Consider the following 104,241-nt stretch of genomic DNA (forward strand, 5'->3'; position numbering starts at 1 on the left):
TCGTCATATTGCTGCTGTTTTTGCCCTTTACGTGGCGGCATAAGAAAATCCCCTCCGGTCAACAGTGTTGATCTCATCATACCATGAGGTCTTTTTTCACTGTCTACCATGAGGGGATAATACCACCACCACACGCGGGGAAACAGACTCTTTTTTTCACGCCCTAAGGCAGCTCGGTCGCCTCAAAATATTCTTCCCGGTCAAAACGTCCGCGCATCCATTTGTACGTATCGTCGTAAATGGCGCGCATGACCGGGTCCTTGCTGTTCGCCGACTCGATCAGCGTCTTGGAGCCGTAGTAGTAAGCGTGGATGTTGTTTTTGTCCATCCCCAGCTTGTGGGCAGCTACGAGCTGGTTGTAGTAAGTCTGGTAGAACTTCGGATCGCGGTACATCCGCTCGTCCCCTTCGATCTCTACGCCCATCCCGTACTTGCTGACGACGTCCAGCACGCCTTCGATCCGGTCGAGCTGCACAGGCTTGTCGCTGTAGTAGTTAGGCTGCAGGAACGCGTAATCGAAGGACAACGACTTCCACTCGGCCACGCCCGGCGCCCCGTAGTAAGGAATCCAGTAAAAACGCAGCGCTTCGTTATGCACCATGCTGGCCATGTCGCGAATGAGGGTGCGCTCTTTCGGGGCGCTGTCCTCGATCAGCTCGTGGAACCAGTAGATGCCTTCCAGCTTCAGATAGGCGTACCCTTCCTTGTTCCAGCGCTTTTGCAGCTCCTGGAAGTACCATTCCAGCGCCGCCTTGCGGTTCAGGTAAGCCTGTTCCTCCCCGATTCCCGCAGGATTGAACGACAAGGACGGCTTGTTGTCCACAATCTGGCCGAAGTTGGTTTGAGCAGCGTTTGGATACGGCAAGGCCAGCACGACATTTTCCTGGGTCGGCGTCGTGTACAGCGTACCGCGCAGGCGATTGTACTCCCGCATCGCCTGGTTCAACGCATCGAGCTGCTTGCCAGTACCGAACAAGTCATTCATGTAGCCGCGCCAGCCGTCTTTGGTGACAGGCATGTTCTGGTACGGCAGGAAAAGGATCGTGTCGAACATCTGGTCGCGCATGTAGCCGTCCGCAGTGCGATAGCCGACCATCGGCAGAAAATCTTCCTTCGTCCACGTTCCGCGCTCTCCATACGCTCCCGAGTAAGCGAGCAGCATGTTTTCCACGCGGCGCGTCGCTTTTTGGTCCTGCGTCGCTTTCGCCGGGCTTGGCGGCGGCAGCAGGACAGCTCCGCCTTGCCAGTCGCTCTCGTTTTTCGCCCAGACCTCCAATTGGCGGGCAAAAGCAAACACCTTCACCGGGAACGATACCCGGACGTAACGCGTTTGTACATCAGGCAGCGTGACGGCGAGCGTGCGCACGACCACCTGATTCTCGCTAGCAGGAACGTCGTGGACAGCGCGTCCGGCGTACGACCACGCTTTACCGTCGCGGGACACTTCGACTTCCATGTATTCCGGCAGCGTGATCCCGGACGTTTTTTGCTGCTTGAACGTCAACGCGACCCGCTCCAGCGGCTTTGCTTCGTTGAGCGCAACCGTCACCTTGCGGCCGAACTGACGGTTGTACCCGGTCCATTCCTCGGAAGGCGTGACCAGTCCGCCTACAGGGCCTGGATACTGCTTTTCCACCTGCTGGAAATACGAGTCCGGCGGTCCAAAAGTAGCGACCGAGGTGAAGCTGCCAGGAGCGATGTTGACCAGCTCGTCCTGCTCGGCAGGCTCGACCGCTTCTTTCTCTTCTGCTGGTTGCTGCGCATCGTCGGCAGCCGTTGCCGGGTCAGTTTCCGTTTTCTCGCTCTCTGTCGCTGGCTTGCTCTCGCCAGCTTGCGGGCTATCGGCAGGAGCAGTGACAGTCGGGGCGGTTGTGCCAGTTGAGCCAGACTCTCCCGCCTCTGCGACAGGCGGTTTGCCAGCGTCCTTGATCTCCACCGGGACCGTCACGGTTTTATAGCCCACTGTTACGGTCAAGTTCCCTTTTCCCGGAGTCGGGCCTGCGACGAAGGTTCCGTCTGCCAACACCGTACCCAGCTCAGGGCGATCAAAGGCGAAGATCGGGGTAAAAGGCAGCTCGTCCCCTTTGGCGCTTTTTACCACCAGCCGCTCGCTCGTACCTGCAAGCACGCTCAGACGCGGCGTGTCTACCGTAAAATCCACCTGCTCCGCCTGCTGGTAGCGGGCATCGAGCACGCGCTCCGCGATGACTGCCGCCTCCGCGCGGGTCACGGTTCCGCCCGGGTTGAATTTGCCAGCCGCGCCCTGCATCCAGCGCTGGTTGGTCACTTCCTCGACCGCCGCTTTGGCGTAGTCGGCGATTTCCGCTTCGTCGCTGTAGGCGACCGTACTTTGTGCCGGCGCTTTTGTGACGCCGCTCGCCTTCATCAAGCGAGACAAGATGACGGCCAGCTCCTGCCGGGTAAGCGGATCGGAGCCGCCGAGTGTCTGATTGCCTCTGCCAGTCATCACGCCAAGGTCGGCGAGTCCGTAAACAAACGGAGCATACGGGCTTTCCTTCGGCACGTCGGCAAACACAGCCTGTTCAATCTGGCTCGGCTGCAAGCCCACTACCTTTGTCAGCAGCACCGCGATATCCTGGCGCGACATGGTGTTTTGCGGATTGAAGCGGCCATCGCCCTGACCGCTGATGAGGTGCAGCCCGGCCAGCCGATTGACGGCGTTACGTGCATAGCTGTTCCCCAAATCGGTAAATTCCACAGTCTCCTGCGCTGCTTTTCCGGTCTCTGCCTTCTGCTGTGGCTCATTTGCCGCATACGATGGCGGAGCCACCTGAACCAGCAAGGCAGACAGCGCCAGACAGGCAGTAAGCATCTTGCTCCCAAATGTTCTCTTTCTCATTGCAAACTTCTCCTCCAATATGCCCCTCTGCTGCGTTTATTCGGTCGGGGAAACCATGGGCTGACGAGGCGGCTTGGGGCCGAAAAACTGATAGTAGTCCACCTTGATGTTGCCGTTGTAGAGCTTGCGCTTCTTGCTCGCCGTCCGCCCGAAATGCTCCTCAAACTGCTCGTCCGAAGTGATGATGTAAAAAGACCACGTGTCCATGGCAGCAAACGTTTTCCCCATTTCGCCGTACAGCCTGCTGACCTGCTTCCACTCGCCCAGGCGCTCCCCGTACGGCGGATTGCAAATCAGATAGCCGTACTTGCGCTTGGTCCGCACATCGCGCACGTCCATGCGCTGGAAATGAATCAGCTCGTCCACGCCCGCTTCGGCGGCATTGCGGCGCGCGACTTTGAGGATTTCGTCATCCAGGTCAGTTCCGATAATCTCCAGCTTCTGGTCGTAGCGGGCCAAATCGTGCGTCTCGGCGCGCGCCTCTCTCCAGGCTGTCTTCGGAATGACGGGCCACGCTTCGGACACAAATTCCCGGTTCATTCCCGGTGCGATGTTTTGTCCGATCAGCGCTGCCTCAATCGGAATCGTGCCGGAGCCGCAAAACGGGTCCATGAAGACGCGATCCGGTTTCCAGCGGGACAGCAAAATCATCGCCGCCGCCATCGTTTCCTTCAATGGGGCCGTACCGATCAGCTCGCGGTAGCCGCGCTTGTGCAGCCCCGGTCCCGAAGTGTCAATCGTCAGCGTCGCCACATCCTTGAGCAGCGCTACCTCGATTTTGTACAGCGGCCCTTTTTCCTCAAACCAGTCGCGCTTGTACGTTTTTTTCAGACTCTCCACCACCGCTTTTTTCACGATGGCCTGGCAGTCCGGCACGCTGAACAAGGTGGATTTGACCGATTTTCCTTCGACCGGAAACGCGGCGTCTTCCGTAATCCAATCGGCCCAAGGCAGGGCCTTTGTCTGTTCAAACAGCTCGTCAAACGTCGTCGCTTTGAATTCCCCTATCTTTAGACGCACGCGGTCGGCCGTTCGTAACCACAAATTTGTGCGAGGAATCGCAGAAATATCGGCGGAGAACGTCACTTTGCCGTTTTCCACCTGAACCGGGCCGTAGCCGAGCGCTTTTACTTCCTCCGCCACCACCGATTCCAATCCAAAAGTCGCCGTAGCGATCAATTCTACTTTTTGCATATGTAATCTCCTGTCCGTCCAAATTGCTTCGGGGCTTACCCTTATACTATATTACCCGATTTACGAATGGGGTTGGTAATCTTGTGCAAAAACAATACCAAAAGACCCGCCACCAAAAAGAGAACGGGTCTGGCATGCTGACTGCCCATACTGGGAATCCTATGAAAATACATTCACTTCCAGGAAGGGGAGAATCGCCAATGCCGGAATTGCCAGAGATGGAAACGTATCGCGGGCTGCTTCATCAGCAAATCTGCGGCGCTGCCATTACCGCTGCCACTGTCCAGCGGGAAAAGACGATTAACGTACCCCCGGCGCAGTTTGTTCAGACTGTACAGGGCAACTGCCTGACGCTCATCGAACGGCGCGCGAAGCACCTTTTGTTTCATTTGCAGAACGGGCACGTCCTGCTGCTGCACCTCATGCTGGGCGGCTTCCTCTACTTGGGCACAGCGGAAGACAAGCTGGCGCGAACAGCCCAGGTGACGCTGTCCTTTGGCGAGCGCATCCTTTATTTTCACGGGCTGCGCCTTGGCTATTTGCACCTTTTGACCCCCGACCAGATCGACGAGAGGATGGCCTCGCTCGGCCCCGAGCCGCTGGAGCCGGGCTTTACGCTCGATCGTTTTCTTGAGCTGCTCGCAGAAAAACGCGGCGTGCTGAAAACAACCTTGGTCGACCAGCATTGGATCGCAGGCATCGGCAACTGCTACTCCGACGAAATCTGCTTTCACGCGGGAATTTTGCCGACGCGGCGCATTCCCGAGCTGACTGCCGGGGAGCGAGCGAGACTGTACCATTCCATGCAGACGGTGCTTACGGAAGCGATCCGCTTCGGCGGCTACATGGACCAGCCGCTGTATCGCGGCGACCGCTTGACGGGTGGATTCGACGAGCGCTGCCAAGTGTACGACCGGGGTGGAGAGCCTTGCCCGCGCTGCGGACAGCCGATTGAAAAAGGCGAGCTTTCGTCCCGCAAAGTATTTGCCTGCACCAACTGCCAGCATTGAAGGGGCAAATTGCCCGGTCACTGCCCGACTTGTTCTGCCGCCTTCATCTGTTTGACCATGTACACCTGCTCGGTTTCCGACGGTCCGAAGCCCGCTGCCTCAAGCGCATCGAGCAGCAGCCCTTCCGTTGCCCGCAAATTGAATGTGGCCCTGCGGCAATCCCGCTCATACGGGGCAAACACATGGGCAAGGGCGACGTTCAAAATGCCGAGGGCATCTTCATGGTCCGGCTGTGCCACGCATTGCCGCAAAACGACGGCGTTCACCTGTCCGGCTTCATTGACCATCGTTTTGTACATCGCATACCCGACTGCCTGTCCGCGACGGTCCTCCACCACCAGCGCCTGTGCGTCGCGCAAGCTCTGCCACTGGTTTTGCCAGGCCACATCCCCCGCGTAAAACGGCAGAGCCGCCACTTCCTGGGCCAGCACGCCTCTGATCCGGTAGTCAGACTGGGTCGGCGCGTGAAAAGCGTGCTCTGGCAGCGGACCGCTTCGTTGCCAGAACAAGAGGCGGTCTACCACTTCGTAGCCTTTTTGCTCGTACAAGGCAATCGCTTTGCTGTTTTGGCTCATCGCTTCCAGAGTGGCAACCTCCACGCCCGCTTCTTGGTACAGCGCAAGCGTAGCGTCAATCAATTGACGGCCCACTCCTTGCCTGCGGTATTCGGTGGCGACACCTGTCCCCCCGTTCCACGCGACTTTTTGGCCGCCAATCGTCCGCAGTCCGCTTGCGACAAGTCCAATCGGCTCGGTTCCGTCAAAAGCGACGACAGACAACGACAGTGCATAGCCCTCGCTGCCCAGGCGCTGCACCAGCATTTCCTCCGTCATGACGATCGGAATAAAATAGCCTTCAAATCCTCTGTTCCACGCTTTCGTCACTTCAGCAAACGTACAGTCACTCATCCGCTTGATGGTAATCATCCCATCACCTTCCATTCTTTTCGATAAAATTATTTTAATTGAAAAGGTCTAAAAATTCAATCTTTTCTGTTCGGCCATTTGCTTTCTTTGTCACGCCTGCTTTTCGCGTGGTAAGATAGAAAAAATCACGTACCCGGGAGGTTCCTATGCGCAAACAGCTCACCGTAGGCTCTCTTATCGCCGGACGCTCTCCCGTGCAGACGCCAGCCCCTACTCCTGTGTCCGGTAACATGCCGGAGACAACCGGGCGAGCTGGCAGCTTTTCCAGACTTCAGACCAAGCCCCAGACTACCATCAAGCGCAAACAGGTGACGGTCAAGCAGCACGACCAAACGATTTCGGTTGAACAGGCCCCCTGTCAGACGCTGCTGCAAGCCGCACTGGCACAGGGGCAGCCGCTTTCCTACAAATGCCGGCAGGGCTATTGCGGGAAGTGCCGTGTCCTGGTCGTATCAGGCACCTCTCTGCTCGATGCCCCGACCAAGCAGGAATCGGAAAAGCTGGACCAAAAGCTTGCCTCCGGCTATCGCCTCGCTTGTCAAAGCACTTTTCGCTCTACGATATTGGATTAAAAGGTGGCAGCAGCATGAAACCAACACGCATCCTACTTTTCGCAGGAGGGAAGCTGGGTGACTGGGCCATCCGCCACATTCGCGCAGACGACTGGCTCGTCGGCGTCGACCGGGGCGCAATGTTCCTCGTTCGCCACGGCTTCGCGCCACGCCTGTCGATTGGCGATTTCGACTCTGTCACAGCCGAAGAAATGGCGGAAATCGAGCGCCACAGCCTACACGTCTCTTCATGCGACCCCGTGATGAAGGATTTGACCGATACCGAAATGGCGCTCGCCTGGGCGATTCAGCAAAAGCCCGCGGAAATTGTGCTGCTCGGTGTGCTTGGCTCGCGCTTCGATCATACGCTCGCCAACGTCCAACTGCTGCACAAAGCATTGCAGGCGAAAGCTTCCTGCCGCATTGTCGATGAGCGAAATGAAATTCGCCTGGTCGACAGCCATTGCCGCATCGAGCAGGACCATTTTGCCCACGTCTCCCTGCTGCCTTTGACGGCGGAAGTCAGCGGCATTACTTTGCGCGGCTTCATGTATCCGCTGGAAAACGCCACGCTGCGCATCGGCGACACGCTCGGCATCAGCAACGTGCTCACGGAACAGACAGGAACGATTGACGTCGCTACAGGCCAACTGCTCGTCATCAAAAGCAAGGATTGAGCCGCACAGGAAAAAAAGGATCTGCGCCGTTACAACCAAACGGTGCAGATCCTTTTTTGCGACTATTCTTCTTCGACGTGCAGCGGCAGTTGCCAATCGATCTCTTCCATTCCTTGCGAGCGCAAAAACGCATTCGCTCGGGAAAACGGGCGGCTGCCGAAAAAGCCGCGATTGGCCGAGAACGGGCTTGGATGAGGCGAAGCGATGATGCAATGTCTCGTTTTATCAATAAAAGCGGCCTTCTCCTGCGCATGCCTTCCCCACAGGATGAACACAAGCGGCTTCTCGCGCTCGTTCAACAGATGGATAATCTGATCGGTAAACTGCTCCCAGCCGATGCCCTTGTGCGAATTAGGATTGCCTGCCCGCACGGTAAGCACGGCATTCAGCATCATGACGCCCTGCTTTGCCCAGTGGCTCAAGTAACCGTGCTCGGGAATGGTGCAATTCAGATCGCTTTGCAGCTCCTTGTAAATGTTGACGAGCGACGGCGGCGGCTTGATTCCCGGCCTGACGGAAAAGCTCAGACCATGTGCCTGTCCCGGACCGTGGTACGGGTCCTGTCCCAAAATGACTACTTTGGCCTGCTCGTAGCTCGTCAGGTGGAGCGCGGTAAAAATATGATACATGTCCGGGTAAATCGTTCGCGTCTGGTACTCTTCCTTCAAAATCTGGCGGAGCTTCAAATAGTACGGCTTCTCAAATTCCCCCGCCAATATCGGCGCCCAGTCGTTTTGCAATATTGCCATTTTCCTCACCTTGTCCGCTATTCTTTCTATTACCTTACCACAGACTGGCGAATCTCTGAACCATCGTTTCGTCCTGCCCCCACCCGGGACCTGGCTCTGCCAGTCCTATCTTTCCCCCCGTTCTTAGTCTATGTTTCCTATTACCCTCGTTTGATAGCTTTTCTCCCATGATCTTTGACATAATGTTTTCTGGGAAGATTTAGACAAAGGGAGAGGTTTTTCGACATGAAATGGGACTTGAAATCATTTTTTGGGGGAATTATTGTCGGTTCAGCACTCTTTTCGGGAATCGCCATTGCGGCCCCGAACTATCCGGATGTGGCAGGAGACACAAAAACGCCGTTTACCTATTACTTTGAAGGCGTGCCAAAGTCGCCAAACAGCGATGTCCAGGGCATCATGTACAAAAACTCCGTGTACGTGCCAATCCGCTTCGTAGCAGAAAACCTGAACAAGCCAGTCATTTACGATGCCAAAACCAAGTCGATTTTCATCGGCAAGCTGCCGGTTGCGAAAATGTATTCGAAAATGGAAGCAGTCGAGCTGGTCAAAAAGAAATACGCCGCCAGCCTCACTCCTACACACGTAGTCGAATATGACCACGATGACGAAAAAGGACACTACGTCATTCAGGTGTACCAAACCGTCGTGAACAACTTCCAGTCCGGAGACAGCTACACCAGCACATACGGCTGGTTCGTGGTCAACCCGAACACAGGAGAAGTGAAGTCTTTGCTGTAAGCAGCACTTATTCCTATATACCCAAGAGGACAGCGGCATTTAGGGGAGCCGCTGTCCTCTTTTACTTCCAGTAACTGGACAACTTCCGATTGACTTTGAGAATCCATCTCCCTACGATGAGAAAAGACAACATTCAATAGGGGAAGGGTGTTTTTGCTCATGATGGTCGAAATCAAGACGATCGTTGTTCAGGAAGGGTACGCCGATGCAATCGTAAAAGGCTTCGGAGAGCCAGGCGTGGTGGAAGAAGCTCCGGGCTTTGTGGATTTGAGCATTTTCGTGCAAAAGCCGCGCAAAGGCGAAGAAGAAGTGGTCGTCATGATCCGCTGGGAATCGAAAGAAGCGTGGAAGCAGTGGGAGCTGAGCGAGCCTCATCTCGAAGGCCACCGCAAAGCGCGGGAACAAAAACGGCCAGAGTACATCATCAGCTCCAAAAGCGGTCATTATGAGCTGAAAGCAAGCAAACACCCTCGCCAACCGCAAGTCTAGCTTTTGCCTGATCGCACAAAACCAGCCCTGTTTCGCGGCGCAGTTCAAGCCCGTTCGAAACAGCGGCTGGTTTTTTACAATTCAAGGCCGTACTTTTCCATTTTCCGATACAACGTAGAGAGGCTGATTTGCAGCTCGCTGGCGATTGCCGCCTTGTCCTTGCTATGCCTTTCGTCCGCCAGATGCTTTTGCAAAATGGCGCGCTCGTAATCAGCCAGCAACTGCTCCAGCCCCGCTCCCGCCTTTTCAGCGTCCACCGTCTCCTCGCCTGTGAGCAAGTACTCCGGCAACTCCGCATCGCCAATCGTCGGCCCCTCTGCCATGTTGACCATGTATTCCACGGCATTTTCCAACTGGCGGATGTTTCCCGGCCAATCGTACGCGACAAGCCGCCTGGCAAGTCCGGCGTCCAGTTCCAGCCTGCCTTTTTGCAAAATCGTTCCGTACCGATACAAAAAATGCTGCAAGTAAAGCGGGATGTCCTCGCGCCGTTCGCGCAGCGGCTTCAGGCGAAGCGGAATGACGTTCAGCCGGTAGTACAAATCTTCGCGGAACGTCCCCTCTCTGACCATGCTCTCCAAATCTTTGTGCGTAGCCGCAATGACCCGGACGTCCACCTCCAGCGTCTTGACGCCGCCGACCCGGTCGACCGTTTTTTCCTGGAGGACGCGCAGCAGCTTCGGCTGCAACGACAACGGGATATCGCCTACTTCATCGAGAAAAATCGTGCCTTTGTGCGCCAACTCGAATTTGCCCGGCTTGCCTTCGCGCCGCGAGCCTGTGAACGCCCCGCCTTCGTAGCCGAACAGCTCGCTTTCCAGCAACGTCTCGGGAATCGCCGCGCAGTTGATGGCGACAAACGGCTGTCTGGCTCGCTGGCTCTCGCTGTGGATCGCCTTTGCCAGCAACTCTTTCCCCGTTCCGCTCTCCCCTCTGAGCAACACCGTAGAGATGCTGTTTGCCACTTTTTTCGCCTTGGCGATCACATCGCGCAACCCCGTATCAGCGCCGATGAGCTGGGCGAAGTACACCGGGCTGACCGCTGCCTGGGGCATTTCCTCCTGAATGTTGCAGCCCTTTTCCCGCTCCGCGTCCAGTTCCAGCAGCTTGTGCTCGATCAGTGCGCTCGTATGCTGCAAAAAAGGCATCCATTTTTCCGAATGGTGCAGCATCTTTTCCTTTTGCTCGGGGGAAAACCCGATAATGCCGATCACGCCGACCGTCTTTTCCCGCTTGTGTACCGGAAAACCGATTGTCGCCAGCTCCCGGCATTGCGGCAAAAACTTGCAGTTCATACACTGCGAGTCGTTCTTTTTCATGTCAAAAATCATGCCCGGCTGTCCGGTCTGCAAAATCATCCGGAAAAACGATCCTTCCGGCGCAGGCAAGCCAATCAGATCCGAATAGTAGCCCGTGCCGCTCACCCGTATCCCCTGCTCGTCGAGGATCGTGACATCCAGCCCGAGCACTTTGGCGATATTGTCTGCGTATGATTGAATGAACTCCTCTATCCGGGAAAATTCGGTCATGAGCGGCCCTCCTGCCAAGTTGCGTTCCTTACCCTCTGCCCGCAGCATCCGCCGCAGGCACGCGGGAAAGCGCCTGCTTTAGATCAGCAATAATGTCGCGCGCATCCTCCAACCCGGTAGACAGGCGAATCAAACCGTCCGTGATGTTGAAGGCAAGACGGTCCGCAACGGGAACAGAAGCATGCGTCATCGAGGCGGGATGCTGGACAAGCGTTTCGGGATCTCCTAAGCTAAACGATATCATAGCCAGACGCAGCGCGTTAATGAAAGATTTGGCCGCGTCGTACCCTCCCTTGACCTCAAACGAGACGATTCCGCCCATTCCCGCCATCTGGCGTTGCGCCAGCTCGTGTTGCGGATGAGACGCAAGGCCGGGGTAGTAGACGCGGGAAATCGCCGGGTGCTGCGCCAAATATTCCGCGACAGCCTGGGCGTTGTGGCAATGCTGGCGAACGCGCAAGCCGAGCGTCTTCAAGCCGCGCAAAATCAGAAAAGCATCCCAGGCGTTCAAGTTTTGTCCCAGGTCGCCCATAATGTGTTTGCGCATGAACTGAATCTGCTCTTGTTTCCCGACGATAAACCCGGCAATGACGTCCCCGTGTCCGTTCAAATATTTGGTCGCGCTGTGCACGACGACGTCAGCGCCCAATTCCAGAGGCCGCTGAAGGTACGGGGTCATGAACGTATTGTCCACGATCACGACAATCCCCCGCGCGTGGGCCAGACGGGACAGCGCGGCGATATCCAGCACGGTCAGGCGCGGATTGGATGGCGTTTCGATGTAGAGCACGCGGGTATTCGGGCGCAGCGAACGCTCTACCGCCTGCAAATCGGTGCAATCGACGAAATCGGCGGCGATCCCGTAGCGCGGGGCCATCGTCGTCAGAAATTTGTAGCTCCCGCCGTAAACGTCCCGTGTACACACCACATGGTCGCCCTGCTGCAAAAAAGCGAGCAGCGCCCCGGAAATGGCCGCCATGCCGCTCGATACGCCCAAAGCGGCCTCGCCGTTTTCCAACGCGGCGATTTTTTGCTCCAGCGTCTCAATCGTCGGGTTGCCGTACCGACCGTAGTACGTCCCTGCCCGCTCTCCGGCCACGCAGGCAGCAGCGGAATCCGCGTCCGGAAACGCGTAGGCTACCGCAGGCACGACAGCAGCCGCGACCGCCCCAGTCTTTCGGCAAGGCTCCTGAGCAGTGTGAATAATCGCGGTGTCCAGCTTCCAGTCGTTTGTCTTCATCATCGTCTCTCCTTTTTCGCGATCCTCTCGATCATCCTTTGGCGAATGGTAGTAGCAAGGAGCGTGCCAACGAAAAAAGCGCATCAAACCGCCCTTTTCCGCTGCTCACGGCGGGGTGTTTTCGCATTTTCGCAAAAAAAGTTTGGCCTCGAACGAGAAAAAGCCGTCAGATACACTAACGGCTTTTTGCAAAGCTGACAATGAAGTTTTGCACGGGCAAAAAAACGGCTTAGACGAGGATGCCGCCGCTCTTGTGGTACTTCAAAATTCCTTCTGCAGCGCGGTACGAGAGCGCCCCCATCGTGCCTGTCGGGTTGTAGCCGCTGTTGTGCGCAAAGGCGGAAGCGCCGACGACGAACACGTTTTCCGCGTCCCACATTTGCAAGTAGTTGTTGACCGCAGAAGTTTCCGGCGATGCCCCCATGATGACCCCGCCTGTATTGTGCGTCGATTGGTACGGGGTAATATCGTAAGGCCCCAGTTTGCCGCGCACCTCCACTTTGCTGGCGCCCATTTCCCTGGCAATTTCCCCGCATTTCTCGGACAAAAAGGCGGCCAACTGCCTGTCCTGTTCCTCGAAGTCAAACGTAATCCGCATCAGCGGATCGCCAAAGGCGTCTTTGTACGTCGGGTCGAGATCGAGGAAATGATGGCGGAACGGCATGGAAGCTCCCTGCGCCCCGACGTTGACCGTGCGGTTCGCGTATTTGATTGAAGCGGCCTTGAACTCCTTGCCCCAGCTCGGCGTGCCTTCCGGAACCGTGTTGTTGGCGATCGGGCGCTGGCCGTACTGGGAGACGCTGATGTTGGCACCGTGAATGAAGTTCAGGCTGGAATGGTCAAAATTGTCGCCGTTGTAATCGTCGAGCACCATACCGAGCGAGCCGGCGCCAGCGTAGTTGTTGAACTCTTTGTCCTCGAAAAAGCCTGTCGCTCCGCCGCGCATGACCTGATAGCAGTAGTTTTTCCCGATGACGCCCTTGCCTGTATTCGGGTCGTACGGTCTGCCCAGCTTGGACATCAGCAGCAAGCGGGCATTGTTGAATACGTAGCTGGTCAGCACCACGATATCGGCTGGCTGCTCGATTTCCTCGCCCGTCGTCACATCCGTGTACAGCACGCCTGTCGCTTTGTTGCCCGTATGTAAAATGCGGCGCACGTGGGAATGCGTGCGAATTTCAAACTTCCCGGTCTTTTTCGCCACGGGAATGACCGTGACAACCGGGTCTGCCTTCGCGCCGTATTCACAACCAAACCGCTCGCAAAAGCCGCAATATTGACAGGCGGCCCGGGAAATACCGTCCGGATTGGTGTACGCTTCCGACAGGTTCGCGGACGGGAGCGGATACGGATGCAAATTCAGCTTTTTCGCCGCTTCCTCAAACAGCTTCATGCTCGGCGTCGTTTTCATCGGCGGCGTCGGGTACGGCTGGGAACGTTTGCCCCCGAGCGGATTTTCTGCTCCCGAAATGCCCGCCATTCGCTCGAATTTGTCAAAGTAAGGTTCCAGTTGATCGTACGTGATGCCCCAGTCCTGAATCGTCATGCCCTCGGGAATTTTCTTTTCGCCATAGCGTTCGACCGTCTTGCTGCGTATCTCAAAATCGTACGGCAAAAACCGGAACGTGTGGCCATTCCAGTGAACGCCCGATCCGCCCAGCCCCGTTCCCAGCAAAAAAGAGCCGTACGAGCGCATGGGGAGCGCGCGAACGTTGGTGTTGCTGCGGAAGGTGATCGTTTCCTTGGACAAGTCCTGCATCATTTCATAGCGGAGCGCGTAGCGCAGTTCGTCGTGTACCATGAAGTAATCTTCTGTTTTCCGCTCTTTGCCTCGCTCCAGTCCAACGACTGTCAGCCCCTGCCTCGTCAGCTCCGAGGCGATAATCCCTCCGCCCCAGCCTACACCCACGATAACGACATCCACTTTGGGCAATTTTTTGGCCATGTTGTTTCACCCCGTGTTGTCAGTGTTGATGATCCCGCAAACTCAAGGGCTCCATCTTCACGAATTTGTCTTGCTCGATCACCTGTGTATAGGTCATCTGATTACCTGGGTAATTTTTTAATCTCCAGCCATCCATATTTTTATTGCCGCCGTACAGCGGGTCAGCGTAGATCCCTTCGATTGTGCTGGCGCGCAGCATTTTGAAGAAAGCGCTGGCCGAGATCGTGGTCAGCTTCACCTCGTCTGTCTCAAACGCCTTCAGCACGGCGTCCTGCTGCTCAGGCGTGATCTCGTAAAAGCGTTTGCCATGTGTAGACTGGCTGTAGTTGTTCAGCTCCTGAATTCCGATGTCGAATATTTCCCGCCGCTTCAGCCTGCCCTGATAGCCCTGGGTCACTTCCCCCGGATAAAACGGACCTTGCATGTATTCGCGCGAGTTGAACCCCCAATCTCCCGCCAACTGGTGGTCGATGAAGTAAGCCGCGCCCAACGCTTTTGCCCCCGGGCCTAGCTCGTCTTCGGGGAAAATTCGCTCGCATGCGGCGTCCACTACCTTGAACTGCTCCGGACTGAAATACATCAGCGCCTGATTATAATCGGCAGCAGGAGCCGGTGTCGCTCCCGGTTGCGGTGGTGCTTCCGGCTTGCGGAGCAGGCTTCCTGCCACTCCCCCGACAACCAGACCACCGAGCACCAGACCAGTGTTTTTCAAAAAGTGCCGACGCGACACTGGCTGCTCATGCCTGTTGTTTGATTCTGCCAAATCTACCACCTCCAGTTCTCTCTTCCCTTGGTTTGCGCATTTTTTCGACAGGCTAAACGCATTTCCCGGAAATTTTCCCAACATGCTCCACACATAGTTTCCAGAGGCAAACAAAGGATATGGTTACCTATATAGCAACAGTTGGAGGGATTACGATGAAACGCTTAGGAACATGGGTGGGCAGCACCGGATTGGGCATCGCGCTTCTGCTTTCGGCCTGCAACAACCAGGCTGCGCCGCAAGAACCGGCCCGGACACATACCGTACATCCGGACAGAGCGGACGAGACGGTCATTCCCAGCGTAGACCGCGACAAAAAGCTGACAACCAACTCTCACGGCACGACTTTCAGCGGAATGGGCAACGGCGTGTACAGCTCCATCGGCAGCTCGCATCTGCACAGCGGCGGCCCCTCGACCAAGCTGGAAGCACAGCTCGGCGCAGCCGGAGTTCACGGCATCCATGCATTGATCGTCGGCGATGCTATTTTTCTTGCGCCGACGACCGCCAACCAGGCTTCGATCAATTCGATGGACCCGATGCAGTCCCACCTGCTGAGCAGCTATGCGGGCAGCAGCAGCAGAGGCAACGATACGGCGAACGGCATCGCAGGGGCGAAGGCGAGAACCAACACGACAGGCGTGCTGGGCACCAGCGATCGGAACGCTTTGTTCACGCAAGCGCGCACCGTCGTAGAGCGCCTGTACGGCACCGATGCGAAAGTCTGGACGGTCAACTCGAAAAAAGGGATCGACTCGCTGGAAAAAGTGAAAAAACATTTGCGAGACAACAACCGGGACAAAAAAATGGCGGACGAGCTGGACAGGCTCTTCCGCGAGGCGAAGCGATAGACAGACCGGCAAGCGCTGATCGGCCAGTTCATGAGAAAACATGGCTGCGTCAAGCCATTGGTCAAGACAAAAAGGGACAAGCAGCGCGCTTGTCCCCTTCCCTTTAGCTATGCAAAAATTCATCGATGGCCTTCACCGTCTCCTGTGGATGAGTCACCATCAGCAAATGAAGCGAATCCGGTATCATCCTCACTTTTGCCTGCGGTACGGCATGCTGATAACGGACAGCGGCTTCCCGGCAAAAGGTCCGCTGCGCTTCATCAGGCAGCTTCGTTTCATCGGCGAGCAGCAACAGCACAGGGGCATCCGCTCTGCCTGTTACGCTGTATTCCAGCTCCCCTCCCGCGATCGGGATGCGGCTTGTCCGCACTACACTCGCTCCGGTTCCCCTCTTCATTTTGCCCGCGCTCCTTTCATCCCCGCTTTCGTCTGTGAAGCTGCTACTCATCGAATTTCACCAGCTCCAGCCTGGCTCCCTTGATTTTGACCAAATAAAACAAATAAACAAGGCCGACAAACGTCCACAACAGTCCGAGCATCATCGACTTGATATCAAGACTGATCCATAAAAACGCGATAAAAGCGGTCCCGATCAGCGGCGCCAGCAGATAGCCCCACCAATCGGCCATGCGCCTTTCCTGCTTGAGCCTGAGATAGTAGGCGATGACACTCAGGTTGACAAAGCTGAAGGCGATCAGCGCCCCGAAGTTGATGAACGACGTCGCGGTCAACAGGTCCAGGTAGAGCGCGGACAGCATCAGCGTCCCGACCAAAAGGACGTTGAGCAAAGGCGTTTTCAGCTTCGGATGCACATAGCCAAACCATTTTCGCGGCAAATAGCCGTCCCGCCCCATCGCGTACAAAAGCCGCGTGACGCTGGTCACCGACACAAGCCCGGAGGCGAGCGTAGAAGACAGCGCTGCCGCCAAAAACAGTAGCTGAAACACGGAGCCGCCGATAAACAGCGCGATTTCCGCGGAGGCCGCTTCGGGGTCAGACAATACAGAAACATCAGGAAACAACGATTGCATAAAGTACGAAGCGGTAATGAACAGCGCTCCCCCTGCCAGCGCGACCAGCAAAATCCCCCGGGGAATCGTCTTTTTGGCCTCGACCGTTTCCTCGGTCAGCGTGGTCACGGCATCGAAGCCCAAAAAGGAAAAGCAAAGAATCGAGGCGCCCGACAGTAACGCGACTACGGACAGATCGGGCGAGAAGAACGGCTGGATGTTGAATACGTGCCCAAGCCCCTCTCCCTGAACCAGACTGCGAATGGACAACCCCGCGAACAAAATGACAAAGGCGATTTGAAACAGCACGAGAAACGAGTTGACGGAAGCCGTCACGGTGACCCGGAACACATTCAATAATGTAATCAGTGCGATAAATCCGATAATCCACCACCTGGTCGGCACCTCGGGGAAGACGGACGATAAATACACCCCTGTTAGCAGGGCGTTAATCATGGGCAAAAACAAATAATCGAGCAGCGACGCCCATCCGACCAAAAATCCCGCATACGGATGGATCGTTTGCTGCGTGTACGTGTACGCGGTCCCTGCCGACGGGAACGCGCGGACCATTTTCCCGTAGCTCGCGGCGGTAAACAGGATGGCGAGCAGCGTCACTGCGTAGGCAGCAGGAACGTGTCCACCGGTTTCCTCGGCCACAATGCCAAAAGTGTCAAAGACGGCCATCGGAGCCATGTACCCCAGGCCAATTACGACGATATGCCACAGCTTCAAGCTGCGTGTAAGCTCTGCTCCCCCATTCACTGCCTGTCCTCCTTCTCTGGTGCAACACGAATAATTATACACGCGAATGAGAAAAGTTCCACGCCTTGCCTGATGAAAAAACGCTGTTGCACACGGTTTTCCCATGCCGCAACAGCGTTTTTGTGTTTGTCACAGCCTGCGCCTGTACTACGCTTTTGGCAGTTCGAACGAGCTTTTCAGCGAAACGATCCGGTTAAAGACCAGCTTGTCCGGCGTCGTATGCTTCGGATCGACGTTGAAGTATCCGTGGCGGAAAAACTGGTATTTGTCCTGCGCCTTCGTGTCTTTCATGTTCGGCTCGACGAATCCGTTCAACACTTCCAGCGAGTTCGGGTTGATGTTGTCCAGGAAGCTTCCTTCCGTGTCCTCATCGTCGAGAATCAGCGGCTCGTACAAACGGAACTCGGCAGGTACTGCCTGGCTCGCATCTACCCAGTGGATGGTCCCTTTTACCTTGCGTCCTGTAAACCCGCTTCCGCTCTTCGTCTCCGGGTCGTAGGTGCAGTGCAGCTCGATGACATTGCCATCCGCGTCCTTCACCACGTCGTTGCATTTGATGAAGTAGGCGTGCTTGAGACGGACTTCATTTCCCGGGAACAGGCGGAAATACTTGCTTGGCGGGTTTTCCATGAAGTCGTCCTGCTCGATGTAGATTTCGCGGGAGAACGGAATTTGACGATTGCCCATCTCCGGATTTTCCGGGTTGATTTCCGCTTCGAGCATCTCGACCTGGCCTTCCGGATAGTTCGTGATGACGACTTTCAGCGGATTCAAAACAGCCATCGTGCGCGGTGCTTTCAGCTTCAAGTCCTCGCGGATGAAATGCTCCAGCATTTTCGCGTCGACTGTACTATTGCTGCGCGCTACCCCGACTTCACGGGCAAACGTGCGAATCGCTTCCGGCGTAAAGCCGCGACGGCGGAAGCCTGCAATGGTCGGCATGCGCGGATCGTCCCAGCCATCGACGACGTTTTCGTCTACGAGCTGTTTCAGCTTGCGCTTGCTCATGACCGTGTTGGTCAGGTTCAAGCGGGCAAACTCGTACTGGCGCGGAACGTGCTCCATCTCGCACTCGCTGATGACCCAGTCGTACAGCGGACGATGGTCTTCGAATTCGAGCGAGCAGAGCGAGTGGGTCACGCCTTCAATCGCATCCTCCAGCGGGTGCGCGTAGTCGTACATCGGGTAAATGCACCATTTGTCTCCCGTGTTGTGGTGGGTCGTATGGGAAATGCGGTACAAAACCGGATCGCGCATGTTGATGTTCGGGGAGGACATGTCGATTTTGGCACGCAGCACTTTTTCCCCGTCCTTGAACTCTCCGTTGCGCATGCGCTCGAACAGGTCGAGGTTTTCCTCCACAGAACGGTTGCGGTACGGACTGTCTACGCCCGGCTCCGTCAACGTTCCGCGCAGCTTGCGCATCTCTTCGGCAGACAGATCGTCCACGTAGGCTTTGCCTTTTTGAATCAACAGCACCGCACGCTTGTACATCTCTTCAAAGTAATCCGATGCAAAAAACAGCCCGTCCCATTCAAAGCCAAGCCATTTGACGTCTGTTTTGATCGCTTCCACGTACTCAGTGTCTTCTTTCACCGGATTGGTATCGTCAAAACGGAGGTGAGCCTTGCCATTAAATTCGCTTGCCAGTTCAAAATTCAGGCAGATGGCTTTTGCATGTCCAATATGAAGATACCCGTTCGGCTCCGGCGGAAAGCGGGTAATGACTTCCTTGACCTTGCCTGCTTGCAGGTCGTCAATCACGATATTGCGGATAAAATTGGATGACGCTACCTTGTTTTCCAATGAAATCAACCTTTCACTTCACCTTTACATTCCATAATACTGATTCTCTTCCCAGAGTTCAACAAAATCGGGCCGTTGTCCGGCCCGCTGCGTCTACCACTCCTGCTCTTTTGACCATCGCGATTGCGGCTGGCAGTACAGCGAAATGATCGAGTCGAGCGACCGCCGCTGTTCGGTAATGCCGCGAATGGTTTGCAAATGCTTAGGTCTTACCAGGTGGAGCAGCGGCTGTTCAACCTGATTGAACCGCTCGAAGGCGGCGGCTGCGATCTCATCCCATTGGCGATAGTAGCGCAGCAAGTCGTCAGGCATCACCCTTGAACGGCTCGTGCCCGGCTCCGGCAAGCAGTCAAACGGTTCATCCAGGTTCAGCGTTCCGTAATCATCGGTCAGTTCCTCGCCCGGCAAAATGTCCCGCGCCGCCAGTTCCAGATCGTACATCGTCGCCACACAGGTCGCATGGAAGCTGTGGTTGACAAACCGGGCCTTATCCCAGCACAAGATGTATTTGCCGAACTGATTTTTGAACGAATATTTTTGCACGTCCTGTTTTCTTAATGGATCCAGTTTTTCCACAAATGCCGGGTCTAATACCTGATCGAGATCATCCTGGACCCAGACAATCGTGCCTTTGGGAATGAGCTTTGTCGCAAACACACCGTACCCGATCTCGTCGTTGATATAGCGAAGCTCTGTATCGGGATGCATCATGGTCGTTGTTTCACTCCTTGGCAAATGTGCCTTTTTATCATCATAAGCAGTTCGGCCAACAGAGGTGTGTGAATGTCGGTGAAAAACGCGTATTTCCCTGATGCTTCCTTTTTTCTAGATAAAAAGAAATTTCCTTATTTACCCCAATCGACAAATCGTCTATATTATTGACAAACAGGTTTAGGAAATTTTACCTGCAACATTTGCATTAATTTTTCATTGATATCGAAACGGCAAACCCGGGGAAATCCGGCGACGCAAAGCTAGAGGGGCTACCTCCGCACGAGCGGGCATGCCAGCCAGCTACCGAAATATTGATGTAGGACAAGACCAATGATCCTATATCATTGGTCTTTTTTTGCGCACTCATTGTCTGTTTTTGTCCATTTTTGTAGGTATGAGGAATTTTCTGTCTGTCCCGGTCAAGGAGGTGAGGCTGCGAAAAGCTGTCGGATTGTTGAACCTTTTCACCAAAATACAAGGAGGCTTCATGAGATGTCACTTTGGAAAAAACTTTCTGCCGTCGCATTGACCGCCGCTATCGGCCTGACAACATTCGCTCCGGTCCAAGCTGCCAATCGTCCAACATCAATGTCGCCAAATGCCATGGTCACAACACCTCACTATCTGGCTACAGCCGCAGCCCTGAAAACGTTGGAAGACGGCGGAAACGCAGTAGACGCCGCGATTACCGCCGCCTCTACCCTCGCCGTCGTCTATCCGCACTACACGACCATTGGCGGGGATAACTTCTGGCTCATTTACAACGCCAAAACAAAAGAGCTGAAAGCATTGAACGGCAGCGGACGAGCTGGCGAAAAGGCAACCATCGAATACTACAAAAGCAAAGGCTACGACAAAATTCCTTCCCGCGGCTATGAGTCTGCCAACACGGTTCCCGGCGTTGTTTCCGGCTGGTGGGAAGCCTACAACTACGCGCACAAAAGCATGGGCAACAGCAAGCTGCCTTGGCACAAGCTGCTGGAGCCTGCGATCGGGTACGCCGAAAACGGCTATCCCGTCTCGCCCAACCAGGTTTACTGGACCAAGTACGCAACAGACCCGACTGACAACGAGCTGAAAAATCTCCAGCGCTTCGAGGGCTTCCGCAAAACGTTCCTGAAGCCGAACGGAGAGCCGTATGCCGCAGGCGAAATTCTCAAGCAAAAGGACCTTGCCAAAACGTTGCGAATCATTGCCCAAAAAGGCGCCGACGGATTTTACAAAGGCGTAGTCGCGCAAAAAATCGTCGCCGACCTGCAAAAAAACGGCGGGCTGCTCACGCTGAAAGACTTCGAGAAGCATACCTCCACCTGGGCGGAGCCGATTACGGTAGACTATCGCGGCTACAAGGCGTACAACGTGCCGCCCAACTCCCAGGGCATGGCCTCGCTCTCGATTTTGAACGTGCTGAACAACTTTGACCTCAAGAGCATGGGCGAAGGTACGCCGGATTACTACCACACGATCGTCGAAGCGACCAAACAAGCTTTTGCCGACCGTGACAAATGGCTGACTGACCCGGCATTCGTGGATATTCCTGTGGACGAGCTGTTGTCCAAGCAGCACGGAAAAGAACTGGCAGCGCGCATTGACATGAAGCAAGCGGCAAAAGCGGTCGAGCCGCTCGATCCAAAAGGCGATACTACGTGGTTTGGCGTCGTGGACAAGGACGGCAATGCCGTGTCGATCATCCAGAGCCACTACTTTGACTGGGGCTCCGGCATCGTCGCGAAAGACACGGGCGTCCTGTTGCAAAACCGCGGCAGCTACTTCTCTCTGGACCCGAAACACATCAATCACCTGGAACCGGGCAAACGCACCTTCCACACGATCAACCCGGCGATGCTCTTTAAAGGAGACAAGCCTTACCTGCTCTACGGAACACAAGGCGGCGAAGGCCAGCCGCAAACGCAGGCGGCGCTCGTCACGCGCATCGTCGACTTCGGCTTCAGCGTGCAGGACGCGATTGAAGCGCCAAGATGGCTGCACGGCCGCAACTGGGGCTCTGCCTCCAACAACCTGAAAGTCGAAAGCCGGATTCCGCAGGACGTTCTGGACGAGCTGGTGAAGCGCGGCCATCCGGTCGAAAAGCTGGAAGCAGCCTACACCGATGCGATGGGCCAGTCCGGCGCGATCTTGATTGATCCGCAAACGAATGTGAAGTTTGGCGGCGCTGACCCTCGCGGGGAAGGCGCGGCAATGGGATATTAATCGCTCGTCAGGCTGCTGAGTCTTCTCGGCAGTCTGACTGTGCATTTCTTTCGGGCAGGCAGCGTTCTACGCAAGACAGAAAGAAATTGCCAAGCACGAATTTAGGAGTGGAAAAGCCTATGTTTTTGTTCAAAAAGCTGAGGAACAAAATGATTCTCTGGTTTCTCACCGTTGCAGTCATTCCTCTGGCCGTCGTTTCGCTGTTTATTACGAACAGCTTTTCATCCATCCTGATCGACAAGCAAAAAGCGTCGTATGTCGACCTGACCTCCAGTACCGCGATGGCGATGGATCAATATTTGGACCGGCGCATGACCGAAATTCAGGTGTTGGCCCGCACCTCTGATATTCAATCGGCTGACGCGGCGGCGAAAAACGAGTTCATCCGCAAGTTTACCGAAGAAATGAAGCTGTACGACGGCAATACGTTTATCGGCAGCGACGGAAAAGTATCCGCCGATACGTTCCCGAAAAGCGTCGGGATCGACCTTGGCGAGCGGCAATTTTTCAAGGACGGCATGCAGGGCAAACCGAGCTACTCCGATGTCCTGGTCGCCAAAACAACGGGCAACCGTTCGATCATCGTCGCTGCTCCCGTCACCGGCAAAAACAAGGAGGCGCTCGGCGTCCTGACCGGGCTTGTCAACGTGGACGAGTTCGCCGCGACGTTTCTGGCCAATCTGAACGTCGGCAGCGACGGTTACCCGATTCTGGTGGACAACAAGCACCAGATTCAATACCACCCCAACCAGGAGCTGATCGGAAAGCCGCTTGCGGAATCGGCTCTGCCCCAGCCTTTGGTCGACATTTTGCAAGCGGACAAAGCCGAGAAAGGCTCCTACAGCTACTCCGACCAAGGCAAGGAATACGTCGTCACATACTCGCCGATTTCGAAAACGAACTTTGGCCTTTACTTGCACATTCCGGTCGAATCTATCACGGCCGCCGTTTCTTCCGTCAGCAACAACGTCATGCTGATCGTTTTTGGCGTAGTTGCTGTAGTCATCGCCATCGCGTATGCGATCTCGCGCCAGATCACCCGTCCGATTGTAGATGTGGCCTCTGTGGCGAACCGCATTTCCGAAGGCGAACTCACCGTGCAGCCTCTGCGAATCCGCTCGCAGGATGAGGTCGGACAGCTATCCCAGTCGGTAAACACAATGGTGCACAACTTGCGCACGATCATTCAACAGGTCAACGACACAGCTACCGATCTCGCCTCTTCCGCAGAAGAGCTGTCGGTGAATGCGGAACATACCAGCAAGGCGACGGAACAAATTGCGATTACGATTCAGGAAGTGGCCTACGGCGCGGAAAAACAGGTGAGGAGCGTAGAAGACAGCGTGCACGCCATGCAAGGGGTGTCACAAGGGGCGCAGCAAGTAGCGGCGAATGCCCAGTACGCGGACGAATCGGCCATGAGCGCTTCCCGGATCGCCGTGGAAGGCAACGAGGCGCTGCAGGTCGTCATCAGCCAGATGCAGTCCATTGAAAATACGGTCAGCAACATTGCGGATATCGTCAAACGGCTGGGAAACAGCTCGCAGGAAATCGGGCAAATCGTGCAGGTCATCACGGCGATCGCGGAGCAAACGAACCTGCTCGCGCTAAACGCCGCCATCGAAGCCGCCAGAGCGGGCGAGCAAGGCCGCGGTTTCGCGGTGGTGGCAGACGAAGTACGCAAATTGGCCGAGCAGTCCGCCCAATCGGCGCAGCAGATTAAAGAGCTGATTACCACCATTCAACTGGAATCCAATCAGGCTGTGCTGTCGATGGAGCAAGGCACCAAGGAAGTCGCGCTCGGCTTGACGGTCGTAAACAACGCCGGAAAATCGTTTGAGCAGATTCAGGATGCAGTCGCACAAGTAGCGAGCCAAATCCAGGAAGTGAAGCTATATTCCGAACAAATGTCTGCCGGAACCGAGAAGGTCGTCGAATTGGTCAGCGTCATTGAACAGGTCGCTGAAAGCTCGGCAGACGGAACCCAGAGCGTGTCAGCCGCCACTGAAGAACAACTGGCCGCCATGGAGGAAGTGAACTCTTCTGCTGCTTCCCTGGCGAGAATCGCAGAAGAGCTGCAATCTCATGTGAGCCGGTTCAAAATATAGCGGGAACATGCTTAAAAGCCGTCGGGACCGATTCTCCCCGACGGCTTTTTGTTCATGCTCGCTTAGCCCAGTGTCAGCATCCGGTCAGGATGGTTGGTGCAAATTTGCACCTCGGGATGCCAGGACATGACTTCCCGGATGTACGCAGGCTCATCTAGCGTCCAGGCTATGACCTTGAACCCTTTTTCAATCGCGGCGGCTGTCAGCTCCCGCGTCAGATACGGATAGCCCATGGACAAGATGCTGGCGCCTGCCGCCTCGATCTGCTCCAGCATGAGCACGGGACGGCCGTAGACGATCAGCCCCGTCTGCACCTCCTGATCGAGCGTGCGCACGTGGCGAATCAGTTTGTGGTCAAACGACGTCACATACACTTCCTGCTTCATTCCGTACTGCTCCACCAGCGCCAGCACCTTTTCCGCAATTCCCGGGTACATGTCGCTCGTCGCCTTCAGCTCGATGTTCAGCGTGCAGTGGCCCTTGATCGCAGCCAGCGCTTCCGCCAGAGTCGGAATTTTTTCGCCTGCAAACTTCTCGTCGAACCATTTGCCCGCATCGAGCTGGCGCAGTTCCTCAAGCGTGTGGTCTTTGACTAGCCCGCTTCCGTTCGTCGTGCGCTCCAGCGTAAAATCGTGAATCAGGACCGGAACACCGTCACGCGTCAACTGCACGTCAATCTCCATCGCCTGGATCGCAGGCTCGGCCAGCGCCAGTTGAATCGCAGCCATCGTATTTTCCGGTGCTTTGCCCGACCAGCCGCGATGGGCCATACATATGTTCATGTCGCGAGCTCCTCTCTGTATCGTGCCGCTCTTATTTTTTCAGCAGCTTGCTGCCTTTGTCCGTCGCATTTTGCAGTGCTTCGTCAATCGTTGCCTGTCCGAGCATGGCGCGTTGCAGTTCTTTCTGGATGACATCCTGCAGTTCTTTGTAGCCAGGGGCCATCGGACGTGGATAGCCGTATTGCAACTGATCGACCGCGACCTTGAAGTTCGGATCTTTTTCATAGAATGCCTTCATCTCCGGCGAATCTACAGCGTCAGTCGTCACAGGCATGTATCCGGAAGCGATCGACCACGGCACTGTTTGCTCGGTGTCGGTCATCCACTTCATGAACTCCCACGCCGCTTTTTTCTCGGCGTCAGACGACTTCGCCAGCATCACCAGGTTGGCGCCGCCTGTAGGCGTACCGTAGTTTTTATTCGCTGGCAGGAAAGCTGCCCCCATGTCAAATTTGGCATTTTTCTTCAACTCCGTCAAGGAGCCTGTCGTGGTGAAAATCATGCCGACCTTTTGGTTCAAAAAGTCCTGTTCCGCTACATCCCACGCGTTGTAGTTTTCGCCTGGAGGGTTTTTCATCAGCCCTTCCTTGACCATTTTGGACCACAGCTCAAGCGGTGCCTTGCCCGCCTCGTTGTTCAGCGTCAGCTCCTTGCCGTCCTCGCTCAAAATGCTGCCGCCGCCCTGGAATACAAGCGCCTCGTAGAACCAGATGTCAACAGGTGTGGAAAAGCCGTAGCGGGTAACTTTGTCGCCTTCCTTCTTGGTCAGCTTTTGCGAAAAGCTAATAAGCTCATCCCATGTTTTCGGGCCGTTCGGATCGAGCCCCGCTTCCTTGAGCATGTCGCGGTTGATGTACAGAAGCGGTGTGGAACGGTTGAAAGGCACGGCGTACAGTTTGTCTTTCCAGTAGGAGTTTTTCATCAGGCCGGGAATGTATTTTTTCTCCTCGCCTTGCGAGTACGGCGTCAAATCTTCCAGTACTTTCGCATCGGCAAAGGCGGCGATCGACGCGATCTCTACCATCGTCACATCGGGATTGTTGCCCGCCGCGACAGAGGCGAGCACCTTGGAGTGGTTCTCCTGATAAGCGCCCTGGTATGCCGCTTTTACTTTAATATCCTTATGTGTCTCGTTGAACTTTTTGACCATATCTTCAATCGTTTTCCCGCGCACGCCGCCGAGCGCATACCAGAAGTCGATCTCCACCGGGCCGTTTTCTGCCGCTGTTTCCGCTGCCGGCCGGGTAGTCGCGTTGCCCGTGCCGGCAGCCTGCTCCTTGCCAGTCGAGCCGCAGCCAGCCAGTACGCCTGACAAGCCGAGAGCAAGTGCACATAGAATCGTTCCTGTCTTTTTCATCGCCTTCATGATTTGGTTTCCTCCCACATCGTTTTCGATTATTTGGATTGGTAGACAAACGCTTTGATGATATGGCGCTGGGCCACGAAGAAAATGACGAGAATCGGCAGGATGAGGATCATGTTCCCCGCCATCATGACGTTCCACAGCGTGCCGCCGTCTGACATGTGCAGACTCGAAATCCCGATCGGCAGTGTGCGCACCTCGTCGCTGTTGGTCATAATCAGCGGCCAGAAGTAGTCGTTCCAGTGATAAATGAAGCTGAACAGCCCGAATGTGACCAGCACCGGCTTCGCCATCGGCACCATGATCGTCCACATGATTTTCCACTCCGAGGCATTGTCCAGCCGCGCCGCCTCGATCACCTCGTCCGGCACCTGCATGAACGCCTGGCGAAGCAGGAAAATTCCGAATGCGCTCGCCGCGTATGGAATAATCAGCGACCAGAGCGTATTGACCAGCCCCCAGCCGCTCAGTTGCACGTAGATCGGCAAAAAGATCACCTGTCCGGGAATCATCAGGACGATCAGCACGAGGCCAAACAACAAGTTGCGGCCGGGAAACTGATAGCGGGCAAACGCATAGGCAGCAGGAACTGCGGTCAAAAACTGCAGCACCAAAATTCCGACGGCCACCAAAATGCTGTTCACCGTGTACATGAGAAACGGCCCAGACTCCCAGGCGTGGACAAAATTGCTCCACTCCCACGATTCAGGCAGCAAGGTCGGCGGAAACTGCCTGACCTCCGGCATCGTCTTGAAGGCGGTAGAGGCCATCCATAAAAACGGAAACACAAACAACAAAGCGACAACCAAAAGCCCGACCCACTCTGCTGTTTTCAAAGAGATTGCACCCACTCGTTTCATGCTGTTCCTCCTTTCTCTCGCATGTCGTCAACGATAGTGCACACGCTTGGACATGAACACGAAGTGCAGTGCCGTTAAAATCCCTACCAGAATCAACAGGATGACGGATGCAGCCGCAGCCAGCCCGCCGTTGTAAAAATCCATCCCTTGCTCGTAAATGTAGTAGACGAGCATGTTCGTGCTGTTGATCGGCCCGCCTTGGGTCATGATCGCAATCGTATCGAATGCCTGAAACGACGAGATCGTATTGATGATGAGCAAAAAGAAGATCGTCGGTGACAGCATCGGTACCGTAATCCGCACAAGCGTCCGCCACCAAGGCGATTGATCGAGCGCGGCCGCCTCGTAAATGTCTCCCGGAATGCTTTGCAGCCCGGCAATGAAAATGAGCGTGTTGTACCCGACGCCTTTCCAGATGCTGACGATGATGAGAGACAACAACGAGCTTTTCGGATCGGTCAGCCAGGTGTATCCCGACAGCCCGACAGCTTCGAGCGCCGCGTTCAGCAGCCCGAACTGCGGGTCCATCAGCCACATCCAGAGCATAGAGACAGAAACGAGCGAGATGATGTGCGGGCTGAACACTGTTGCCTGGATGATTCCGTACACTTTTGCCTTCTTGTTCAGCCACAGCGCGAGCAAAAAGGAGAGCGTCAAGCCGATTCCCACTGTCGCGACGGTGAAGACCGCCGTATTGCCCAGCACTTGCCGAAAATCTTGGTCGCCGAGCAAATCGCGGTAGTTTTGCAGCCCGACCCAATCCATTTCTTCGAGGTTAATCAGCGACCAGTCCAAAAAGCTCAAATAGATGATCGACCCGATCGGGTAAAAAAAGAACAGCAAAAAGCAGATCATCGCAGGCGCCAGATAGAGGTACGGGCGAAGACGCGTCGCGAGCTCCAGCCATGCCGCAGGCTTCACAGCCGCTTTTGCCTGCACCTGTCCGGTACCCGGCAGCTCGTGGGCAGTTGCCGCCTTTCGCATCAGCTCCCCCCTCCTGCAAGCGTCGATACTTGCTCGCGTCCGCCCAGTCGGCCCACTCTTTTTCCGCTTGCCCGATCAAACACGTACATGTGCGGCTTTGCGACTGTGACGGTAACGGCTGTGCCAAGCTGCCCCGCTTCCTCGGTGTCGGCCTTGACGATTACCCTGCCTTTTTCCGTCTCCACATGGAACAGCGTGTCCGAGCCGAGTATTTCCCGGGAGACGACCTGGCCTTTTGCCACCCATCTGTCGTCGGCCGGAACCGGGGAGACCGATGCAGGCAAAAGCAGCGCTTTTTCCGGGCGAAATCCCCACAACTGCTCGCTTCTGCCTTCCGCCGGCACGACGTTCATCGCGGGCGAGCCGATAAACTGGGCGACAAACAAGTTTTCCGGCTCCTGGTACAAATCCATCGGGGCCGCCACCTGCATGATGTGTCCGTCGCTCATGACGACGATCTGGTCGCCCATCGTCATCGCCTCCACCTGGTCGTGCGTCACGTAGATGAAGGTGCTTCCGAGTTGTTTGTGCAGGCTGGTCAGCTCTACGCGCATCTGGTTGCGCAGCTTCGCGTCCAGGTTGGACAGCGGCTCGTCCATCAAAAATACTTTTGGCTTTTTCACCATCGCCCGGGCGAGAGCGACGCGCTGCCGCTGACCCCCGGAGAGCTGGGACGGCTTGCGCTTGAGATAGTCGGACAACCCGACGATTTCCGCGATTTCCTCTACGAGCACCTTGCATTCTTTTTTGGAAGTTCCCCGGTTTCGCAAGCCGTAGGCGATATTGTCGAACACGTTCATCGTCGGGTAGAGCGCGTAGTTTTGAAACACCATGGCGACATCGCGCTTTCCGGGCGGCAACGCGTTCACCGCCTGATCGCCAATGAGAATATCCCCGCCTGACACCGTCTCCAGACCTGCGATCATCCGCAAAGTCGTCGATTTTCCGCACCCCGATGGCCCTACCAGAACGGTAAAGGAGCCGTCCGGAATCACCAGATCCAGTCCTTTGACCACCTTTTGGTTCTGAAAGGTTTTCGTTACCCCTTGCAATACCACTCGCGCCATTTCTTCATCTCCCTCCTTGCGCCTTGGCGGCCAGCATATCAGTGACAAATGACTCAAAATCGGCATAGCGGAAATCAGGCACCGCGTAGAGCCATTCCTCTTGCCCGTACCACTCCAGCACTGCGGCCGACACCCCGCCGGCAACAGCCGCCAGCACGTCGTAGCGGCTATCTCCAATCATCATCGCCTGCTCCGGGTATCTGCCCAGACTTGCCAGCGCTTTGTGCACAGGCTCGGCAGCAGGCTTGCCTCTCGTCACATCGTCGACGGTGACGATCACGTCGAACAGCCTGTCAATCCCCGCCTGCTCCAGCCCGGCCAGCGCAAATTCCCGCTGCTTGTTGGTGACAACCGCCAGTTGGTAGCCCGCCTGCTTCAATTTTTCCAGCCCTTCTCGCACGTAAGGAAACAGGCGGACGTGCCGGGCATGGTTTTCGCGCACGTAGGCAAAGTACTTGTCCAGCACCTCGTGCTTGTCAGGCACGCCTGCTGCCGCAGCTACAGCCGCCAAAAAATCGTCAAACGACTCGCCAAAGCGCGCGAGCAGCTCTTCCCGGCTGAAGTGACCCGGCGCATACTCTTCTGCTGTATAGGCGACCGCGTCGATGACCGCATCCCGGCTGTCCAGCAGGGTGCCATCCAGATCAAACAGCAACGCTTGAATCATGCAAAAAACTCTCCTTCCACAATAGGGGGCTGCCGACTGACACCGCAGTCGCTCCATGCTGCCATACTTCCTCCATCTGTTCCCGCTTGCGGATTAATCCTCCAGCAATAATCGGAATATCAATCACCCGCTTGTACTCCGCGATGTACTCCGGCAAGAGGGCAGGCATCAGCTCGACCGCGTCAGGCTGCGTTTCCTGCAGAGACGACAGCCCGGACTTGAGCGAGTCGCTATCGACGAGAAACAGCCGCTGGATCGTCAACAAGCCTTGCTTTTTCGCCAGCTTGACCAGCGTATTGCGCGTGGTCACAATCCCGTCCGGCTTCACGTAATGCGCCAAAAAGGCGATGCCTTCCCGGTCGTAGCTGATGCCGCCGATTCTTTCTAGGTGAAGAAACACCGGGATATTCCTGCTTTTGAAAAAGTCCACGTAGCCTTTTATTACACCGATATTGCCGATCGAGAGCACCGCGGCACTCACCTGCGCCTCGGCCGCTTTTTCCAGGTACTTCGCCTCCTTCACGGAAGCGATCAGCTTGTACGCGGCCAGCCTGGCATGAAACTGCTCCTGATTCATTCGTAAGCCTCCTTTGCCCACAACAAAAAAACCCACAGCGACATGACAATTGCCAAAGAACTCTCGATGAAAGTGCTTGGAAAGGCTGTCGGGGGTTTCTCCATGGCTCCAACCGAAGGGATGTATTCACTTGTTACTTTGAATGGTAATGCACCAGCATTAAGAGAACTTGAAGCGTTTGTAAAAAAAGGGCAAAGTTCCTGTAAGGATGCGATTGACGAAAATCGCCGAGCAGGAGTATGATCCATCTATATTCAAATAATCAAATATTCGAATATACGAAAAGAAGGGTTGCTACCATGAAGTGGGCCGCTAGATTTGAGGGCTACAATACGCAAGCATTCAGAAAAGACTGCGTGTCAGGACTAATCGTAGGGATTATCGCAATTCCGCTTGGCATGGCGTTCGCGATCGCCTCAGGCGTCAAACCGGAGTACGGGATTTACACCACCATCATCGCGGGTACGCTCATCTCGCTTTTTGGCGGCTCCCGCTACCAGATCGGCGGGCCGACCGGGGCCTTTATCCCGATTTTGTTTGCCATCGTCATGCAGTACGGCTATGAGGATTTGCTGCTCGCGGGCTTCATGGCCGGGATTCTTCTCGTCCTGATGGGGCTGCTCAAGCTTGGCGGACTTATCAAATTCATCCCCCGCCCCGTCACCATCGGATTTACCGCCGGGATTGCCGTCATTATTTTTACGGGGCAGATCGCCAATTTCCTCGGTCTGTCGCAAGTGCAGCGGCACGAGGACTTTTTGTCCAACATGAAGGAAGTCGCCGTTCACCTCGATACAACCAGCTTGTACAGCGTAGCGACGGCAGTCTTGAGTCTCGCCATTATTTTAATCACGCCGCGCTTCGTGCGAAATATTCCAGGCTCGCTCGTCGGCCTGGTCATTTCCAGCGTCGTTGCCTTCCTCTTTTTCGAAGGAAAAGTCGCGACGATCGGTTCGACCTTCGGAGAGATTCCCAACGCGCTGCCCGGCTTCCATTTTCCTGAAATTACGCTGGAGCGCGTCCAAAAACTGCTGAGTCCCGCTCTAATCATTGCTATACTAGGAGCGATAGAGTCTTTGCTGTCTGCGGTAGTCGCGGATGGCATGACACGCAGTCGCCACAACAGCAACCAGGAGCTGATCGGGCAAGGCATCGCCAACATGGTGACGCCGCTTTTCGGGGGAATCCCCGCTACAGGCGCGATTGCCAGAACCGCGACGAATATCCGCAGCGGAGCCACCTCCCCTGTGTCCGGGATCGTCCACGGCATCGTCGTCCTGCTCATTCTCGTCCTGCTCGCTCCTTACGCCTCGCACATTCCTTTGGCGAGCATGGCGCCGATTCTGATGCTGGTCGCCTGGAACATGAGCGAGCGCAAGGAATTTGCGCACATCCTGAAAGCAAGGACGAGCGACTCTCTCGTGCTGCTGATTACTTTTTTGTTGACTGTCTTTACGAATCTGACTACCGCCGTCGAGGTCGGGCTGGTGCTGGCCGTGCTGCTGTTTATCAAACGAATGCGCGAAAGCCTGCGAGTAGCCAAAGTATTGCCCGACCCTTCCTTGAAGCATGAGAAGGTCACGCCTCACATGGTGACGTCCCAGCACGATTGCCCGCAAATCAGCATCTACACGATCGAGGGACCGCTCTTTTTCGGGGATGCCGATCTGTTCGAAAGCTCGCTCGCGAACACGTTGCAGCATCAGCCAAAAGTGTTGCTGCTGCGAATGGGCAAAGTACCGTTTCTGGACATGACGGGCGAAGCCAATTTGTCGCGGATCGTGAAACAATGCATGAGTCAGGGAACAACGGTACTCGTCTCCGGAATCCAAAACGCCCCGAAACAAATTTTAGAGCGCACGGGCCTTTATGCGCTCATCGGCGAAGCACACTTTTTCGCCCACACCGGAGAGGCAATCGAGTACGCCCTGCGCCGGCTGGACGTCGGCAAATGTCTGGGCTGCCAGCACTTTGCTTTCCGGGAATGCGCGAGCCTGGCTGATCCTCACTCGCAAACGGCTTGCGTGCAGCAAACATCCCAAACGTCGGTATGACGAAAAGATCGGAGGAACCTGCTATTGAATTTGGAGCTACAGCAATTTAAAGCGAATTTCTTCAAAGCACTGGGGCATCCCCTGCGGATTCGGATTCTGGAGCTCTTGGCGGAGGGAGACAAAAACGTGAACGAGCTGCAAACGCTCATCGGCAGCGAAGGCTCGGCCGTTTCCCAGCAACTCGCTATTTTGCGCAACAACAACATCGTGTACGGAACAAAGGACGGAAACAAGGTGACGTATTCCTTGCGCGACCCGATGATTATCGAGCTGCTCAGCGTTGCCCGGCAAATTTTCAACAACCACCTGATCGACACGATCTCGATGCTGGATCGCTTCAATGAAGAATAGCGGCTGTCGTATGGCAAAAGAAAAAGCCCGGGACTTCTCATCGTCCCGGGCTTGCTTCATTTTTATGCGGAAACGGACACTAGCGCATCCAGCGCAATCAGCGCCTCGGCTTCAATCGCTTTGGCCATCGTCTCTGTGTGCGGGTTGTACGAGGCAAGCAAATCGGCATCGGCGTAGCCGTCAATCGCGAGGATCGACCCGGCCTTCATGCCGCGCAGCGCGGCAATGACGAACAGCGCGGAGTTTTCCATCTCGACAGCCAACACCCCTGCTTTTTGGTACAGCTTGTGCGGAAATTCCAGGACGCCGCTGTAAAAAACATCGAGCGTCAGCGTGATGCCTTCCGCTACGTGCAGCCCGGATTCGTGCGCTTTTGCTGCTTGCACGAGCGCATCTGCCACGCGGCGATTGGCGACAGCCGGGAAACCGGGCGGAACCAACTGGCTTGTAAGCCCGTCCTGGCGCACAACAGCCGAGCTGATGACGAGGCTGCCCGGCTCGATTTCTTGTTGATACGATCCGGCCGTCCCGACGCGGATGATGACCTGTACGCCACCCTTCGCCAGTTCTTCAAAGCATACAGCCGCTCCAGGCGAACCGACGCCGTGGCTGACTACCGCTACCTCCGTGCCCCTCCAGCTTCCGGCATAGCTGTAGTACTCGCGATTTTCCCCAATTTGCCGCGTGTTTTCCAGCTTGGAGGCGATCAAGGCAGCGCGTTTCGGATCGCCGCAGACGATAGCGCGTTTTGGCAGTTGTTCCGGGTCTACTTTCAGATTGGTCAGCATCTCAATCAAACTCCTTTTTCTCCCATTCGTCTTCCGGAATCGGCAACGCCTCACCGGAAAACCGCTCTTCGCGGAACGGGTCTGCGATCAGGTGAAAGCCGTTTTGCTCCCAGAAGCCGGGCTTGTTTTCGCGCATAAACTCAATGCCGCGCAGCCACTTCACGCTTTTCCAGAAATACAGGTGCGGGACGACCAGGCGCAGCGGCCAGCCGTGCTTGTCCGTCAGCGGCTCCCCGTCAAAGGAATGGGCCAACAGCACATCGTCGCGCATCAGGTCGGCCAGCGGCACATTCGCCGTGTAATCGTGATCGCCGTGCAGCATGACGTAGGACGCGGCGGGCACGACACCGATTGCCTGCAAAAAATCGCGGAAGCGCACGCCTGTAAATGCATTGTCAAACCGCGACCAGCGCGTCACGCAGTGAATGTCGCTTTTCACCGTCACCTGCGGCAGCGCCATGAGCTGTTCGTAGTTGAGCGTGACTTCCCGGTCGACCTCGCCAAACACGCGCAGCGTCCAGTCCTTCATGTCGTAGGTGGGCACTTCGCCCTCGTGCAAAATAGGAAAGCGCTCTGTCAATACTTGCCCTGGCGGAAGCCGTTTGGCCAATGCCGGGTCGACCGCCGGCACCTTCATCCGTTTGATCCGATCTGCCTTGTTCATGTTGCGTACCCCCTTGGTCTTTGCTGACTGCGCCCTCCTTTTACCGGGTGCTCTGCTGATTATGGCTGGCGCCTTGCATCCGATCTTTCAGGAAGAACATCGCCACCACCGTGAGCAAATACGGCAGCATCGAAGTAAACTGCGTCGGAAGCGAGAAGCCTTGCAGACGAATGCTCAGCGCATCCATCAAGCCGAACAGAAAGCTCGACGCCAAAATTCCCAGCGGGTGAGACTGCCCCATCATCATCGCGACCAGGGCGATAAAGCCGCGACCCGCGGTCATCCCTTCCGAAAACATCGTCACTTGCCCCAAAGAAAGCTGCGCTCCGGCAATCCCGCACAAAGCGCCGCACATGACGATCGCGAGCACCTGCAAGCCTGCTACCTTCAACCCAAGGCTGCGGGCAGCCACCGGATTGGAACCGACGGCGAGAACCCGGAAGCCGGTAACCGTCTTGTAAAAGAACAAATAGAGCGCAATGGCGGCCACAAACGCGAGGTAGACGAGCGGCGAATGCCCCGATACGACCTCGCCCACGACCGGAATGTGCTGTAGCCCCGGAATGTCCCACTTCGGCAAGCCTGCCATGTCTTTATCGTAAAAAGCTCCCTTGACGCCAAAAATCGCCCGCAACGCAAACGTCGTCAGACCGAGCGCGAGGAAATTGATCGCCACCCCGACGACGATCTCGTTTGCTTTCAGCTTGATCGTCATATAGGCAAACAGCAGGGAAAAAAGAACGCTCGTCAGCGCCGCGATCAAGATCGCGAGGAACAGATTCCCGGTAAAGTGATTGCCGACGATGGCGGAAAAGGCGCCAACGAGCACCATGCCTTCCAGCCCTACATTAAAAATGCCAACCCGCGCGCACAGCGCTCCCCCCAATGCCGCGAGCAAAATCGGCGTCACCATCCGAATGGTAGAACTGACGAGGGACCAATCAAGCAGCTCCATGAGATTCTCCCCCTTTTGCTTTCCGCTTTTTCCACCAGTCGTAGCTGAATTTAGCCGAGATAAACAGGATCAGCACGGCTGAAATCACACTGGCCAGCTCCAACGGCACCTCTGTGTTGCGCTCCACACCCATCGCTCCCGTCTGGAATGCAGCCAGCAGAATCGAGGTAAACACGACACCCACCGGATGGGCGTTCGCCAAAAGCGTTGCCATCAGCCCTGTCCAGGCGAAGTTCGGCACCGTCAAAGCGCCGTCGACAAAACGATAGTGCGCCCCCAGCACCTCGACCGTTCCTGCCAGGCCGGCCAATCCGCCGCTCGCAAACATGCCCGTCAGCATGACGCGAATGCCGTTGATCCCCCCGTACTGGGCAAACAGCGGGTTTTGTCCGAGCATTTTCACTTCATAGCCAAACGGCGTAAAGCGAATCACCCAAAACAGGATCGCGGCACCGACGATGGCAAACAAAAAGCCCGCGTGCACGCTCATCCCCGCAAACAACTTGGGCAACCAGACGCTTTTATCGAGCATGACCGTCTGCGCCAGCGCCGCCGAACCGCTGCGGTCGCGAAACGGCTCGGTTACGAGGTAGCTTGCGAACAGAACGGCGATATAGTTGAACAGCAAGGTGGAGATGAGCAGCGGTATGCGGAATCTCGCCTCCATAAAGCCCGGCAGCAACGCCCACAAACCGCCTGTCGCCATCCCCGTGAGAATCGCCGCCACCAGCTTCACGACTCCCGGTGCGGGCAAATAGATCGCCACGAGCGTAGCGCTGATCGCCCCGAGCACCATCTGTCCTTCTGCCCCCAGGTTGAACACTCCCGCCCGAAAAGCAAGCGACAGCCCCAAGGCGATCAGCATGATCGGCGTCGCTCTCGCCAAGGTAGAGGTGAAGAAGTAGAAGCTGCCGAAGGCCCCTTTCCACATTTCCTGATACGTGCCCAGGATAGATTCCCCTACCGAAGCGATGACGAGCGCCCCGATCAACTGCCCGATGACAACCGCCAAAAGCGGCTGAACCAGTGATTTACCCAGCTCTTTGATTGCTGCCATGAACGCTTCCTCCCGCCATTAACACGCTGATTTTTTCCTCGGTTGCCTCTTTGCGCGAAAGCTCTCCGGCGATCCGCCCTTTGTACATCACCAAAATCCGGTCTGACAGCGCCAAAATTTCCGACAGCTCGGACGAGACCAGCAAAATCCCGTCGCCTGCGTTGCGCTTGTCGATCAGCGCCTGATGGATGTACTCCATCGCGCCAATATCGACACCCCGGGTCGGCTCTGCCGCGAGCAAAAACGGAGTCTCATGTCCCAGCTCGCGCGCCACGATCAGCTTTTGCAGATTTCCGCCCGACAAATTCCCGGCCAGCTCCTGAAGCTGTCTGGAGCCTGTCTTGATCGCGAACTTTTCTACCCAGCCTCTGACGACCTGGCGAAAAGCTTCCCGCCGCACGACGCCGCGCCGATTGAACGCAGGCTTTCGCTGATAGCCCATCAGCGCGTTTTCCTCGACGCTCTCCAGCTTGGCTACCCCCCACAAGTAGCGATCTTCCGGGATGTGCGCCAAGCCCGCCTCGCGAATCGTCGCGACAGTCTGGTTGGTAACGTCCTTGCCGCCCAGCCGAATCGTTCCCTCCTGTGCCGTCCGCAAGCCGCTGATCGCTTGCAGCAGTTCGGACTGGCCGTTGCCCGATACGCCCGCGATGCCGACGATTTCCCCGTGATGCACGGTAAAGCTGACCCGGTCGAGCAACGTCTGCTTTTCCCGAACCGTCAAGTTCTCCACCTGCAAAAGCGGCCCCCGCTCCAGATCGACGCGCTCGCTCAGCTCCCGCAGCTCGCGTCCGACCATCAGCCGGGCCAGATCGTCCACATTCGTCTCGTTACGCGCTACCGTGCCCGTCACCTTGCCGCCGCGCAACACCGTGATCCGATCTGCGACCTCCATCACTTCCTGCAGCTTGTGCGTAATCAAAATGACGCTCTTCCCGCTCTCCGCCAGATTGCGGATCGTCTGCAACAGCTCGCGAACTTCAAGCGGCGTCAGCACGGCAGTCGGCTCGTCCAGCACGATGATGTCCGCTCCCTGGTACAGCACCTTGAGAATTTCCACACGCTGCTGCTCGCCGATGGAGCAGTTGGACACTCTAGCCTGTGCATCTATCGGAATCCGGTACTGCTCGCTTAGTGCGCGGACCTTTTCCACGGCGTCCTTCCGGCGGAAAAATCCGGCCTGCTGCGGCTCGTAGCCGATCACGATATTTTCCGCCACGCTAAACTCGCCAAACAGCATGAAGTGCTGGTGCACCATCCCGATCCCGCTGCGAATGGCGTCCTGCGGCCCGCGAAAAGCGACAGGCTTGCCGCCTAGCACGATCTCGCCGGACGTAGGCTGCTCCATGCCGTACAGCATCCTCATCAGCGTCGTCTTGCCCGCGCCGTTTTCCCCGACGATGGCGTGGACTTCTCCCGCAGCAAGCGAAAACGAGACCTTGTCGTTTGCAATAAAATCTCCGTATTTCTTGGTCATGGCCCGCATTTCCAAACGATCGGTCATCCTTGCTCCTCCTTCTTTGCGCCTAGCCTTTCTCTTCCTTGCCTCTGCTCCTTGCCTTGCATATAAGGAAGACCGACTACACAGTTGTAGTCGGTCACAATCATGCACTGTGCGCTAGCTGTTAAAACGAGTCTGGCACTTTGCGGGTACCAGCGATAATCTCCTCGCTGATCGCTTTTACTTTGTCCACGACTTCCTGGCCAATAAAAGCGTTCAGAGGCGTCTGGCTCTCGTGCGTCACATACGTTACGCCTACGCCTTTTTCTTTCAAGCCGTAAGTGACGACGCCCGGCTTGAACGAGCCTTCTACGAACGACTTCACGGTTTCATACGCAGCGGCATCTGTCCCTTTGAGCTGGGACAACACGATGTGCTCAGGGTCGATCGTGGTGCGGTCAACGTCCTGTCCCGATGTATAGAAGCCTTTTTCCTTCGCGGCCTCGAACACGCCGAGGTCGCCTACTGCTGCCGCTCCGTTGATGAAGTCGGCGCCTTTGGATGCTTGCAGCAGCGCCAGCTCCTTCGCTTTTGCCGGGTCAGAGAAGCTTCCTACGTAGTTCACCAGGAACTCCGCGTTTGGATTGGTTGCTTTCAAGCCTTCCTGGAAGCCGCCTGTCCATTTTTTCAACAGCGGAATATCCATGGCGACAACCATGCCGACCTTGTTTGTCTTCGTGGCAAGACCTGCCGCAGCGCCCATCAGGTAAGCCGCTTCCTGCTCGCGGAAGGTAACGCTGCGCACGTTTGGCAAATCTACTACGGTATCAATAATCGCGAAGTTGCGGTCAGGATTTTCGGCTGCCACTTTTTTCAGCGCGTCTTCCGCTTCAAAAGAAGAAGTGATAATCAGATCGTAGTTTTCCGCTACCGCAACGCGCAAATTTTCTTCGATGGCGCCGTGGTCAGTAGACTCGATGCTTTTTACTTCTGCGCCAAATTCCTGTCCTGCTTTTTTCGCGCCTTCGTCCATTTGCTGGAAGAACGGGTTTACCCCGATTTTTTCCGGCAAAATCAGCGCAATGCGCTTCTTCGCCGCGCCTTCTTGCCCTGCCGCTTCTTCCTTTGGCTTGTCAGCAGGCGCATTTCCGCCAGCCGAACAGCCCGCAGCCAAAACAGCAAAAGTGGTGAATGCTAACAACAACTTCTTCATGGTGTCTTCCGCTCCCATCCGAACGTTCTACGTTTTTTCTGTATCCTACTACGTAATGTACGGCTTTTTTCCGAAAAGATCAATACTAAACACGAATATTTTGTAACAAAAATATTTTATCGTTCGTGTATTCCCCCTCCTGACAACAAAAAAACTCTTCCCGAAGGAAGAGTTTGCGTCCGAAGCCGTCCTCTTCCTCATCTGTCAAAACCCCGGTACAGGTTTTGCAGGAATTGGCACCTTTCTGTCCATGTCACGCATGTCCAGTGGTTGCCGGGCTTCATCGGGCCAGTCCCTCCGCCGCTCTCGATAAGGAGATAAAAACTATCAAGTTACAATGCATTCATTCTAGCAGAACAAACTGAAAAAGCAATTGTTTTTTCAGACTGTTCTCGCCAATTTTACACTTTGGCGCCTATTGTCTGTGAAACGTTTCCTGCAGCCGATGCGACAGATTGTTCAGTTCCCCCAGCTCTTCGGTAATTTCCCGCACCTTTTGATGCTGGTTTTCCGCTGTGGCGAAAAGCTCCTCCAGATTGGCGACCGACTGCTCGGTGACAGCGGTAATGGTCGACATTTCCATCGCCACTTCGCCCGAGCGCATTTTTACCCGGTTCATGCTGGAGCCGACCTGCTCCGCTGCCTGCAGGAAGGCCATCATGCCGGAGCGCACCGCCTCGATCGACGCCACTGTTTTCACAGCCAGCTCCTGGCCTTTTGCCACCGAAGCTTCCCCGTTGCTGATCTGCTGTACAGCGTTCTCGCTTTCCTGATGGAGCGATTTGAGAATCTCGGTAATTTCCTGTGTAGCGGTTGCGCTCTGCTCCGCCAGCTTGCGCACCTCGTCTGCCACCACGGCGAAGCCGCGGCCGTGCTCGCCTGCACGCGCCGACTCGATGGCGGCGTTGAGCGCCAGCAGGTTCGTTTGCGTCGCAATCTGGTTGATGGCTCCTACGATTTCCTCGACCCGATTGGCCTGGCGGTTGAGCTGGTGAATCGTCGACGCTGCCACGTTGACGGCAGAAACGATCTGTTCCATTTGCTGCGACAGCTCTTTCATCATGTCGACGCTTTCTTTCAGGCGGCGGTTGTTCTGGTCGGACTCGCTTTTCATCGCGTTCGTCTGCGTGGTGACCGCCACGATCTCCTGGTCGATCGACTGCACCTCTTCCTCGATCTTCACTGTCGAGTTCGCCTGCGACTCCATGCCCGTCGCCACTTCCTTGAAGGCGATCATCATTTCATCCGTATTGCGTTTCGTTCCTTCGGCATGCTCGTGTACGTGCTCTGTCGTACGGTCGATCTGCTCGGTCATCTGTTGGATATGGACGAGCATCTCTCCCAGGCGACGCTCTTTTTCTTCCGCTTCCTGGCGGGCGATGTTTGCCTTCTGCAAGGACGCTTGTCCCGCCAGACAGAGGTACGTCACCGCTCCCATCATCATCAGAATCGCCATGATGCGTAGCACCAGATTCAGCTCGGTGAAATCGCCGCTGAAAATCTCGTACGATCCTGTGTAAAATCCGACCAGCGTCACGATGATTTGCGCAATTCCGGCTGTCACTACGAGCTTCCAATCCAGGTAAGCCGCGAGAAAACCCATGACCACAAAAGCGAGAAACGTAACTTCTGGATACGTCGTGAAATGATCGAACGAAATCGCGTAAAACATAAGTCCGATCGCTACCAGATAACGAATGACATGGCTGTCTCTTTTGATGAAGTAAAAAGGCGAAACAATAAGGGTGACCAGCAATCCGAGGGACGTCACTTTCCAGAAATTAGCGTCGACTTGATAGGCAATGAGTCCCGCCATCCACAGATGGTTCCATAGGATAAAAATCATAAAGCCTTCTTTGTCCGTTAATGTGTTGCGAACCAATTGAATCATAGTTGCCCCCCTTTTCCCTGCTACTTATGTATCGGATTCTTTTTCCATTATATCGCGCTCAGATTGACTAATTTGTGAAAAAAGTGAGAACAGCCAAAACCAGTGACGAATAGGCTACTATCATACCCCTTATTTTAAGACATCTGGAAAGGAACTAAGAACCGTGGAAGAACAACGCAATCTTTTGCCAGCCACCGTGCTGACGCGGACGATCCAACGTCCGAATACCACTATTTATTACCCGCAACTGGCGGGGCTAGCCAATCAGCAAGCAGAAAAAGACATCAACCGCGCCATTTTGCAAACGGTCCAAGGATTGATTCACGAACAGCAACGGGTACAAGTACCGGGAAATACCCAAATGCAAGGAAGCTACGAAATCAAAACGAACGAGCGCGGCATTTTCAGCGTCACCATGAGCAATTACGCGTACACTCCGCAAATGGCCCACGGCATGACCTTCCTCGGGTCGGTGACGGCAAACATCCATACAGGCAAGCTCTATACGCTGCGCGAGCTGTTCAAGCCGGGCAGCGACTACGTCAACGTCCTGTCCGCGAACATCAAACGCCAGATCGAGGCGCGGCAAATCCCGACGCTGAACGGTTTTACCACGATCAAGCCCGATCAAGATTTTTACGTTGCCGACAAATCATTGGTCATTTACTTCCAACTGTACGAAATCACCCCGTACTATGTCGGCTTCCCGATGTTTCCCATCTCCATCTACGAGTTGGAGCCCATCATTGACGAAAACGGGCCGCTTGGCATTTTGGCTGCCGATTAACAGCCCTCCTTTTACCTTCTTCCCCGAGCTGATGCCCTTGAAACGGCATCGGCTTTATTTTTGTCAGAAAAACGCCTTCTTTTCCACTCGAATAAACATTTACTTATATGTCCTGAACTGCTACTATGTTATTTGTACATATTTACTTAAGCAATCAAGCGCTTCGTCTTTCGAACCAGCTTTTTCTGGAGGTCTGATATCATGCAACATTACGGTCACAAGATCGGCCAAGCTGCCAGAGTCTTCAGTAAAACATTGAATGGAATCATGTCCCCGATGGGATTATATAGCTCGCAATGGAGCATTATTCTTTGCCTGCACTACCGCAACTCTTTGACGCAGGTGCAACTGAGCAACTACCTGAATGTCGAAGCCCCGACGATTACCCGGACATTGACCCGGCTGGAAGAGATGGGCTGGATCATCCGCTCCGAAGGCGACGACAAGCGGGAACGGTACGTGTCGCTCTCGCCTGCGGCAATCGAGCGTTTTCCCCAGTGGCTGCAAGCGGCGCGCGATTTGGAAGCGGTTGCCTTGCGCGATCTGGACGAGAACGAGCTTGCCGTCTTCAACCGGGTTCTGAAAAAGATGACGGAAAATTTGAATACGCAAGCGTAGGCTTGTTTTTGATACGACGACACGACAAAAGGGCTTCTACTCCTGAGCGGCTAAGCAGCCGTGTTCAAGCAGAAGCCCTTTTCCCTGTTGCGAGTTGCTGTTTACATCATCCGTTTGACCATGCTGCGCGCCATCCAGACGCCTGCCGCACCCGCCTGCGCCAGTCCGCGCGTGATCCCTGCCCCGTCGCCCCCGCAGAACAGTCCTTTGATTTCCGTCTCAAACTCCTCTGTCAGCTTGGGACGCGCCGAGTAAAATTTCGCTTCGACGCCGTAAAACAGCGTGTGCTCCGAGGCAATTCCCGGCGTGACCTTGTCCAGCGCTTCCACCATTTCAATGAGGCTTTTCATCGTATTGTAAGGCAGCACCAGTCCGAGATCGCCCGGCACGGCTTCCTTCAAGGTCGGCTCGAGGAAGCCTTCCTTGATCCGCGCTTCCGTAGAGCGGCGCGCCCGCAAAATATCGCCGTACTTTTGCACGATCACGCCGCCGTTGGACAAATCGTTGGCGCGTTTGCATATCTCGCGCGCGTACTCGTTCGGCTTGTCAAAAGGTTCCGTGAACGTATGCGAGACGAGCAGCGCGAAGTTCGTATTGGTCGAGCCGAGCGCCGGGTCTTTGTAGGAATGCCCGTTTGCCGCCATGACCCCGCTGTGGTTTTCCACGACGACGTGCCCGGACGGATTGCTGCAAAACGTGCGGACCCGCGTGCCGACGGATGTGTTGAAAATAAACTTGCCCTCGTACAAATGCTCGTTGATTTCGCGCATGACGACATCGGACGTCTCTACGCGCACCCCGACGTCCACCTGGTTGTTGTACATTTTCAGGTGGCGCTTTTTCAGGATGTTGGTCAGCCAAGCCGAGCCGTCCCGGCCAGGTCCGATCACGACAAAGTCGCTCTCGTACTCTCCCCCGTTTTTCAGGACGACGCCTCTCACGCGATGGCCGCCGTCTTCCTTGACCGTCAAAATGTCCTCGACCTCGGTCTTGAACATCATGTCGATTCGTTCCTTCAAATATTCAAAAATCGACTGCAAAATCTCCAGGTTTTGCTCTGTGCCCAAATGGCGCACCTGTGCGCGCAGCAGCTTGAGCCCTGCCGCGTACCCGCGCTGCTCGATGCTTTTGATCGTCTCTGTCGTCGGATCGGTAATCGTGCGGGTCGCGCCGTGCTCCAGGTTGATTTCGTCGACGTATTTGATTAGACCAAGCACAGTGGAAGGACTGAGGTAATCCGTCATCCAGCCGCCGAACTCCGTCGTGATGTTGAATTTGCCGTCACTGTAGGCGCCTGCTCCACCAAAACCGCTGGTAATCGAACAGGCCGGCAGACAGCCCGCATAGTCCTTTTTCCCGGCAGGCGGCGGACAAAGCTTGATTTTTTCTTCCAGGATCGGACAGCGTCTGCTGTAAATGTCGTGCCCTTTATCAATGAGAAGCACCTTGGCATTCGGCGCTTTTCGCGTCAGCTCATAACATGTAAAAATTCCGGCTGGTCCTGCTCCTACCACAATCGCATCGTATTTCTTCACTTCCAGTTCCTCCCCGTAAGCATGTTGGAATACTAGGCTTTCACCAAGCATAGATGGCTCTTGCGCTGTCTATCCCTGCCCGCGGCAACAGACGACAACGCAAAAAATTCCCGGCCGACGAATAAGGTATGTCAAAAAACACCCTCATTCGTAGCCGGGAATTTACGGTTCCCTGTAGAGACCCTCAAACCATATCTTTGAGGATATACGAATTTGTCATGTATTCATCAAGCCAGTCTTGTAGCCAACAACAATATGTATAGTAGCGTATAAGCTGAATCAAGTCAATATTCTTCAGCCCATTTATTCGTGTTTACATTTTTTTAATATAAAAAATACGATTGAAAAACGGTTTCACAAAGCAAAATCCGAACATTACATCCGAACGTTCGTCATTTCCGGTGAGTCCCTCCGAAAAACCCGGGAGGAATCGACACAAAAAGATAGAATATATAGAATTTTAAGAAACATTTTCGTATTACTACTCTCATACAAAAAGGATGAGGCTTGCCCATGCGGGATTATCGCTATTACCAGTCTGCCTTTGCCGGTATTCCAAAGCCGTTCGCCTTCGTCGACCTGGATCTTTTGGAGCAAAATGCAGAGCAAATCGGGTTGCAAAGCAATGGAAAGCCGATTCGGATTGCCAGCAAATCCATCCGCAGCGTCGGTATTCTCAAACACCTTTTGCAACTGGACGACTGCTTTTCCGGGCTGATGTGCTTCTCCGCGCCCGAAGCGCTCCATTTGTGCGCGGCGGGCTTTGACGATTTGCTGCTGGGATATCCTGTCTGGGAAAAAAGCTGGCTGATCGCGCTTGGCGAGCAAATCCAGCAAGGGCGCTCCCTCACCCTCATGATCGACTCTGTCTCGCACGTGGAGCATCTGGAGCAAATCGCCCGCGAGCAAGGCGTCATTTTCCCCGTCTGCCTGGACATCGACATGTCGTCCGATATATTGGGCCTGCATTTCGGCGTGTGGCGCTCCCCTCTGCGCTCGCTGGAACAAGCCGTCGCGCTTGCTTCCCGCGTCGCTTCCTCCAAACACCTCAAACTGGACGGCATCATGGGCTACGAAGCGCAAATCGCAGGCGTCGGCGATCGCTACCCCCGGCAATTTTTCAAAAACAGCCTGATTCGCCTGCTGAAGCAGCAATCGGTCAAGGAGGTGGCTCATCGCAGAGCGGAGCTGGTGAAGGCGATCGGCGAGCTGGGCATTTCGCTGCGCTTCGTCAACGGCGGGGGAACGGGCAGCCTGCATCATACGGGAAGAGAGGACGCGGTTACCGAGCTGACAGCCGGCTCCGGCTTTTTTTCGCCCGGCCTGTTCGATTACTACCAGGACTTTCATTTTCAACCGGCTGCCGGATTTGCGCTGGAAATCATTCGCAAGCCTGCCGAGCATATTTACACATGCGCGGGCGGCGGCTATATCGCCTCCGGTTCCGCAGGGGCGGATCGCTTGCCTAAGCCGTATTTGCCAACGGGCGTTCGGCTTATGCCCAACGAGGGCGCCGGCGAAGTGCAGACGCCCATCCAGTATCGCGGCATGGAGACGTTGCAGTTGGGCGATCCCGTCTTTTTTCGCCACGCCAAAGCGGGAGAACTATGCGAACGCTTTTCACGGCTCTACTGTGTTTCAGGCGGAAAAGTTGTCGAGGAAATGACGACCTATCGGGGGGATGGACAATGCTTTCTATAAGCAAAAAGGCAAACCGCTTTCGCAACTGGACAGGAAATGTGCAAAGCCAGCCGCGGCAAATCGCGCTGCCGCAATCGCTGGACGAGGTCGTCTCCATCGTCCGTGCCTGCAAGGAAGCAGGTACGCGCATCCGCGTCATTGGCTCCGGGCATTCCTTTACCCGGCTGGTACAGACAGAAGAGTGCATGCTGTCCCTGGACCGCCTGCAAGGACTCGTCCGCGTCGATCCCGAGCAGCAAACCGTCGAGGTATGGGCCGGAACCAAGCTGAAAGCGCTAGGGGCGCTCCTGCATCAAGCAGGCTACTCCCAGGAAAATCTCGGCGACATCAACGCCCAGTCCATCGCCGGAGCCGTCAGCACCGGAACGCATGGTACCGGGATTCAATTCGGCAGCGTCTCGACACAGGTCGTCGGACTGACCGTCGTCACCGCCTCAGGCGAGCTGCTGGAGGTGTCGGAACAATCGCACCCGGAGCTGTTCAAGGCGATGCAAGTCTCGCTTGGCTTGCTTGGCATTATCGTCCGCGTCAAGCTCCGTGTTCTTCCCGCCTACCGTCTTCGCTACCAGAGCCTGCGCATGCCGCTGGACGAATGCTTGTCCTCCCTGGATACTTTCAAGCAATCACACCGCCATTTCGAGTTTTTCTCCTTCCCTTACTCCGACACCGTGCAAGTGAAATTCATGAACGAAACCTCGGAGCCTTCCAGCGCGAATCAGCAATGGAGCTACCTGAAAAAAATGGTCGTGGAAAACGGGCTGTTTTGGCTGCTGTCCGAAAGCTGCCGCCTGCGCCCCGCGCTCGCCCGCTCCGTGAGCAGGCTGTCCGCCCAAAGCGTGCCGGCGGTCAACGAAAGCGGCAACAGCCACGAGCTGTTCGCCACCCCGCGCCTCGTCCGCTTTTACGAGATGGAATATTGCCTGCCCGCCGAGCATATGGGCGAGGCCATCCGGGAAATGCGCCAGGCCATCGAACAGGAGCGCTTCAACGTTCACTTCCCCCTGGAATGCCGCTACGTGAAAAAAGACGACATCTGGCTCAGCCCCGCCTACGAGCGCGACAGTGCCTTTATCGCCGTGCATATGTACAAAGGAATGCCCTATGAAGCGTATTTCGCCCGCATGGAGCAAATTTTCCGGCGTTATGGCGGCCGCCCGCACTGGGGAAAAATGCACAACATGACCGCCGACGAGCTGCATCAAGTCTACCCGCGCCTGCCTGATTTCCTCGCCATCCGCTCGCGGCTCGATCCCGAAGGCATGTTCGTCAATCCGTGCTTGTCCGAGCTGTTCGGGCTTTCCTGACGCCTGGAGCCATTCGCATGTCCGAGCACGCAAAAATGCCCCTGCCATTTGCCGTGGCAGGGGCATTTTGTCTGGTCGGGCGCTTAGCCTTGAGTCGGGATGTCCGGGTTGCTTTTCTTGCCGCGGCCATAGCGCACATAATAGTAGAGATAAAACAGCGCCAGTGCGCCAAGTCCGTAGAACAGCCCCACTCGCTGCGTCGGATCGAACGCCGGGAAAATCAGGATGAACGTGCACAACGCCAGGCACAGCAGCGGCATCACCGGGTAAAACGGCGCCACGAACTGCAAATCCTCCAGCTTGCCGCCCTCCCGCAAATATGTCCGGCGGAAGTTGAATTGGGACAGGGCAATGCCCATCCAGGTGAAGGTGACCGCGATCCCGGAGACAGACATCAGCAGGACATAAACGGTATCGGCAGCAATCACGCTGGTCAGCAGCGACAAGAGCGAGAAAGCCAATGTCGCCAGCAGGCTGTTGAGCGGCACGCTTCTTTTCGTCAGCCTGCCGAATACAGGATGCGCCATGCCGCTGTGCGACAAGGCCCACAACAAGCGCGTGGCCGCGTACAGGCACGAGTTGCCGACAGACAACAGCGCCGTCAGGATGACGAAGTTCATGATATCTGCCGCAAACGGAATCCCTACAGAATCAAACACCGTCACGAACGGACTCTCCAATAGCCCCAGCTCGCTTGCCGGGAACAGAGCGGACAAGATCGTCACAGAAGCCACGTAGAACACGAGGATGCGGAAAACGACGTTGCGGATCGCTCGCGGGATGTTTTTTTGCGGGTTCTCGGCTTCACCCGCAGCAATCCCGATCAGCTCAGAGCCTTGGTAGGAAAACACGACGTTCATCATCGTGACAAAGACAATGGTAAACCCGAACGGAAACAGACCGCCCTCCGCCGAAAAGTTGGTGAAGAACGGGGCTTCCCGGCCTTCCATACTGATAATACCGAAAATAGCACCTAGCCCGACAATAATGAAGATGAGGACAGCCAGCACCTTGATCCCCGCAAACCAGTATTCGGTTTCCGCGAATCCTTTCGTTGTCAAAGCGTTGAAGGTAAACAGCAAAAGAATAAACAGGGCGCACCAAATCCAGATTGGCGTATCCGGGAACCATCTCTGCATGACCATCCCGGCGGCGGTAAACTCCACACCAGCCGTCGTCGCAGAGCCGAGCCAGTACATCCAGCCGAGCGTAAAGCCGCTGGCCGGGCCAATGTACTTCGTCGCATACGTTTGAAAAGAGCCGGTTACAGGCATTTTCACAGACAGCTCACCCAGGCAGGTCATGACCAGGTAGAGCAAAATGCCTCCGACGAGAAACGCGACGAGCGCACCGCCCGGCCCCGCCTGGTTGATCGTATAGCCTGCGTTCAGAAAAAGCCCCGTTCCGATGACCCCACCCAAAGACAGCATAAACAGGTGGCGGCTTTTCATCGAGCGCTGCAGCTCTTTGTCCTTGTGAATCCCACCGTTCATATGATCCCTCTCTTTCCCCGCTCGGGAATGGCAAAATAAGATGCCGGGAAGGAACTGCCTGCGTTAGAAGCGCAGGGACAGGCAGCTCAATCCTCCGTCTTGCTTCTGAAATTCGGACATCTCCAGCTCGATCACCTGGTAGCCAGCATCCGTAATTTGCTTTTTCGTGCTGTCGTAGCCTTTCGGAATGATGACGTAGTCGTTGATGTGGATGCAGTTCGTGGAATACTCCGCTTCTTTTTCCACGATCAGGTGCTTGTAGTCTTTGAACACGGGGGAATCAATAAATTCGCCTGCCAGTACCAAGGTGTTGTTGCCCAGGTAGGCGATTCCGGTTTTCAGATGGAAAAACTCCTTCAGCGGAACGATCGTGACTTCGTAGCCGTACTTGGAGAGAATGTCCCGGAACTGCTTCGCGCCTTCCTCGTTCGTGCGCGTGGACAGTCCCACATAAAAATGGTTTTCTACCTGCATGACGTCGCCGCCATCGAGGAAGCCGGGAGCCTGAATATATTCAATCGTGTCAAAAAAGCGTGGGAGCACTTGCTTCATGTCCTCGATCTCACCGTTGCGGCTTTCCGCGCCAGGGTTGGTGATAACCGCGCACTTTTCCGTCAGGACAGCCGTATCTTCGACGAATGTGGAGTCCGGGAAACGCTCGTCCGCTTCCAAAACGATCACTTCCAAACCGGCTTGCTTCAAAGCCTCTATGTAAGCAGCATGCTGCTTTAGCGCCAGAGCGTAGTCCGGCTTGCCGAGATCAGATGTCGTCAGGCCGTTCACATAGCTTTGCCCCGGTTTTCTTACAATCGCGCGAGAAAATCTCATGATAGTCGTTCTCCCTTCTTTTTTTGAAATCATTCTTGAGATCTGCAAATCGTTTCAGGTGCCCGCTTCCGTTCAGGCGCACCGGCTTTGCCTGGAAACGCTTCCGCATAAGCCCGCGCCCTGCTGCCCGTGCGCTGCCACTGATAGCGTCGTGCCTTTGGCGGCGGCATGCTCGGCTGCAAGCCATTCTGCCTGGATCGGCCAGTGCGTTTGCTGCCTTACGCCGCCACCTTTTATTCCGTATCGTGGAATCGCTTCTACAATACAAAATCACACCCTTAATGTAAAATAGTTTTAAATTTTTTGTCAATGAATTTTTACCTGCTCGAAATCTTGTTGATTCGCCTGAACAATTCTGATAGATTGATCTCATAAAATGCTGGCGAGACAACTGGCAAGCAGTCCTACGTCACTAGAAAGCCAGGAGGGAAACACGTTGGTACAATCGATTGACCGGGCAATGAGCATCATCTTTGTCCTGGTATCTGACGAGAGCAAAACGCTCTGGTCCATCTCGGAAATCGCTGAGAAAACGTCTCTCCCGCTCAGTACGGTACACCGTTTGATTAGCAGCCTGATGAAGTACGGCTTGATCCAGCAGGTTCCGGAAACCAAGCAATACAAGGTCGGCCTGACCTGGATGGAGATCGGGCTGCGCATTTTGGACAAAATTGATGTGCGGGCAGTCGCCAGAACCGTCATGGAGCAATTGGCGGCAGATGTGCGCGAGTCTGTCTATCTGAATATTCCGCACGGCCATGACGCCATCGTGCTCGAACGGGTGGAAAGCTCCATGACGGTGAGAAGCATCGACAATTTGGGCGAGCGCATCCCGCTGCATATCGGAGCCGCCAACAAAACGATCCTGGCCAACATGGAGCCACAGGAAGCCGAACGGATCGTCGCCGCGCTGATCCCGGAACCCGAGCGCCGCCGCGAACTGCTTCTGCTGCTGCCGCAAATCAGGCAAAATGGATACGCTGTCAGCTACGGGGAGAAAACGGAAGGTACCGCTTCCATCGCGGCTCCCATCATCGGCTACAATCAGCGGGTAGTCGGCGCATTGAGCATCGGCGTCCCCAGCTATCGCATCACCGACGAGCTTTTGTCCACCCTGATTGAGCGGGCCAGACAAAGCGCCAAGGAAATTTCCCATAAGATCGGCGCATTGCCTTAATTTTTTACCCACCAAACGGAAATGGTTTTCACTATACGGAAAACGGAGGCATTTATCATGCAAAAATGGCAGACAAAAGAACAACTCGTCGATCTCCTGTGCAACCTGGTCAACATCCCGAGCGTGACCGGATCGCCTGCCGAAAAAGACTTGCCCGGTTACGTCGTCGATCAGCTCCGCTCACTGCCTTACTACCAGGCCAATCCCGACCATGTCCGGGCCAACCCGACCGAGGATGGACGGCACTTTGTCACCGCTCTCGTCAAAAAGCCGGGCGTGCGCGACACCGTGATTTTGGTCAGCCACTTCGATGTGGTCGATGTCGAGGATTACGGCGGCTGGATGAAGCACGCCTTTGACCCGAAAACGCTCACTCCGCTCTTCCAGCAAAACCAAGCTGACATGCCTGCCGAAGTTCAGCAAGATTTGCGCACAGGCAACTGGCTGTTTGGCCGTGGGACGATGGATATGAAATGCGGGCTCGCCCTGCACATGTCGATGATCGAGCGGGCGTGCGCCGGGGAATTTGACGGCAACCTGCTCTTGCTGACCGTTCCCGACGAGGAAGTAAACTCTGTCGGCATGCGCGCGGCTGTCCCTGAGCTGTTGAAAATTGCCGCAGAATTTGATTTGCGCTACACGACTGTGCTCAATTCGGAGCCGATGTTCACCCGTTTCCCGGGCGACCAAAACAAGTATTTGTACACTGGCTCCATCGGCAAGGTGCTGCCGGGCTTTTTGTGCTACGGAAAAGAAACGCACGTGGGCGAGCCGTTTGCCGGGCTGAACGGCAACTACATGGCCTCGCAGATTACGTGCGAGTTGGAGCTGAACACTTCTTTTTGCGAAGTCGTCGAGGGGGAAGCTTCCCCGCCTCCTACCAACCTGATTCAAAAAGACTTGAAAAAAGAGTACTCGGTGCAAATTCCGCATCGCGCCGTGACGCTGTTCAACCTGTTCCTTTTGGAAAAGAAGATGGAGGAAGTCGTGGAGCCGCTCCTGGACGCAGCGCGAAATGTAGCCGAGCGCATCCGGGAAAACTACCTTCGCCATGCCAGCCAGTTCGCCAATTTTGCTCCTTTTAGCCCGCGTGACCTGTCCATCTCCGTAATGACCTACGAGGAGTTGTACACGTACGCCCTGAAAACATACGGCGAGGACAAGCTGCGCCAGCTCGAGGCAGACGTCATCGCCAACCGCCACGACAAAGACGATCGCGACACGACCATCGAGCTGGTTGATCGACTGGCGATTCTCTGCAAAGAGTTGTCTCCGATGATAATCCTGTTCTTCGCTCCGCCGTTTTACCCGGCTGTCAGCTCGCGCAATCACCCGCTGATCCAGAAAACAGTGGCCGAGATGGAGGCGTATGCGCGGGAACAGCACCAGGTCACTTTGCGCAAACAAAACTACTTCGGCGGCATCTCCGACCTGAGCTACGTCGGACTGCAATACCCGGCAGCCTCCATGCAGCCACTGGTCGCCAACATGCCGCTGTGGGACAACGGCTACTCCATCCCGCTACAGGAGCTGGAAGCTTTTGACGTGCCCGTCATGAACCTCGGCCCTGTAGGCCGCGATGCGCATCAATGGACGGAGCGGCTCGATGTGGACTACGCATTCGACACGTTAAAAGACATGCTGCCTCGCTGCATCCAGTCTCTGCTGCAAAATGGGCAGGCGGCAAAGGAATGAGATAGCTTTTTCCCCGCTTCCAAACAGAAAGGTTCTTACGTCGCCGCGGCTGGCTGCCGTCTCACGCGTAAGAGCCTTGCTGTTTTCCGGCGCTTTTTTTCTGCCTTGCCCCCCGCTTTTTCTTTATAATGAAGAAAAGTGATCGCTGAGGAGGACTCGTCATGAACTTTGAAGCAAAAGAAAAAGGATTCGTCACCCATTTATCGTACGGCGACCTGCACGTCTCCGGCGATGAAGCATACGGCTTTCGCCCGTACCAGTTGCTGGTCTCCTCGATTGCCGTTTGCAGCGGCGGCGTGCTGCGCAAAGTGTTGGACAAGATGAGAATGCCGTGCACCGATATGAAAATCACAGCCGATGTCACACGCAACGAGGCAGAGGCAAACCGCGTCGAGAAAATTCACCTGCACTTCATCATTACCGGGGAAAACTTGAAGCAGGAACGAGTGCAAAAAGCTGTAGAAGCCGCCAGCAAAAACTGCCCGATGGTCCAGTCGGTAAAAGGCAGCATCGTCGTGACCGAGTCTTTTGAGCTGGTTTCCTGATCGGCTCGGTTCCCTATGCGCCATCATTTTTGGAAAGGAGAGGTCATCATGGGCGACCAGCACGCAAAAAATCCTTCTCCTCCCTTTTTGGCTGCGGCCTTGTTCCTCCTGAAAAGCATGCAGCACGTCGTTTTGCCGCCGAGGGGGCTGTCGCTTCCGTCGCAGCCGCCAGCGGAGCATCCCTGTCTTTTTTCGCGCTCTTTTTCGATGTCCTGGAACCAGATGAAACCGCGCCCGGCAGCTACTCGCCCAGCCGCTCCTGGAAGCCGCACGAAGACAGCTATCAGCTTCACTCACTCCATCGCTGCACAGAGCTTGTCCTCGCCTTGCAGGCCGACCAGCAGAGCACAAATCCGCTGGACCTCCTGCAAAATCAGATCCGTTTTCAGCAACTGCTGCACACGATCTGGAGCGCCGCCAGCACGCAACCTTCAGTCGATTCGACAAAAGCAATCGAGCAGACGCTTTCCTACATCCATGCGAATTTTGCAGCGCCGCTCTCTTCCGGCCGATCTGGCGAACAAGGCCGGACTGACACCGCGCTACTACACCGAGGTTTTCAAAAAGAACATCGGCAAAAGCCCGATTGAATATGTGACCGGCTACCGGATGGACCAGGCGAAGAAGCTGCTGCGCGGAGCGAAAAAACCGTAGCCCTGTCCCGCTGGCGGCTGCCGCAAGCAGCAGTCCGTGCCCCTGCCTAAACCATGCACATGCAAAAGGACCCTCTGCCCCGCGAAAATCCACAAGGCCAGAGGGTCCTTATTCTGTTTATAAAATCGGAGACAACAATCGCGTCAATGATTCTTGCATACGCGTGCGAAGCGGGCGGTTGAAATACTCTTCCACCGTCATTTCCCGGCAATCGGCGAGGTCTGCCACGAACAGCTCCTCCAACTGCCGCGCCATCTGCGAATCGTACAAGAACACATTGGTTTCAAAATTGAGCTTGAAGCTGCGGATGTCGACGTTCGCCGTCCCTACCGAGGAAAGCTGGGTGTCGACCACCATCGTCTTGGCGTGCATGAAGCCTTTTTCGTACAAATAGCAGCGCACGCCGCTTTTCAACAACTCGCCCAGGTAGGAGTGCGTCGCCCAGAAAACCATCAGGTGGTCCGGCCTGCCCGGCACCATCACGCGCACGTCCACCCCGGACATCGCAGCCATTTTCAACGCGGTCAGCATGCTGTCGTCCGGTATGAAGTACGGGGTCTGCAAATAAATCTTGTGGCGCGCCTTGTAGATCATTTTCAAAAACGCGTGCTTGATCTGCTGCTTTTCCGAATTTGGCCCGCTCGACACGATCTGGCAGCCGATTGTGCCCTTTGGCTCCGGCATCTCCGGGAAGTAGTCGAACGACTCCTGCATTCTTTTCGGGGCGGACAAATTCCAATCCAGGAAAAAGCGCGCCTGCAGCATGTAAACGGCTTTCCCCTCAATTTGCAGGTGCGTATCCCGCCAGTACCCCAGCTTCTTGTCCTTGCCCAAATATTCGTCGCCGATGTTGAAGCCGCCAATATAGCCGCTTTTTCCGTCAATGATCGTCAGCTTGCGATGGTTGCGAAAATTGACCCGGAAATTGAGGAACGGAATCGACGAAGGAAAAAACGAGACGACTTCTCCGCCTGCCTCTACCAATGGCCGGAAAAACCGGGAAGAGACGCCCGCCGATCCGACCGCATCATAGAGCAGCCTGACCTCTACGCCTTCCCGCGCCTTTTTCGTCAACAGCTCCAACAGCCGCGTCCCAAGTTCATCATCATTGAAAATATAGTAGAGTAAATGAACGTGCTCCTTGGCCTCCTCAATCTGCCTGAACATGAGGTCGAACAAGCTGTGCCCTTCGGCGAACACCTGGACGGCATTGTCCTGTGTATAGTAGGCGCCGTCGCTCACCACGTTCATGAAAATCATGTCGCGATGCCGCTTCATCTCCGGATCGTTCACCTGCAGCTCGCCCTGCTCCAACAGCTTCTTCTGCTTGTCGACAGCCGCACGGAAATGGGAAAACTCTCCCTGGCGCAGCCGATACAGCTTTTTCTTGCTCAGTCTTTGCCCAAAAATCAGATAGAGGAGAAACCCGATACCCGGCAAAAACAGAAGAACCATCAGCCAGGCCCAGGTAGCCGCAATGTTGCGCCTCTCCATGAAGATGAGAACAGCGGCCAAGATCAGATTCCCTATCGTAATGACCGCCACAATTTGCTCCAGCAACAACATCACACCACATCCACCCTCACAGGATATCTCCCATTTTACACCATTTCCTCCCGGGATTCATCCTGGGCCCCGGACCGGGTCGGTTACTGCCCCAAAAGCTTCCCGTTTTTCATGATGCATGTATCGTCCAAGTAAACATCCGGCTCTTTGACCACCAGATCAATGTGCACCCCTGCCACAATCGTTCCGCCGAACGTATTGTTGCTGCCGAAGGCCACGTGAATCGTTCCGTACACCTTCTCGTCCTCCAGCACGACTCCCGTAATCCGCGCCTTGTCATTCGTCCCGATCCCAAATTCGCCGAGCATGCGTCCGTCCTGGTCGCCCAAAATTTGCAACAGCCGCTCGGCGGACGTGCCTTCGGCGTGGGTAATCCGCCCTTTTTCAATCGTCAGCAGCAGCGGCGAGTCGATTTTGCCGATCCCGGAAATCGAGCCGTCCACCACGATTTGCCCTTCTGCCGTTCCCTCCAGCGGCGCCACGTAAGCTTCCCCCGACGGCAGGTTGCCCGATTCGCCTGGATTGACGTACATGCCTGTGCTCGGCACGCCATTGCGTCCAGCGATGGAAAAAGTGAGCGACTTGCCCGCCTTTTCGATGCGAACGGTGCTGGCTGCGGTCAGCAGTTCGGTCACTTTCTCCGTCAGCACTTTTACTTGCGCGTAGTCGGCAGAGATCGCGCCCTCCAAAAACATGTCGGCCGTAATACTCGGCATGGTGGCGAGTCTTGCGCCGTTGGCCGCCGCTTCTTTTCGCGCTTTTGTATGCGTCAAGGAATGCTCGGTCACGCACACGACCACATCGGCGCTTTTCATCGCCGCAGCTACAGCCGCCGGAGGCTCCTGGCCTGATTTTTCCCGCTCTTTCATCACCATCAGCATCGCCTCTGCCCCGAGCTGCTTGCCAGCCTCGAAGAGCACTTCGCCAAGCTCTTGCTTAGGCTCGTCCGCGACCACCAAAAAAGCTTCGTTCGCCTGAAGTGCCATGCAGTTTGTCAAAATAGCCTTGCTCGTCTCTATCAGCTTCATCCGATTCATCATCCTCTGCCTCTTTCTCTCTATCATTATGTCCATCACGATCCTGCAAACCATGTTGTCTTCGCTTTCTTTTGCTGCCACTCCTGCTCGCGAAGAAACTGGCGAAATTTTCTTGATTTTTTCTTCGGATTTAGTATGATGAATGTACAAATAAAAACGCAAAAGACAACGGGGTCTTTTTCTGCGCTTGTGATAGAGCGCCGGGAAGGGCCCTGTTTTTTTGCCTGGGGCCAACTTCCCGAAAAATGAGAGCGTTTTCATTTGGGGTTCCTGACAATCTCAGAAAGAAAAGGGGATGACAACAATGTCTCACACACTGGCAAAGCGCAGCTTTTGGTCGCTGACGCTGTTGATGGCCGCTGCACTGCTCGCAGCGTCGCTGCCTGTCTTGGCGCACGCGGCAACACCAGCTCCACAAGTGTTCGACAAGGGGAAATGGGCACCTGCCACCTATCAGGCTGTCAACGCATTGATCGAGAAAAACGGCAGCAAAAATCCTGCCTACAACGCGGCCAAAAAGCCGTATGTCGTCTTTGACTGGGACAACACCAGCATCATGCACGATACGGAAGAAGCCCTCTTTGTCTACCAGATCAACCACCTCGCCTACAAGCTCACGCCGGAAGAGTTCGGCAAGGTGATTCGCACCAACGTGCCGGAAGGGCCTTTTTCCGATGCGTATAAAAACGTGGACGGCAAACCTGTCACTCTCGACGCGATCGCAAGCGACCTGGTTGCCGACTACACTTACCTGTACCAAAATTACGAAGGGCTCAAAGGCAGCAAAACGCTGGAGGAAGTGAAGGCAACAGAGCAATTCGCCGACTTCAGAGCGAAGCTGTATTTTCTCTACGAAGCGATCAACGACACACACAGCAACACCATCGGCTATCCGTGGGTGCTCTACCTGTTCACCAACATGACGATCGACGAGGTTCATCAGCTTGCCGAGGTTTCCAACGATGCGAGCCTGGGCATGGCGATTGAAAAAGTAACCTGGACGAGCCCGAAAGCTTTGGCAGGCAAAGCAGGCGTAGTAAAAGCTTCCCACACAACCGGGCTGCGCCTGACTTCGGAAGTGGCGAACCTGATGAACACGCTGCGCGCAAACGGCATTGACGTCTACGTCGTGTCCGCTTCGCTCGAGGACGTGGTGCGCGTTTTCGCCACCCTGCCGAAATACGGCTACAACCTGCCATCGGAAAACATCATCGGCATGCGGCTGAAAACGGAAAACGGGCTGATTACGAACGTGTACCAGCCAGATTACCCGATCACTGTCGGGCACGGCAAAACAGAAGTAATCGAGAGCGTGCTGGTCAAAAAATACGGCTATGGGCCGATCTTTATCGCGGGCGACAGCAACGGTGATTTTGAGATGATGACCGAGTTGGACAGCGTACAGCTCGCCCTGGTCGTCAACCGCGTCAAAGGCGGCAAAATCGGCCAGCAGGCAGCCAAAGCCGCCGAGCAGCTCGGCAAAGCCAGCCCAACGGTTGTCCTGCAAGGCCGTGACGAAAACACCGGCATGTGGATTCCGAGCGAGTCGACCATTCGGCTGGGCGAAAAAGAGCCGCAGTTGATCTCCAAATAAACGAGCTAGAAACGAGAAAAAACCGCCCGTACAAGCAGGCGTTTTTTTCTGTTCAGCCCATTTTTTTGCCTAGCCCAAGCCCATTCCACGCCCATGAGAAAAAGCCCCGCCAAGTGCAGGTGGCAGGGCTTCCCTCTATCACACGCTGTTATTGCATCGCTACTTTCAATACAGCACGAACAGAGTCAGCCGATTTGTCCAGCGCTGCCTTCTCGGAGGCAGTCAGATCCAGCTCGATGACTTTCTCGATGCCGTTGCCACCCAACAAGGTAGGCACGCCGAGGTACAGGTCGTGGTAGCCGTACTCGCCTTCGAGATAAGCGATGGACGGCAGGATGCGCTTCTTGTCTTTCAGAATCGCTTCCGCCATTTCCACCAGGGCGGCCGCAGGCGCGTAGTAGGCGGAGCCGTTGCCGAGCAGGGCCACGATCTCGCCGCCGCCTTTGCGCGTGCGCTCGACGATGGCATCGAGGCGATTTTGCGGGATCAATTTGTCGAGCGGGATGCCGCCTGCGTAGGAGTAGCGCAACAGCGGCACCATTTCGTCACCGTGTCCGCCAAGCACGAAGCCTGTCACGTCTTCCACGGAGACGTTCAGCTCCATGGCGACAAACGTGCGGAAGCGCGCCGTATCGAGCACACCGGATTGACCGATGACGCGGTGTTTCGGGAAGCCGGATGTTTTGAAGAACGTATAGGTCATCGCATCTACCGGGTTGGACAGGATGAGTACGATGGAGTTTGGCGCGTAAATTTTCACTTGCTCCGCTACCGAACGCATGATAGCCGCGTTCGTCGCCACCAGGTCGTCGCGGGACATGCCTGGCTTGCGGGCGATCCCTGCTGTAATGATGACGATATCGGAGCCTTGAATATCCTTGTAGTCGGACGTTCCGGTGATGTTGGCATCAAAGCCGAGCACCGGCGAAGACTCCATCATGTCCAGCGCTTTTCCTTTGGTCGGGTTCTCAAGCTGCGGAATATCGACCAAAACGATGTCAGCCAGTTCTTTTTGCGCCATGATGAACGCCGTTGTCGCTCCGGTAAAGCCGCTGCCGATGACGGCTACTTTTTTTCTGCGGAATGTCATGGTAGTTCCTCCTCGTCGTGTCGTTTCCCACATATGTTACAAGACCAGCTTCACACCGCTTGCTTTTTGCTCCAGCATTTTGGAGAGAATCGTACCGATGTGGGCGCCTGCCTCGATCGGCGACGTCCCTTGACGATGAATATTGGAAATTACCGTGCGCTCGGACTCTACCATTCCTTTGCGCGGACGGTAGCACATGTAGGCGCTCATGGAGTGGGCCGTAACCAGACCCGGACGCTCTCCGATCAACAGCACCAGCACTTCCGGCTCCAAAATCTCGCCGATATGGTCCATGCTCGCGACGCGTCCGCCTTTGACAAAAAACGGAGTCCCGCAACTCAGGCCGTAGCTTTTCAACGAGTCCATCAAGGAGGGAAGCACGTCTTTCAGGTTGGCGTCGACCGCGCTGGCACTCAGGCCGTCGGAGACGACGATTTGTACCTGCGGCTTCTTTTGGCAACGCTCCTGAAGCAAGCGCACGCCTTCCTCGGTGAGAACGCGTCCCATGTCCGGGCGCTTCAAATAGTTTTCGGTGTTGTCGTACTGGGTTTCTACCGTGAACAAGGAAAACTGGTCGAGCACTTCCTGGCTGACTTCCCCGTAGACGGCATCGACTGCCGCTGCGTGGTCGCGGCGGAGTTGCAGCATCGTTTTCGTCAGCGGTCTTACCCCTGTACGCCATACGCCGATCCGCGCAGGCGTGCTGGCCAACAACTCATCCAGCCCTTCCTTCCATTTCGGATTCGGGATTTGCGCTGTTCGCTCCGGCTCCGCTGGCGCGGCGTGTGTCTCCTGCGGGCGGGAAGCCATTGGTGCCGGAGCTGCTTCCTGCTGTGCCCCGGCTTTCGCGTCCGCCGCTGCTGCCGCTTTTGGCTCAGGCGCTTTTTCGCCCAGCTCGGTCAGCTTTTTTTGCAGCTCTGCCACCACTTTGTCTACCAAAAAATCCAATTGTTGTTCCATCCCTCATACACCCCCGCTTCTTACATGAAGATTGTCGGATCGCCTGCTATTGGCGTCAGCTTGCCGTTTTCCATGATCCCCATTTTTTCCAGCCACTTTTCAAAAGCAGGTGCCGGACGGAGGCCGAGAACCTCGCGGAACGCGGCAATATCGTGGAAGCTGGTCGATTGATAGTTGAGCATGACGTCGTCCGCCATCGCCACCCCGATGACAAAGTTCACCCCTGCCGCCGATAGCAAAATTCCGAGATTGTCCATATCGTTCTGGTCAACCTTCATATGGTTTGTGTAGCAGACATCGCAGCCCATCGGCAGCCCGTGCATTTTGCCCATGTAGTGGTCTTCCAGCCCGGCGCGGATCACTTGCCGGCTGTCGTACAAATATTCCGGTCCGATGAAGCCGACTACCGTATTGACGATAAACGGGTTGTACTTGCGAGCAAGACCGTAGCAGCGCGCCTCCATCGTCACCTGGTCGATGCCGAAGTGCGCCTCGGAGGACAGCTCGGAGCCTTGGCCCGTCTCAAAATACCAGAAGTTCGGCCCGTAGGAAGTGCCTTCCTTGCGCATCAGCTCGTCGGCTTCGTCCAGCAGCTTGACGTCAATCCCGAAGGCGTTGTTGCCTTTTTCGCTGCCCGCAAGACTTTGGAAAATCAGGTCGGCAGGCGCCCCCTGACGGATGGCGCGCATCTGCGTGGTCACGTGAGCGAGTACACAGTTTTGCGTCGGAATCGCCCATTTGTCCATTACCTCTTTGGTCATGTTGAGAATATCCTTGACGCTGTCCGCTGTATCAATAACCGGGTTGATTCCGATTACCGCGTCGCCGATTCCGTAGCTGAGTCCTTCGTACAGCGATGCCTTGATGCCTTGTACGCTATCGGACGGGTGATTGGGCTGAACCCGCGATGCCAGTACGCCTTGCTGACCAATCGCGGTATTGCAGTGAGTCACCACGCGAATTTTGGCCGCAGCCGTAATCAGGTCGAGGTTGCTCATCAGCTTAGCGGTAGCCGCGATCATTTCGCTGGACAAGCCGCGGCTGATGCGCTTGATCTCGTTGTCGCCCGCCTCGTGGCTCAAAATGTACTCGCGCAACTCGGCGACGCTCCAGTTTTTGATTTCGTTGTAAATTTTTTCGTTGATGCCTTCTTCAATGACGCGGGATACTTCGTCTTCCTCCGGAGGAAGCATGGGGTTGTTGCGAATGTCGGCCAACGTCAGATCAGCCAATACTTGCTTGGCAGCAACGCGTTCCCGGGAATCGGAAGCGGCGATTCCAGCCAGTTGGTCGCCGGATTTGTCTTCGTTTGCCTTCGCGAAAATTTCTTTCAAATCGCGAAATTGATAGGTCTGTCCAAGCACAGTCGTTTTCGTGTTCATTTCGTCCACCCCTTTGTACGTTACGCCTTCTCATCAAAAGCGAGGGTTTTTACCACGACCGGGATAATCGTTCCCGAAATCGGCTCACCCAGGTCGATATAATCGCCATACTCCACCCGCACCTGATCGATGCAAATAATCTCTGGCTCTCCCTTGCAGCGCAGTGCCAGTCCCTGCCCCAATGCTTTGGCCATGTCTGTCTCGCAGATGACGACCATCGTCCGGCTCTCGGCAAAATAATGCCGATATTGGTCCGACAGCTCCTGAGCGATCGTTTGCAGCAGCGCATACGAGCAATAGCCGATGCCTGAGATCGCGAGCGCGAACGGGATGCCTGTTGTTTTATCAAAAAGCCGTTCACCGAGCTGGTAGATCGCCGCTACCTCCTGATGAATCCGCGCCGGGTCCGACAGTTGTTCCTGGGTAAGCTCCAGCTTGAGAATCGGAATGTTTTTAATCGGCAAAAGCTCCGGCTTGATATGCACCGTCGAGCCGCTGATTTCCGTGCTTTGCATTCCAGCCCCGATCACGGTGGCTCGCACGGTTTGCTCCGGATCGAGCCAGCGCACCGGGTACGTTCCTTTTTCCCGCTCCTGCTGCAGCACATAGCCCAGCAGCGGACCAAAATCGCCGTAGCGGCTGACATCTGCCATGCTTTTCACGGGCGGTCCCGTCATCAACTGTCCGACCCCGCCGGAGACGGTCAGCTCTTCTACCGGAAATTCCCCGCGCAAATGCGGCCCTACGACGAGCAAGCCCGATACGTGCCGTTCTTTGCCCGTCAAATAATCCAGCATGCTGCGGGCCATCTGCTGGGCCACTTCTGTTATTTCTGGCAGTCCGACTTTTTGCCCGACCGCGATGCGCAAGCCTTTTGCCTTCAGCCATTCCTGAATGTTTGGCGACACGTAGGTGACGACGTCCTCCCGATCCAGGCGAATCAGCCTGCCGCCGACGTGGAAGGTCACTGTCGCAATCGCTCGGCCGCGCTGAAAATAAGCCGCATTGGCCGTACCGCCGCCGATATCCACGTTGACGATCGTTCCTTGCAGCGTTTGCGAGCGTTTTTCCGCACCCGCGCCTTTGCCTGCCAGCACGCCTTCGAGGTCTGCCCCCGCCGTTGCCACTACAAAATCGCCGGATCGCTCTGCCAGCAAATGCACGATGTGTTGCGCGTTTTTCTTGCTGGCCGTCTCCCCGGTGATGATGACGGCCCCCGACTTGATGGACGACAGACTGATTTGTGCTTTTTCGTACTCCGCTTGCAAAATCGCCCCGATGCCTTCCGCGTCAATCTCATCGAACCCGAGCAGCGGAGTGGAATGCACTTGACTCGCATACAGCAACTGGCGCTCCACGATCTGGTAGCGCGGCAGCGAAAAGGTGCTGGACATGCGCCCCAGGCGCAGACGACTGACGATCATTTTGGTCGTGCTCGTTCCTACATCGATGCCGACGCTTTGGATCCATTGTTCATCCATCGTGAACCTCCTTGAACCATTGGCGTGCCAGACAAGGCCGCAAAAGAAAAACGCCTGAACAGCCGAAAAAATCGCTTCCGGTCTGACTCAAGCGCCTTTGCTTTGCTTGCTATCTACTTGTTTCGTTTCCCGCATTTGTTTATCGGTCAGGAAAATCAGCCTTGGGAAAACAGCGTTTCCTCGCCGGCGAGAATTTCCTCGGCGAGCTTCACAAGCGGCATGCGCCGTTGCATGCTTACTTGCTGCATCCATTTGTAAGCGGCCTCTTCCTCCAGGGAGAGTGCGCTCATCAGTTTGCCTTTGGCCTTTTCCACGCATTTTCGATCCTCGATCTTCTGTTTCAGATCGCTAATATCTTTCTTCAACGACACGACTTTTTCCTTTTGGCTGAGCGCGATCTCCACAGCCGGAATCAGGTCATCCTCGGATACGGGCTTTACCAGATAAGCCGTCACTCCGGCTTTCCGCGCATCGATCACCAGTTCCTTCTGGCTGTACGCGGTCAAAAGAAGGATGGAGCAGTCCGAAAAGGAGCGGATAATCCCGCTTGCCTTGATGCCATTAAGGCCAGGCATTTTCACATCCATGATAATGAGGTCGGGTTTGTGACGATGAGCGAGTTCGACCGCCTCTTCCCCGTTTTTCGCCTCGGCCACAACCTGATAGCCTTCGTTTTCCAGCATCTCGCGCAAATCCATGCGAATGATCGGCTCGTCGTCAACCACCATAATCTTCGGCTGTGTCATCTTCATCCTCCTTCTGGATCGGATAGAGAATGGTAACTTCCGTTCCGTTGCCTGTGTTACGGAAATGCATCGTTCCCTCCAGGTCTTCCTTGACGAGCGTGTCGACGATTTTCAAGCCAAGGTGACCTTTTTTGAGAATATGCTCCATGTCCTCAATGCCCACCCCGTCATCCGTGACAGACAGGCTGACGAAATCCTCCTTCGAGACGAGCGCAATGGAGATTCGCCCTTCATGAAGCTCGCGAAATCCGTGGATCATGCAGTTTTGAATCAGCTCCGTGACGATTAGGGCAAAGGATGTCGCCTTGTTGGACGGCAGGTACACGGATTCTCCCGTCACGACGACGTGTATAGCTTGCTCTGAACGTCTCATGGAAGAGACGATTATTTTCGATATTTTGGTTAAAATCTCTTTGAAGTCGATCTGCTCCAGACCGTCCTGCGCCAAATATTCGTGAATAATGGCGATGCTGTTGATCCGGTTGATGCTTTCCCGGTAGACTTTCTCGATCTCGTTCGACTGCGAACGCCGCATTTGCAGGCGCAGCAGGCTTGCGATCGTTTGCAAATTGTTTTTCACGCGATGGTGAATCTCTTTGATGACAGCCGACTTAATCATCAACTGCTTTTCTTTTTCGCGGATGTCCGAAATGTCCCGGAGCAAGATGATGCCTCCGATGATGTCGAGCTTGCGCACGGACGAAACCGCTTTCATCATGATAAAATGCTTTCCTTTTGACAACTCATCCTGAATGTAGCCCCCGTGACGCACGAAGTTTTCCGGGGAAACTCGCCAGGAAAAAATGCGTTCGATGCTCACTCCCTTGTCCGGTCTCTCAAAGCCGATCAAGGAGAGCAGCTTGTGGGCGCGCCCGTTGGCGTAGGTGATGATCCCACTCTGGTCAAACAAAATCATGCCTTCATGCAAAAGTGAAGAAATCGGCATATCAGGCACTGCGAACTGAATCAGCGTCTCGCTCAGATGTTCGGTCGTTTCCTTGAGCATCTCGACATTTTTTTCTTGTTCGACCTGCTTGGAAATATCCTGCTCGGTAATCAGCGTCCCGATCGTTTTGCCCTCGGCGTTTGTAATCGGCACGACGCTTTGACGCATGACGACCTGCTCCTGCGAGACACCTCTCGACCCGATCACCGGCTTTCCTGTAGTCAGGCAGTACATGACTGCAGGCTCGTTGATCGCGGTTGCCAGATGCCCCACGACGGAGCCGCTGTACATGGATCGCGCGGTGCTAGGCTTGGCCTGCGCGACCACCAAAGCAGCACTTCGGTCTACTGTCGGGCAGTCGATGAACATGTCTGCCTGCGACAGATCGGCAAAAATCTGCAATTTGGAAGCGAGGTCCTCCACGATCTGGATGTCGTCCTCACTCAATATCGTAGACGCTTTGCACAGTTCCCGTATGGATTGCATGCGAACCTCTTTTCACCTGCTAGGAGTTGATATTGCCTTCATTTTCTCACAGACTCGCTACGGCGGAAAGAGGCTTATTCGCTTACCATTTCTTGCAAATACGCGCGCAATTCCGGCACTCCCTCACTGGTGTAGGAGGACGTCCGAAAAATTCGCGCGTCGCCCAGCGACTGGCGCAAAAAGCCTTCCGCTCGTTGCACATCGGCAGCGGGGTGATCTACCTTGGTGATGACTCCTACGCACGCCTGGGGAAAGCCGTGCGCGAAGCCCGGGGGAAAGTAGTTGCGCTCGCGTGTGGCATCCTGGACCATCACCACGATGGTCGCCTCCAGCGCGGTTGCCATCAGGGTGCGGTAAAACATCGGATTTTCGCTGTACTCGCCCGGCGTGTCGATCACCCAGTCCCGATATTCCAGCGCTTGCGTCTTCCTGGCCGGCTGTTCATCGTTGAACAGCGCTTTGACCAGAGAAGACTTGCCCGCTTCGATGGCCCCGATAATCATGACACGGCCTGTCATGATTTCGTCACCAATGCCGGTGTGAACCGCAGTTTTTCGCTCAGCACCTGATTGACCGCGTCCACTGCCATCTCTACAGCAGAGACATCCCCCACGACAATCAGTGAACCTGTGAAACGATCGAGAAACCCAAGCTCGACACCTGCTGCCTTCGTTGCGATGTCGGCAGCAATAATGGCCGTTTCCGTCGGCGTCAGGGTCAGAATGCCGATCGCTCCGGCCTCCTTGATCCCCAGCTTGGTATAGAGCATAGGGTCAGGGTTTGCGATCACATGAGCCAACGTGACCTGTTTCCCTGGGACAAATTCCTGTATGACCCGTGAACGTTCCTGTTCCATCGCTATCCCTCTCCTCCTGCGGCACCCGGCACCTCAAACGAATCGACGATGCCCACGATGATCGCATCGATCGGCACGCTGTTGCCAGTAAAAAGGATACGGGCAGGCGTCCCGCGCGAGACGATGACCTGCTCGCCGATCCCTGCCCCGATCCGGTCTGCTGCGATGACGGTTTGCCCGCTCTCTTCGCCGCGCCAGTCAATGGGCTGGACAACCATCAGCTTGAGATTTTCCATGCCGGTTTCCTTTTGGGTTGCCCAAACGCTGCCGATCACTTTTCCCAAAAACATGCGATCACCCTTTTCCTAAATAGCTGACCGTAATGCCGCGCTCTCTCATGCTGTCGTAAGCCAGCGGAGAGACAATCGCTCCTTTTTTCACATGCAAGGTCGTATCCCGCAACTCCGGCTGGGATTTGATCCAGTCAGCCGTCAGCAGCTTGCCGGAGAACACCGCTTCTGCCTCGTCCAAGGCCGTCAAGGTCGGCTGCTCAGGCTTTGCCTCTGCTTTTTGCAGTTGGGACTTCAGCTTGGAAACGACGCGGTCAGCCAAGCGTTTCTGCTCCACGAACTCCACGCCAAGCTCCTTCATCGCCTCGACATGACGCAGGAACAGCCTGTCGTATGCTGGCGTCAGCGTCAACGTTTGCAGGGTGCGGCGGTCGGCGCGCTTGATGCCCGGCACGTCGGAACCTGCGATGACGAACTTGCCTGTCACCAGTGCGGAGAAGACGATTTCTGCCTTGATCGTGCCTTTCAGGCCGGAGGCGATTCGCGCCGCATTGTCCAGATCAATCTCCGGAATGACGATCCCGGCGTAATCTTTCGGCACTTCCAACGGGGCGGGAGCATACTCATCCGCTGTGAGAATTTTGCCTGCTCCCCCGCATTCGATCTTGTGCATCCCCAGCCAGGAGGAAGTTTCCCCGTCCAGGAAAAGGATGTCGTGGCAAATCCCGTGGTTTTTCAGGTGGATAAAATGATCCTGGAATGCCTCATGTGCCTGGCTGTCGCAAAAGACATACAGGACACGAGGCGCTTCCGGTTTCTTTTCTGCATTCATGGAAAGCAAAATTTCTTTCGTAATCGATGCCACCATTTCTCTGATGTCCATCAAAGCTCTACCTCCGTTAGCCGGAGTAAAACTGGCCGTTTTTGCCGATCACTTTTACCCGGTCGCCCGTTTTCAAATTGGCGGCATTCCCTTCATCCAGATCGACGTGGAAATCGAGCGCGAATTGTGGATGTACGCGAACGACCACATCCGGATAGATGACAGGGCGGTCACTCTGCGTCGCAAGGATCAGCGTGTCGCCGTCCTTCACCTGGAACTGCTCGGCATCCGCAGGCGACATGTGAACGTGCCGCTTGGCTACAATCACACCTTTGTCCAATACGACTGTGCCTTTTGCTGTTACGAGTACCAGACCCGGTGTTCCTTCAATATCTCCAGACATCCGCACAGGGGCATGCACGCCCAGCGTAAATCCGTCCGTGCGGGAGATTTCCACTTGCGTCGCTCCGCGCGCCGGTCCGAGAATGCGCACGCCGTGAATGCTGCCTTTTGGCCCGACGATGGTCACCGTCTCCTGGCAAGCGAACTGGCCAGGCTGCGACAGATCGCGCATCGGCGTCAATTGGTGTCCTGCGCCAAACAGCTTCTCTACATCGGCTGGCGACAAATGAACGTGGCGATTGGAAACGCCAAGGGGAATTTCCTGTACGGCCCCGGCAGTTTGATTGGTGGAAGGTTGCTGCTGTTGTTCTTCAAAAGATTTCACTTGAATCCCTCTTCCTTTCAAGAAATCTGCCGCTGCTGGTGTGATTTTATCCCCTTTCTCCAGGAGAAAGGGGTTTGGGATGCCTGTCTTATGCATGGCTCGCAAAGATGCTTCTGTAATAACTGCCATAGGGGATTACCCTTCGAGCTTAGGCAGGATCAGTTCAATGTCTCCGTGCGGGCGTGGGATGACGTGTACAGATACGAGCTCGCCTACTTTTTCGGCAGCAGCGGCGCCTGCGTCCGTGGAAGCTTTTACTGCACCTACGTCACCACGTACCATGACTGTTACGAGACCGCCACCTACGTGTACTTTGCCAATCAGTTTTACGTTCGCTGCTTTTACCATTGCATCAGCAGCTTCAACTGCTCCTACCAGACCTTTTGTTTCTACCATTCCCAATGCGGACATTTCTCCAGCCATTTTTTTATTCCTCCTTAATTATATGGACAAATTTTTACTAATTTACGACGTCATTTCTGTTAAAACCGATTTAATAATGTTTTTGATCTCTTCGCGGCTCAAGCCGACGTTCAGCGAAGAGACTGCTTGCAGCACGGCTTCCTCTGCCTTTGTCGCTTGTGCAGCTTGCACTGGCGCAGACTCAGGCATTTCTCTTACGCCGAAAGCGACGCGCTTGATGTTGAAAAGATGCTTGGGACCGATGTTGTCGGATGTGATGTTGTTCCCGAAAGAACCGCATCCGAGCGTAAAGGACGGCTGCACGCCAGTCGTGGCCCCGATGCCCCCGAAGGTGGTTCCGGTATTGACCGGGATGCGGGAAGCCGGCATCGCCTGGCCGTAAGATGCGATGATGTTTTCATCCTGTGCGTGAATCCCTGCGGTGTGGCCCAAGCCGCCGTGCGTGAGCAGCTCGCGGCAACGGGCAAACGCCTCGTTGTCTCCTTGAACGGTGTAGAGAGCGAGAATCGGCGCCAGCTTTTCCACGGACAGCGGATACTCTTTGCCTACGCCAGTCTCTTCCGCCACCAGCACGCGCGTTTCGGCCGGAATCGAGATGCCTGCCATTTGCGCGATGACGTGCGGGGAGCGGCCGACGATTTTGGCGTTGAGCGAGCCGTTCACCATGATGATGGCGGCTACTTTTGCCTTCTCGTTCTCGTCCAGGAAGTACGCTCCTTCGCGCTTCAAAGCGGCAATCATCTGATGCTTGACCGCTTCCTCGACCACCAGTGCCTGCTCCGAGGCGCAGATGGTGCCGTAGTCAAAGGTCTTGCTCTGCACAATGCGCTTGGCAGCGGCAGCGAGGTCAGCGCTGTGGTGGATGTAGACCGGAACGTTTCCGGGTCCGACACCGTAAGCAGGCTTTCCGGAGCTGTACGCAGCCCGCACCATTGGCGTACCACCTGTTGCGAGAATCACGTTGGTCAGCTTGTGCTTCATCAGCTCGTTTGTAGCCGGGAGCGTCGGCTTGCTAACGCAATGGATCAAGCCTTCCGGCGCTCCAGCCTGCACAGCGGCCTGTGCCATCAGCCGCGCTGCTTCCAGCGTGCATTTGGCTGCCGACGGGTGCGGGCTGAAGACAATCGCGTTGCGCGCCTTGAGCGCGATCATCGACTTGAAAATAACGGTCGATGTCGGGTTGGTCGACGGCACGATACCAGCCACGATCCCGACCGGCTGCGCCACTTCCCACACCTTGTTCTCTTCGTCCTTGCGAATGATGCCTACGGTCTTCACATCTTTGATAGAAGCATACACATCCTGGGAAGCGAACAAGTTTTTCATCCGTTTGTCCGGAACGTTTCCGAAGCCAGTCTCTTCAACCGCCAGAGCGGCCAATCGCTCGGCATTCTCTACGCCAGCCTTGGACATGGCAGCGATGATCCGGTCGATCTGCTCCTGGGTGTAGGTAGCAAGCTTCGCCTGCGCTTCCTTCGCTTGGGCGAGGTACGTGCGCACTTCCTGAATGGAATACAAATCAGCGTCCAGTGTCATTAGGCTTTGTCACCTCCGCCTTGCTGCTTTTCTTCAATCAGGCGAATCAGGTCTTCTTTCTTCGCCGTATTGATGTCATTGGTCGAAAGCGGGAAGTCCGCAATCGAGCGGGCCAGCTTGCGCAAGTCGTTGATCGATTGCTCCGCCAGCGTCGGCTCTGCCTTTGCCTGTGCAGGCTGTGGCTTGGCTTCTTCCTTCGCTTCCGAACGCATCAGATTTTTAATCATTTTGGGAACATTCTCATCAGGACGCGGGATGACGTGGGAGTGCAGCAACCGTCCGACGCGTCTTGCTGCGTCAGCGCCAGCGTCTACAGCCGCCTGAACCGAAGAAACATCTCCGATTACGTACACGGTCACAATCCCTGCATCCGCGCCTTCATAAGTAACGACCTTGACGTCTGCCGCTTTGGCAGCAGCATCGGCGGCCGCGATGAGCGCGGGCAAGCCCAGCGTCTCAATCATGCCCAGTGAGTATGCATGAGCGCGCATTTACATTTCCTCCCCTTCAAGAGGGAAAATCCCTTTTATCGTTTGACTGGCTGTCGGGCGACGCTTCTTACTGCGTCGGCAAAGGCAGCGGCTGCTGCGGTGCATGCCGATTGGCTTCCTGTAAGCAGCGCTCCCCCGAAGTTGGTTTCCGTGGGCGGGCCAAAAAACTGCACCATCTGTACATCTGCTGCCTTGAGAGCGGCATCTATCCCGTACATGGCCTCAAGCGGCGGAGCGATCAGATAGGCGAGCGGCTCCCCTTCCCTGATGCCGGCAAGCCCAGACAAGTAGCTGCCCGTCCGCGACACGACATGTGCGTAATACGCATGCGTCCCCTCTTCATTCAACGAGTAAAAGCATGCTCCGCTTTCCATGAAGGCAACGGCTGCATCAATACCGCTCTGTACCTCTGATGGCGTCGCTCCCCCGATGATCCCGATGAACTCGCCGGACAACGGACCGGAAGCGTGCCCAGAGCCTGCGTAAAACGACTTGGCGTAAATCACTTCGACTGCTGCCTTTTTCGTCGCTTCATCAATGGCTGTATAGCCCACATCGTCAATGGTGGATGTCAGCATCCCCACACTGCGGATATGGGAAGGCAGGTTCAGCTTCTCCGCAAATTGTGGATCGACGTTGGGAATCATTCGGATCGCAAGCGGCGTCGCTCGAATTGGTTTTTCCATGCGTGTCACACTCCTTTCAGACAACTTCCCTTTTCAAAACGCAAAAAAAGGTGCCTAAACACGAAAGAACAAGACTCGTGTTCAAGGGCACCTTTGCCTTTTGTCTATTCACTTGTTCGGATAAGATTCACGCCAATTCTGCGATCTTATTCCTGCTTCTAATGTATGACAAGGCAAGAAAAAATGCAAGCGTTTTCGGTATTCCACGACTTTTCCATATTCCGGTCATTTGACGGACACACGGCCTGGCTATCTTGGTTGTGTAGCCGGGACGGGCAAGCCCGCAAGCTGGCACAAACAAAAAACAAACCGAAACCCCAAGGAGGAATTTTTCATGAAAAAGAAACTCGCAATGTCCGTAATCGCTCTGGCCGTATCCGCAATGGCAGGCTCTGCATTTGCCGCAGATGAATCCACAGTGCAAAAAGCTGTCGCGACTTTCCCTGCCAAAACCGTTACCGTCCAAAACGACGGCATACAAGTGCCAATGCAGCCGGTCATTAATCTGGAGCAGATGGCAAAGGAAAAAGGCATCTCCGTGGACGAACTGCTCAAGCAGCTTGAAAAAGAAGGCAAGTTTATGAAAGCGGCGCTGACACTCGCAGTTCCCGCGACAGAGGCGGACTCTGACAAAGCGCCTGTAGCCGTAAAAATGGTGAAGCTGGCGGACGCTACCGCAAACAGCGCGGCGTTGCCGGCGATCAGCCTGGAAGAAAATCTCGCTCTCGCCAGCACTGCGGTCACCTTGCCTGCCCCTGTCCAGCCCGCCGACATCCGCCAAGAAACGCGCGAGATCATCACGCTGAAAGACGCCACATGGCTGCGGGTCGGGGTGCCGTACTACTAGCAAAACACAGTGGCGGGAACGTATTACGTCAGCACCCGCCTCAACAACGATCTGGTGCATACGTACATCACAATCATGGTTTCGATCGGGATCATTACGCTTTGCGGCTGGGCGATTGGTCTACGTCCTGTCGCGTTCGCTTACGCAGCCGCTTCGCCAATTGGCGCTGGCAGCGGAGCAAATCTCTTCCGGCAACTACGAGCCAGCCCTGCCCGACTCCACCCGGGTCAAAGAAGCCGAGATCAGCCAGCTCGTCTCCCCGTTCGCTGACATGGCCAAGCGGCTGGGGCAGTTGGAGCGGATGCGCACAGACTTGCTGGCCGGAGTCTCCCACGAGCTGCGCACCCCGGTGACGTCGATTCGCGGGATGATACAGGCTGTAAAGGACGGGGTCGTCAAAGGCCCCGATGCCGACGAGTTCATGCAGATCAGCATGGATGAAGCAAAGCGGCTGCAGACGATGGTTAACGACCTGCTCGACTTTTCCTCGATGGAGGCAGGCGCTGTCTACGCGGAAAAGCAGGAAATCAAGCTCGCCAGCTTGCTGGAGCAGGTCGTCGCGCAAGTCGGCACCTTGCCTGCCTTTGCCGAAACCGCCATCGAAATCACGCTGCCCCAGCCGGAAATCGTCTGAATCGGAGACAGCGCGCATTTCAAACAAATTTTGCTGAATTTGCTCAACAACAGCGTGGCCGCAGCAGCGACGCGCATCGAAGTGGTCGCCCGGCAAACCGACAAGCTCATCCTCGACATCATCGACAACGGCAAAGGCATTCCCGCTGAAGAAGCCCCGTTCATTTTCGAGCGGTACTACCGGGGGGACAGCAAGCGGAAGAAAAAGCACGGCCTCGGGCTTGGCCTGACGATTTGCCGCCTGCTCGCCAGGGCGCATGGCGGCGAGGTAGAGCTGGTGCAGAGCAGTCCGGCGGGCACTACCTTCCGCCTGACGCTCGCCACGCCCCCTGCCGGGAAAGCATGACCGCAGGCAACAAGGCAGCAAGCAAAAACAAACCGCCAGGCGCGTTACTCGCATCTTGGCATGACCGAGAATGCCCACCTCCCAAAAATGCGGCGCGTCTGGCAGACTGCGCCGCTTGCCTGCTTTAGACGCGTTTCAGACGTGCGATCCCTCCGGCACGTGCGAGCGAATCAGATCCATGAAAATCTCCAACGCTCTCGTCTGGAACTCGTTCGATTTCGTCACCAGCGAAAAATCCCGCGTCACGGGCGTGCCCGCTACTTTCAAGGTACAGAGCGTCCCCAACTGGCGCTCTTTGCGGATCGCCCAATAGGACAAGAGACTGATCCCGAGGCCCGCTTCTACCGATTCCTTAATCACCTGTGTGCTGCCGAACTCCATTCGCTTCTGCGGCTGGAATTTGAGCTGGCGAAACATCTTTTCCGCCGCCTCCCGCGTCCCGGAGCCTTCCTCCCGCACAATCCACGTCTCCTGCATCAGCTCGCTGACCGCAACCTTCTCCTTGCCTGCCAGCCGATGCTGCGGGGAGACGATCACGTACATGCGATCGTCGGCAAACGGCTCGATGCACATTTTTTCGTTCACGTACTCCCCCTCCACGATCCCGACATCCAGTTGCCGGGTCGCTACCAGGTCAGCGATGACGGTCGAATTGTGAATCGTGATCGTCGGCGTAATCAAAGGGTAGTCTTTGCGCAGCCTCGCGATCACGTGAGGCAGGACATACTCTCCATACGTGTAGCTGGCGCCAATCGTCAAATGCCCACTCGGCGTGTTCATCAAGTCGTCGACCAGGCTCTGCATGCGCGTGTACAGCCCTAAAATTTCCCGGGCATGATGGTAAACGATCTCCCCCGCCTTGTTCAACCTGACGTACTTGTTGCTGCGCTCCAGCAACTTCGTCCCGATCGCCCGCTCCAGCGAGAGAATGTACTGGCTGACGGCTGGCTGTGTCATGTGCAATTCTTCGGCGGCCCGCGAAAAGTTTTGCCTGTCTGCGACCGTGACAAATACGCGCAGTTGCTGATCCATGCAGCATCCCCCTCTTCTTTTTCCAACAACTATACGCTTTTACTTATCATCATCATAGCAATGATTTATTTTTCTTATTGTTATAGTTGTTTTATGCTTTGGTTGTCAAATCTGTTCGAGGAGTGATCGCAATGGCCTCCCCGCTGCATGAAAGCGCGCCATTGAACGACAACGACCAGGCATCTGTCAAAGCTGAAAGCAAGCCTCACAACATACCTGCCCCTGTTTCCTTCTGGCTCGGCGGTGTCGCCTTCACCTTTGTCATCGCGCTACTGGGTTACGGCTTAGCTTACATTCCCGGCTTTGACCGGGTCGGACCGTTGGCCTGTGCCATCCTGATCGCCGTGGCCTATCGCCAGTTTTGGGGATATCCGGAGCCGCTGCGGTCAGGGATTCAATTTTCCGCCAAGCGTTTGCTGCGGCTCGCCATCATTTTGTACGGACTGAAGCTGAATATGGGCGTCGTTTTGCATCAAGGACTTGGACTGCTTGTCTACGACGCAGGAGTCATCGTTTTTTCCATCGCGTTCACCATGCTGATCGCCAAATGGCTGAAAGCCGACACCTCGCTCTCGCTCATGCTCGGCGTAGGAACCGGAGTCTGCGGAGCAGCGGCCATCGCTGCCGTCTCGCCGATCATCCAGGCCAAAGACGAAGATACCGCCATTGGCGTAGGCATCATCGCGCTCGTCGGAACCGTTTTCGCAATCGCCTACACCGTCCTGCGCCCTTTTCTGCCTATGACTGCCGTCGATTACGGGATGTGGTCGGGCATCAGCCTGCATGAAATCGCCCACGTCGCACTCGCGGCCGCGCCTGCCGGGCAGGACGGCCTGGCAATGGGACTGTTGGCCAAGTTGGGACGCGTGCTCCTGCTGGTCCCGCTCTGTTTTCTCTTGATGTTCTGGATGAAGCGCAGCGGGAAAAGGCAAGGCGCAGCCAAAATCGAGTTTCCCTGGTTTTTGATCGGCTTTCTGGTCATGAGCCTGTTCGGAAGCTACGTGCTCGGCAAGCACATTCCTGTCTCCGCCGCCTTCAACGCCGGAGTGGCCCAATTGACCACCTTCGTGCTGACCATGGCGATGGTCGGTCTCGGACTGAACGTCAACCTGCGTGCCCTGCGCTCAAAAGCGGCAAAGCCGCTGATCGCCATGTCCATTACCTCGATCCTGTTATCCGCGCTGTCCTACATGCTGATCTAGCCTGTGGAGAACCCATCATCGCCTGGTGCGCAGCCAGGCGTTTTTTTGTGGATAAGGACAAAGCTTATCCCCATATGTTGATAACAGTGTGAACATCTCACCTGGAGGCGTCCATATGTTGAGTCGCTTTTTTCAAACCCGTCCGAACATCCTGTTGATAATTGTCGATCAGGAGCGCTATCCGCCCGCTTACGAGGAAGCCTCTGTGCGGGCTTGGCGCGATGCAGAGCTTCCCGCTCATTCTTTTTTGCGCAGCCACGGCCTGGAGTTCAAGCGCCACTACGCAGGCGCGACAGCCTGCTGTCCCAGCAGGGCCACGCTGTTTACCGGGCAGTACCCGTCCCTGCACGGCGTCACCCAGACGAGCGGCGCCGCCAAAAGCTCCCCTGACAGCGACATGTTTTGGCTCGATCCAAACACCGTGCCTACCATGGGCGACTACTTCCGCGCTCTCGGCTACCGCACGTATTACAAAGGCAAATGGCACATATCCGATCGCGATATTTGGGTACCGGGCACGCATCTGCCCATCCTGAGCTACGATTCCGGCACAGGCATGCCCGACCCGGAAAAGGAGCGCCTGTACTGGCGCGCCAATCGGTTAAACGACTACGGCTTTTCCGGCTGGATCGGCCCTGAGCCGCACGGCAGAGCCCCGCACAATTCAGGCTCGTCAGCCGCCATCGGCGTAAACGGCCGGGACGTGGTGTACGGCAGCGAGGTTGTCAGCCTGCTCGGTTGGCTCGATCAGGAAAAAAGTCGGCTCACACGCCCGGAGACGTACCAGCCGTGGCTCATCGTCGCTTCTTTTGTCAATCCACACGATATCGCCCTCTATGGGGATATCTCGGCACAAGTTCCGCTTTTTCGCTTTGAAGTAGAGCCATCCGTGCCCGCAATCGCTCCGCCTCCGACCCGGCACGAATCGCTTGAGACGAAGCCGCGCTGCCAGGCGAGCTATCGCGAGGTTTATCCACAAGCGTTCCAGCCGATCTCAGACGAGCCTTTTTACCGCCGCTTGTATTACCAGTTGCAAAAAAATGCCGATCAACAGATCATGCGCGTGCTGCAAGCATTGACGGCAACGTCCTTTTACCCGGAAACATTGATTTTGTTCACATCCGACCACGGCGAACTGCTGGGGGCACACGGCGGGCTCCATCAAAAATGGTATTGCGCCTACGAGGAAGCGATTCACCTCCCGCTCATCATCCACAATCCGCTGCTTTTTCCACAGCCTCTGTCTACCGAAATGCTGACCAGCCATGTGGATATCCTCCCGACCCTGCTCGGCTGTGCCCATGCGGATGTGGCGGCCATTTCCGCAGAATTGCAGTTGACTCACAGCGAAGTCCGCCCGCTTGCGGGAAAAGATTTCTCTGCGCTGATTCTCGGCAACGGCGAAACAGACGCAAGCGATACCGGGCCGCTATACTTCATGTCGGAGGATGATGTGACAAAAGGACAGCACCAGATCAGCCTGTTCGGCCAGCCCTATCACTCCGTCATCGAGCCGAACCGGATCGAAACCGTCATAGCCTGCCTGCCGTCTGCTGGACATGGACACCGGGAGTTGTGGAAATACTCTCGTTACTTCGCGGTGCCCCCATCACCTGCCGAGTCTTCCCCGGCCATCGAACCCGAATACGAATTGTACAATCTCAGCACAGATCCATCTGAAATGCGCAATCTCGCCGCACCTGCCTATGCCAATCCTTCCGCAGAGCCTGTGCGCCGCCAGATGGAGCGGATGCTGGTCGAACAGCGAGAGCAGAAGCGGCTCACGCCTCGACGCGAGTCACGGCAGCAAGGCAACGGAGCGCACTCTTGAAGAAAGCAAGCTTGCTCTCACGAAGCGCTTTGCTTTGTGTCAAAAGAAAAACCCCCTGTCAGAAAGGGGGTTTTTCCGGAATTTATCCTTCTTGCGACAGCAGCACTTTTTCCAGCGCCGCAATCGCTTCGTTCTCGTCTACGCCATCGGCAATCAGGGTAATTTCCTCCCCTTTGGCGATCGCCGAAGCCATGATGCCCATGATGCTCTTTCCGTTGACCGTCTTTTCCTGTTTGACGATCTTGATCTCGCTGGAAAAGGACGTGGCCATCTTCACAAAATTAGCTGCCGGTCTCGCATGCAAGCCGTGCGGCAATTGGACTACAATTTTCTTCTCCACCATCCTGTTGTGCCTCCTTAGATGTCTTCTTGCAAAATTGTTTCTTTGACAAACGCTTCTACCTGCGCGGATGTGCTCATCTGCAAAATCGCGTCGATATGCTTTGCCATTTCCTCCCGGCTCAACTGGCTAATCTGCTTGCGGGCTGGCAAAATGCTGCTCGCGCTCATGCTGAACTCGTCGAGGCCGAGTCCCAAAAGGATCGGTACGGCAACAGGATCGCCTGCCATTTCTCCGCACATCCCTACCCATTTGCCTTGGCTGTGCCCTGCCTCGATGACGTTGCGCAACAGCCGCAGGACCGCAGGGTGATACGGCTGGTACAGGTAGGCTACCCGTTCGTTCATTCGATCCGCTGCCATCGTATATTGAATCAGGTCGTTGGTTCCGATGCTGAAAAAGTCTACTTCCCGCGCGAATACATCTGCCATCATGGCGGCAGCAGGGATCTCAATCATGATACCCACTTCGATGCGATCGGATACAGCGACTCCGCTGTTTTGCAAGCCCTGCTTCTCTTCTTCCAGGATCGCTTTGGCCGCGCGGAACTCCTCCAGCGTCGCTATCATCGGAAACATGATCTTCAGATTGCCATGCGCGCTCGCCCGCAGCAGGGCGCGCAGTTGCGTGCGGAACAGCTCCTGTCTGTCGAGACACAGCCGGATCGCGCGATAGCCGAGGAACGGATTCATCTCCTCCGGCATGTCCAGATAGGAGAGGTGCTTGTCGCCCCCGATGTCCAGCGTGCGGATGACGACAGGCTTGTCGCCCATGCCCGCGAGCACCTGCTTGTAGGCGAGGTACTGCTCTTCTTCTGTCGGGAAATCATCCCGTCCCATGTATAAAAACTCGGTGCGGAAAAGGCCAACCCCTTCTGCGCCGTTTGCGAGCGCGCCTGCCACATCGGCCGGGCTTCCGATATTGGCCGCCAGCTCCACGTGATGCTGATCTGCCGTAATGGTCGGGTTGTGGACCAGCTTTTCCAGCTCGGCCTTTTGCTCGGCGTACTCCGCCTGCTTCCTCGTATAGAGCGCGATCTCTTCCTCGCTCGGGTCGATGATGACCACGCCTTCATGCCCGTCCAAAATAACGAGTGTAGACGGCTGAACCGCGCTTGTGATCGTCTGCGTCCCGACCACGGCCGGAATCTCCAGGGAACGCGCCATGATCGCGGAGTGCGAAGTGCGTCCGCCAATGTCGGTCACGAAGCCTTTTACATAGCGGCGGTCAAGCTGCGCCGTGTCCGACGGAGTCAAATCCTCCGCCACAATGATGACTTCCTCTGTCAAAGAGCCGGGATGAAAAAAGTTCACTCCAAGCAAATACGCCAGGACACGCTTCGTCACGTCGCGAATGTCGGCTGCCCGCTCGCGCATGTAATCGTTGTCCATCTGTTCGAACAAGCCGATAAACGCCTGCGCGACGTCGTGCAGGGCGCTTTCTGCGTTCGTCATTTCTTGTGTAATCTTGTCTTTTACGGTGTCGACAAGCTCAGGGTCCTCCAAGACAAGCAGGTGGGCTCTGAAAATGTCGGCCTGCTCCGCGCCCATCTCTTTTTCCACGCGCAGCGCAATTTGCTGCAAGTCTGCCTTCGCCCGTTCCAGCGCTTCCTCGAAACGATGAATCTCACTGGCAGCATCTTCTACCGCTACCGTCTTGATTTGCATGTCAGGAGCGGTCAGCAAAAACGCCTTGCCGATGGCTACCCCTGCGGAAGCTTTTACCCCTACGATTTTTTGGGACATTCCTTGCACCCACCTTTCTTTACTTGGTACTGGTCCACTCCTGCATCAGCCGGGCTTGTCTGCGCACCACTTCCTCCAGCGGATGGCCTGCCGGAATGCCCGTGTTGTTGTGCAACGCATATTCCCACCCGAACAGTTTCAAGTCTGACTGGATGCGCACCGCTTCTTCGTCCTCTGGCGAGTCGAACAACAGCGCTGCGGCAATCGCCAACCCCAAATGCTCGGGACTGATTCCTCTCTCCATGCATTCCAGCGCAGGGCCTACCAGCCGATCGTGGCGGGACAGCTTGCGCAGCGGCGAACGCCCTACCCGGACCACTTCGTCCGAGAGCAGCGGATTCGTGAAGCGCGCCAATATTTTCTCGATATACTGCGTATGCGCCTGCTCGTCAAAGCCGTACTTGGCTACCAAAAGCGCTCCTGTCTCCTGCAAGGCGCCTCTCGCAGCCTTCGCCACCTTCTCGTTTTGCATCGCTTCATCAATCGTTTTCAATCCCAACTGATAGCCGAGATACGCAATCACGGCATGGCCGGTATTGACGGTAAACAGCTTTCTCTCGATGTACGGAGCCAAATCGTCTACATAGGTGACGCCTTCGATCTGCGGCACGTCTCCTACTAACTGCGAACGGTCCACGACCCACTCGAAAAACGGCTCTACCACAACGAGCAGCTTGTCTTCATGCTGCTGGATCGGCACGATGCGGTCTACCGCCGCATTCGGGAAACCGATCAACTCCGTCGCCTGTGCCTGCAGCTCTGCGGAGAGCCCCGCGAAAACGTGCTCCTTCAGCTTGGCGCTCCCGCCAATCATGTTTTCGCAGGCGATTACATTAAGCGGACGCGGATTGTCTGCCAGTCGCTTCGCAATGCCTGCCGCAATCGCTCCCGAAATCGGCCCGAGGACGTTTGGCCCTACAGCCGTAGTCACCAGATCGGCGGAAGCGATAGCAGCAGCGACAGCTTCGACATCCTGCCCGTGAATCGCCCGCACTCCTTCCACGACCGACTGGGGATTTCCTGCTGTTGCCAATTGCACGTGATACATTTTTCTCTGGTTCAGCTCGTCGACCAGCGCTGTGTTCACATCGACAAACACAACCTCGTAGCCTGCCTGTCTCAACAGTTGCCCGATGAAACCGCGCCCGATATTGCCTGCTCCGAAATGGACTGCCAGCATGAGCGACTACACCTCCTCGGTGAACATCGCCATGATTTCTTCTGCTGTAGAGGCTTGGACGATCCGCTTCACGTTTTCTTCCTCAGAGCAAAGGATGGCGATATTGGACAGCACCTCCAGATGCTCATCGCCTACTGCCGCAATCCCGACCAATAGGTACGCCGTATTCCCTTCGCCAAAATCGACGCCATCCGGCACCTGCACAACCGAGATTCCGGTGGATTGGATCTCTGCCTTTGCTTCGTTCGTTCCGTGCGGGATCGCTACGCCGCTGCCGATGTAGGTGGTCGCCAGCTCTTCGCGCTCCAGCATTTTTTCCACGTATTGAGCCGTCACGTGTCCGGCGCGAACCAGCAGCTCGCCTGCCAGTCTGATCGCTTCTTCCTTGTTCGCTGCCTTTGCATTCAGCATGATTTTCTCTGTGGTCAGTATGTTTTTCATTTTGTTCTCTCCCATCCTGTCTTTTTCAGGCAAAAGGCATATAGCCTGCCTGCTATATAATCAGCAATGCGCTGTGGTTCTCCTGTCTGCAACAAGTTCTGCATGTCTTCCTCGATCAAAAGTGAGCTGACCTCGCTGAGCACCTCCAGCCCTTCCTTGGGCACTTCCTTTGGCCCCAGCAGAAGCAGCAGCAGGTCAACCTGCATCTCCTCTTCATCCATCGAGCGAAGCAATACGGGCTGCTCCAGGCGGTGAAAAGTGAACGACGCTTTCTGCACCGCCTCGTTTCTGCCGTGGAACAGCGCCATGGACGTGCCGGGGATGCCTAGCCCGCCGAGCTTTTCGCGTGCGATCAATTGCTCGACGACCGCCTCTGCCGCAAGGACGGTTTCCCGTTTTTCCAGCTCTGTGCAAATGTCCCGCAAAAGAGCTGGCATATCGTGCTGGCTGTTACTGACGCGCTGTCCCCATAAGCCATCGAGAATTTGATTGGCGTAAGTGGCATAGAGCTGCATCGCCTTCAACTGCTCCTGCGACTGCCTGCCAGGCGGCACAATTTTGCTTTCCTTTTTCGCCGCCCCCACCTGGACCGGGCGGTTGTGCAGATGAAACTTGATTTTTTGAATGTCGTCCTGCGGCAGCAGCGGGCTGACGACTACGTATTCTGCCGGGTCGAGCGCCAGCGGCAGGGTGGAAATAATCAGATCGTAGTCGCTGCGCGGCACGTTGCCCAGATCAAACATGGACAAGTTGCGCAAGCTGACGATCTCGGGAATTTCCTTTTTGATGCGCGTCGCCAAAATCTTCGACGAGCCGATGCCGCTGGAGCAGACGACCAGTGCGCGATAGCGATGGTGCTCCAGCCGCCCCCTCTCCAGCGCTGCCCCCAGATGCATGACCAGATAGCCAACCTCTTCCTCCGGCACTTGCAGCTCAGGCAGGAGGACCGCCACCACCTCCTTCGCCACCGTAAACAGCTCCGGGTAGTTTTGCTTGATCTGGCCGAGGATCGGATTGTGAATCTCCATCTGACGCCTGAGCCTGTACAGCGCCGGCTCCAGATGCGTCAGCAGGCCGTGAAACAAAGACGTGTCCTCCCGCAGCGAAAGCCCCAGACGCTCTTCGCACAGGGCAATGAAGCGTGCGGTCAAGGCGGCCAGCTCGGTATTTTCCGGCCAGACGGCGTCCTCGGGGGACTGCCGCAGCTTCGCTCCACGCAAATGCATCGTAATATAGCCGATTTCATCCTGCGGAATCTCCATCTGAAAGATGTGCTGCAGCCGTTCCATGATGTTTTTGGCGACGACGTATTCGGGGGTTCCCGCCAGCTCGCTCAGCGTATGCTCGTCGAAGCGAATCTTTTCGCCTTTTTCAATCCGCTCCATCGCCAGTGCCAAATGCGCGACCAGGCCGATATAGGCGCTGTCCGCGAGCGGATACGGCAGCTCGGCTTCGAGGTGGCTCAGGGCATTTTCCACCTTCATCAGCTTTTCCCGGTCGATCAGTGACAAAAGCCGCCGGGAAATCGAGTCCATGTCCCGCGAAGATTTGTTTTGAATGTTTTCCTTAATAATCCCGATCAGCTCGTGGTCATCGAGATGCTCGGCAATCAAACGGCTGATCGCCTTTCTTTTGGACGCCTCGTTTCCCAGCAGCTCGACTCCGTATCCTCGCTTTCTCAGCAAGGTCAGGTCGTAACGGCCGAGCAGTTCCTCGAGATCGTCCAGGTCGTGGCTGATCGTGGCGGTCGTTACCTTCAGATCAATCGCCAGCGAAATCAACTTGACGGGTTCTGTGGCTGCCAGCAGGGAGCAGAGGATGATCGCCTTGCGTTCCTCGGCGGTAAACTCCGTCGTCGTCTGGTGCAGGACAGACATTTTCAGCGCCAGCTTTTGCTCGGGTGTGCCTACAACCTCTACCCCGGCCCCCGTCTTGCGCACCAGTTCCAGGCCGCTTTCGGCAAACAGCGGGTCGAGGGCGTCCAGCTCCCTGTGGACGGTTCGCGTGCTCACGCCGATTCGCTCGGCGATCTGCGCTACGGTTATGCCCTTTTTCTCCTGCAATAAAATTTCCATGATCGATCGCTGCCGTGAGGATACATGCATGCCCTTGCTCCCTCCTTAACGCCAAAGAGGGAAAACGCTAGCTTTCACTAGCGTTGATCCCCTTTTACCCCAGCCGTTTGACCAACTTGTCATACTCCGGACTATTCAAGAAGTTATCAATGGAGATGTGCTCGGCAGACGGTGCTTTTGCCCGCGCTCTCTCTGTCAGCGACTTGTGCGTAATGACAATATCGGCATCGTCAGGAATGTCGTTGATTGCGGTGTTGATAACCGTGATCTCGCCAAGTCCGGCATCCTTGAACTTTTTGCGCAGGGATGCCGCCCCCATTGCGCTGGAGCCCATACCAGCGTCGCAAGAAAAGACTACTTTTTTCACATCGGCAGCCACCACTGCTTTCGCCGCCGCTACCTCTTCTCCTTCTGCTGCTGGTTGCTTTTTGCCTTTCAGTTCCTGCATTTTTTCCGTCGCTTTTTCCAACTCGTCCTCATCGGACTTGCCGCCCATTTTCAGCAATGCAGCCGCGATGACGAAGGAAACGACTGTCGCTGCAACAACCCCTGCCAACACTGGCAGCAAGCCGCCCCGCGGAGCCATTGCACTGAGAGCGAAAATGCTACCTGGCGATGGCGATGACACCAGTCCTGCTCCAAGCAGCGTGAAGGTGAAGACCCCTGCCATTCCGCCGCCTATTGCCGCCAAAACGAGGCGCGGATTCATCAAGATGTAAGGGAAGTAAATTTCGTGAATACCACCGAAAAAGTGAATGATAACCGCACCTGGCGCCGACTGCTTGGCGTTGCCGCGCCCTGCCAGCCAATATGCCAATAGGATTCCCAAGCCAGGCCCTGGATTTGTCTCCATGAGGAAAAAAATTGATTTCCCTGTTCTCACTGACTCTTCCAGTCCAATCGGACTAAAAATACCGTGGTTAATTGCATTGTTCAAAAACAGCATCTTCGCCGGCTCGACTAAAATGCTTGCGAGCGGCAGCAATCCTGCATCCACAATCACTTGAACACCGGAAGCGAGTGCTTTGCTAAGACCAGTCACGACCGGACCAATCGCTAGGAATGCTATTATCGCAAGCACCCCCCCAATTATTCCCGCCGAAAAATTGTTAATCAGCATTTCAAAACCAGAACGAATTCTGCCTTCAAGTAGTTGGTCCACTTTTTTCATGATCCAACCACCGAGAGGTCCCATTATCATTGCTCCCAAAAACATCGGGATGTCTGATCCAACTATAATCCCCATTGTGGCAACGGCCCCTATGACACCGCCACGTACATCGTGAATCATTTTCCCACCCGTGTATCCGATCAAAAGCGGTAGCAGATACGTAATCATTGGAACAACCAACTTGGCCAGTTCCTCATTAGGCCATCGCCCCGTCGGGATAAACAACGCCGTAATCAATCCCCAGGCGATAAACGCGCCGATGTTCGGCATCACCATCGCACTGAGAAACCGCCCAAATTTTTGTACCGAGACTCGCACACCGCCGGAAGATTGGTTCTTTGTCGCCAAGTTCTCCATACTGGACCCTCCTTTACCCTGTCTATAAAAATGTTGACATGATTAAACAGATAATGTGCACACCTCAAATATAAAGCGTTTACATACGCGTCACAACAAAATCAAAGCGCGAATTTGTCGTCCTTATTGTTGCCAAAACTTAATAACGGCTAAAAAAAAGACTTCCGCTCCGCAGAGCCGAAGTCTCTTTTCCTTAAAAATCTTCTCTTTCCACCTTCATCACTTTTCCCGTTTCCGCATTGACCTCGACTCAAGAATCTGTCACATTCTCTCCCAGTGTGTCGGGTAATATCAAAGGAATACCCGTTACCGTAGGCGGTTCCATTAGTAGCACTGTTGGCTACACATTAAATGTCCCTGCCAATAAAACTGTATATATGGGATACAGAGTGAAATATAGCGTTGAAGAGGGGACTAGGGAAATGATTGACCTGGTCACTGGAAAAGTCGTCTCTAGTAACACCTATGTTGTTAAAAATCCGAAATTCGGTGAATACAAACTAATCGACGCAAAGTGATCCCCAAGTAACAAACAAAAAGGATTGGCTAACCAGCTAATCCTTTTTGTTCAGAATGAAGTATCCTAGTTTTGAAAGTGTGTACATAGCGAAGATAGACATTAATGTCTTAGAAATGACGTAACCATCAACGGCCAATTGATATCCCGGGGGTATTAAACTCTTGGGATTAAACCAAAAGTAAACGGAAACTACCGCAGGTATCAGTATCAGAATTTACGCTATGACATGCCTGTTTTCCATGGAGATTCTGCCACCTTATACGATTATTAGTCATTCTGACTGGAATCCATTTTGACAATGATTGGCTTTAAATTCAAGAGGAATTTTTACCAAAATACCCCTCATTCTCTATTTCTTTCTTGCATGCAAAAAAAGCCGACGCAATCACCATTGCATCGGCTTTTCCTTATCGGTAGCGCTTAGCGCTGTTTGTTATATGGTCTTCCTGCGGACTCGCCGCTGCGGGAGCGGGACTCGCCGCCGCGCGGGCGGGAATCGCCACTGCGAGGACGGAACTCGCCGCTGCGCGGGCGAGGTGGGCGTTTGCCGCCGAAGCCGGAGCCAGAGCCGTATCCGCCTTTTCCTTTCGGGAACGTCTTTTTCTTGCCTACGCGCAGAGGCGCTTCTTCGGTCAGGCGAACCGGAGTCATATCCGGCTCTTTGGTCAGCAGCTTGAGGGCAGCAGACACGAGCGTTACAGAATCAATATCCTCCAGCAATTGCTCCGCCAATGTTTTGTAGGCGCTCAAGTCTTCGCGGCCGGACGCCTCCAAAATTTTCTCCACGGTCAAACGCTGCTGGCCTTCCAACGCTTCCGCCATCGTCGGTACCGAACGACGCTCCATGCGGCGGTTTGTCGCGCGCTCGATCAGACGCAGATGGTCGATTTCGCGGGAAGTGACAAACGTGATCGCCAGACCTGTTTTCCCGGCACGGCCAGTACGGCCGATGCGGTGAACGTAGCTCTCGGAGTCTTGCGGAATGTCGAAGTTGAATACGTGCGTTACGCCGCTGATATCCAGACCGCGGGCAGCAACGTCTGTCGCCACCAGCACCTCGATCGTGCCTTCCTTGAACTTGCGCAGCACGCTGTCGCGTTTTGCCTGGTTCAAATCGCCGTGGATTCCTTCGGCGCCGTAGCCGCGCTTGGTCAGCGCTTCCGACAGCTCATCTACACGACGCTTGGTGCGCCCGAAAATAATCGCCAGCTCAGGCGAGTGAATATCGAGCAAGCGGCAGAGCACGTCGAATTTTTGCTTTTCGGCAACTTCCATATATTGCTGTTCGATGTTTGGAACGGTGACTTCCTTCGGCTTGACGGAAATCAGTGCCGGCTCTGTCATGAACTGCTGCGCGATTTCCTGAATCGCTCTCGGCATAGTCGCAGAGAACAGCAACGTTTGACGGTTGTCAGGCACTTCTTGCAAAATTTCCTTGATGTCATCAATGAAGCCCATGTTCAGCATTTCATCCGCTTCGTCCAGGACGACGATCTCGATCGCGTCGAGGCGGATGGTTCTTCTGCGCATATGGTCCATAAAACGGCCCGGCGTTGCCACGATGATTTGCGGACGCTTTTTCAGCGCCTTGATCTGGCGGGTAATGTCTTGACCGCCGTAGATCGGCAGCGCGGAAATGTTTTTGAACTGGGCGATCTTGTTGATTTCTTCTGCTACCTGCACAGCCAGCTCGCGAGTCGGCGTCAGGACAACCCCTTGAATGTTGCCGTTGTTTTCATCGAGGCGTTCCACCAGCGGAATCCCGAATGCAGCCGTTTTCCCTGTACCTGTTTGCGCCTGTCCGATCAAGTCCCGGCCTTGCAGAGCAACAGGAACGGTTTGCTCCTGAATCGCAGTCGCCTCTTCGAATCCCATATTGCCAAGCGCTCTTACAACAGAATGATGCAAACCAAAATCATAAAATGTAGTCAATGAACGTCAGTCTCCTTTTACTTTACCTTCTTCTATAAAATCCTCACTAAAAAAGGGCACTATTCCTTACAGCCGGAACATGCCCTTTTATCTCCGATTGTACATAAGCACCCTACAAAGAACATAGCTGTAATCGTACCATGCATCCTGTAAAATTGCAAACGGCATTTGTGCCCATTTTCCTCTAGTCTCAACAGATTGGCGCAGAAACATACCTCCGTTAACTGCAAAAACAAAAGCAGCCCTGCCCGGATCATCCAGACAGGACTGCTTTCTTCCGTCATCGCGCTTTCATACCCGGCACCGCGATTATTTTACCCATTTATGGAACAGCTCGTCGAATTTCCCTTGCAGCTTCATTTCGTCCATCCAGACATCGAGATAGCTGGCGAAAATAAAGTCGCCGCGCGGAATCATGTACGCTTTTTCGCTGCGGGTAAACGGCTTGTCCGTCAGAGCCGCGTACAGGCGGGAATCGGCTTTGGAATACACCATGGCTTCGATCGTGTCGGTAATCATCACATCGTATGTGCCGTTGGCGACAAGGGCAGGGATGTCCAGGTTGTTTTGCACGACAGTAACGGTAGCGTTTTTCAAATGGTCGCGCACGAACTGTTCGTTGGTACCGCCCGGATTCACGCCAATGCGCACTTCTTTTTTATTGATGTCTTCCAGGCTTTTGTACTTGTCCTTGTCCTGCACGCGAATCAGCGGAGCTTTTCCGAACTCGATGTACGGATCGCCCATGTGCGCTTTTTTCTGGCGATCGGTGTTGCGGGTCACGCCGCCGACCGCGATGTCAAATTTGTTCGCCAGCAGATCGTCCATCAGCGTCGGCCAGGAGGTTTGCACGAAGCGCGCTTCTACTCCAAGGCTTTTCGCAAACTCTTTCATCGCGTCGATGTCGTAGCCTTCAAATTCGTTCGTTTTCGGGTTCAAATATGTGAACGGCTTGTAGTCGCCCGGTGTGCCCACGAGAATGTATCCCCGTGCGATAATCTCGTCGAGGCGGGACTCAAACTGTTTGTTTTCCTGTTTTTTGACCGCTTCCACTGCTGCGGTCTGCCCGGTTTGCGCGCCTGTAGTAGCAGCAAACGCTCCGGTTCCAGTCATCAGCATCGTTGCAGCGAGCGCGCTCGCCATCATTCTTTTTGTCCACTTTTTCATTAGTTTCTTCTCCTCCCGATTGTCGATCAGTCTGTCTCATGCCCATCTGCTGTTTCGAGCTGTCTCATCCCTTACATGGCATCCCCCCTTTAACCAGGGACGGGCTTTAGCCTTACAAGGTCTTACAAGGTGAACTTGCCTACGCCCTGCTGCAACTCCTCCGTGACCGTGTTCAACTGCTCGACCGAACGGGCAATGTCCTGAATGGCTTGCAACTGTTCGGCCGTGGCCTCCACGACCTTCTGCGCGTCTTCCGAGGCAAGCTTGGCAATGTTGTACATTTCGTCGACCGAGGCGCTCACCTGCTCAGAGCCTGCAGACATTTCCTCCGATGCCGCCGACACCTCCAAAATATGGGCGGCAACATTGCGCGACGATTCCAAAATATGCGCGAAAATATCCCGCACCTCTTCGATCATCGAAATGCCTTCCTGCGCCTCGCGATTGCCGGTGTTCATCACTTCTACCGCGTGGCGGGTATCCTGCTGGATTTCCCCGATCAGCGCCGCGATTTTCGCAGCCGACTCCTCGGATTGATGCGCCAGATTTTTCACTTCTCCCGCCACGACGGCAAAGCCGCGGCCGTGCTCGCCAGCCCGCGCTGCCTCAATCGACGCGTTGAGCGCAAGCAGGTTGATTTGCGAGGTTAACTGGCTGATCGTATCGAGAATCCCTTCGATCTCCTTGGATCGGCTGTTCAAGCGCTCAATGGCTTCAGCCGCTCTGGTCGTGCCCTCTCCGATGCTGCCCATTTGCCGGACGGCCTGCTCGACGACTGCTGCGCCTTGCTCGGCCTGATCCGATGCCTCGCGCGCCGCTTCGGACACATGCGCGGATGTCTCTGCAATTTTCACAATCCCCGCCGCCATGTCATTCATGGACAAGGCGACGTCCTTGGAGCTGGTAGCCTGTGCCTCGGCCCCGCTGGCAATCTGGTTGATTGACGTCCCGATCCGGTTTACGTTTTCGGTCGCGTGTTCAATTCCTGCCGACACTTCATGCGTAAAGCGCAGCACCTGCTCCGACGATTGCGACACGCCTTCGATCAAGCCTTTCAAGTGCGAGACGGTCTGGTTGAAGTCGCGGGAAAGCACTGCGATCTCATCTTTTCCGGCCACCGTGACCGTCTCTGTGAGATTGCCCTGGGCGACGACATTGACGGCCTGGTTCAGACGCTGGATCGGTCGAACCAAACGAACCGACAGCCAGTACACGAAAATGATGCCCACCGCCAGAACGACCAAGGAAATAGCCAGCAGCTTGATCGACAGTTCGTTGACCGGAGCGTGCAGGTCTTTGGCCGGAGCAGTGATGAACACTCCCCAGTTCAATCTGGTCGAAGCGTAGGAGGCGAATTGCGCCGCTTGTCCCTCTTCGTATTGAATGACTCCGCGGCCGCCTTGTGCCGTTGCTTCAAAGGCGGTTTTCAACTCAGGAATATTGCTGTCGAGCACCGACTGCTTCAAAATGACTTCGCTGTTCGGATGCCAAATATACGTTCCTTTTTTGCTCACCAAAAAGGCATAGCCACTATGTCCGAACTTCTCCTCGGAAACCGTCTTCTGAATCTCGTTGATCGGAATGGTCGAACCGACATAGCCGTATTGGCGATTGTCCTTCATCAGCGGAACGATGATCGTCACGATGTAGTTGCCTGTCCGCTGCGACACGACCGGCTCGGAAACGATGATTTTCCCCTCGCCTCGTCCTGCCTCCTGAAAATGCGGACGATCAGACGGGTTCGTCTCCTCGCCCTTGAAGTTGATGACTTTTTTGCCGCTCAGGTCATAGGAAAAGAAAAACGTCTCAAACTCGGGGTTTTTCTTCTGCGCCTCCTGAATCAGCTTCAAGTCATGGTCGAAATTGTTGTCGGCGGAAATCATCTCTCCGATCGTTTCAACAATTCCGATTTTTTCTTGGAAAAAGCTGTCGATTCTGATGGAAAGATTGCTGGCCGTAAGTTCCGCTTCTTTGTCCAGGCTGGACGACAGCAACTGCGACGAGCTGTAGTAGCTGGCACCGCAGACCGTACCCAAGCTGACAATCAAGAGCAGGCACATGACGACGATTAGCTTTTTCTTCAAACTGGATTCCATCTCACGCTGTACCTCCTATCCTTTTTTGGCAACAAAAAAGACTGCCACCCGGACAGCCTTCTTACGTGTACGGCATGGCAACCCGGCTATCGTAGCAGCAGAAGATGCGCTCTGCTTGCCTTAGACCCGTGGCTTTGCGTCCCTGCCTTTCAACAGGTTTGCCTTTGTCATTTTTTGTCGTTTTATCTGTATAAAAATACTATAGCACAACATCGGAAAAATGTGGGTTAACTTTAAAATAATGGATTGGATTTTTTTCCACACAAAATCTTTACCCAAATTGTTTGACAAGTAAACTACTTTCTACGAAATAATTGCGAAAAAATCGCAAAAAGGCTGACACCTTGTTGTTGGTGTCAGCCTGTCGTCCACTTTTGACTTCTTCGTTTAGCTCAGCCCTTCCACGTGGCCGTGCTCATCCACATACAGCGATTCGGCCGCAGGTTTCTTCGGGAGTCCCGGCATCGTCACCAGGCTTCCGGTCAAGGCGACGATGAAGCCTGCTCCTGCCGAAATCCGCACTTCGCTCACCTGAATGGTAAAACCGACAGGGGCGCCAAGCTGATCGGCCCGATCTGTAAAGGAGTACGGCGTCTTCGCCATGCACACAGGCAGATGGGACAGCCCCATTTCCTCTACCTTCTGGATCGTTTTTGTCGCCAGCGGCGAAAAGACTACCCCGGAGCCGCGGTAAATTTCTTTGACCACCGTCTCAATCTTTTCCTTCACGCCGAGGTCTTCTTCGTACAAAAAGCGGAATTGCCCAGGGCGCTCTGCCGCGCGCGTCACTTTTTCCGCCAGTTCGATTGCGCCTTCTCCGCCTTCTGCCCACGCCTTGGACAGCGCCACCTCGGCACCTGCCTCCTGGCACAGCGCCATGACTGCGTCGATCTCCGCTTGTGTATCGGTGGCAAAATGGTTGATCGCTACAACCGCCGGCACGCCGAACTTCTGCAAGTTTTCCAGATGGCGACGCACGTTGGCGAAGCCTTTTTCCAATGCGGCGAGGTTTTCTTCGGCCAAATCCGGCACTTTGATTCCGGCGTTGTACTTCAAGGAACGCACGGTAATGACCACGACTGCTGCCGATGGCGTCAGCCCGGCTTTTCTGCACTTGATGTCAAAAAACTTCTCCGCGCCCAGGTCAGCGCCGAAGCCCGCTTCCGTTACGACGTAGTCGGCCAGCTTCAAGGCTGTCTTCGTGCCGATCACGCTGCTGCATCCGTGCGCGATATTCGCAAACGGACCGCCGTGGACGATGACTGGCGTGCCCTCGATCGTTTGCACGAGGTTTGGCTTGATCGCTTCCTTGAGCAGTACGCACATCGCCTCGACCGCATTGATTTCTTCCGCCCGGACTGGCTTGTCTTCAAAATCGTAGCCGATGATGATGTGGTTCAGCCGCTCGCGCAAGTCGGCGAGGTTCTCGCTCAGGCACAAAATCGCCATGATTTCCGATGCGGTCGTAATCATGAAGCCGTCTTCGCGCGTCATGCCGTTGCCGTCTCCCAGCCCGACCACGATATTTCTGAGCGCGCGGTCGTTCATGTCCATCGCCCGTTTCCAGACGATTTTTTTCGGATTGATGCCCCGCGGATTGCCGTGGAAAATATGGTTGTCGATCATCGCCGCAAGCAAATTGTGCGCGGCGGTAATGGCGTGAATGTCGCCAGTAAAATGCAGATTGATTTCATCCGCAGGGAGGATTTGCGCCTTGCCGCTTCCAGTCGCTCCTCCTTTTATCCCCATGCACGGGCCAAGGGACGGCTCGCGGAGCGCTGCAATCGTCCTTTTTCCAAGCAGATTGAGCGACTGCGACAAACCAATCGTGGTCAGTGTCTTGCCTGCTCCTGCCGGATTGGGATTCATCGCGGTAACGAGAATCAGCTTGCCATCAGGTCGGTCTTTTATTTTATCCCACAGCTCATCAGAGATTTTTGCCTTATACTTTCCGTAAAGCTCCAGATCCTGTTCATCGATACCTGCTGCCTTGGCAATCTCAACAATCGACTTCATACCTGCCTCCCTGCCTTGCGAAATGTTTATTTACCAATCTTCTACATTCCACATTGCAGTTTGTTCTCCTTTCCGGCGCTCCACTTTTCGCAAAAAGAAAACCTGCATTCTGTTGCGCATTCAGAATGCAGGCTGTCATTATTTGTCGAATATTTTTCCCGGGTTCAAAATGCCGTTCGGATCGAGGACTTGCTTCATCGACCGCATCACGTCCAGCGCCGCTCCGTGCTCCTTGCGCTGGTATTTGACCTTGCCGACTCCGACGCCGTGCTCTCCGGTGCACGTCCCGCCTCTGCCGAGCGCGTACTCTACCAGATGCGCATTCAGCGCCTCGGCGCGCGCCATTTCCTCGGGATCATGGACGTCTATCATCACAATCGCGTGGTAGTTTCCGTCGCCCACATGCCCTAGTACGGCTCCGTCCAGACCCGAGCGGTCAATAGCCTGTCGGGCGTCGACCACTGCTCCGGCCAGTTCGGAAAACGGCACGCATACGTCTGTCACCATCATCTTTTTCCCTGGCGACTTATGCACGAAGGCGTAGGCCAGATTGTGGCGGGCATCCCAGAGCACAGCCCGCGCCTTGGAATCGGTCTCGAACAAAAACTGCGTGCAGCCGTGCTCGGTCGCGATCGTCTGGGCAAACTCGATGTCGTGCGCCAAGCTCTGCTCGCTGCCGTGAAACTCGATAAAAAGCGTCGGGTTTTCCGGGTAGCTCGTCTCTTTGTACAAATTCACCTGGCGAATGGAGCGCTCGTCAACCAGTTCGATCCGCGCCACCTGAATCCCGGCTCCGAGAATATCGACGACAGTATCTACCGCGTCCTGAACTGTCGGGAAGCTGGCCCGCGCTGCCATCGTCACCTCCGGAATCCCGTACACGCGCAGCGTCAGCTCGGTGAACACGCCCAATGTCCCTTCCGAGCCGACGAACATTCCGGTCAGGTGATACCCGGACGAAGACTTGGCTGTCATGCTGCCCGTATGGATGATACGGCCATCGGCCAGCACCACTTCCAGATCGCGAACCTGATCGCGCATCACTCCGTAGCGTACCGAGGTCGTTCCGCTCGCATTGGTGGCCGCCATGCCGCCCAGCGTCGCGTCAGCCCCAGGGTCCACGGAAAAAAACAAGCCGTGCTTTTTCAGCTCGCGATTTAGCTGGGTGCGCGTCACGCCTGGCTGCACCCGCACGAGAAAATCTTGCGGCCGCACCTCCAGCACCTGGTTCATCAGCGAAAAGTCCATGCTGATGCCACCCGCGTACGGAATCGCGTGCCCTTCCAGGCTGGTGCCCAGTCCAAACGGCGTCACCGCAATCCGCTTTTCATTGGCCAGCTTCAGGATTGCGCTGACCTCTGCCGCCGTCTGCGGAAACACGACTACGTCCGGCAAATGCGGCGTGTGATACGATTCGTCATGGCTGTGGTGCACAAGAACGGTCGGGTTGGTCGTCACCCTGTCTTCTCCTAGCAGACTCACTAATTGCTGTTGATAGTCCACGCATACTCTCTCCTTCGCTACTTGCTCAGATTGACGAGGAACAGGCTGATTTCCGGAATGTACGTAATCAGCATCAAATCTACACACAACAGGATCAGAAACGGAATGGCTGCCTTCTCAATTTCTGTATTCGACAGCTTGGCAATATTTCCCGCTACTAACAGATTAATTCCGACCGGAGGAGTCAACATGCCAATGGCCGAGTTGACGACCATGATAACGCCGAACAGGACGGGATCAATCCCCAGTGTGTGAATGATCGGCAACAGAATCGGAGTCAGGAGAATGATGGTCACTGCCGTCTCCATGAACGTACCGAGAATCAGGAGCAGTATATTGATAATCAACAGCGTAATGATCGTGCTATCCGTAATCCCCAGCATGAACTGCGCGATCTCCTGGGGAATGTTTTCTCTCGTCATCAAAAACCCGAACGCGTTGGCGGTCGCAATAATCAGCATGATGACAGCCGTCATGCTGGCTGCGCTGTTGAAAATTTCGCCCAGGTCCCGCCACTTGATCTCCCGGTAAACGAACAGGCCGACGACAAGCCCGTACACGACCGCCACGACCGCAGCTTCCGTCGATGTAAAGACGCCGCCGTAAATCCCGCCCAGAATAATGACTGGCATGAGAATCGCCAAAATCGCATCTTTGAACGCCTGCCAGATTTCTTTTGCCGAATGCTTTTCACCGCCGCCCCAGCCCTGCTTTTTGCTGACCCAGTACGCGTAGATGATGAGCGAGATCGCGACAAGAATGCCCGGGCCGATGCCCGCGATGAACAGATCGTTAATCGACGTGCTCGCTGCCACTCCGTACAGCACCATCGGCACGCTGGGAGGAATCATGACGCCAATCGTTCCGCCTGCTGCGTGCAGCGCCGAGGAAAAGCGCACATCGTACCCTTTTTTAACCATGTGCGGAATCAGAATGCCCCCTACAGCAGCCGTCGTCGCAGCCGACGAACCCGAGATCGCGGCGAAAAAGGTGCACCCGAGAACCGCCACGATAGCCAGTCCGCCGGGCAAATTGCCGACGATCGTATTGGCAAAGCGAATCAGCCTTGCCGAGATCCCGCCCGTTTCCATCAGCTTGCCCGCCAGCAGAAAAAACGGAATCGCCATGAGCGGGAACGAATCAGTTCCGTTAAACATTTTTTGAATGACGACCAAAAGCGGAATATTTCCTTCGACTATAAAGGCCACGACTACCGACAGCCCCAACGCAACCGCAATCGGGACGTTAATGATTAAAAGCACAAGCAGCGTCAAAAACAATATCGTGCCCACGATGGCTCACTCCTTCCCGGTAATGTCTTTCCATGTCACATGAATCACGTTCATGATGAGCAGAACACCGCTGATAGGTATCACCATGTAGACATAGCCCATGGGAATGAGCAGGGTGGGTGATTTTTGAACCATGCTTCTGGCAGACAGCAGATAGCCTTGCTGAACCATCACGAGAAAAAAGAAAAGGCTGCACAGAGCCGCCACGATCAACACGACCTTATTCATGAATGGCGACAAATGCTTTTGGATGTATTCGGTACCGATATGGGCCTTGATCGCCATGGCATAAGCGGAGCCGAGAAAAGTAATCCAGATCAAAAGATAGCGCGCCAGCTCCTCTGTCCAGGCCAGCGGCTGGTCAAGGAAAAAGCGGAAAAGGACTTGCAGGAAGACGGCGACGACCATCACGGCCAGCAAGGCAATAATGACGAGACGCAGAGCGCTGTTTAGTTTGGATATGAGATTGCTCACACAGTTTCTCCTTTCGCGGAAAAGGGGGGAGAAAAGCCGCCTGGCCCCTCTCCCTTTTACCGTTTATTTCGTGTTGACGATTTCATCCACCAGCTCTTTGCCAAACTGGTCGGAAAACTTGTCGTACACAGGCTTCATGGCCTCGCGGAAAGCCTGCTTGTCGACGTCCTCTGTCACGACAACCCCTTTTGCCTTGAGGTTGGCAATCGCTTCTTCCTCCATCTTAATCATCAGCTCACGCTCGTACTGCCCGGCTTTTTTCGCTTCTTCCGCAATCAGTTGCTGAACGTCTGCGGGAAGTTTGTCCCACACCGGCTTGCTGAACAAAATCATCGCCGCGGAGTACACGTGCCCGGTCAGCGACATGTGCGTTTGCTTCGAATCGTACAGCTTGTAGGTCTGTGCGACGATCGCCGGATTTTCCTGCGCGTCTACCACTCCTTGCTGCAAAGCGGTCAACGCCTCTGTCCATGCCATCGGCGTCGGCTTGGCGCCCAGCGTCTCGAAGGCAGCGAGGTGAATCGGATTTTCCTGGGTGCGAATCTTCATGCCGGAGACGTCCTCCGGCTTCTTGATGTCTTTCGTTCCGTTCGTGATGTGGCGGAAACCGTTTTCAGCCCAAGCCAGGCCAACGAGGTTGGCGCTTTCCAAGTTTTTCAGCATCTCTTCTCCGACTTTTCCATCGAGCACCTTGTACGCTTGCTCGCGGCTCTCAAACAGGAAAGGCAGGTCGAGCACGCCCAGCTTGGCATAAAAATTCGTGACAGGCGCGGTTGACGTGATCGACATATCTGCCGTTCCAAACGTCAGTGCCTCTGTCAGCTCCCGCTCGGCCCCGAGTTGGCTCAATGGATACACCTCGATTTTCACTTTTCCGTTCGAACGCTTGTCTACATCCTCGGCCATCTTTTTCAGCGCCAGATGGTACGGGTGATCTTCGGTCAAGGAGTGCCCCGCCTTGAAGACATAGCTTTGCCCGTCGCTCGACGGCGCTCCCGTTTGCGCGGCTGGCTGTCCCCCGCCTTGTCCGGAAGGCTGGGCGGCCTGTTGACCGCCTCCGCCTCCGCATGCCGCCAGTAATAACGAAACAGACATGATGCCAGATAGCACGAAACTCCACTTCTTTCGAGACATGTTGCAATACCCCCCTATTTGTGTTTGTTTGTTTTTAATTTATTTAATAATATGAAAATTCCGCTCATTTGACTAGCTACTAGATTCCTCTTCCACCGTCCACATTCATGACCTCGCCCGTCACGATTTTCGACAGATCAGATGCCAGGTACAGGGCGGCTTGCGCGATATCCTCCGGCTGAATCAGCTCCCCCAGCGGAACACTGCTGATGAAAATATCTTTTTTCCCGGCTTCTACCTCTGCTTCGTCCCCGTTGATGAATTTGCCCAGCATCGGCGTCTCGGCCGGGCCCGGATTGATGACATTGACCCGGATGTGATGAGGGGCCAGCTCGATCGCCAAAGCCTTGCTCAGCATGATCGCCGCTCCTTTGGAGGCGCAGTAGGCGTTGAGGCCAGGCCGCGCGCGAATCCCGGCAATCGAGGCGATGTTGATGATGCTTCCTTTGTTTTTCGCTTTCATATGCGGAACCGCATGCCTGGTCGTCAAATAGATCGATTTGGTATTGACGGACATGATCCGATCCCATTGGGCGAGCGTCAACTCCTCGATAGGGGTGAACGCCTGTGGCACTCCGGCGCAATTGACCAGCACATCGGGCGCTCCGTAGACATCGAGCGTTTCCCGGACGAGCGCGGCTACGCTCTCATCGTCAGCTACATCGGCTTGCACCGCGTGGCCGCTTCCTTCCGGCAATTCGGCGACCACCTGCAAAGCGGCTTCTTCGTTTAGATCAGCGAGGATGACATTGGCTCCTTCTGCGGCAAACAGCTTGGCGATCGCTTTTCCCATCCCTGACCCGGCACCTGTTACCAGCGCGGTTTTTCCTTGCAGCAGTTGTCCGTTCATAGATTAATCACCACCATTCTTTCGTCGGTCATTTCTTCTACGGCGTAGCGCGGGCCTTCCTTGCCCAGTCCGCTGTTTTTCACGCCGCCATACGGCATGACGTCGTTGCGGTAGGTCGAGACGTCGTTGATGACGACACCGCCGTATTCCAAGGTACGCGCCGCTTTCATCGCGACATTCAGATCGCGGGTGAAAATTCCCGCCTGCAAGCCGTACTCCGAATCGTTGGCCTGGGAAAAAGCGTCCTCCAGATCGCTGTACGGAATGATCGTCACGACAGGAGCAAACACTTCCCGGCACACGACCTTCATCTCCGGCTTCGTATTGACGAGCACCGCCGGATAGAAAAGAGCGCCTTCCCGTTTGACTGGCAAAAGCGACTGCGCCCCCTGGCTGATCGCTTCCTGCACCCATTCCTCCGTGCGTTTGGCTTCTTTTTCGCTAATCATCGGCCCTACGTCTGTTTCCGGGTCTTCCGGATTGCCTACTTTCAACTGCTTGACGTGCGCGATGTACAGCTCGCTGAACTTTTCCACCACGTCCTCGTGTACGTAAATGCGCTGCACGGCGATGCACGCCTGGCCTGCGTTATGAAAGCTGCGCGCGGCTGTCTGACGGGCCGCCAGCTCCAGGTCTGCATCGTGGTGTACGATATTCGGCGAGTTGTTGCCAAGCTCCAGCGCCACCGGACGCATGCCGCTGCGCTCCTTGATATGACGGCCCACCTCGCCCGACCCGGTGAAGGTGTACATGGCGATGCGTTCCTCATCCAGCAGCCATTCTCCCACCTCGCTGCCTGCGCCTGTCACGATGTTCACATACCCTTTGGGCAGGCCCGCTTCCTCCAATACGTCCAGCAAAAGGAAGGTCGCGATCGGCGTGACCGTCGCCGGCTTGACTACCAACGTATTTCCTGCGGCGAGCGCCGGAGCGATCTTGTGCGTGCTGAGCAAAAGCGGGTAGTTGAACGGAGTAATCGCTCCGATGACGCCTTTAGGTACGCGGATCGTAAAGCCCAGGCGATTTTCCGAGCCTTCCGTCGATTGCAGCGGAATCATTTCGCCGTGAATTTTTTTCGCTTCCTCCGCCGACAGGCGCAGCGTGTTGATCGTGCGGTCCAGCTCGTTCTGCGCGTCCTTGCGCGTTTTCCCCACTTCGCGAATCAGCGACAGCTCCATTTCCTCGCGGCGCTCCTCCATCAGCGCGGAAGCCTTCAGCAAAATTTGATAGCGCTGAAACGGCGTCAGCTTATCCTGCTTGAACGTCTGCCAGGCCGCTTCTACCGCCGTCGTGACGTGCTGCTGTTCGGCGCGGGCGATATGCGCGATGCACTCGCCGCTGTATTTGTGAAAAACGGGAATGTAGCTCTCTGTTTTGATCCATTCTCCGCCGATGTACAGGTCATACGTTTTTGGTTCCATGCTCCTTTTCCTCCCTTGTTTTTATCTGGTTGCCAGGTAGATGTGCCGGACAAGCTCGTCTCCCACTTCCTTTGTCGTCGCCTTGCCCCCGAGGTCAGGCGTCAGCACCTTGCCCTCCTGCAGCACTTGTTCGATCGCGTTCATAATGACGGCGCTTGCATCCGGCAAGTCGAGGTGGTCCATCATCATGCTGAGGCTCCACACCTGTGCGATCGGGTTGGCGATGCCTTTTCCGGCGATATCGGGCGCAGAGCCATGAATCGGCTCAAACATGGACGGGTATTTGCGCTCGGGATTGATGTTCGCAGACGGTGCCAGCCCCAAGCCGCCGACAATCGCTGCCCCAAGGTCTGTCAAAATGTCTCCGAACAGATTGCTGGCGACCACGACGTCAAACGTCTCCGGGCGCGTGATAAAGTAAGCGGCCAATGCGTCGATATGATACAGGTTGGTCTGAATGTCTGGGTGCTCCCGGCTGATTTCCTTGACGATCTCATCCCAGAAAGGCATGGAATGGTTGATGCCGTTGGACTTGGTCGCCGCCGTTACGCTCTTTTTCGGCCGCTTTTCCGCCAGCGCGTACGCGTATTTGAGAATGCGCTCGGTGCCGTAGCGAGTAAATACGTTGTTTTGCACCGCCATCTCGTACGGCGTCCCCTGGTGCATCCGCCCGCCCATGTTGGAATACTCGCCCTCTGTATTTTCCCGGACGACGACGAAGTCGAGATCGGCGTGCCCTTTGTAGCGCAGCGGGCTCTCCAACCCTTTGAGCAGCTTGACAGGCCGCAGGTTCACATACTGCTGGAAGGCACGGCGAATCGGCAAAATCAGCTCCCACACCGACACGTGATCCGGTACTTCCGGCGCCCCGACAGCTCCCAGCAAGATCAGATCGTAGTCCTTCAATGTATGTAGTCCATTTTCCGGCATCATCCTGCCATGGGTGAGGTAGTACTGGCAGTTCCAGTCCATGACGTCACGGGTAAAGCGAATCCCGCCGTGCGCTTCTTCCAGCGCCGCCAAAACCTTCAAGCCTTCGTCCATCACCTCTGGACCAATACCGTCTCCCGGAATGACTGCAATCGAATAGTGAAGCAATCGACTCCCCCCTAAATGATCTAAATTTTTTGACTATATGCACCAGATAGTAAATGCACGTTTGATGCCAAGCAGGCGCAATCGCGTTAACGCGGTAAAACGCTTACATTTTGTCTCGACTGTCCACGCCGTCTCGATGCTTCCTCCCTCATAAAACAACAAAGTGTTGCAACACAACGTTGCAACACTTTGCTCACTCCAGACGATACTGTTTCATTTTCCGCCACAGTGTAGTTCGATCCATGCCCAATGCCTTTGCCGCAAGAGTCTTGTTGTATCTCGTCTGCTGCAGCGCGCTGGCAATTTGCTGCGCTTCGGGGTTCCGCTCTGCTTCGCTTGCTTCCGGCGGCACGGGCAGCCTGCCGTCGTGCCCTCCCTTTTGCCTCGCGAACAAAAAGCCTGCGTCCTCCTTGCCGATTCTTCCCCCTTTTGCCAGCAGCACCATCCGCTCGACGACATTTCTCAGCTCCCGCACATTGCCGGGCCACGAGTAACTCTGAAACAGCGGGTAGATGTCTTCATCGACTTCCTTGATCTTTTTCTCGTGCTGCTCGTTCATCTCGCGAATCATGCTCTCGACCAGCAGCGGAATGTCGCTCAGGCGCTCCCGCAACGGAGGGACATCGAGCCTGAGCATGTTGATGCGGTAGTAGAGATCGGCGCGAAACTGCTCCTTCTCGATCTCCTTGGCCAGCTCGCGATTCGTCGCCGCGACAATCCGCACATCGACGGGAATCACTTTTTCGCCGCCGACGCGACGCACGCGCCTCTCCTGCAGGACGCGCAGCAAGAGCACCTGAATGCGCAGCGGCATCTCCCCGATCTCGTCCAAAAACAGCGTGCCTCCGTGCGCCAGCTCGAACAAGCCCGGCTTGCCGCCCTTTTTCGCCCCTGTAAAAGCGCCATCCTCGTAGCCGAACAGCTCGCTCTCCAGAAGCCCCTCCGGGAGCGCCGCACAGTTCACCGCCAAAAACGGCCCGACAGCGCGTCCGCTTTCCAGGTGGATGCCTTGGGCAAACAGCTCCTTGCCCGTTCCCGATTCCCCTGTAATCAGCACGGTCGCGTTCGTTTTCGCAAACAGCGCCGCCTGCTCCTTCGTTTCGAGGATGGCAGGCGAGGAGCCGACGATGCTGTCCAGGCGGTATCTGGCTGACAGTCCGTTGTCGTGCAGCTTTTTGCGCAGCGTCATCTCCATCTTCTGAATGTCGATGATTTCCTTGAAGTTGGACACCGCCCCCACAACCTGATCCTTGACGATCACCGGAATGCGATTGATGACGATGGAACGGTCGCGCACCGTCGCGATTTCGCCCAGCTCCTCCCTGCCCGTCTTCAGCACGCGCAGCATGTCAGAGTGCGGGATGTAGTCCGTGATCGGTTTGCCCAGCACATCTCCGGACAGCCCCAGCAGCATTTTGGCATGCTCGTTGACCAGCGTAATCTGGCTGTGCCGATCGACGGCGATCACCGCGTCATGGGCCGAGTTTACGACGGCTTCCATCTGATGCTTTTCGCGCAGCCGCTCCTTTGTGTAAGTGACCAGCGAGGCTGCCTGCTGCACCGCTTTGCGCAAGGTGGCGAGCGAAGGCTCGACGGGATGCCACTGCTGCGAGGCCGGGTGCAGCGCAAAAGCATGGCGGTTCCAGATCGGCACGAGATAGACGGCCTGCTCCTGCGGATACGCCAGCTCTTTTGCGCAGAGAAACGTGCAGTCTGGCTGCGGTTGCCCCTCTTCCAGAGCGTACTCCTGCTGCAACCAGCTTTTTTCTTTTTGCGTGGCGCACACCACGACGACCTTGTGGCCCCGCCCTTCATCCGGAAGCGTTGCGATAGCCCGGCGCACGTCATTCATGTCTATCGACAGGCTGACGACGGGCAACGAGAGCGCCTCCAGCTCCTCGCTGTATTTTTCTGTAGTGATGGCGACAAACGGGTTCATCATCTGGTCGAGAATGGATTTGATCGAGTAAAAATATCCGATGTTTTGCCCGCTGTTTTCCAGCAGCGCGGTCATTTTCCGCTCCAGCTCCTTATCCAGCCTGTACAGGGCGATCATGGTTCCTCCTGGTTGACGGGCGCTGTCAGATGGTATTCCGCCATTTTGCGGTACAAGGTGTTTCGCCCGATTTGCAGCAGCTTGGCGGCCCGGCTCACATTGCCTCCGCTCGAATCAAGCGCCCGCTTGATCGCCACAAGCTCGGTTTCCCGCAAGGATGGGACCGCATGCACAGGCTCCGCCTCTTCGGTCAAGCCTTCAAGCTGGATGTGCTCCTCGCCAATCTCCCCGCCGTCGGACAAAAAGGCAGCCTGCACCAGCACGCCCTGCAACTCGCGAACGTTGCCCGGCCAGGAGTAGGCGGCGAGCTTTGCTTTTGCCTCCGGGAGCAAGACGTATGGCTGTCCCATGGCGATTTGCTGCATCAAATGTTCGGCCAGTTGGACGATGTCGCTTCGCTTGCGCAGCGGCGGCAGGTGGATGGAGACGCTTTTGAGCCGGTAGTACAAATCCGCCCGAAAACGCCCCGTCCTGATTTCCTCCGGCAAATTGCGGTGCGTGGCGGCGATGATCCGCGCATGAATCGGCCGCGACTGGTTGCTGCCTACAGGCGTGACGACCTTTTCCTGCAACACGCGCAGCAGAGCGGCCTGTCCGCGCAAAGACATGTCCCCGATCTCATCCAAAAAGATCGTCCCTTTCTTCGCCGCTTCAAACTTGCCGATTCTTCCTTCGCGATTGGCCCCGGTAAACGCCCCGCTTTCGTATCCGAACAATTCGCTTTCGATCAAATTTTCTGAAATCGCACTGCAGTTCACGGCGATAAAAGGCTCCTGCGCTCGCGGCCCTGTCTCGTGAACCATCTGTGCGAACAGCTCTTTTCCGGTGCCGCTCTCGCCGAGAATCAGCACGGGAAAATCAACCTGCGCCGCCTTTTGCCCGAGCATTTTCGCCTGCAAAAAGAGCGGGCACGATCCGGCGAGACGCGGAAACGGCTTGAGTGCAGGCATCGGCTTTTGGTTTGGGGCAGCCGCAGCGTTCCTGGAAGCACCGTCTGTTGCAGCTTGCGCCCCCCAGAAACGCTGGCGGTTATCCTGCACATCCCGTCCGGCGCGCTCCTGCTCCGGGGACAGCCGCGTTCCCAAAGCGTCTTTTCCCAGCCGCTGCTTGGCCAATTCGTTCAAGCCCACGATCCGCTCGTCCCTGTCGAGAGCTACGAGCGGCACTTTTCCCTGGCTGCTTTTCACGGCCGTGCTGCCGGGCAGGGCAATGACCCGCTCGGCGTTGGCATACAGAAAGCGATTTTGCAGGGCTTCCGCAATCATGCAGGCAATCGTCAAGGCAAACGGATGCGTGTACTCCTTGCGCGTGCTGATGTCGATGACGCCAAGCAGCTCGCCCGTCGGTGAAAAAATCGGCGCCGCCGAGCAGGAAAGAAAGCGGTTCTCCAAAAAGTAATGCTGGTCGCCCTGCACGGAGATCGGCTGCTGCGCGATCAGCGCCGTTCCTATCGCATTGGTTCCTTTGTAATCCTCCGTCCAGTTCGCCCCGATCTGCAGTTGCACCTTTTGCGCCTGATTGGCAAACACAGGGTCCCCGACGGTGTGAATGATATTGCCATCCCGATCCGACAGCAAAGCGATATGCTCTGTCGACAGCAAAAAAGGAGCAAGCTTGTTGAAGAGCGGGAGGCTTTCTTGAATCAGAGGGTGATTTTCCTGAATGATTTCTTTGATTCGTTTGCTGGAAATGATCTGGTCATTGGCTTTCTCCCAAGCTTTGAGGTTCGATTCCTGGCAGCGCTTCCAAGATTGCTGGACAATCGTTGACAACACTCTTCCCTCCCTTAAAAATCATTCTCTATCAGTATAACATGATTGAGACTCCCACGGCTAAAGCCGCAAGCTGAAGCCTTTCGGTATCAGTGGGATTCTTGGGTGGTAGTCGGAAGTACATTTCTGCTATCCGTAGTTCCCCCAAGTTCAGGGCTGTCTCATCAGCCCGTCCTAAGACAGTGCCTCTAGCATCTTAGGCTGACAGATTGTTACCATCTGTCACAGGTTGACGTATGATATTGATCGCTCCAACCCGATCACGATGCGTTTTGAATCCGCATGAACATTCGTATCTTCTGTCTTTCGCTTTATTCTTCTCCCCGCAGACAGGACAGAATTGAGAAGTATAGGCTGGATTCACTTCCACAACTTGTATCCCAACAAGATTTGCTTTGTAGGAGATGAATTGTTGAAGCTGATAGAACGTCCAACTATGCAGATTCTTGGCGTTTTTACGGCTTGTTCTTGCCGTCTTGCGAATATTCTCTAGTCGCTCAAGTTTGATGATCGAGACGCCTTCCTGAATGACTGTATGGACGATGTGACGACTAGCTAGTGATATGGTTGATGGATTATACAAATAATTCATATTAAACAGAACATAAAACAAAGTATAATAAAATATTTACAAACTTACCAATAAATTACAATATTGTTATATACCAAAAAATAAGAGTGATTGAACTGTGTTTAAGAAAAAATCAATTGCTATTTTATGCACATTAAGTCTACTGGCTATGTTGCCATCCCTTTCGTTTGCAAAAGAAGATTATAGTGAGTCACTGAAACTCCTTGGCGCCGAAGATCAAGAGGTCGTTGTAAACATCGCCGAAGAAGCCCAAGGCATGGTCACAAAAGAGCAAATCGAACAAATAGTAGAGCAAGCTGGAGATGCTAAAAGTATAACTATTCATAAAGTTGGTAAAAACACTGATGACAAAATAAAACCAATGTACCTATCTGATGTAGTTAAGCGGGTAGAAAGTTCCAATAACCCTACAGCAGCAGTGCAAATTATTTCTGTTCCTAAAGGGAAGACAATTAAACTTACTACGACCCAAGCAAAGAAAGTAAATTCCTCAGCAAGAGTTAAAGCTAGTGTTTCTGTTGGGAATGGCCCAGCATCCGTCGGCGAAGAAGTAGAAAGCACTTTGACTACAGAGATATCGACAACATACACAACAGAAGAAACTTGGACTGGACCAGCCGAAAGTTCATCATATGTTTCAAGAATTTATTATTGGACAGGATTCTATGACAGAGGAACTTGGAAAGTAGATGAGATTAACTCGGTTTAACCCCTTAAAATTTGAGTCTTTCTCCCTTATTTTCGCATTTTCATATGCTTCTTCCCTCCTTCAACCACCTAGGAGTCTAGGAAGGAAAACGCCTAGCGTCAAGGAGATCACTTGACCCCAGACGTTTTCCTTCCTGCTTGTCAGCTAGGTTGAAGTAGG

At 55.3% G+C, this 104,241-nt stretch carries 92 protein-coding genes, 1 pseudogene and 4 riboswitches; of the genes and pseudogenes, 26 read left to right on the forward strand and 67 right to left on the reverse strand.

Annotated elements, in window-relative coordinates; translation table 11 throughout:
- Positions 1-163: 163 nt before the first annotated feature.
- Positions 164-2,860 (reverse strand): DUF4855 domain-containing protein, encoded by a 2,697-nt coding sequence (locus AC27IT_RS16380; protein WP_327944230.1) that lies wholly within the window; start codon positions 2,858-2,860, stop codon positions 164-166.
- A 36-nt stretch (positions 2,861-2,896) separates the two neighbouring features.
- The gene (locus AC27IT_RS16385; protein ID WP_026557581.1) at positions 2,897-4,054 is read right to left on the reverse strand and encodes a THUMP domain-containing class I SAM-dependent RNA methyltransferase; all 1,158 of its coding nucleotides are present in this window, start codon (positions 4,052-4,054) and stop codon (positions 2,897-2,899) included.
- 200 nt (positions 4,055-4,254) lie between these two features.
- Between AC27IT_RS16385 and AC27IT_RS16390 the strand changes: the two genes are divergently transcribed.
- Complete coding sequence (locus AC27IT_RS16390; protein WP_327944228.1) at positions 4,255-5,064, forward strand: Fpg/Nei family DNA glycosylase; 810 nt, start codon at positions 4,255-4,257, stop codon at positions 5,062-5,064.
- 17 nt (positions 5,065-5,081) lie between these two features.
- Here AC27IT_RS16390 and AC27IT_RS16395 read toward each other — a convergent pair whose 3' ends face one another.
- On the reverse strand, positions 5,082-5,990 hold the full coding sequence (locus tag AC27IT_RS16395; RefSeq protein ID WP_005830297.1) for a GNAT family N-acetyltransferase: 909 nt from the start codon (positions 5,988-5,990) through the stop codon (positions 5,082-5,084).
- A gap of 146 nt (positions 5,991-6,136) precedes the next feature.
- Here AC27IT_RS16395 and AC27IT_RS16400 point away from each other — a divergent pair, with 146 nt between their 5' ends.
- Positions 6,137-6,562 (forward strand): 2Fe-2S iron-sulfur cluster-binding protein, encoded by a 426-nt coding sequence (locus tag AC27IT_RS16400; protein WP_025843677.1) that lies wholly within the window; start codon positions 6,137-6,139, stop codon positions 6,560-6,562.
- Positions 6,563-6,576: 14 nt separating this feature from the next.
- Entirely contained in the window at positions 6,577-7,218 is a 642-nt protein-coding gene (locus AC27IT_RS16405) for a thiamine diphosphokinase (RefSeq protein WP_007777260.1), read from the forward strand.
- A gap of 62 nt (positions 7,219-7,280) precedes the next feature.
- On the opposite strand, the gene AC27IT_RS16410 is transcribed toward AC27IT_RS16405, so the two are convergent.
- Positions 7,281-7,967 (reverse strand): uracil-DNA glycosylase, encoded by a 687-nt coding sequence (locus AC27IT_RS16410; protein WP_007777264.1) that lies wholly within the window; start codon positions 7,965-7,967, stop codon positions 7,281-7,283.
- Positions 7,968-8,192: 225 nt separating this feature from the next.
- Between AC27IT_RS16410 and AC27IT_RS16415 the strand changes: the two genes are divergently transcribed.
- Both AC27IT_RS16415 and AC27IT_RS16420 read left to right on the forward strand, forming a co-directional pair.
- Positions 8,193-8,708, forward strand: coding sequence for a stalk domain-containing protein (locus tag AC27IT_RS16415; protein ID WP_007777268.1), 516 nt, complete (start codon positions 8,193-8,195; stop codon positions 8,706-8,708).
- Between the two features lie 159 nt (positions 8,709-8,867).
- The gene (locus AC27IT_RS16420; protein WP_005830305.1) at positions 8,868-9,197 is read left to right on the forward strand and encodes an antibiotic biosynthesis monooxygenase family protein; all 330 of its coding nucleotides are present in this window, start codon (positions 8,868-8,870) and stop codon (positions 9,195-9,197) included.
- 74 nt (positions 9,198-9,271) lie between these two features.
- On the opposite strand, the gene AC27IT_RS16425 is transcribed toward AC27IT_RS16420, so the two are convergent.
- The 4 genes from AC27IT_RS16425 to AC27IT_RS16440 all read right to left on the reverse strand — a co-directional run bounded on the left by AC27IT_RS16425 (position 9,272) and on the right by AC27IT_RS16440 (position 14,674).
- On the reverse strand, positions 9,272-10,726 hold the full coding sequence (locus tag AC27IT_RS16425) for a sigma-54 interaction domain-containing protein (protein WP_005830307.1): 1,455 nt from the start codon (positions 10,724-10,726) through the stop codon (positions 9,272-9,274).
- Between the two features lie 28 nt (positions 10,727-10,754).
- On the reverse strand, positions 10,755-11,966 hold the full coding sequence (locus AC27IT_RS16430; RefSeq protein ID WP_327944222.1) for a trans-sulfuration enzyme family protein: 1,212 nt from the start codon (positions 11,964-11,966) through the stop codon (positions 10,755-10,757).
- A gap of 229 nt (positions 11,967-12,195) precedes the next feature.
- Complete coding sequence (locus AC27IT_RS16435; protein WP_005830310.1) at positions 12,196-13,911, reverse strand: GMC family oxidoreductase; 1,716 nt, start codon at positions 13,909-13,911, stop codon at positions 12,196-12,198.
- 19 nt (positions 13,912-13,930) lie between these two features.
- Positions 13,931-14,674: a gluconate 2-dehydrogenase subunit 3 family protein gene (locus AC27IT_RS16440; protein ID WP_007777280.1), complete on the reverse strand. Its 744-nt coding sequence runs from the start codon at positions 14,672-14,674 to the stop codon at positions 13,931-13,933.
- A gap of 155 nt (positions 14,675-14,829) precedes the next feature.
- Between AC27IT_RS16440 and AC27IT_RS16445 the strand changes: the two genes are divergently transcribed.
- Positions 14,830-15,525 carry a hypothetical protein gene (locus AC27IT_RS16445; protein WP_487091914.1) on the forward strand — a complete coding sequence of 232 codons (696 nt, stop codon included), beginning with the start codon at positions 14,830-14,832 and terminating at the stop codon, positions 15,523-15,525.
- 103 nt (positions 15,526-15,628) lie between these two features.
- Here AC27IT_RS16445 and AC27IT_RS16450 read toward each other — a convergent pair whose 3' ends face one another.
- The 4 genes from AC27IT_RS16450 to AC27IT_RS16465 all read right to left on the reverse strand — a co-directional run bounded on the left by AC27IT_RS16450 (position 15,629) and on the right by AC27IT_RS16465 (position 19,817).
- On the reverse strand, positions 15,629-15,922 hold the full coding sequence (locus AC27IT_RS16450; protein WP_327920797.1) for an alpha/beta fold hydrolase: 294 nt from the start codon (positions 15,920-15,922) through the stop codon (positions 15,629-15,631).
- A 43-nt stretch (positions 15,923-15,965) separates the two neighbouring features.
- On the reverse strand, positions 15,966-17,300 hold the full coding sequence (locus AC27IT_RS16455) for an APC family permease (protein ID WP_005830319.1): 1,335 nt from the start codon (positions 17,298-17,300) through the stop codon (positions 15,966-15,968).
- Between the two features lie 147 nt (positions 17,301-17,447).
- A complete protein-coding gene (locus AC27IT_RS16460) occupies positions 17,448-19,115 on the reverse strand; it encodes a glutamine--tRNA ligase/YqeY domain fusion protein (protein ID WP_035316699.1) in 1,668 nt (555 codons plus the stop codon).
- Between the two features lie 84 nt (positions 19,116-19,199).
- The gene (locus AC27IT_RS16465; protein WP_431809586.1) at positions 19,200-19,817 is read right to left on the reverse strand and encodes an SET domain-containing protein; all 618 of its coding nucleotides are present in this window, start codon (positions 19,815-19,817) and stop codon (positions 19,200-19,202) included.
- Positions 19,818-20,039: 222 nt separating this feature from the next.
- Positions 20,040-20,128: riboswitch (cyclic di-GMP riboswitch) on the forward strand.
- Between the two features lie 184 nt (positions 20,129-20,312).
- Between AC27IT_RS16465 and ggt the strand changes: the two genes are divergently transcribed.
- Together ggt and AC27IT_RS16475 are read left to right on the forward strand one after the other, a co-directional pair.
- On the forward strand, positions 20,313-22,031 hold the full coding sequence (gene ggt, locus AC27IT_RS16470; protein ID WP_283858400.1) for a gamma-glutamyltransferase: 1,719 nt from the start codon (positions 20,313-20,315) through the stop codon (positions 22,029-22,031).
- Positions 22,032-22,150: 119 nt separating this feature from the next.
- On the forward strand, positions 22,151-24,139 hold the full coding sequence (locus AC27IT_RS16475; protein WP_238500712.1) for a methyl-accepting chemotaxis protein: 1,989 nt from the start codon (positions 22,151-22,153) through the stop codon (positions 24,137-24,139).
- Positions 24,140-24,201: 62 nt separating this feature from the next.
- On the opposite strand, the gene AC27IT_RS16480 is transcribed toward AC27IT_RS16475, so the two are convergent.
- From AC27IT_RS16480 to AC27IT_RS16510, 7 genes are read right to left on the reverse strand one after another with little or no spacing between them, the layout of a single operon-like run.
- On the reverse strand, positions 24,202-24,921 hold the full coding sequence (locus AC27IT_RS16480; protein WP_487091915.1) for a glycerophosphodiester phosphodiesterase: 720 nt from the start codon (positions 24,919-24,921) through the stop codon (positions 24,202-24,204).
- A gap of 31 nt (positions 24,922-24,952) precedes the next feature.
- On the reverse strand, positions 24,953-26,287 hold the full coding sequence (locus AC27IT_RS16485) for an ABC transporter substrate-binding protein (protein ID WP_429779529.1): 1,335 nt from the start codon (positions 26,285-26,287) through the stop codon (positions 24,953-24,955).
- A gap of 29 nt (positions 26,288-26,316) precedes the next feature.
- Entirely contained in the window at positions 26,317-27,144 is an 828-nt protein-coding gene (locus AC27IT_RS16490; RefSeq protein WP_487091916.1) for a carbohydrate ABC transporter permease, read from the reverse strand.
- A gap of 27 nt (positions 27,145-27,171) precedes the next feature.
- Entirely contained in the window at positions 27,172-28,128 is a 957-nt protein-coding gene (locus AC27IT_RS16495) for a carbohydrate ABC transporter permease (protein WP_487091917.1), read from the reverse strand.
- Entirely contained in the window at positions 28,128-29,195 is a 1,068-nt protein-coding gene (locus AC27IT_RS16500) for an ABC transporter ATP-binding protein (RefSeq protein WP_487091918.1), read from the reverse strand. Before AC27IT_RS16500 ends, AC27IT_RS16495 begins: the two co-directional genes overlap by 1 nt.
- A 4-nt stretch (positions 29,196-29,199) precedes the next feature.
- Positions 29,200-29,862 carry an HAD family hydrolase gene (locus AC27IT_RS16505; RefSeq protein WP_007777304.1) on the reverse strand — a complete coding sequence of 221 codons (663 nt, stop codon included), beginning with the start codon at positions 29,860-29,862 and terminating at the stop codon, positions 29,200-29,202.
- Positions 29,840-30,439 (reverse strand): glycerol-3-phosphate responsive antiterminator, encoded by a 600-nt coding sequence (locus AC27IT_RS16510; RefSeq protein ID WP_005827577.1) that lies wholly within the window; start codon positions 30,437-30,439, stop codon positions 29,840-29,842. Before AC27IT_RS16510 ends, AC27IT_RS16505 begins: the two co-directional genes overlap by 23 nt.
- Positions 30,440-30,541: 102 nt before the next feature.
- Between AC27IT_RS16510 and AC27IT_RS16515 the strand changes: the two genes are divergently transcribed.
- The 3 genes from AC27IT_RS16515 to AC27IT_RS16525 are packed head-to-tail and all read left to right on the forward strand — an operon-like array spanning position 30,542 to position 32,844.
- Positions 30,542-30,682 (forward strand): hypothetical protein, encoded by a 141-nt coding sequence (locus AC27IT_RS16515; RefSeq protein ID WP_155808538.1) that lies wholly within the window; start codon positions 30,542-30,544, stop codon positions 30,680-30,682.
- Positions 30,683-30,738: 56 nt separating this feature from the next.
- On the forward strand, positions 30,739-32,493 hold the full coding sequence (locus AC27IT_RS16520; protein ID WP_483072945.1) for a SulP family inorganic anion transporter: 1,755 nt from the start codon (positions 30,739-30,741) through the stop codon (positions 32,491-32,493).
- A gap of 24 nt (positions 32,494-32,517) precedes the next feature.
- The gene (locus tag AC27IT_RS16525; RefSeq protein WP_005827573.1) at positions 32,518-32,844 is read left to right on the forward strand and encodes an ArsR/SmtB family transcription factor; all 327 of its coding nucleotides are present in this window, start codon (positions 32,518-32,520) and stop codon (positions 32,842-32,844) included.
- Between the two features lie 62 nt (positions 32,845-32,906).
- Here AC27IT_RS16525 and AC27IT_RS16530 read toward each other — a convergent pair whose 3' ends face one another.
- The 7 genes from AC27IT_RS16530 to AC27IT_RS16560 all read right to left on the reverse strand — a co-directional run bounded on the left by AC27IT_RS16530 (position 32,907) and on the right by AC27IT_RS16560 (position 40,853).
- Positions 32,907-33,632: a nucleoside phosphorylase gene (locus AC27IT_RS16530; RefSeq protein WP_487091919.1), complete on the reverse strand. Its 726-nt coding sequence runs from the start codon at positions 33,630-33,632 to the stop codon at positions 32,907-32,909.
- 1 nt (position 33,633) lies between these two features.
- Complete coding sequence (locus AC27IT_RS16535; protein ID WP_005827568.1) at positions 33,634-34,296, reverse strand: sulfite oxidase-like oxidoreductase; 663 nt, start codon at positions 34,294-34,296, stop codon at positions 33,634-33,636.
- A gap of 40 nt (positions 34,297-34,336) precedes the next feature.
- Positions 34,337-35,251 (reverse strand): ABC transporter permease, encoded by a 915-nt coding sequence (locus tag AC27IT_RS16540; protein ID WP_026557586.1) that lies wholly within the window; start codon positions 35,249-35,251, stop codon positions 34,337-34,339.
- Positions 35,238-36,308, reverse strand: a complete 1,071-nt coding sequence (locus AC27IT_RS16545; protein WP_487091920.1) for an ABC transporter permease — start codon at positions 36,306-36,308, stop codon at positions 35,238-35,240. The genes AC27IT_RS16540 and AC27IT_RS16545 overlap by 14 nt, the downstream gene beginning before the upstream one ends.
- Positions 36,283-37,812 (reverse strand): ABC transporter ATP-binding protein, encoded by a 1,530-nt coding sequence (locus AC27IT_RS16550; protein ID WP_487091921.1) that lies wholly within the window; start codon positions 37,810-37,812, stop codon positions 36,283-36,285. Before AC27IT_RS16550 ends, AC27IT_RS16545 begins: the two co-directional genes overlap by 26 nt.
- Before the next feature lie 121 nt (positions 37,813-37,933).
- On the reverse strand, positions 37,934-38,962 hold the full coding sequence (locus AC27IT_RS16555; RefSeq protein WP_005827564.1) for a BMP family lipoprotein: 1,029 nt from the start codon (positions 38,960-38,962) through the stop codon (positions 37,934-37,936).
- 194 nt (positions 38,963-39,156) lie between these two features.
- Positions 39,157-39,278, reverse strand: a riboswitch (SAM riboswitch).
- A gap of 99 nt (positions 39,279-39,377) precedes the next feature.
- Positions 39,378-40,853 carry a methyl-accepting chemotaxis protein gene (locus tag AC27IT_RS16560; protein ID WP_005827563.1) on the reverse strand — a complete coding sequence of 492 codons (1,476 nt, stop codon included), beginning with the start codon at positions 40,851-40,853 and terminating at the stop codon, positions 39,378-39,380.
- Positions 40,854-41,016: 163 nt separating this feature from the next.
- Between AC27IT_RS16560 and AC27IT_RS16565 the strand changes: the two genes are divergently transcribed.
- Positions 41,017-41,640: a DUF3298 and DUF4163 domain-containing protein gene (locus AC27IT_RS16565; RefSeq protein WP_005827561.1), complete on the forward strand. Its 624-nt coding sequence runs from the start codon at positions 41,017-41,019 to the stop codon at positions 41,638-41,640.
- Between the two features lie 201 nt (positions 41,641-41,841).
- A complete protein-coding gene (locus AC27IT_RS16570) occupies positions 41,842-42,258 on the forward strand; it encodes a MarR family winged helix-turn-helix transcriptional regulator (RefSeq protein ID WP_005827560.1) in 417 nt (138 codons plus the stop codon).
- 101 nt (positions 42,259-42,359) lie between these two features.
- Here the strand turns inward: AC27IT_RS16570 and AC27IT_RS16575 are convergent, their stop codons facing one another.
- The gene (locus AC27IT_RS16575) at positions 42,360-43,793 is read right to left on the reverse strand and encodes an NAD(P)/FAD-dependent oxidoreductase (protein WP_487091922.1); all 1,434 of its coding nucleotides are present in this window, start codon (positions 43,791-43,793) and stop codon (positions 42,360-42,362) included.
- A 131-nt stretch (positions 43,794-43,924) separates the two neighbouring features.
- A riboswitch (purine riboswitch) is annotated at positions 43,925-44,024 on the reverse strand.
- Between the two features lie 282 nt (positions 44,025-44,306).
- Here AC27IT_RS16575 and AC27IT_RS16580 point away from each other — a divergent pair.
- Both AC27IT_RS16580 and AC27IT_RS16585 read left to right on the forward strand, forming a co-directional pair.
- Positions 44,307-45,494 (forward strand): amino acid deaminase/aldolase, encoded by a 1,188-nt coding sequence (locus tag AC27IT_RS16580; protein ID WP_221843061.1) that lies wholly within the window; start codon positions 44,307-44,309, stop codon positions 45,492-45,494.
- Entirely contained in the window at positions 45,482-46,798 is a 1,317-nt protein-coding gene (locus tag AC27IT_RS16585) for a D-arabinono-1,4-lactone oxidase (protein ID WP_487091923.1), read from the forward strand. The genes AC27IT_RS16580 and AC27IT_RS16585 overlap by 13 nt, the downstream gene beginning before the upstream one ends.
- An 83-nt stretch (positions 46,799-46,881) precedes the next feature.
- Here AC27IT_RS16585 and AC27IT_RS16590 read toward each other — a convergent pair whose 3' ends face one another.
- Both AC27IT_RS16590 and AC27IT_RS16595 read right to left on the reverse strand, forming a co-directional pair.
- Complete coding sequence (locus AC27IT_RS16590) at positions 46,882-48,291, reverse strand: amino acid permease (RefSeq protein ID WP_005827554.1); 1,410 nt, start codon at positions 48,289-48,291, stop codon at positions 46,882-46,884.
- Between the two features lie 63 nt (positions 48,292-48,354).
- On the reverse strand, positions 48,355-49,119 hold the full coding sequence (locus tag AC27IT_RS16595; RefSeq protein ID WP_025843689.1) for a dimethylarginine dimethylaminohydrolase family protein: 765 nt from the start codon (positions 49,117-49,119) through the stop codon (positions 48,355-48,357).
- A 436-nt stretch (positions 49,120-49,555) separates the two neighbouring features.
- Here AC27IT_RS16595 and AC27IT_RS16600 point away from each other — a divergent pair, with 436 nt between their 5' ends.
- The 4 genes from AC27IT_RS16600 to AC27IT_RS16615 all read left to right on the forward strand — a co-directional run bounded on the left by AC27IT_RS16600 (position 49,556) and on the right by AC27IT_RS16615 (position 53,190).
- Positions 49,556-50,296, forward strand: coding sequence for an IclR family transcriptional regulator (locus AC27IT_RS16600; RefSeq protein WP_283858411.1), 741 nt, complete (start codon positions 49,556-49,558; stop codon positions 50,294-50,296).
- A gap of 57 nt (positions 50,297-50,353) precedes the next feature.
- Positions 50,354-51,991 (forward strand): M20/M25/M40 family metallo-hydrolase, encoded by a 1,638-nt coding sequence (locus AC27IT_RS16605; protein ID WP_122953097.1) that lies wholly within the window; start codon positions 50,354-50,356, stop codon positions 51,989-51,991.
- Between the two features lie 161 nt (positions 51,992-52,152).
- Positions 52,153-52,536, forward strand: coding sequence for an OsmC family protein (locus tag AC27IT_RS16610; protein WP_025843691.1), 384 nt, complete (start codon positions 52,153-52,155; stop codon positions 52,534-52,536).
- 48 nt (positions 52,537-52,584) lie between these two features.
- Positions 52,585-53,190: a helix-turn-helix domain-containing protein gene (locus AC27IT_RS16615; RefSeq protein ID WP_487091924.1), complete on the forward strand. Its 606-nt coding sequence runs from the start codon at positions 52,585-52,587 to the stop codon at positions 53,188-53,190.
- A gap of 117 nt (positions 53,191-53,307) precedes the next feature.
- Here AC27IT_RS16615 and cls read toward each other — a convergent pair whose 3' ends face one another.
- Together cls and AC27IT_RS16625 are read right to left on the reverse strand one after the other, a co-directional pair.
- Complete coding sequence (gene cls / locus AC27IT_RS16620) at positions 53,308-54,756, reverse strand: cardiolipin synthase (RefSeq protein ID WP_005827542.1); 1,449 nt, start codon at positions 54,754-54,756, stop codon at positions 53,308-53,310.
- Between the two features lie 83 nt (positions 54,757-54,839).
- Positions 54,840-55,784 (reverse strand): aminopeptidase, encoded by a 945-nt coding sequence (locus AC27IT_RS16625; protein WP_081414726.1) that lies wholly within the window; start codon positions 55,782-55,784, stop codon positions 54,840-54,842.
- 313 nt (positions 55,785-56,097) lie between these two features.
- Between AC27IT_RS16625 and AC27IT_RS16630 the strand changes: the two genes are divergently transcribed.
- Positions 56,098-57,387, forward strand: coding sequence for a haloacid dehalogenase-like hydrolase (locus tag AC27IT_RS16630; protein ID WP_007777346.1), 1,290 nt, complete (start codon positions 56,098-56,100; stop codon positions 57,385-57,387).
- Positions 57,388-57,535: 148 nt separating this feature from the next.
- Here the strand turns inward: AC27IT_RS16630 and mdh are convergent, their stop codons facing one another.
- The 15 genes from mdh to eutL all read right to left on the reverse strand — a co-directional run bounded on the left by mdh (position 57,536) and on the right by eutL (position 70,250).
- Entirely contained in the window at positions 57,536-58,477 is a 942-nt protein-coding gene (mdh, locus tag AC27IT_RS16635; protein ID WP_005827536.1) for a malate dehydrogenase, read from the reverse strand.
- Positions 58,478-58,513: 36 nt separating this feature from the next.
- Positions 58,514-59,437: an ethanolamine ammonia-lyase subunit EutC gene (gene eutC / locus AC27IT_RS16640; RefSeq protein WP_005827534.1), complete on the reverse strand. Its 924-nt coding sequence runs from the start codon at positions 59,435-59,437 to the stop codon at positions 58,514-58,516.
- A 20-nt stretch (positions 59,438-59,457) separates the two neighbouring features.
- Entirely contained in the window at positions 59,458-60,819 is a 1,362-nt protein-coding gene (locus AC27IT_RS16645) for an ethanolamine ammonia-lyase subunit EutB (protein WP_026557593.1), read from the reverse strand.
- 20 nt (positions 60,820-60,839) lie between these two features.
- Complete coding sequence (locus AC27IT_RS16650; protein WP_005827530.1) at positions 60,840-62,300, reverse strand: ethanolamine ammonia-lyase reactivating factor EutA; 1,461 nt, start codon at positions 62,298-62,300, stop codon at positions 60,840-60,842.
- A 155-nt stretch (positions 62,301-62,455) separates the two neighbouring features.
- Positions 62,456-63,052 (reverse strand): ANTAR domain-containing response regulator, encoded by a 597-nt coding sequence (locus AC27IT_RS16655; RefSeq protein WP_429777001.1) that lies wholly within the window; start codon positions 63,050-63,052, stop codon positions 62,456-62,458.
- A complete protein-coding gene (locus AC27IT_RS16660) occupies positions 63,018-64,478 on the reverse strand; it encodes a sensor histidine kinase (RefSeq protein ID WP_007777360.1) in 1,461 nt (486 codons plus the stop codon). Before AC27IT_RS16660 ends, AC27IT_RS16655 begins: the two co-directional genes overlap by 35 nt.
- A 74-nt stretch (positions 64,479-64,552) precedes the next feature.
- Positions 64,553-64,996, reverse strand: a complete 444-nt coding sequence (locus tag AC27IT_RS16665) for a EutP/PduV family microcompartment system protein (RefSeq protein WP_005827524.1) — start codon at positions 64,994-64,996, stop codon at positions 64,553-64,555.
- Positions 64,993-65,334: an ethanolamine utilization microcompartment protein EutS gene (gene eutS, locus AC27IT_RS16670; protein ID WP_005827522.1), complete on the reverse strand. Its 342-nt coding sequence runs from the start codon at positions 65,332-65,334 to the stop codon at positions 64,993-64,995. Before eutS ends, AC27IT_RS16665 begins: the two co-directional genes overlap by 4 nt.
- Positions 65,335-65,336: 2 nt before the next feature.
- Entirely contained in the window at positions 65,337-65,624 is a 288-nt protein-coding gene (locus tag AC27IT_RS16675) for a EutN/CcmL family microcompartment protein (protein ID WP_005827520.1), read from the reverse strand.
- Positions 65,625-65,628: 4 nt separating this feature from the next.
- Positions 65,629-66,447, reverse strand: a complete 819-nt coding sequence (locus AC27IT_RS16680; RefSeq protein ID WP_007777362.1) for a hypothetical protein — start codon at positions 66,445-66,447, stop codon at positions 65,629-65,631.
- A 16-nt stretch (positions 66,448-66,463) separates the two neighbouring features.
- The gene (gene pduL, locus AC27IT_RS16685) at positions 66,464-67,243 is read right to left on the reverse strand and encodes a phosphate propanoyltransferase (protein WP_005827517.1); all 780 of its coding nucleotides are present in this window, start codon (positions 67,241-67,243) and stop codon (positions 66,464-66,466) included.
- A 6-nt stretch (positions 67,244-67,249) separates the two neighbouring features.
- On the reverse strand, positions 67,250-67,537 hold the full coding sequence (eutM, locus tag AC27IT_RS16690) for an ethanolamine utilization microcompartment protein EutM (RefSeq protein ID WP_005827515.1): 288 nt from the start codon (positions 67,535-67,537) through the stop codon (positions 67,250-67,252).
- A gap of 42 nt (positions 67,538-67,579) precedes the next feature.
- Positions 67,580-69,073 (reverse strand): acetaldehyde dehydrogenase (acetylating), encoded by a 1,494-nt coding sequence (locus AC27IT_RS16695; RefSeq protein WP_007777369.1) that lies wholly within the window; start codon positions 69,071-69,073, stop codon positions 67,580-67,582.
- Positions 69,073-69,564: a BMC domain-containing protein gene (locus tag AC27IT_RS16700; protein ID WP_005827511.1), complete on the reverse strand. Its 492-nt coding sequence runs from the start codon at positions 69,562-69,564 to the stop codon at positions 69,073-69,075. The genes AC27IT_RS16695 and AC27IT_RS16700 overlap by 1 nt, the downstream gene beginning before the upstream one ends.
- 35 nt (positions 69,565-69,599) lie before the next feature.
- Positions 69,600-70,250 carry an ethanolamine utilization microcompartment protein EutL gene (gene eutL / locus AC27IT_RS16705; protein ID WP_005827509.1) on the reverse strand — a complete coding sequence of 217 codons (651 nt, stop codon included), beginning with the start codon at positions 70,248-70,250 and terminating at the stop codon, positions 69,600-69,602.
- Between the two features lie 334 nt (positions 70,251-70,584).
- On the opposite strand from eutL, the gene AC27IT_RS16710 reads away from it, so the two are divergent.
- From AC27IT_RS16710 to AC27IT_RS16720, 3 genes are all read left to right on the forward strand, one after another.
- Positions 70,585-71,097: a hypothetical protein gene (locus AC27IT_RS16710; RefSeq protein ID WP_487091925.1), complete on the forward strand. Its 513-nt coding sequence runs from the start codon at positions 70,585-70,587 to the stop codon at positions 71,095-71,097.
- A gap of 115 nt (positions 71,098-71,212) precedes the next feature.
- Positions 71,213-71,731: a HAMP domain-containing sensor histidine kinase gene (locus AC27IT_RS16715; protein WP_487091926.1), complete on the forward strand. Its 519-nt coding sequence runs from the start codon at positions 71,213-71,215 to the stop codon at positions 71,729-71,731.
- 30 nt (positions 71,732-71,761) lie between these two features.
- A complete protein-coding gene (locus tag AC27IT_RS16720; RefSeq protein ID WP_242507447.1) occupies positions 71,762-72,076 on the forward strand; it encodes an ATP-binding protein in 315 nt (104 codons plus the stop codon).
- A gap of 135 nt (positions 72,077-72,211) precedes the next feature.
- On the opposite strand, the gene AC27IT_RS16725 is transcribed toward AC27IT_RS16720, so the two are convergent.
- Positions 72,212-73,108, reverse strand: coding sequence for a LysR family transcriptional regulator (locus tag AC27IT_RS16725; RefSeq protein ID WP_005827505.1), 897 nt, complete (start codon positions 73,106-73,108; stop codon positions 72,212-72,214).
- A 131-nt stretch (positions 73,109-73,239) separates the two neighbouring features.
- Here AC27IT_RS16725 and AC27IT_RS16730 point away from each other — a divergent pair, with 131 nt between their 5' ends.
- The gene (locus AC27IT_RS16730) at positions 73,240-74,310 is read left to right on the forward strand and encodes a YeiH family protein (protein WP_487091927.1); all 1,071 of its coding nucleotides are present in this window, start codon (positions 73,240-73,242) and stop codon (positions 74,308-74,310) included.
- Between the two features lie 115 nt (positions 74,311-74,425).
- Positions 74,426-76,141, forward strand: a complete 1,716-nt coding sequence (locus tag AC27IT_RS16735; protein ID WP_487091928.1) for a sulfatase family protein — start codon at positions 74,426-74,428, stop codon at positions 76,139-76,141.
- An 82-nt stretch (positions 76,142-76,223) separates the two neighbouring features.
- Here AC27IT_RS16735 and AC27IT_RS16740 read toward each other — a convergent pair whose 3' ends face one another.
- The 20 genes and pseudogenes from AC27IT_RS16740 to AC27IT_RS16835 form a co-directional block, all read right to left on the reverse strand.
- Positions 76,224-76,484 carry an HPr family phosphocarrier protein gene (locus tag AC27IT_RS16740; RefSeq protein ID WP_005827500.1) on the reverse strand — a complete coding sequence of 87 codons (261 nt, stop codon included), beginning with the start codon at positions 76,482-76,484 and terminating at the stop codon, positions 76,224-76,226.
- A gap of 14 nt (positions 76,485-76,498) precedes the next feature.
- Positions 76,499-78,226: a phosphoenolpyruvate--protein phosphotransferase gene (gene ptsP, locus AC27IT_RS16745; protein WP_007777390.1), complete on the reverse strand. Its 1,728-nt coding sequence runs from the start codon at positions 78,224-78,226 to the stop codon at positions 76,499-76,501.
- A gap of 19 nt (positions 78,227-78,245) precedes the next feature.
- Positions 78,246-79,406, reverse strand: coding sequence for a mannitol-1-phosphate 5-dehydrogenase (locus AC27IT_RS16750; protein WP_221843055.1), 1,161 nt, complete (start codon positions 79,404-79,406; stop codon positions 78,246-78,248).
- Between the two features lie 6 nt (positions 79,407-79,412).
- Positions 79,413-79,847: a PTS mannitol transporter subunit IIA gene (locus tag AC27IT_RS16755; protein ID WP_007777394.1), complete on the reverse strand. Its 435-nt coding sequence runs from the start codon at positions 79,845-79,847 to the stop codon at positions 79,413-79,415.
- Positions 79,844-81,952 (reverse strand): BglG family transcription antiterminator, encoded by a 2,109-nt coding sequence (locus tag AC27IT_RS16760; RefSeq protein WP_026557599.1) that lies wholly within the window; start codon positions 81,950-81,952, stop codon positions 79,844-79,846. Before AC27IT_RS16760 ends, AC27IT_RS16755 begins: the two co-directional genes overlap by 4 nt.
- 64 nt (positions 81,953-82,016) lie before the next feature.
- Entirely contained in the window at positions 82,017-83,450 is a 1,434-nt protein-coding gene (locus AC27IT_RS16765; protein WP_007779330.1) for a PTS mannitol transporter subunit IIBC, read from the reverse strand.
- Between the two features lie 940 nt (positions 83,451-84,390).
- A complete protein-coding gene (cshA, locus tag AC27IT_RS16770; protein WP_007779327.1) occupies positions 84,391-85,902 on the reverse strand; it encodes a degradosome RNA helicase CshA in 1,512 nt (503 codons plus the stop codon).
- 309 nt (positions 85,903-86,211) lie between these two features.
- Positions 86,212-87,069 (reverse strand): transporter substrate-binding domain-containing protein, encoded by an 858-nt coding sequence (locus tag AC27IT_RS16775; RefSeq protein WP_025846882.1) that lies wholly within the window; start codon positions 87,067-87,069, stop codon positions 86,212-86,214.
- Positions 87,070-87,191: 122 nt separating this feature from the next.
- Positions 87,192-89,165, reverse strand: a complete 1,974-nt coding sequence (locus AC27IT_RS16780) for a methyl-accepting chemotaxis protein (RefSeq protein ID WP_025846884.1) — start codon at positions 89,163-89,165, stop codon at positions 87,192-87,194.
- A gap of 73 nt (positions 89,166-89,238) precedes the next feature.
- A riboswitch (cyclic di-GMP riboswitch) is annotated at positions 89,239-89,338 on the reverse strand.
- A 214-nt stretch (positions 89,339-89,552) separates the two neighbouring features.
- Positions 89,553-91,205: a formate--tetrahydrofolate ligase gene (locus AC27IT_RS16785; protein ID WP_340673448.1), complete on the reverse strand. Its 1,653-nt coding sequence runs from the start codon at positions 91,203-91,205 to the stop codon at positions 89,553-89,555.
- Positions 91,206-91,319: 114 nt separating this feature from the next.
- A complete protein-coding gene (locus AC27IT_RS16790; RefSeq protein WP_007779314.1) occupies positions 91,320-92,684 on the reverse strand; it encodes an FAD-binding oxidoreductase in 1,365 nt (454 codons plus the stop codon).
- Positions 92,685-92,701: 17 nt separating this feature from the next.
- Positions 92,702-93,976: a TRAP transporter large permease gene (locus AC27IT_RS16795; RefSeq protein ID WP_005835148.1), complete on the reverse strand. Its 1,275-nt coding sequence runs from the start codon at positions 93,974-93,976 to the stop codon at positions 92,702-92,704.
- Between the two features lie 6 nt (positions 93,977-93,982).
- Positions 93,983-94,450, reverse strand: a complete 468-nt coding sequence (locus AC27IT_RS16800; protein ID WP_005835149.1) for a TRAP transporter small permease — start codon at positions 94,448-94,450, stop codon at positions 93,983-93,985.
- Between the two features lie 63 nt (positions 94,451-94,513).
- On the reverse strand, positions 94,514-95,584 hold the full coding sequence (locus tag AC27IT_RS16805; protein ID WP_005835150.1) for a TRAP transporter substrate-binding protein: 1,071 nt from the start codon (positions 95,582-95,584) through the stop codon (positions 94,514-94,516).
- 79 nt (positions 95,585-95,663) lie between these two features.
- Positions 95,664-96,434, reverse strand: coding sequence for an SDR family oxidoreductase (locus tag AC27IT_RS16810; RefSeq protein WP_005835152.1), 771 nt, complete (start codon positions 96,432-96,434; stop codon positions 95,664-95,666).
- Entirely contained in the window at positions 96,431-97,855 is a 1,425-nt protein-coding gene (locus AC27IT_RS16815) for an aldehyde dehydrogenase family protein (protein ID WP_340673442.1), read from the reverse strand. The genes AC27IT_RS16810 and AC27IT_RS16815 overlap by 4 nt, the downstream gene beginning before the upstream one ends.
- 21 nt (positions 97,856-97,876) lie before the next feature.
- Complete coding sequence (locus AC27IT_RS16820) at positions 97,877-98,953, reverse strand: tartrate dehydrogenase (RefSeq protein ID WP_007779288.1); 1,077 nt, start codon at positions 98,951-98,953, stop codon at positions 97,877-97,879.
- A gap of 193 nt (positions 98,954-99,146) precedes the next feature.
- Positions 99,147-101,009: a sigma-54 interaction domain-containing protein gene (locus AC27IT_RS16825; protein WP_005835155.1), complete on the reverse strand. Its 1,863-nt coding sequence runs from the start codon at positions 101,007-101,009 to the stop codon at positions 99,147-99,149.
- Positions 101,006-102,781, reverse strand: a complete 1,776-nt coding sequence (locus AC27IT_RS16830) for a sigma-54-dependent Fis family transcriptional regulator (protein ID WP_238501105.1) — start codon at positions 102,779-102,781, stop codon at positions 101,006-101,008. Before AC27IT_RS16830 ends, AC27IT_RS16825 begins: the two co-directional genes overlap by 4 nt.
- Positions 102,782-102,977: 196 nt before the next feature.
- Positions 102,978-103,334: pseudogene (locus AC27IT_RS16835) on the reverse strand (RNA-guided endonuclease TnpB family protein); the annotation flags it as partial.
- Positions 103,335-103,470: 136 nt separating this feature from the next.
- Between AC27IT_RS16835 and AC27IT_RS16840 the strand changes: the two are divergent.
- The gene (locus tag AC27IT_RS16840) at positions 103,471-104,082 is read left to right on the forward strand and encodes a hypothetical protein (RefSeq protein ID WP_487091929.1); all 612 of its coding nucleotides are present in this window, start codon (positions 103,471-103,473) and stop codon (positions 104,080-104,082) included.
- The last annotated feature ends 159 nt before the right edge of the window (positions 104,083-104,241 follow it).

It is taken from the genome of Brevibacillus sp. YAE8 (genome assembly GCF_057543335.1).

What these genes read in the sequence shown, in the direction of transcription:
- AC27IT_RS16380 (WP_327944230.1), bottom strand. Translation starts at nt 2,860, where the DNA reads ATGAGAAAGAGAACATTTGGGAGCAAGATGCTTACTGCCTGTCTGGCG.
- AC27IT_RS16385 (WP_026557581.1), bottom strand. Translation starts at nt 4,054, where the DNA reads ATGCAAAAAGTAGAATTGATCGCTACGGCGACTTTTGGATTGGAATCG.
- AC27IT_RS16390 (WP_327944228.1), top strand. Translation starts at nt 4,255, where the DNA reads ATGCCGGAATTGCCAGAGATGGAAACGTATCGCGGGCTGCTTCATCAG.
- AC27IT_RS16395 (WP_005830297.1), bottom strand. Translation starts at nt 5,990, where the DNA reads ATGATTACCATCAAGCGGATGAGTGACTGTACGTTTGCTGAAGTGACG.
- AC27IT_RS16400 (WP_025843677.1), top strand. Translation starts at nt 6,137, where the DNA reads ATGCGCAAACAGCTCACCGTAGGCTCTCTTATCGCCGGACGCTCTCCC.
- AC27IT_RS16405 (WP_007777260.1), top strand. Translation starts at nt 6,577, where the DNA reads ATGAAACCAACACGCATCCTACTTTTCGCAGGAGGGAAGCTGGGTGAC.
- AC27IT_RS16410 (WP_007777264.1), bottom strand. Translation starts at nt 7,967, where the DNA reads ATGGCAATATTGCAAAACGACTGGGCGCCGATATTGGCGGGGGAATTT.
- AC27IT_RS16415 (WP_007777268.1), top strand. Translation starts at nt 8,193, where the DNA reads ATGAAATGGGACTTGAAATCATTTTTTGGGGGAATTATTGTCGGTTCA.
- AC27IT_RS16420 (WP_005830305.1), top strand. Translation starts at nt 8,868, where the DNA reads ATGATGGTCGAAATCAAGACGATCGTTGTTCAGGAAGGGTACGCCGAT.
- AC27IT_RS16425 (WP_005830307.1), bottom strand. Translation starts at nt 10,726, where the DNA reads ATGACCGAATTTTCCCGGATAGAGGAGTTCATTCAATCATACGCAGAC.
- AC27IT_RS16430 (WP_327944222.1), bottom strand. Translation starts at nt 11,966, where the DNA reads ATGAAGACAAACGACTGGAAGCTGGACACCGCGATTATTCACACTGCT.
- AC27IT_RS16435 (WP_005830310.1), bottom strand. Translation starts at nt 13,911, where the DNA reads ATGGCCAAAAAATTGCCCAAAGTGGATGTCGTTATCGTGGGTGTAGGC.
- AC27IT_RS16445 (WP_487091914.1), top strand. Translation starts at nt 14,830, where the DNA reads ATGAAACGCTTAGGAACATGGGTGGGCAGCACCGGATTGGGCATCGCG.
- AC27IT_RS16450 (WP_327920797.1), bottom strand. Translation starts at nt 15,922, where the DNA reads ATGAAGAGGGGAACCGGAGCGAGTGTAGTGCGGACAAGCCGCATCCCG.
- AC27IT_RS16465 (WP_431809586.1), bottom strand. Translation starts at nt 19,817, where the DNA reads ATGATGCATCCCGATACAGAGCTTCGCTATATCAACGACGAGATCGGG.
- ggt (WP_283858400.1), top strand. Translation starts at nt 20,313, where the DNA reads ATGTCACTTTGGAAAAAACTTTCTGCCGTCGCATTGACCGCCGCTATC.
- AC27IT_RS16475 (WP_238500712.1), top strand. Translation starts at nt 22,151, where the DNA reads ATGTTTTTGTTCAAAAAGCTGAGGAACAAAATGATTCTCTGGTTTCTC.
- AC27IT_RS16480 (WP_487091915.1), bottom strand. Translation starts at nt 24,921, where the DNA reads ATGAACATATGTATGGCCCATCGCGGCTGGTCGGGCAAAGCACCGGAA.
- AC27IT_RS16485 (WP_429779529.1), bottom strand. Translation starts at nt 26,287, where the DNA reads ATGAAGGCGATGAAAAAGACAGGAACGATTCTATGTGCACTTGCTCTC.
- AC27IT_RS16490 (WP_487091916.1), bottom strand. Translation starts at nt 27,144, where the DNA reads ATGAAACGAGTGGGTGCAATCTCTTTGAAAACAGCAGAGTGGGTCGGG.
- AC27IT_RS16495 (WP_487091917.1), bottom strand. Translation starts at nt 28,128, where the DNA reads ATGCGAAAGGCGGCAACTGCCCACGAGCTGCCGGGTACCGGACAGGTG.
- AC27IT_RS16500 (WP_487091918.1), bottom strand. Translation starts at nt 29,195, where the DNA reads ATGGCGCGAGTGGTATTGCAAGGGGTAACGAAAACCTTTCAGAACCAA.
- AC27IT_RS16505 (WP_007777304.1), bottom strand. Translation starts at nt 29,862, where the DNA reads ATGATTCAAGCGTTGCTGTTTGATCTGGATGGCACCCTGCTGGACAGC.
- AC27IT_RS16510 (WP_005827577.1), bottom strand. Translation starts at nt 30,439, where the DNA reads ATGAATCAGGAGCAGTTTCATGCCAGGCTGGCCGCGTACAAGCTGATC.
- AC27IT_RS16515 (WP_155808538.1), top strand. Translation starts at nt 30,542, where the DNA reads ATGGCTCCAACCGAAGGGATGTATTCACTTGTTACTTTGAATGGTAAT.
- AC27IT_RS16520 (WP_483072945.1), top strand. Translation starts at nt 30,739, where the DNA reads ATGAAGTGGGCCGCTAGATTTGAGGGCTACAATACGCAAGCATTCAGA.
- AC27IT_RS16530 (WP_487091919.1), bottom strand. Translation starts at nt 33,632, where the DNA reads ATGCTGACCAATCTGAAAGTAGACCCGGAACAACTGCCAAAACGCGCT.
- AC27IT_RS16535 (WP_005827568.1), bottom strand. Translation starts at nt 34,296, where the DNA reads ATGAACAAGGCAGATCGGATCAAACGGATGAAGGTGCCGGCGGTCGAC.
- AC27IT_RS16540 (WP_026557586.1), bottom strand. Translation starts at nt 35,251, where the DNA reads ATGGAGCTGCTTGATTGGTCCCTCGTCAGTTCTACCATTCGGATGGTG.
- AC27IT_RS16545 (WP_487091920.1), bottom strand. Translation starts at nt 36,308, where the DNA reads ATGGCAGCAATCAAAGAGCTGGGTAAATCACTGGTTCAGCCGCTTTTG.
- AC27IT_RS16550 (WP_487091921.1), bottom strand. Translation starts at nt 37,812, where the DNA reads ATGACCGATCGTTTGGAAATGCGGGCCATGACCAAGAAATACGGAGAT.
- AC27IT_RS16555 (WP_005827564.1), bottom strand. Translation starts at nt 38,962, where the DNA reads ATGAAGAAGTTGTTGTTAGCATTCACCACTTTTGCTGTTTTGGCTGCG.
- AC27IT_RS16560 (WP_005827563.1), bottom strand. Translation starts at nt 40,853, where the DNA reads ATGATTCAATTGGTTCGCAACACATTAACGGACAAAGAAGGCTTTATG.
- AC27IT_RS16570 (WP_005827560.1), top strand. Translation starts at nt 41,842, where the DNA reads ATGCAACATTACGGTCACAAGATCGGCCAAGCTGCCAGAGTCTTCAGT.
- AC27IT_RS16580 (WP_221843061.1), top strand. Translation starts at nt 44,307, where the DNA reads ATGCGGGATTATCGCTATTACCAGTCTGCCTTTGCCGGTATTCCAAAG.
- AC27IT_RS16585 (WP_487091923.1), top strand. Translation starts at nt 45,482, where the DNA reads ATGCTTTCTATAAGCAAAAAGGCAAACCGCTTTCGCAACTGGACAGGA.
- AC27IT_RS16590 (WP_005827554.1), bottom strand. Translation starts at nt 48,291, where the DNA reads ATGAACGGTGGGATTCACAAGGACAAAGAGCTGCAGCGCTCGATGAAA.
- AC27IT_RS16595 (WP_025843689.1), bottom strand. Translation starts at nt 49,119, where the DNA reads ATGAGATTTTCTCGCGCGATTGTAAGAAAACCGGGGCAAAGCTATGTG.
- AC27IT_RS16605 (WP_122953097.1), top strand. Translation starts at nt 50,354, where the DNA reads ATGCAAAAATGGCAGACAAAAGAACAACTCGTCGATCTCCTGTGCAAC.
- AC27IT_RS16610 (WP_025843691.1), top strand. Translation starts at nt 52,153, where the DNA reads ATGAACTTTGAAGCAAAAGAAAAAGGATTCGTCACCCATTTATCGTAC.
- AC27IT_RS16615 (WP_487091924.1), top strand. Translation starts at nt 52,585, where the DNA reads ATGGGCGACCAGCACGCAAAAAATCCTTCTCCTCCCTTTTTGGCTGCG.
- cls (WP_005827542.1), bottom strand. Translation starts at nt 54,756, where the DNA reads ATGTTGTTGCTGGAGCAAATTGTGGCGGTCATTACGATAGGGAATCTG.
- AC27IT_RS16625 (WP_081414726.1), bottom strand. Translation starts at nt 55,784, where the DNA reads ATGAAGCTGATAGAGACGAGCAAGGCTATTTTGACAAACTGCATGGCA.
- AC27IT_RS16630 (WP_007777346.1), top strand. Translation starts at nt 56,098, where the DNA reads ATGTCTCACACACTGGCAAAGCGCAGCTTTTGGTCGCTGACGCTGTTG.
- mdh (WP_005827536.1), bottom strand. Translation starts at nt 58,477, where the DNA reads ATGACATTCCGCAGAAAAAAAGTAGCCGTCATCGGCAGCGGCTTTACC.
- eutC (WP_005827534.1), bottom strand. Translation starts at nt 59,437, where the DNA reads ATGGAACAACAATTGGATTTTTTGGTAGACAAAGTGGTGGCAGAGCTG.
- AC27IT_RS16645 (WP_026557593.1), bottom strand. Translation starts at nt 60,819, where the DNA reads ATGAACACGAAAACGACTGTGCTTGGACAGACCTATCAATTTCGCGAT.
- AC27IT_RS16650 (WP_005827530.1), bottom strand. Translation starts at nt 62,300, where the DNA reads ATGGATGAACAATGGATCCAAAGCGTCGGCATCGATGTAGGAACGAGC.
- AC27IT_RS16655 (WP_429777001.1), bottom strand. Translation starts at nt 63,052, where the DNA reads ATGAAGATGACACAGCCGAAGATTATGGTGGTTGACGACGAGCCGATC.
- AC27IT_RS16660 (WP_007777360.1), bottom strand. Translation starts at nt 64,478, where the DNA reads ATGCAATCCATACGGGAACTGTGCAAAGCGTCTACGATATTGAGTGAG.
- AC27IT_RS16665 (WP_005827524.1), bottom strand. Translation starts at nt 64,996, where the DNA reads ATGACAGGCCGTGTCATGATTATCGGGGCCATCGAAGCGGGCAAGTCT.
- eutS (WP_005827522.1), bottom strand. Translation starts at nt 65,334, where the DNA reads ATGGAACAGGAACGTTCACGGGTCATACAGGAATTTGTCCCAGGGAAA.
- AC27IT_RS16675 (WP_005827520.1), bottom strand. Translation starts at nt 65,624, where the DNA reads ATGTTTTTGGGAAAAGTGATCGGCAGCGTTTGGGCAACCCAAAAGGAA.
- AC27IT_RS16680 (WP_007777362.1), bottom strand. Translation starts at nt 66,447, where the DNA reads ATGGACATCAGAGAAATGGTGGCATCGATTACGAAAGAAATTTTGCTT.
- pduL (WP_005827517.1), bottom strand. Translation starts at nt 67,243, where the DNA reads ATGGCAGTTATTACAGAAGCATCTTTGCGAGCCATGCATAAGACAGGC.
- eutM (WP_005827515.1), bottom strand. Translation starts at nt 67,537, where the DNA reads ATGGCTGGAGAAATGTCCGCATTGGGAATGGTAGAAACAAAAGGTCTG.
- AC27IT_RS16695 (WP_007777369.1), bottom strand. Translation starts at nt 69,073, where the DNA reads ATGACACTGGACGCTGATTTGTATTCCATTCAGGAAGTGCGCACGTAC.
- AC27IT_RS16700 (WP_005827511.1), bottom strand. Translation starts at nt 69,564, where the DNA reads ATGCGCGCTCATGCATACTCACTGGGCATGATTGAGACGCTGGGCTTG.
- eutL (WP_005827509.1), bottom strand. Translation starts at nt 70,250, where the DNA reads ATGGAAAAACCAATTCGAGCGACGCCGCTTGCGATCCGAATGATTCCC.
- AC27IT_RS16710 (WP_487091925.1), top strand. Translation starts at nt 70,585, where the DNA reads ATGAAAAAGAAACTCGCAATGTCCGTAATCGCTCTGGCCGTATCCGCA.
- AC27IT_RS16725 (WP_005827505.1), bottom strand. Translation starts at nt 73,108, where the DNA reads ATGGATCAGCAACTGCGCGTATTTGTCACGGTCGCAGACAGGCAAAAC.
- AC27IT_RS16730 (WP_487091927.1), top strand. Translation starts at nt 73,240, where the DNA reads ATGGCCTCCCCGCTGCATGAAAGCGCGCCATTGAACGACAACGACCAG.
- AC27IT_RS16735 (WP_487091928.1), top strand. Translation starts at nt 74,426, where the DNA reads ATGTTGAGTCGCTTTTTTCAAACCCGTCCGAACATCCTGTTGATAATT.
- AC27IT_RS16740 (WP_005827500.1), bottom strand. Translation starts at nt 76,484, where the DNA reads ATGGTGGAGAAGAAAATTGTAGTCCAATTGCCGCACGGCTTGCATGCG.
- ptsP (WP_007777390.1), bottom strand. Translation starts at nt 78,226, where the DNA reads ATGTCCCAAAAAATCGTAGGGGTAAAAGCTTCCGCAGGGGTAGCCATC.
- AC27IT_RS16750 (WP_221843055.1), bottom strand. Translation starts at nt 79,406, where the DNA reads ATGCTGGCAGTCCATTTCGGAGCAGGCAATATCGGGCGCGGTTTCATC.
- AC27IT_RS16755 (WP_007777394.1), bottom strand. Translation starts at nt 79,847, where the DNA reads ATGAAAAACATACTGACCACAGAGAAAATCATGCTGAATGCAAAGGCA.
- AC27IT_RS16760 (WP_026557599.1), bottom strand. Translation starts at nt 81,952, where the DNA reads ATGCATGTATCCTCACGGCAGCGATCGATCATGGAAATTTTATTGCAG.
- AC27IT_RS16765 (WP_007779330.1), bottom strand. Translation starts at nt 83,450, where the DNA reads ATGGAGAACTTGGCGACAAAGAACCAATCTTCCGGCGGTGTGCGAGTC.
- AC27IT_RS16775 (WP_025846882.1), bottom strand. Translation starts at nt 87,069, where the DNA reads ATGAAAAAGTGGACAAAAAGAATGATGGCGAGCGCGCTCGCTGCAACG.
- AC27IT_RS16780 (WP_025846884.1), bottom strand. Translation starts at nt 89,165, where the DNA reads ATGGAATCCAGTTTGAAGAAAAAGCTAATCGTCGTCATGTGCCTGCTC.
- AC27IT_RS16805 (WP_005835150.1), bottom strand. Translation starts at nt 95,584, where the DNA reads ATGTCTCGAAAGAAGTGGAGTTTCGTGCTATCTGGCATCATGTCTGTT.
- AC27IT_RS16810 (WP_005835152.1), bottom strand. Translation starts at nt 96,434, where the DNA reads ATGAACGGACAACTGCTGCAAGGAAAAACCGCGCTGGTAACAGGTGCC.
- AC27IT_RS16815 (WP_340673442.1), bottom strand. Translation starts at nt 97,855, where the DNA reads ATGGAACCAAAAACGTATGACCTGTACATCGGCGGAGAATGGATCAAA.
- AC27IT_RS16825 (WP_005835155.1), bottom strand. Translation starts at nt 101,009, where the DNA reads ATGATCGCCCTGTACAGGCTGGATAAGGAGCTGGAGCGGAAAATGACC.